Here is a 91,066-nt window from a genome sequence, read left to right as displayed (position 1 = left end):
CAAGCGCCTACGCTTATCGGCTGTATCTTGTTAAAGAGCGTTTGCCTATTCAGACCCACTCAGCTACACTCATCAGTTTCGCTTCGTTTTTGTCTGCGTCAGCAGCAGAGAGGCGAACTATACGCACCGCCCCAACACTCGTCAACTCCCACACAACACTTTTTTTACCCCAAAACCTTCACCTATCAACAACTCGCTGATTTTTAAGTAAGTCTGACTTTCAATAGTTTCTAACAGCTATTCAAAATGCTTCGCACACCCCTGCAACAGCCCAAACATGACTACGAAAACAGTGAGCAGGTTGTTGCTTCAAACACGCCAAATTTGATTGCACAACCAATTCCCACAAATCTTCCCTATATAAGTTTAGTATCTACACCCCTGAGGCCTGCCTGAGCTCCCACTCCGCCAACTTAAGCCGATATTCCTGCAGCTCCTCGCTATAGAAATCGAAAATACAGGGATCACAGCCACTATTGCAGCACTCATTTGGAGAGGGAGCGATCGGCGCAACAGGGCGCGGATCGTCAATCTTGTTATTTTGCGTTGGATCCATCTTTGAATACTCCTACTCACAGGACGAATAAACAGCTTCTGTTAGAATTGCCTGCATGACTTATCAAGTTCTCGCCCGCAAGTGGCGCCCGAAATCGTTCTCGACATTAGTCGGCCAGGAACACGTGGTGAAAGCCTTAAGCAATGCGCTGGAAAGCCAGCGCTTGCATCACGCTTATCTGTTTACAGGCACTCGTGGTGTCGGTAAGACCACTATTGCCCGCATTCTCGCCAAGTCACTCAACTGTGAATCCGGCGTTACCGCCTCTCCGTGTGGGCACTGCGATGCTTGTTTGCAAATTGATGCCGGCCGCTTTGTAGACCTGTTGGAAATCGATGCGGCCTCCAACACCGGTATCGATAACATCCGCGAGGTGCTCGACAACGCACAATATGCGCCGACCCAAGGGCGTTTCAAGGTTTACATCATTGATGAAGTGCATATGCTCTCCAAGAGTGCCTTCAATGCAATGCTGAAGACGCTGGAAGAACCACCTGGCCACGTAAAATTCATCCTGGCGACAACTGACCCTCAAAAAGTCCCGGTGACTGTGCTGTCACGTTGTCTTCAGTTTTCCTTACGACAGATGCTACCCCCACAGGTTGCCAAGCATCTACAACAAGTTCTGGATGCGGAAGTCATACCGTATGACATGGACGCACTGCAGCTGTTAGGCCACGCAGCGGCTGGCAGCATGCGGGATGCGCTTTCGCTACTCGACCAAGCTATCGCATACGGTTCGGGCAAAGTCGAAGCAGCTGGCGTGCGCGCAATGTTGGGGGCAGTAGACCAATCGTACCTGTATGACCTGCTTGAGCATCTGGCAAATCAAGACGGTACAAAGCTTATTGCTTCAGCAGAACAATTGGCGGCACGAGGTATTGCCAGTGATGCCGCATTGCAAGAGCTGTCCTCGTTGCTACATCGGCTTGCATTGATGCAGACAGTACCAACAGCCATCATGCCAGACAATCCTCAATACTCAGCGCTGCAGGCGCTGGCTCCCCGCTTCAGCGTAGAGCAGGTGCAGTTGCTGTATCAGATTACACTTCATGGCCGACGGGATTTGGCATTGGCACCCGATGAGTTTGCGGGCTTGAGCATGACGTTGATGCGCATGCTGGCTTTTTCACCCAGCCGCCACTTGACACCCAATTTGGCGTTACCAGGCAATCAGCAGCAAAACTCCGTTACGCCCATTCCTGTTACCCAGCACGCAGCGCCAATAGAAACGAAACCGAACGCAGTACCGACGACGGGGTCGACACTACAGTCTCCTTCACAGAAAACAGACACAAATTTCGCTCCCTCATCTTCAGGGGTAGTCGCTGCAGCAGCTCTTCAAGAAGCCAAGCCCCCTCCTCCGTGGGAGAGTTTACCTGCTACAGAAGCAGCACCTCGGCCGTATGACGTTCAAAGTGATATTTCTACTGTTCAAACTCAACCAAGCTTCGATGGCAATTGGCCAAGCTTGCTCAAGCGGATCAAACTTGGCGGTCAGGCCGGGATGCTGGCTCAGCATGCAGAACTGAGCGCATTCAATGGACTGCATTTCGAGTTAACCGTGCCAGACAGTTACCGAGTTGTAGCTGGTCCCGAATATCGCGAGAAGTTGGAACAGTCGCTTGGGCAGTACTTTGGTGCACGCGCCACAGTCAAGATCAGTGTAGGGGGGACAGCTGAGGCGACACCTGCAGCGCTCCAGCAACGTGAACGTGCTGCTCGGTTGGCTGAAGCGGAAAGCGCCCTGAATGCCGACCCATTTGTACAGACCCTGATAGCCGAATTCGGTGCAACTGTCCTGCCCGAGACCATACAACCGCTGACGGATGCAGCCTGAGCATCCCTTCAACATTCAACCAAACAAGGAGTAACCATGTTCAATAAAGGCGGCCTGGGCAATTTGATGAAGCAAGCCCAGCAAATGCAGGAAAACATGAAGAAAGCCCAGGAAGAGCTGGGCAACATCGATGTTGAAGGACAGGCTGGTGCAGGCATGGTCAAGGTCGTGATGAATTGCCATCACAGCGTGAAACGCGTCAGCATTGACCCAAGTGTGATCGACGACGACAAGGAAATGCTTGAAGACCTGATTGCAGCTGCATTTAACGATGCACTGCGTCGCGCCGAGCAAACCTCACAGGAAAAGATGGCGGGTTTCTCTGCCGGATTAAACCTGCCAGCTGGTATGAAGTTGCCATTCTGATTAAACAGCGATTGCAATTCTGTATTGTATGAAGACCCCTTCCCCGCTCAATCAACTGATTGACGCACTAAGGGTATTGCCAGGCGTTGGGCCCAAGTCTGCCCAACGTATGGCCTACCATCTGCTGCAACGCGACCAAGCTGGTGCAAGTCAATTAGCTCATGCTTTGGCGAATGCCCTTACCAGCTTACGCAACTGTGCTCGTTGCAACACTTTTACCGAACATGAGCTATGCGAACTTTGCGCCGATCCGACGCGTGATGACCAGCGGCTCTGCGTTGTAGAAATGCCAGCAGACCTGCTGCGCATGGAACAGACCCTCGTATTTAAAGGCCGGTATTTTGTTTTGATGGGCAGGCTTTCCCCACTAGATGGCGTTGGCCCCAATGATATTCACTTCGAAAAGCTGCTGGCGCGCGCAAAGGATGGCTTGGTAGAGGAGGTCATTTTGTCTACCAATTTCACCGTAGAGGGTGAAGCGACAGCGCACTATCTCGCCGAATTGTTACGTGCCCAAGGGCTGCATGTCAGCCGTATCGCCCGCGGACTGCCCGTGGGCGGTGAGCTCGAACATGTGGACAGCAGTACTCTTGCCCAAGCCCTGATCGAGCGCCGTAGCCTCTAGGCTGCCGAACTGGTTCCAACTATCTGGCGCATAAGGCTTAACTTGTTGAAGTAATTGCCGTGAACCAAGTACACTCCCGCAACAATTTTCTAATCCTAAGCCGTCACAGAGCGCACTAGATGACCGCCTCCGTTAAACCGGCCCCAACACGTAGTGCCGTGCCTTTTGAGATCAAGAGCACTGCGCTTAACCTCATCGCCTTCAGCCCCAAGACCGCCGACTTCGCTGCACTGGAAACAGCGTTAGGGCAGAAGCTTGGCGGCCGCGATAATTTTTTCGGCGGTGAAGCAACGTTGATCGACCTGAGCGATTGGCCCATCAACGCAATTTCACCCGATTTGCCCGCCTTGGCCGCCTTATTGCGGCGTAGTGGCATGCAACCTCTGGCAGTCAGGGGGCATGGAGGGCTGAGCCCTGCAGCCATTTCCGATGCCGGCCTAGTGTCGTTGCCTGCCTCTGTCAAGGAAAGTAAGCCCACTGCGCGCACAGCAGCGCCAGAACCCATTCATTCACCCAGTGGCACGATGATCATCGACAAACCAGTGCGTAGCGGACAGCAAATCTATGCCCGCGGCGGTGATTTGATCGTGCTGGCATTGGTCAGCCACGGTGCTGAAGTCATTGCCGATGGCAATATCCACGTATATGCCCCACTCCGTGGGCGAGCCCTTGCCGGCGCGCGTGGCGATTCTTCTGCAAGAATTTTTACCCACTGTATGGAAGCTGAGTTGCTCTCAGTGGCCGGGGTCTACCGCGCCATCGACGAGCCCTTACCCACCAGCATCAAGAGCCTGCCCACCCAAGTTCGACTGGATGGAAACCGGTTAGTGATGGAAGCCATGGACCTAGACTGATGCCTAACGATATTGCAGCGTTGCCTGCCAGCGCACTCCATTTAGAAAATTCAGGAAAAACCAACGTGGCAAAAATCATTGTCGTCACCTCCGGAAAAGGCGGGGTCGGTAAGACTACGACCAGCGCAAGCTTCGCATCCGGGCTCGCCTTACGCGGCAAGAAAGTCGCAGTGATCGACTTTGATGTCGGCTTGCGTAACCTTGATCTCATCATGGGATGTGAGCGCCGCGTCGTATACGACTTCGTCAATGTCATCCAAGGTGAAGCCACACTGCGTCAAGCGTTGATCAAAGACAAGCACTGCGACAACTTGTTTATCCTGCCGGCATCGCAAACCCGCGATAAAGAAGCGCTGACCCGAGATGGCGTCGAGAAAGTATTGAAAGAACTGTCTGCTGACGGTTTTGACTACATCATCTGCGATTCGCCTGCAGGTATTGAAACCGGTGCGCTCCTGGCGCTGTACTTTGCCGAAGAAGCCATCGTCGTAACCAACCCGGAAGTGTCCTCGGTACGGGACTCCGACCGTATACTCGGCATCCTCGATGCCAAATCCAAGAAGGCGGAAGAAGGTGGATCAATCAAAGCCCATCTGTTGATCACCCGCTATTCACCCAAGCGAGTAGAGGCTGGTGAGATGTTGTCGCTCGACGATGTACAACACCTGCTGCGTATTCCGTTGATTGGCATCATTCCGGAATCCGAATCCGTCCTGCAAGCGTCCAACAGTGGTACACCAGCCATACATTTGGAAGGCACAGACGTCGCAGAAGCCTACAAAGACGTCATCGCCCGTTTCTTGGGTGAGGAACGTCCCATGCGCTTTGTCGAAGCCCCAAAACAGGGCTGGATCAAACGCTTCTTTGGGGGCTAAGGCATGTCTTTTCTTGACTATCTGCTAGGCAATAAAAAAAAATCTGCTTCCGTAGCGCGGGAACGACTACAAATCATTCTGGCGCATGAACGTGCCGGCAGCCGCGGCAGCCCCGATTACTTGCCGGATCTGCAACGTGAGCTGATGGCCGTCATTTCCAAGTATGTCGCAGTTGGCCAGGATGACATCAAAGTGTCGTTGGAGCGCCAAGATGACTACGATGTACTGGAAGTAAATATCGTTCTGCCAGAGACTGCGAAGCGCTAAACGAGGGAAGCTGGGTAGCCGGCTTCCTACAAGAGTCAAACGCAAAACCGGCTAAAGAACCGGAGTCACGATTCGCCACCATGACCGATCACGCCGAAATCCCTGTCCAGGCCGAACGGCCGGTACAGTTCGACAAGTTCCTCAGCCAGCGCGACACCGAGCGGTGGTGCAAACGACTATCGATGGAGCACCCTTCCTCCGATTATTGGTTGTGCCATGAAGCGCGGATGTTGCAAGGTTTTCAGCGTGACAGCCGTTACGCGGCACGTTTTGTCGCGGTGGATCTTGACCGGCGTATGTTGGTGAGCGAAGCGAGCGGCCATCCGCTTACGCATTGGCTTGCCACACCGGTCGGGGAATTGGAACACCCCTTTCAACGTTCCAGCGATCTGGTGCGTCTTATACTGGCCAGCTTGCGCGCCCTTGCCCATCTAGGTCGGTTCGGTCTCGTTCATGGCGGTTTACGACCAGACATCATGGTGATGACGCAGAATGACCGTGGTGAGATTGATTTTGACAGTCTGAAGCTTTTTGATTTTGGTGTAGCACGTAACCCACAGCAACGGATTGAAAAGCCGCTTTTTATCGACCTCTCCAGCCCCGATGCTGCCTACCTCGCACCTGCTATGCGTGAAGCAATCCACCGTGACTGGCAAACCTATGCCAAGTTGATCGGTGAACATGGCAAAACCAGCTGGTACGAATTAAGCGAATCCGGTCGACACCAGTACGAGAGCGTGTTGATTCCTGAGCTCAGTATCAACGCGCTTGATTGGCGCACCGATTTGTACGCGCTGGGTCATTGGTTCAAACAGATTTCCCTGCACCGCATCGATTATTACAAGGATGCTCACCAGGAGGCTCTGCCTGCCTTGATCAAGCGGATGCAGAAACCCGTGCTTTCCGGCGGTTTCACCAGCCTGGAAACCTGTATCAAGGCTTTTGAGTCGCTTGAGATAGACCAACGGGCACTGGTAATTCCCGATGCGCCACAGACCAGTGCTGTATTCAGCATGCAGCCCACCCCGATTTTACATGCGACGCAGTTGCTGGCCAATACCCCACCAAGTGTGCGGCTTGACGATGAGTTCTCACCCAGAGTAAGTGCCCTGCCACGCATTGATATCAAGTCAGTGCCTACAGGCAGCCGAGGCAAACTGCTTGGTGTCGGTGTCGGTTTGATTCTGGTCGCAGTAGTGGGCGCAGCCGTGCTCAGCTCCAAAGAACAACATGCCAGTATGCAGCCCCCAGCCAACTCGCCAGTCCCCCTAGTTGCAGAAGCGGCGGCCCCCCCAGTACCTGTCGTTGTGGCAGACACCGTTGCAGCTCCCATTCAGATACCCGAGACCACAGCACTGGCTGGGTTACGTTTGGAAGACCTGCGCAGTGCAGCTGAAGCAGGAGACGCCGCCGCACAAACCCAGTTAGGGCTGCGTTATCGCAAAGGCCAGGGTGTACCAATGGACAACGAGAAAGCTGTCGCATGGTATCGCCGTGCAGCAGAGCAGAATCATGCGGAAGCTCAGGCCTATCTTGGTTTTATGCTGATGACAGGACGTGGCGCACGCCGTGATGATGCTGAAGCAGCACGCTACTCTCGCCTGGCAGCAGAACAGGACAACCCAACCGGCCAATACAACCTGGCATTGCTTTACCTCTCAGGCCGTGGTGTCCCAGCCGACAAATTGGAAGCCTATCGATGGCTGCAAAAGGCTTCAGAACGTGAAAACGGTGCCAGATTGCGCCTGGAAGAATTGAAACGCCAGCTTACCCCTGCGCAACTGGCGGCAGTGGGTGCGCAGCAGCAGTACTGATTTGTCGATTCCCTGCGGCCCATTACCTTTGTGTTCGCGTATCTTCGTACACAGCAGATGCTCGTAGATATGGATCACTACCTCTACCAGCAGCCAACAACTATGCTGAATTAAGCGGTTATCGCGATCTTTGAACAAGTTCTTACTATGCGGCCTTGAACAGGGCTTATGTACTGCCCGGTACCTCAAGTACTTCGTCTAGCGGAATAGGTGCAGTCATGGTCAGCCGGCATCTTCTATCCCAAATCAGCTTTCTCAACATCCTGCGTATCCTATTGGCGATCACCGTGCTGCCAGTGGTTGCAGCCAGTGTGCCGCCAACTCAGCAGCAACCAGCAACTGTACAGAACGTTATCTACCCCGCACCGGAAAGCGAGAATGACCATCGTTTTGATGATTTGGTCGAATTCCTGCGTGTAGCGCTTGATCACACAGTACCGAAATATGGGCCCTATAAGTTGATGCCCAGTGAATTCATCATGAATGAGTCACTCTACATCACCGAAATAAAAAGTAACTCAGGCAAGATCAATGTGATGTGGAGTTCAACCTCACCTGAAAAAGAGCGTGAATTACAGGCCATTCGGATTTCACTGCGTAAAGACCTGCTCGGTTATCGCATTGCATTAATCAACGTCAGCAAGCAAGCGGAAATAGATAACATCAAGACGCTGGAAGACCTGAAGAAGCTGAAGATAGGCCAAGGCAGAGGCTGGGGCGATAATCAGGTTTATAAAGCAAACGGCATCACGGTTAACGAACATAACTATAAAGACCTGTTTCGGCTGACCGCAGAGAAATATGTCGATTTGTTCCCCCGTGGCATTACTGAGGTATTTGAAGAGTTTGAGCTCAATCATCCGGAAATCCCGGATTTGAGCGTCGAGAAGCGACTGGTCATCTATTACCCCTGGCCCTACTACTTTTTTACCAGCCGCAAGGACATCGCTTTAGCACAACGTATCGAAAAAGGCCTTCAGATGATGATTGAGGATGGCAGCTTCGATAAATTGTTTTATCGCTTCAACAGCCCGGCCATTTTCAAGGCGAACCTGAAGAATCGTCGGGTCATCCAGATAAAGAATCCCTTCCTGCCCAAGGATGTACCTATTGGTTCCGGCAGTATCCAACCATTGGATCTTCCCGGTGGCGGGACATGAGCTTTCACAGCAATACGTTCAATTAGGCAGATCAGCACTAACGACAGCCCGGTTCGAAACACATCAGAAATAGCGCGCAAAACTTACCCGCCTCGCAAATTGGCGTGCCGCAAGAGCGCTGTTATTCAATGGAAGTCAGGATGAGATTCAGAACTGGCTTCATTCCTCAATCATTCCCTCTTCTGCTTTTTTGCCTTGTCTTGCCATAGCTCGCAAGACTTTGAATCAATTCTCAACAGGCATATACGTTGTAGTAATCCAACATAGGGTAATCCTTATACAGCTGGGCTTAAGTCTATGGACGATCCGGTGTATACAGTCTGCCGTTTCATTGCTTACCCAATTAGTTATCCAATTGAGAGATATGAATATGAATACCAGCCGCCGCCTCGTGATGAGTACTTTTGCTGCAACCCTATTATTGGCAGCCTGCGGAAAGAAAGAAGATGCCGCTCCAGCCAGCGACGCACCTGGCAAACCAGCTGCGCCCAAAATGGTGACGGTCAAGGCTGCGGCTGACGCCGTCTTTGCGCCATTTGAATCCGAAACCCAGGACAAGAAAGTCGTCGGCTTCGATGTTGACGTACTGACAGCAGCAGCAGAGCGGGCAGGCTTTCAGGTGGAATTCGTCAACACGCCATGGGAAGGTATCTTCAATACACTGGCTACGGGTGACCGCGACATCGTGGCTTCAGCAGTCACCATTACGGAAGAGCGCAAAGCGTCGATGGATTTTTCCTCGCCTTATTTCGAAGCCAAGCAATTGATCGCCACAGGTGAAAGCGCCAAGATCACCGCTGCGGCAGACCTGAAGAGCAAGAAGATTGGCGTACAGACGGGTTCCACTGGCGATGAAGTCGCGCAGAGCTTACTAGGCAAAACCAGCACCAATATCAAACGCTTCGAGAGCGTACCGTTGGCCCTGCAGGAACTGCAAGCAGGTGGCCTGGATGCCGTTATCGCCGATAATGGCGTCGTCGCCCACTATGTGGCCAACAATCCCAATGCAAAACTCAAGACCTTGGAATCGGCAGACTTCAGCAAAGAGTTTTATGGCTTTGCCGTCAAGAAAGGGAATACTGAACTCCTGGCCAAAATAAATGCAGGCCTCGCCAAGATTAAGGAAGATGGTACTTACGATAAAATCTACACCCAGTACTTTGGGGCTCAGAAGTAAATTTCCCCTCGTTTCTCGCTGTAACTTGAAGCGCGATTTCCTGCAAATTGCGCTTCTTGATTTTTAAGGTTCGCTCATATGGATTTCACCAGCGCCTGGAAGGCTATTCAGGAAACCGTACCCCTCCTAAGCCACTTCCGTCCCGACATCGTCTGGGAATACCGCCAACTCTTCATCGATGGCGCACTGATGACAGTGGAGATCACCGCTGTCGCTGTCGTTTTCGGTACGTTGATCGGCCTGATTGGCGGTATGGGGCGCTTGGCCGAGGTCAAACATGGCGCTTGGCGCCTGCCGGTACGCTGGGGCATTCGTATGCCAACCGCCGCCTATGTCACGTTCTTCCGTGGCACACCGCTGTTTGTACAGATCATGCTGGTGCATTTCGCTTTGATGCCCCTATTGGTACACCCTACCGATGGCGTGCTGATTTCAGGTGAACTGGCCCGTACCCTGCGTCAGGACTACGGCGCTTTTCTGTCTGGCCTTGTAGCACTCACCTTGAATGCAGGTGCCTATATCACCGAGATTTTCCGAGCCGGCATCCAGTCCATCCACAAGGGCCAAGCCGAAGCTGCTCGTTCGCTGGGTATGAATTACTGGCAGACAATGCGTTTTGTGATCGTGCCCCAGGCATTTCGCCGCATGCTGCCACCATTGGGTAACGAAGCCATCATGTTGCTGAAGGATTCCTCACTCGTCTCAGCGATTGGGCTGGCCGAAATGGCTTATGCCGCCCGTACCGTGGCTGGTGCCTATTCCCGTTACTGGGAGCCCTATCTGGTGATTTCGTTCAGCTATCTGGCGATGACTTTGCTGATGGCTGCCGCAGTGAATTGGTTGGAACGCCGCTATCAGGCATCAGGCGGTATATAAACTGCCTTACCCCAGGGCTTATGAGACCCCATTCACAAACTGTCACGAGCAGCCGTCAGCAGGGTGAAGCATGAACCCTGATCACGGCTGCGAAGTAAGATTGGGAAGAGACGCCAAGCCAGCTTGAGCAATATCAAGATCAGTTAGGCAGCAAATTCCAGCGCGTCTCCAACAGCAACTGACGAATACGCGCATCCCGTCGATTTCTATCGTTGTTATCACGTTGCTGCAAATATCGACGACGTTCGTCTTCGTTGCTGGACTTGCTGATCAAGTCACCCAGGCGGACATTTTCCCGGTCCCAGCGTGTGATGTCGTTCCGCAATGAATCGATATCGCGCCGCAGCTCATAACGCACCCGCCCACGCTCGTATTCGCGCAGAAAGCCGGCCTGTAGTTCCGGCGCACAGACATTCTCGTACGACTGGCCACTCACACCAACACGATAGCCGTTCTCTGGCGTGCAATAAGTACGCAAGCCTCGCTCATGGCCACGAGAATACTCGGCAGGGTCTGGCAATATACCGACCTTCTGGCAGGCTTGTGCGTAGCTGCCCAACCGGCTGCCGCTACCATCCCGACCATCCCGTTCGCCAAAACCATACCAATCCCCTGTGCGGCACTCCGCATCCGACATCGCCGCACAACCGCTCAATGCCAGTACAGCCATCATTAGCAGAGTCTTTTTCATTTTTACTTCTCCCAAACAACACTAACCAACAAATTATCCATTAGCCCCCAGCATAGCCCCCTCTCCCCCAACGCAAGCTGAATAAAAAACCCGGCACAAGGCCGGGTCTTTTACTGCATCGGTTCAACAATCAGCCACGCTTGGCGGCTGCAATCCGCATACGCAGGGCATTTAGCTTGATGAAACCTTCCGCATCCTTTTGGTTGTAAGCGCCACCATCATCGTCGAAGGTGGCAATCGTCTGGTCGAACAACGAATCCTTCGAATCCCGGCTGACCACACTGACGCTCCCCTTGTACAGCTTAACCCGCACCCAACCATTCACGCGTTCCTGGGTCTGGTCGATCAGCGCCTGGATAGCACGGCGCTCCGGGCTCCACCAATAGCCGTTGTAAATGATCTCGGCATAGCGTGGCATCAGATTGTCCTTCAAATGCGCCACTTCCCGGTCAAGGGTAATCGATTCAATGCCACGGTGTGCTTTGAGCAAAATGGTGCCGCCTGGCGTTTCGTAACAGCCACGCGATTTCATACCAACATATCGGTTTTCGACCAGATCGAGCCGCCCAATACCGTTGCGACCGCCCAGTTCATTGAGCTTGGCCAATACCTCATGCGGCTTAAGACGCACACCATTTACACTCACTACATCGCCACGCTCAAATTCGAGGTCGACATATTCCACCGCATCGGGCGCTGCCTCGGGCGATACCGTCCAGCGCCACATGCTTTCCTCCGCTTCGGCCTTGGGGTCTTCCAGGTGACGGCCCTCAAAACTGATATGCAGCAGGTTGGCATCCATTGAGTACGGCGCTCCACCTTGCTTATGCTTCATATCAATCGGGATGCCTGCGTTTTCGGCATAGGCCAGCAGCTTTTCGCGGGACAGCAGGTCCCACTCGCGCCATGGTGCAATCACCTTCACACCGGGCTTGAGAGCGTAATAACCCAACTCGAAACGTACTTGGTCATTTCCCTTACCGGTAGCGCCATGGCTGACGGCACCCGCCCCGGTTGCATTGGCGATTTCGATCTGCCGCTTGGCGATCAATGGACGGGCAATCGAGGTACCAAGCAGATATTCGCCCTCATAAATCGTGTTTGCGCGGAACATCGGGAAGACGAAGTCACGGACAAACTCTTCGCGCAGATCATCGATGAAGATGTTCTCCGCCTTGATGCCCAATTTGAGGGCCTTTGCGCGAGCTGGTTCCAGCTCTTCACCCTGGCCGATGTCGGCGGTGAAGGTGACGATTTCACATCGATAGGTGTCTTGCAGCCACTTGAGAATAACGGAGGTGTCGAGGCCGCCCGAATAGGCGAGCACGACCTTGTTGATGTCGGACATAGGGCAATTCCTGCAGGTCAATCAGTTTGAAACGATTTTGGCGTAATAGGCGCCTTGGATATCGACCAGTTCGAAACAGAGCTGGCAATCACATTCAGCAAGCGCCTGGGGGTAACTGGCGGCAACAATCGGTTGTATCATCGCCAAGGCGCGTTGTTTGAATTCATCGGTACGACGATTGATGAAATAGAGCTTGAGATGCACAAAGGCGTGGCCTGGGTTGCCATCGCCAACATGCCAGTCAGTCAACTTGATTGCCCGGCTCTTGATATCGTTAATTGCGACATCACCGAGGCCAACCAGGGCTTGGTGCAATTCCGCAAACAAGGTCGGGAAGTGGGGTTCATCGGGGATGTTGTCACTGTACTCAATGGTGATATGAGGCATGGTCTATCCAGGGCAATGGCAAACAGCTTCAACATTATGGCCGTCCAGGTCTAGGACAAAGGCGCCGTAATAATCGGGATGATAATGCGGCCGCAAACCAGGTTTGCCATTATCGCGACCACCAGCTGCCAACGCCGCTGCATGAAATGCATCGACAGCAGCACGATCGGCCACGCGGAATGCGATATGGACTGGCGGTTTGTTCGGTGTACCCGCATGTATCCAGAAATCCGGCTTTTTCGTGGCACGCTCGCCATACCCGGCCACATCGGAGTGACCCGTCACGCTGGCGGGAAATTCCATGAGCTTTGCATAGCCGATTGCCGCCAATGCCGACTCGTAGAAAGCCCTGCTCTTGGCAAAGTCACTGACAGTGATCCCGGTATGATCGATCATGCTTACGCTCCAGAAAAAGGTAGGTACACCGTTATAGAAGGACTTGTTTACGATCTTGCTGCGCAGTCGTGATCAGGGCCTATGTGCTGCTCAAAATCCTCATGTACAAAAGTACATTCCAGTTTCTGCGCTGCACCCTGCTGACAACCGCCCACGACAGACCGTAAGAACCTGTCTAAAGTCTGCTGTGCGTCAGCAATACGGCGTCAAAAACACCCTCGGAATGCTCATTTACCGCACGTAAACTCCGCTTCCTCGGCTGTTTTCGCCTTGTCTTGCTTTAGCTCGCGAGACTTTAGGCAGGTTCTAAGACAGGTTCGGAAAGAGTATCACTCAGTTGTCGACGCGGCCGAGCAACAGGAATTCGATCAGCGCCTTTTGCGTATGCATACGGTTTTCCGCCTCATCCCAGACGATCGACTGCGGACCGTCCAGCACTTCAGGGTCGACTTCCTCGCCCCGATGTGCGGGCAGACAATGCATAAACACCGCATCCTTGTCCGCCAGCTTCATCAGGTCGGCGCTGACTTTATAGTGCAGAAAATCAACGCGGCGCTGCAGGCTTTCGCGCTCGAACCCCATCGAGACGCAAACATCGGTAGTCACCACATCGGCGCCTTCAATTGCCTCCCGTGGGTCATGCGTTTGCTCGAAATACTCGCTGCCATAATCGATACCATCCAGCACCTTCATCTCATAGCCTTTAGGCGACGCCAGATGCAGTTTGAAATTGAATAGCTTGGCTGCCTGCAACCAAGTGCGAGATATATTGTTCGAGTCGCCAATCCAGGCGACAGTCTTGCCCTCGATCGAACCGCGATGCTCGATATAGGTAAAGATGTCCGCCAAAGTCTGGCAAGGGTGGTATTCATTGGTCAACCCGTTGATGACCGGTGCATTGGAATAAGCGGCAAAGGTATCGACGATGCGCTGCTCGTAGGTGCGCAACATGACGATATCGCACATTCGACCGATGACACGCGCCACATCCTCAATCGGCTCGCCACGACCAAGCTGGGTATCCTTGGAAGCCAGGAACATGGCATGTCCGCCAAACTGGTTCATACCGGCTTCAAACGACACACGGGTCCGGGTCGAGCTTTTCTCGAAAATCATGGCCAGCGTCTTGCCCACCAAAGGTTGGTAAAGCTCCCCTCGGCGCAGGCGATCTTTCAGTACTCGGCTGCGCGCGAAGAGGTGCTCGTATTCGTCGCGGGTAAAGTCGGTGAACTGGAGAAAATGCCTGGCACTCATGCTGGAACCTTAGGTTTTGTTACAAAACGGAAGAGTCCTGAGCTTCCCCGATGCAGCAAGTCTTGGTCAAGCAGGATTTTCATCCATGCGACATAAATTTATTAAATAGAGTCGAACGCCTGTGTCTTAGAACCTTTTCAAAGTCTTGCGAGCTATAGCGAGACAAGGCGAAAACAGCTGAGGAAGCGGCTATCAATCTGCCACCATCACCCGCCTGCGCCCTGCTGCCTTCGCCCGGTAAAGCGCCTCATCCGCCGCCATCAACAATTGATCAACCGCCCTGCCATGTCGGGGAAATTCGGCCACACCCGCAGAGAATGTCACACCGGAAAGCTGCTGGTCCTGCAGCTCGATCGATACCGACTGGAAAGCTTCCAGGAACGCTTCAGCCCGGGCAACCGCCATTTCGAATCCAATATCGGCCAGCACAAGGCAAAACTCCTCGCCACCAAAGCGGCAGGCAAAATCCGAACCACGGATATTGGCCCCCAATAAGCTGGCCAACGCTATCAATACCCTGTCACCCATCGGGTGGCCGTACCGATCATTGACCTCCTTGAAATGATCCAGATCGATCAATACCACGCAGCACGGATAATTTCGTCGTTCTGCCAACTGCAACTCGCTGACCAGAGTCTGCTGCAGATAACGCCGGTTATAGAGCTCAGTCAACGGGTCACGGATCGCCTGTTCACGTAACTGTTCCTGCAGCCGTTCGATCTCGACTACCTTTGCGGCAAGCTCGCGGTTCAACATCTCCAGGTTTGTACGTGCCCGTTCAGCCTCCGCCTGTTTGACCAGGGCGCTGTCACGGTCGCGTTCTGCTTCGGTCAATTCGCTTTGCAGCTGCATCATCTGGGTACGGGCACGAGCAGCGCTCCCTTGAATCAGCTGAAAATGCTGCTGGAAGCGTTCCATATAAACATAGGCTTCGCGCCATTGGCCAAGCGCGGCGTAGGTACGCGCCAACTCATGCGGTATCTGCACCTGGTAATAAGGGTCGCGCACTTTGCTGAGCCGGCTCTCGGCTTCGCACAAAGCCGCCAATGCCGCGTCCAGATGACCACAGCCGCGCTCGACCAGACCAAGCACCCAGTAGCAATGGGTCAATATCTTGATCTCGCCACTCGCCTCAGCCGCATTCAAGGCTTTGTTCACCTTGGCACGCGCCCGCTGCCAATCGCTGTGTGCCACATAGGTATGCGCAGCTATCACCTGAAAGAACGCGTTATTGGCTCGACCGGTCCATTTGACCTGATCGCTGATTTCCAGATAAGGATCGATGGTTTCGTAAGCCGCCTCATGCGCTCCCATAGCGAGCTGACACATAGCAAGGTTACCCGCCACGATAGGGGCCATGGCACCCATGCACGATCTGGCGACCATGGTATCGGCTTCGATCAGAAAACTGATCGCATCTTCGTAATTGCCAGCACTGTGCTGAGCATCGCCCAGATTGGACAACACCAAAGCGAGGTGATCAGGCGAATCCAGCTGACGGGCTGCACGCAAGGCGTGATAGTAGTGACGCATCGCGCCGTCGATCATCCCTGCACCGACGGAGGCCACACCGAGCAGGTTATAAACCATGACCACATCAACAAGCTCGGCATCGTCCAGCACCCGCAAGTAAGCGATCAGCTCGGCATACGACTCCTCCGCCTTGCCAGCCCGCTCCAAGAGCACCGAAATGCCAAAACTCGCCCGCATCTCACCACAGGCGTCGCCATAATCTTCAAAGAATGTCTTGAGCGCGTGAAATTCCCGTTCGGCCAATACACGATCGCCATGGCGCATCTGATAGCTCGCCAATGACAACCGGCCATAGGCTTCGCGATAAGCATCTTCCACTGCCCGCGCATGCTCCACCGCTGTTTCAGCAAGCACACGGGCATGCACCGGATTACCGTATTGAAAGTACCAGGCTTCAGCATTAAGCCGATCCAGCTCCACACTGCTCAGCGGATGCTGGGTTAGCGGCGAAAGAACGCTTTCCATCATGTCATCGGATATATCTACCATCAGGCCACGCCATCCAGTGGCCGCAGTCCCAGCTCATCAGCCTCTGTAAGCACCCGGATACATGGCAGCCAGCCATCGAATACCACGCCATGCAGCTCGACCTGCTTCTGGCTGCGTAGCAGATTAACCAGATAACTGATGATCTCCGGCGTAATTACTTGACCAGGAACCAGAACAGGAATACCCGGCGGATAAGGCACAATCTGGTCAGCACTGATACGGCCTGCGAGTTTTGCGTTGACCTGATCCGCTTCATCAAGCAACGGTGATAGCTGGCCACCACAATAAAAGGCATCGCGCGGCAGGTATTTCAGGCTGGTGAAATGCGGAATGGCCGGCGTACGGTACAAGCGCCGCGGCGCACGGCCTTCGCGGCTGATGCGCATCAACGCATCGTACAAGCGCGATACCTTGCTTTTGGTGGTGCCGATAGTCAGCAGCAGGGTAATAGTATTGAAGGTCGATTTCTCGATCTGGATATTGAAGCGCTCGAACAGCAGCTTTTGTAATTCGTCCACGGTATAACCGCAGGCTGAAATATCAACCGTGATCTTGGTCGGGTCAAGCCGAACCCCGTCGCCCTTCACTTCATTGGGCAGCAGATCGTCCAACTCCAACACCCGGAACACACCGGTGGCATTGATCATTTCCTTCAGCTCCGCAGCCAGCGACAAGGTGCGGCTGAGCAGCTTGTAGCCCTCCATGCTCATCTGCCGGCGTGCGACATCGAGACTGGCGATCATGCTGTATTGCGGACTGGTGGAAGTGTGCATGTTGTAATTTTCGCGGAACACATGCTCATCGAAATGTGGGGTGTTGATGTGAATCATCGACGCCTGCGAGAAGGCGCTCATCACCTTGTGGGTGGACTGGGTGGCAAAGTCGGCTCCACACTCAAGCGCCGTAGGACGAAACTCCGGATGAAAACGGGCATGGCCGTACCAAGCCTCGTCGATAATGACCTTGATGCCATGCTTGTGCGCCGCATCGATAATCGGCTTCAAATCGTAACGCAGGCCATCGTAGGTGCATGAGGTCAGTATCATGGCGCGCGCATCGGCATTGTCTTCGATCGCTTTCAGCAGCACTGCCTTCGATACCGGACCGAACAGCCCATACACCTCATTGGTGCTCGAATCCATATAGATAGGCAACGCGCCCGAGATCACCACGCCATGGTGGACCGACTTATGGCAATTCCGGTCGAGTAGCAATTTGTCGCCCGGCGCCAGTACCGTCTGCAGGATCACCTTATTGGCAGTGGAGGTACCGTTGGTGGCGAAGAAAGTGCGCCGTGCACCAAATGCCTTGGCGGCAATCTGCTGGGCGTCTTCGATAATGCCGGTGGGGTGCAGCAATGAATCAAGCATCGGCACCGAGCACGACAGGTCACCCTTGAAGATATGCTCGCCCATGAAGTCGTAGAAATCTTCCGCCCAGGGGCTGCCGCGCAGGCTGTCACCCGAGCTGTGCCCCGGCGTATGCCAGGCATCTTTGGCCATGAAGACATACTGCTTGAGCTTATCGTAGAAGGGGGTATGGGCGCGTTCCTGGAACTGCGCATTCATGATGCGATACCAACCCAGGTAGTCCGGGTCGTCCCGGTAGAAGTAGCCATCGACGGTTTCACAGAGCAGCGTGTTGACGACCTCGTCCTCATTCTCCTGGGCGATCAGCACATATACATCCAGCTCGGGCCGCAGCGCGTGAATTTCATGTACGAGGTCCAGCGCCGTCATCTGCAGCTTCTTGCTACGTGGCTGGCCAGCTTGCGCGCCATGCAGCTGGTCATCCACGATCACCGCCTGTATTTCACCGTCTTCGCGTAGGGCTGTCAGTGCTTCAGCCGCAGTTTCCACACCGGTACAGGTGATCCCGAGCGGGTTATCCAACTGCCGTGCGGCGGCATTCAATCCTTTTACCAATGCTTTGAGCACCAGTTTTTCGTCGTTTACCAGTAAAATACGGCTAACCGGTTTCGGCATCTTGTCTCCCCTTCTATTCTGGTAAGAGCGGGATCGCCGCTCAAGCCAGCAAGAATAATCCAAAGCACCTACCCAAGCACACAACAGATGATTTGCAACCCGTACGAAGTCATCATCCAAGGCCTGACTAAAAATGGCCGAGAGTTTCGCCCCTCCGATTGGGCGGAACGTCTATCCGGGGTTCTTTCTACCTTCGGCATGGACCAGAAACTTTCCTACGCACCCTATGTGCGGCCGATGGTCATGGAGAATGTCCGCTGCGTCGCGGTCGACAAGCAGCTGGAAAAGGTGGACCCACGTGTTTACAGCTTTCTCATGAGCTTCGCCAACGATAATGACCTGCGCGTCATTGACTGCCGCCAACTGATGGACGAGCAATACCACAACCAGTTCCTGGGTTGAATTGCTCAGCTCAAATCCTGTTCGCGATCTGCCACAAGCGATCGTCAGCAGGATGAAGCGTAGGGAACCTGACATAGCACGCAAAAGAAAACGCGATGGCTTCACAGGCCACCGCGCTTTTTGCTGCCCGGCATTCCCACTCGACCTGCTACGAACCTGCTATTTGGATTCAGGAACCTGTTTACAGTCTCGCGAGCTAAAGCAAGACAAGGCGAAAACAGCCGAGGAAGCGGAGTTTACGATTGGTAAATGAGCATTCCGAGGCTGTTTTCAACGCTGTATCGCTGACGCGCAGCAGACTGTAGATAGGTTTTAATCGGGCGTGGACCTGTTATGCCTGACCGACGCCCAAAGCGCCAATCCAATAAAGCCCGCGCCGATCAACCCGGTCACCACTTCGGAAATTTCGTGGAAGGTACCGACAAACATAATCGTGGCAAGCGCGCCGATTGCGTAAAAAGCGCCATGTTCCAGATAACGGAATTGATCGAGCGTTTGTTTCTCGACGAACATGATGGTCAACGACCGTACAAACATCGCGCCAATACCCAGACCAATCGCGATGATGAAAATGTTGTTGGACAGTGCAAATGCGCCGATTACGCCATCAAAGCTGAAGCTCGCATCCAATACCTCCAGGTATAGGAAAGCTGAAAGACCTGTACGCGCCACCACACCAGCATCACCGGGTTGTTCGGTTTCCAGCAGCGAAGCAAGACCATCGACCACGATATAGATCACTACTCCTGCGACCGCTGCAATGACAAACGCAAACCGCTCTTCGTCGTGCAGCATGGTCGAAATACCGTAGACCACCGCCAAGCAGACTGCGATCTCCACGGCTTCCATCTTGCCCAGCTTACTAAGCGGCGCTTCGATAAGGCGTACCCAATGTACGTCCTTTTCCTTGTCGAGAAAAAATTTGAGGAAGACCATCATCAGGAAAGCACCGCCAAAGCCCGCCACGACCACGTGGGCCGATGTCAGTGTCTCCGCATATTTAACCGGTTCGCTCACCGCCAGCATAAGTGCCGCCCACGGATTAAGTTGAGCAATCACCGCCACGATCAGCACTGGAAACACCACCCGCATGCCAAACACGGCAATCAGCATGCCCCAGGTCATGAAACGGTGACGCCACTTGGCATCCATGTCTTTCAACACCGTCGCATTGACGACCGCATTGTCAAACGACAGCGATACCTCAAGTACCGACAGAATCGCAGCAATAAACGCGGCTTTCGGCCCCCCGATGAGATACGCCGCAACCAGACCAAATACCGTAACGAATATAGAGCCCTTGAAATATTTAAGCAGTGTGGCCATTGGCCGCCCTTTTATAGGTTTTATTTATGTTTGTACCCTGTTCACCGCCATACAGAAAGACTGTGAACGGGCAGGCAGACTAATCGAGGCCCAGTTTGGGCCATAGCGCATCGACGCTGGCGACAACCGCCGCATCGCGCTCAATCGGCACTCCCCATTCCCGCGTCGTTTCACCCGGCCATTTGTTAGTGGCATCCAGTCCCATCTTTGACCCCAGCCCTGATACCGGCGACGCGAAATCAAGGTAATCAATCGGTGTGCTGTCCACCAAGGTAGTATCCCGGCTCGGGTCCATCCGTGTCGTGATGGCCCAGATCACTTCCTTCCAGTCCCGCGTGTTCACGTCGTCATCTACCACCACGATGAACTTGGTGTACATGAACTGGCGCAGGAAGCTCCAGATACCAAACATCAAACGCTTGGTATGACCTGGGTACGCCTTCTTGATGCTGACCACCGCCATACGGTAGGAACAGCCTTCGGGCGGCAAATAGAAATCGACAATCTCGGGAAACTGCTTTTGCAGAATGGGCACGAAGACTTCGTTAAGCGCCACGCCCAGCACTGCCGGCTCGTCCGGCGGTTTACCGGTATAGGTGCTGTGATAGATCGGGTCCGGCCGCGTGGTAACGCGATCAACCGTGAAGACGGGGAACCAGTCCTGTTCGTTGTAGTAGCCAGTATGGTCGCCATAGGGGCCTTCCAACGCGTACAGATAGCCGCCCACTTCCTTCATCGGTATGCCTGTCTCGCTGACGCCGGTCCAGTCCTTTTCTGCCGGCGGAATATGCCCTTCCAATACGATTTCTGCACTGGCAGGCACTTGCAGCTCATTACCCAGGCACTTCACCAGCTCGGTCTTGCTGCCGCGTAAAAGGCCAGCGAACTGGTATTCGCTCAAGCTATCGGGCACCGGCGTGACAGCTCCCAGAATGGTGGCTGGGTCACACCCCAGCACCACCGAAATCGGAAATTTCTCACCGGGGTGGCGGATCGCATGCTCGCGAAAATCCAGCGCGCCACCGCGATGTGCCAGCCAACGCATGATCAATTGATGCTTGCCGATCAGCTGCTGGCGATAAATCCCCAGGTTCTGGCGTGGCTTGTGCGGCCCGCGTGTGACTACCAGCCCCCAGGTAATCAGTGGCGCCACATCCCCAGGCCAGCAATGCTGAATAGGAATGCGCTTGAGGTCGACCTGGTCCCCCTCCCACACCACGTCCTGGCACGGTGCGCTTTTGAGTACCTTTGGCGCCATATTCAGCACCTGCTTCAAGATTGGCCATTTCTCCCAAGCATCCTTGAGCCCCTTGGGTGGTTCGGGCTCCTTCAGATAAGCCAGCAATTTGCCAATCTCACGCAGGGCGCTGACTTCTTCCGCCCCCATGCCCAAGGCTACACGGCGCGGCGTACCAAAAAGATTGCCCAAAACCGGCATGTTGTAACCCGGTACGTTCTCGAACAACAACGCAGGCCCTTCTGCACGGAGCACCCGATCGCAGATTTCCGTCATTTCCAGATGGCTTGAAACCGGTGTCTTGATACGCTTCAGTTCACCCATTGCTTCAAGCTGGGCAATAAAGTCGCGGAGGTCTTGGTATTTCATGGCTTGGCCACTTGAGAAAGCGTCATATCAGACGTAGCAGCCCACTGCAGCAGATTGTCGAGTACTGGCTGGCCAGCTTCAACACGTGGGTGGTTCAGGATCCCCACGACAACCCAGTTGCGTCCCTTTACGTCGCGCACATAACCCGCTACCGCTTTCACATCATTCAAGGTACCGGTCTTGATCCGGGCGGTCCCCACCAGCGGCGTACCAACGAGACGATTACGCATGGTGCCATCCATACCCACAATCGGCAGGCTGGCGACGAATTCAGCTCCATAGTTGCTGCGCTGGCCCGCCTGTAACACCTGCGCAAGGTGCCGGACGCTGATCCGCGCGGTACGTGAAAGACCCGCTCCGTTATCCACTACCAGCTCCGGGAAGTCCAAACCCTGCCGGGCCAACCAGCCACGTACGGCTTCAGCAGCGGCAGATTGGCTGTCTCTGCCTACCAAGGGTTGGTTTGCTCCAAGCGTCAGGTAGATGGTGCGCGCCATCGTGTTGTTGGACAGCTTGTTCACATCGCGTATCTGTTCAGCCAAGGGTGGAGACTGTTGTTCCGCCAGAAGCGTGGCATCAGCGGGCGTTACCGCTTCACGCGTCTGCCCAGCAATGTTGCCGCCCAACTCTGCCCATAAGCCGCGAGTAAGCCGACTGGCGAAATCCGTTGCACCGAGCAAACCCAGATAACGGCTGGCACGACACTGTTGTGGGAAACGCCCCGTCAGCACCACGCGAACCTGACCATCGGACGTAATCGTTACTTCTGGCCGGGTCCAGGTTTGCGACCAGCTGGTGCAATCCCCCTTTATCAGTTTCATACGGCTGCTGGCCTGTACCCCTGCCATCGGTGGGTCAACACGCACCTGCATTGATTCCGCGTCCGACTCCATATCAAACCGAAGCGCCTTGAAATTCATCAGCAATGCATCTGCCGCCACGTTGTAGGCACGCTCCGGCTCTTCATCGAACGGCACGGCATCCTTATCGACAGACAGTGTGAAGAAACTACGGTCGAGCACCAGATCACCACTTACCTTGCGGATGCCGCGATTGCGCAGCTCCCGTAACAGCAGCCACACACGCTCGTACGTCAGTTTCGGGTCTCCCCCACCCTTCACGTACAGATTACCGCGCAAGGTGTCGCCTTCTATCTGGCCATCGGTATACAGCCCGGTACGCCAGGTAAAAGTCGGCCCCAAGGTCTCCAGGGCTGACAGCGTCGTCAATAACTTGATGGTGGACGCCGGATTGACCGGCATATCGGCACCATGAGCCAACCGCGGCGCAGTGCCGTCGAGCGCCAATACCACCGCCGACAGCGCTGACTCGGGCAATTTAGCGGCACGCAGGCTGGCTGCAACGCTGGCAGGCAGCTGGGCCTGAGCCACCGGTGCAAGCAGCCCGGCCATTAGTACACACAGTCCATAGGTCGGCCGTTGCAATTTCAGTAACAAAATTTCTCCCTAATACTCATTACATCCAAAGGTAAGATCGTAGATAGATTCTTACCAAACAACACCTTACCTGGCTGTACCAAGCGTAACGGACTGAATATCCAGCTTACGAAATGGTTGCCAACCAAGACTTTGAACAGGCACTAAGTCTTATGAAATGGTTACAACAAACTAAGGCTTACAATTCCAGCGGATCTACATCCAACGCCCAACGCACTTTAGTCGGTTTCTGGGCGCGCAAAGCAAGCATCCATTCACTCAGAAAAGCCATCAACCGAGTGCGCGCAGTCGATTGCACAAGCAGCTGACCACGTTCGCGACTCGCCAGGCGCATCATACTGGCCGCCACCGGGTCCCATACCGTCACCGCATCCGAAGCCGGCGCAAGGTGGATGGCATTGCGCAAATAGCCCAATGCTTCATCCAGCTGATTGGCTTCAGCACGTAAGACGGCCTGGTACAGGAAAGGCGGAAAGCCTGCGAGTTTACGCTCGGCCAACTCGCCTGCCGCAAACGCAGCATAGTCGTCAGCCAACAATGCCTGGTAAAGCGGATGTTCCGGGAAGTCCGTCTGAAGCAAGACCTCCCCCGGCTTATCGGCCCTGCCCGCCCTGCCGGCAACCTGCACCAGCTGCGCATACAAGCGCTCGCTGGCGCGGAAATCAGCGGAATAGAGCCCGTTGTCCGCACCGATTACCGCCACTAGAGTGAGATTGGGGAAGTCATGCCCCTTCGCGAGCATCTGCGTACCGACAAGGATGTCGACTTCGCCGGCGTGCACAGCGTTGAGTGCAGTCTCGAAACTACCCTTGCGTCGGGTACTGTCACGGTCGATGCGCAATACCCGCGCCTTGGGAAAATGCTCAGCCAGCATATCCTCAAGCCTTTGCGTACCCTGGCCCAGCGGTTTCATGTCCTGGTTGCCACAACCCGGGCACACGCGTGGCAAGCCGTCTTCCTCACCGCAGTGGTGGCAACGCAGCTGCCGTTCGCGCAGATGGACTGTCATTCGAGCCGAGCAACGCGTACAGGCCGCCATCCACCCGCACTCACCGCAATGCATTACTGGTGCATAGCCACGCCGGTTTAGAAACACCAACGATTGTTCACCACGTTCAAGCCGCTCACGAATGGCCGCCAAGGTACTAGCGTGTATACCTTCGCTCAAGGGTTGGCGCTTGGTCGACACCAACCGCAAAGTCGGCGGTTGGGCGCCCGCTACCGCTCTTAAGCCAAGATGCAGGCGACGATAGCGCCCACTTTCCGCGTTCTGCCAACTTTCCAGCGAGGGGGTGGCAGAGCCGAGCACGATTGGAATCCCAGCTTGGCGGGCACGATATACCGCCACATCACGGGCGGAATACCGCAAGCCGTCCTGCTGTTTGAAGCTCGCATCATGTTCCTCATCCACCACGATCAGCCCCAACCCGGGAGCGGGCGTAAATACCGCCAGCCGCGTACCCAGCACGATGCCGGCTTCACCACGGGCAGCCCGTACCCAACCTGCAGCGCGCTCGCCATCCGCCACACCGCTGTTCAGGCTGACAATATCAACACCAGGAAAACGCTGACGGAACCGCCCTTCCAACTGCGGCGTGAGGTTGATCTCCGGTACCAGCACCAACGCCTGCTGGCCCCGTGCGAGCACCGCAGCAATAGCATTGAGGTAGACCTCTGTCTTGCCGCTGCCGGTAATACCATTCAAGAGAAATGCAGCGAAACCCTCTGAAGTACTGATCGCCGCAACAGCCTCAGCCTGCTCCCCATTCAACTGCGGTCCCTGAGCTGCCACACCAGGGGCAACTTGCACCACCTGCGCCACCACCAGACCAGCCTCCAACCACGCCTGTACGGTTTTCCAGGCCGTACCACCAGCAGCACGCAGCTCTGCCTCGTTGCGAGGTATGGCCAGCAGCTTGGCCAGCCGTAATTGCAATGCAGCGCGCTTGGGCAGACTGGTCAGCAAGCCAGCGGAATCGACCGCAACGTAACGCAATGCTTCCGCCACGCGGAATACCGTGGAGTCCCGAAAGCGGGTCGGCAACGCCGTGTGCAGCACCTGGCCTATCGGGTGCTGATAATAGTCAGCACAAAAACGGAACAAACCCAGCAGCGCCGGCGACAAAGCCGGCATGTCATCCAATACAGCCTCGGCCGACTTGATAGCTGCTACGTCGTAATCCGGCTGCTCGACAATCTCCAGCACTACGCCGACCAGACGCCGCGTGCCAAAAGGCACCACAACGCGACGGCCGATATCAGCCGATGTGGCGATATCCAATCGGTAATCAAACAGTCGCGGTAAAGGTACATCCAGGGCAACACGGAGGTAGGGCATGAGCTGTCAAGAAAAGAATTTTCAGCATCGCCATAGGCGCTTAAACACCCGTAACAACAGGGTTTTTTCGACTGTCCACACTTTCTGTGGATAACTTTGTGAGCAAGTTTAGGGGAATCATATAAATTCCCGGAGTTACAGGCTTATTGCTGGCTTGCACAAAAAATAGGCTCAACAATAAATTTATTAAAATCAATTACTTGGTGAATAAGTAGCTACTAAGGCAAGTTTTTTAACTGCTTGACAACCCGATAAGTCCAGCTAAGAGAAACTGTGCATAAGTTAGCGTATATTTCAAGTAAACAACTTAAAGTTATTACAGCAAGGCTATGTTTTTATTATATTTTATTGAAAATACCGACCTACCACCTTTGATGTTTTGCCGGTATTCTCGTCGAACCCGCCCGTAATCTAGCACCGTAACCAGCCCACCAGACATGGAACAGGTGCGAAATTCGGAACTGACAAAGACCGGAAATTAACCCGCATGGTACTGACGTGAGTGCTGATGCACAGCCTGCGCCAAGGCGCTGACATGCTCTGGTGGTGTGAACTGCGAAATCCCATGCCCCAGGTTGAACACATGGCCGCTGCCTGTGCCGAAGCTGGCCAGCAGGCGCGCAGCTTCCGCTTCAATTGCAGCTGGGTTCGCAAACAGTGCATTCGGGTCCATATTGCCTTGCAATGCCACCTTATCCCCTACCCTGCGGCGGGCATCCGCCAAGTCCACTGTCCAATCCAGGCCGATCGCATCACAGCCTGTAGCAGCGATATCCTCCAGCCACAGTCCACCGCCCTTGGTGAAAACAATCACCGGCACTTTGCGGCCATCGTTCTCGCGCTTCAGGCCGGTGATGATCTTTTGCATATAGCGCAGCGAAAATTCCTGGTATTTCCCGTACGCCAGAGTGCCGCCCCAACTGTCAAAAATCTGCACAGCCTGGGCGCCTGCCGCGATCTGGGCGTTCAGATACTGCGTCACCGCCTCGGCATTCACCGCCAGGATATGGTGCAGAAGATCAGGACGTTCGTACATCATGGTCTTGATCTTGCTGAACGTATCGGAACCGCCGCCTTCCACCATATAGCAGGCCAGTGTAAACGGGCTGCCCGAGAAGCCTATCAACGGCACCCGTCCATTCAACGCCTTGCGGATGCAGCCAACTGCATCAAACACATATTGCAGTTCCTGCATGTCAGGTACGACTAAAGCCTTGATAGCCGTTTCGTCGCGCAAAGGCCGCTCGAACTTGGGCCCTTCACCTTCGGCAAAATACAAACCCAGGCCCATCGCGTGCGGCACGGTCAGGATGTCGGAAAACAAAATCGCCGCATCCAAGGGGTAGCGTTCCAGAGGCTGCAAAGTGACTTCCGTAGCCAGCTCCGTGTTCTTGCACAGATCGAGGAAACTGCCTGCACGTGCACGGGTAGCACGGTATTCGGGCAGGTAACGACCTGCCTGGCGCATCAACCAGAGTGGGGTGTAATCGGTAGGCTGGCGCAGCAAGGCGCGCAAAAAGGTGTCGTTCTGAAGTGGGCTCATTGGGAGGCACCGGCCGGCAGAGCAGCACGGTTATCAACTGGGGCAGAAGGACAGTATTATGCCAGCCTGCTCGATCCTCTCCCAGCCAAACAGAGACCACCCAAACAGTTGGCTCTGCACGCTATCTGTAGCGATGCGAACAAGCTGTCCGTAACAATTCAGGTCAAGCCATTCAAAGGTAATGGCCCACCACTTTTGACGGTACGAATAGCGAAATTGCTGGTGATGTCCTGCACCATTGCAAGCGCCTGGAGTTTGCGCACGAGCTTCTCGTAATCGGGCAGGTCTCGCACCACCACTTCCAACAGGTAGTCAAACGCGCCCGAAACAACATGGCAAGCCACCACCTCTTCCATCAGCAGTACAGCATCCTCAAACAGGCGTACCGCATCTTCACGGTGGTGCATCAACCGGATATTCACAAAGACCGTGGTGGCCAATTGCAACCTCTGCCGGCTCAGCACCGCACGATAGCCGCTGATGATGCCCAGATCCTCCAAACGTTTGAGCCGTCTGGCACAGGGCGAAGGTGATAGCGCCACACGCTCCGCCAATTCCACCGTACTAAGCCTGCCCTCCTGCTGCAAAACCAACAGCATCTGGCGGTCAATGCGGTCCATAAGTTCCCCCAACAGAGTCTGATATTTATCAGCGTATTTTCATTGAAAATTAGCGAAAACAACCAATCCATTACGAGAGATATCGAAAAATTGCGCAAAAAAATCCGCCAATAGTGAGGATAATCTCTAATTTATTCAGCTATTTATTAAATACTGACGTGGCAACTTCTCTCCCTGTCGCCCCATCCACTCCGTCGTCTGTCGTTACAAAACGACTTGGCACCAGTTTTGGTTTCGCTGCCCTTGCTGTAACGGTACTGATCTGGGCAGGTTTCTTCCTGTCGCTACGCGCAGGTGCAAAAGCCAATCTCTCCCCGGATGCGTTAGCCCTGTTACGCTTTGGTCCGGCCGGGTTCGTTTTTCTGCCTATTCTCGTTCAACGCTGGGAGCGAATTGCCGCCGTACCATTACGGCATCTGATCAGTATGGTTGTTGGCTGTGGACTACCTTATTTTCTGATTGCCGGCATGGCCATGCGCCACGCACCTGTGAGCGATTGCAGCACCTTGATCCCCGGTACACTGCCCCTCTTTGTCGCGGGCATATCTGCGCTGTTTTATGGACAAAAGTTGGCTGCAGGCCGTGGCAAGGCATTACTGCTGATTGGCATCGGTGCAGGTTTGATGCTGGTATTCAACCATGGTGATGGAGAAGTCTGGCAGGGCTATGTGCTGTTCCTGGTTGGCAGCCTGCTGTGGGCAAATTTCACAGTATCACTGCGTCAATCCGGCTTGACGCCGCTTGAAGGTGCAGCGCTTATCTCCACAGCTTCGCTGGGCATGTTGCTACTCTGGTTGCTGGAGTACCCTCCCATTGGATTACTTGCTCTATCCTGGCACGAAATGTGCTTTATCGGACTGGTGCAAGGCATAGGTGTGGGCATTCTTTCGACCCTGTGCTACGCCTTCGCCGTTACCAAACTTGGTGCCAGCCAGGCCACAGCAGCTGGTGCACTGACTCCTGTACTGGCATCTTTATTGGCTGTGCCACTTTTCGGTGAGGTGCCTGGTCTTAGCTCTATGGCAGGCATGGCGCTGATTATTGTGGGCGTCGTCTTAGCCAGTCGTAGTTAATTTCACCGTCTTTTACAGTCAACACCGCATACTGTTTCAAGCCTTACGGAGAATTACATGTTTCAGAACCTCGCCCCTGCCGCTGTCGACCCGATTCTGTCGGTGGCAGAAGCTTTTCGGGCAGACCCGCGTCCCCACAAACTTGACCTTGGCGTCGGCGTTTACCGCGATGCCAACGGCAATACCCCGGTCATGACGGCTGTGCGCTATGCCGAGCAACAACTGGCCCAGACGCAAACCAGCAAGAGCTACGTCGGGTTGGGGGGAAACATGCGCTTCAGCCGGGTGGTTACACAGCTGATTCTGGGCAATGCCGAACCCACCGGTTGGTTCACTATGCAAACACCGGGCGCCAGTGGCGGCCTGCGCCTATTGGCTGATTTGATCGCAGCAAGCCGCCCCAACGCTACCGTCTGGATCAGCGACCCAAGCTACGTCAACCACGCGCCGATCATGCGTGCGGCAGGTCTACGTGTCGCCAGCTACCCTTATCTCGACGTTGCCAGCGGCGGCCTGCGCCGTGAAGCTTTCTTCGAAGCAGTAGCCGGTCTAGGGCAAGATGATGTCCTGCTGCTACACGGTTGCTGCCATAACCCCAGCGGCGTTGATTTGGAAATAGATGACTGGCAGCAACTGGCCAGCATGGTGTCGCAACAGGGCTTTTTGCCCTTTGTTGATTTGGCCTACCAAGGGTTTGGGGATGGCTTGGAACAGGATGCGGCTGGCCTGCGCCTGCTGGCAGACGCGAGCGAAGAAATGCTGGTGGTGTATTCCTGCTCCAAGCACTTTGGCTTGTATCGCGAGCGCACAGGCGCAGCGCTTGTGAAATCGGCCGGGTCCAAGCAGGTACAGGGCAAACTGTTTGAGCTAGCACGCCGTAGCTACACCATGCCGCCAGACCATGGTGCAGAAGTGGTCGCCATGATCATCGAATCAGCCGAACTGACTGCACTCTGGCACAGTGAACTCTATGCTATGCGCCAACGCGTGCAGTCGACCCGTCATCAACTCGCAGACGCACTGTCAACCAACGGCATGGAAGCCGAATACCTGTGCCACCACAAAGGCATGTTCTCCATGCTGCCGCTTAGCGAAGCCAGCATTGCCAGACTGCGCGACGATGCCGCTATATATATAGTGGCCGGTGGGCGCATCAATCTGGCTGGGCTCGCGCCGAACAAGATTGATACCTTGGCGGAAGCGATTGTCAGACTGGCTGCCTAAGCACCTGTTTATGATCTTACTGTGCAGCTGTTAGCAGGTTCTTAGGGACCTTATTCAAAGTTTCGCGAGCTAGAGTAAGACAAGGCGAAAACACCCGAGGAAGCGGAGTTTACGAGAGGTAATTGAGCATTCCGAGGGTGTTTTCAACGCCGTATTGCCGACGCACAGCAGACTTTAACAGGCGTCAGCCGCCACTCACCGTCTCCAACACAGTCCACCTCCCCTTCTCAGCCTTATAAACAGTAATGTCACCGTACTTCAGGTCACCTCGGCTGTCATACGCAATTCTGGGGGAGCTGACGCCGGTGTACTGCGTCTTTGCCAGTAAAGGTAGATACCGTCCGGGTTCGGTCGAGTTAGCTGCTTTCATGGCGTTCACCATCACCATGGTGGCGTCGTAGGAGTACGGTGCATAAAAATCAGCCACACCGAAGCGCGCCTTGATCCGGTCGATCAATACCTGGCTGCCTGGCATCTTGTCCTTTGGCAGCCCCGCCAACGAGGCGATTACGCCATTGGCTGCCTCACCCGTCAGCTTCAGAAAATTGTCGGTTCGCGTCATCTCACCCGACACCAACTGTGCATTCAACCCAAGCCGGCGCATCTGTAAGGTCAGGGGGGCCGATTGACTGTCCGCGCCACCATAGAAGACAGCTGAGGGTTGCTTGGCCTTGATACTGGTCAGGATGCTGGCAAAGTCGGTCGCCTTGTCCGTAGTATATTCCCGCGCCACCACCATACCGCCTGCTGCTTTGACCGCTTTCTCGAACTCATCTGCCAGACCTTGGCCATATGCGGTTCGATCATCAATGATCGCGACCTTGTTCAATCCCAGCTTCTTCACCACAAACGCCCCCATCACGCTGCCCTGCTGGGTATCGCTGGTCATAGCCCGAAAGGTGGTCTTAAACCCTTGTGCGGTATAGGTTGGGGCCGTCGCCATAGCGATTTGCGGAATACCGGCATCGGCATAGACCTTCGAAGCCGGAATGGAGGTACCCGAATTGAAATGGCCGATCACCCCGCTAACCCTTGCATCGACAAAACGCTGGGCAATGCCGGTCGCGGCTTTGGGATCGGCCTGGTCGTCCTCGGCAAGCAACTCGAACCTGACCACCTTGCCGCCAATAACGGGCGACTGCTTATTAATGTCTTCCAGCGCGAGCACAATACCTGCCTTCATATCCGCCCCATAATGCGCCTGCGGGCCGGTAAGCGGCGCAGCAAAACCCAACCTCACCACTTCCGGGCTGGCCGCCTGCACAGATAGTGTCAGTAAGGCACTGCTAGCAAAACAAATCATGGAGCGTCGTGTAACGTGGGTCATGTGTTGTCGCCTTTTGTACATTGATCAAGTTGCAGTTCAGCGCTGTCTTTGCCCATCCACCATCCGCCAGATCGACAACGGGTTGGCTTGCTGCAAAGTGGGCGGCAAGAGCATCTCCGGCCAATTCTGGTAACAGACAGGCCGTGCAAAACGCTGAATGGCAGCCGTACCAACCGACGTACTGCGACCATCGGACGTCGCAGGGTAAGGACCACCATGCACCATTGCCTGGCAGACCTCTACGCCTGTCGGCACACCACCAAACAACAATCGCCCAGCTTTACTGGCCAACAGTGCAGGCAAGGCCGGCCAGTCGGTCAATTCATCAGGTTCTGCATGCAGGGTGACGGTCAGTTGCCCTTCGAGCTGGCGCAGTGTACTGAGCAACTCGGCCATCGACGCACAACGCACCAGCAAGACCGAGGGGCCAAATACCTCACGTGCCAACAATGGCTGTGCCAATACGGTTTGCGCATCGGTTTCCAGCACCACCGGGCCACTTTGGTATTCGTCAAACACGGTGCCCAGCAGCTGAGTAACACCAGCCTGCTGCGCCATGGTTGCGATACCATCGTGAAAGGCAGTAGCAATGCGTGAGGTCAACATGGGCACAATCGGTACCATTGCCAGCTTGCCCAAAAGCCGCGCCCGCAGCCGCACGTAGCCCTCTCCTTCCACGGCCAACAATAACCCAGGGCTGGTACAGAACTGGCCGTTACCCAAAGCCACAGATGCTGCCAGCCCATCCGCGATCAGCTCGGCACAGTGCGCCAGAGCACGGGGCAAGGCTACGACGGGATTGACGCTGCCCATCTCGGCGTACACCGGAATCGGCAACGGCCGGGCGGCAGCCAGATCCATCAATGCACGCCCAGCCCTGTGCGAGCCGGTAAACCCGACTGCGCGTATACCAGGGTGTTTTACCAGGGACTGCCCGACAGCGATGCCTTCGTCGAACAGCAGCGAGAATACCCCTTCCAGCAAATCCATTACCTGGGCTGCGGCAAGTACTGCACGCCCAACCAATTCGCTGGTCATCGGGTGTGCAGGGTGCGCCTTGACCACTACTGGGCAACCTGCTGCCAGCGCAGAGGCTGTATCCCCTCCGGCAACCGAGAACGCCAGAGGAAAGTTACTGGCAGCGAATACCGCCACCGGCCCGATCGGTTGCAGACACGAACGCAAGGCGGGGCGTGGTTGAGGCTGGCGATCAGGCTGGGCGCTGTCCAGACGAGCATCCACCCAACTACCTTCCTCGGCCACACCCGCAAACATACGCAGCTGGCCAGTAGTACGCCCCAATTCACCACGTACCCGGGCTTCAGGCAAACCGGTTTCCTGCGGTACAACCGTGGCCAACTCATCAACCATGGCTTCCAGCCGTTCGGCAATGCCGCGCAGGAAAGCGCCGTGCACCACGCCACCCAGCGCGGCATACTGCGGTGCAGCCGCCTCCGCCAGCAATACGGCATGGTTCACATCCGCCTCACTGGCCCGGTAAAAATGTTTAGGCAAAGCAAGCTTGGTGGCGGGGTTACGTGCTTGAAAGCTCACCGCACCGGCTTGGGCAAGGTCGTAACCGAGCAAGGACAAACCCTGCAATGTCTCGATACTCATAGGCTTGGCCGCGTCGCGAGGGCTTGGGCGATGATGGCTTCAGCCTCGGCCAATTCAGTACCGGTCAATTCAAGACGTGGTGGGCGCACCCTGCGATGACCGACATCCAATTTTTCCTGCACCAGTTTGATCAGCTGTACAAACTTGGGCACGGTATCGAGCCGCAGCAAGGGCAGGAACCATGCATACAATTCGGCCGCTTCGGCATAACGGCCAGCCCGGGCGAGTTCGAACAACCGTACCGATTCGTTCGGTAAGGCATCCACGAGGCCGGCAATCCAGAACTCAGCCCCAGCCGCAACCCCTTCCACCAGCACATCGTCCACCCCTACACCCAGCTTAAGCCTATTGCCTGCCAGAGCTTTGATCGCGGTGATCCTACGTACATCAGTGGACGACTCCTTCACCGCTTGTACGTTTTCGAACTCATTGGCGAGTTCCATGATCTGCTCAGGTTTAAAGTCCGTCTTATAGGCAACCGGATTGTTGTAGATGATGCAGGGCAGCTGTGTTGCCTTCAGCACAGCAGCCATATGGGCTTTCATCTCACGCCAATCGCTTGAGTAGACATAAGGTGGCAATACCATCAGGCCAAGTGCGCCATGAGCTTCTGCTCCCTTCGCCAGCTTCACGGCTTCCGCAGTAGAGAGCGCCGCAATACCGGGCACCACCGGCAAATCCACCGACTTAGCCACGGTCTCAATCACCGCCAGTTTCTCTTCGAGGCTCAGGGTTGCGCCTTCACCCAGCGAACCACAAGGCACGATGCCGGTACAGCCCTCTCTCGCCAACCATTGCACATTACGGGCTAACGCTTCGTGGTCAACACTCAGATCAGGTTTGAAAGGCGTGGTGATGGCGGGCATAACGCCCTGAAAATTCACAGTCATGACGAAGAGACCTCGGTAGATTCCAGCTGAAGCAGGCTGCCCAGCCGGGTGGGTAAAAGAGGGGGGCGGTTGCCGGTAACCGGCCAGCCATATAGCGTGGAGCAAGCCGCACCGCATATCCGGCCTTGGCAAGCACCCATGCCACAGCGTGTTTGCAACTTGGCCTCGCGCCAGTTGCTGTAGCCTAGTAGCTCGCCATGGCGTACATCTTCACAACGGCACACCATCGTGTCGGCATCTGCCAGTTCTTGTACGGCAGGGCTAAGCGCGAAATACCGGGCCAGGTGGGCTGAAAAACGTAGGTGAAGTTCTCTCTCAGGTATCAGCGCTTTTGCCGCTGCGATCTGGCCTGTTGCCACCAGACCAGCCATTCGGCCTTCAAGCAACGCTTTGTCCAAGCCACCAATACCGCAAGCCTCCCCTGCAACAAGCACATCAGGATGTGAGCTTTGTAGTAAAGCATCCACCTTGGCCGTACCGTTTTGCAATTCGCAACCGAGTGCCTGCAAGAGTTCGGTATTCGGCAGCAATCCGAAACCAACACCCAGCCAGTCACATTCAAACTCGCGCACTGTATTGCCCAGCTTTAAACGGACAGCCTGCAGCCTCTCCTTACCCAACGCCGCTTGCACATAACTGCCGGCACGATAGGGAACTTGGCGTAATGCCCAGCGCAGATGGGCAGCCTGAGCCAATTTGGCAGGCCAATGCCGAAGCGCCCAAACAAAACCTGCCAGTTGCCATGACTTTGCCTGCTCAGCAATTAACAACACATGCGCCCCTGCCGCCTTCAAGGTCGCGGCACTGGCAAGCAAAAGGGGACCACTACCGGCAAGGACAATGCGCTTCCCGCATACATCCAGACCTTGCTTCACCAATGCCTGCAAACCACCGGCACCCGTTACACCGGGCAAGGTCCAACCAGGAAAAGGCAATAGCAACTCGCGCGCGCCACTTGCAACAATCAGCGTTTGATAGTGGAGTTGAACTGACTTCTGCGTGTCTTCAAGCAACAAACTGCCGGTAGCAGTTACCGCTACAACCCGCGTTGCTGTCAGTACCCGCAGCTTATCGGCCTGCACCAGCCGTGTTGCGAGTTCAGCTGGAATGGCAGGGTTATTGGCCAGCCAAACCTGGCTGTCGGCCTTACCGAGTTCCGCCCGCCAAACCTGGCCACCCGGCTTGGCATTGTCGTCAATCAGGCAGACCCTTCCACCATGCTCACAAACCGCCAGGGCTGCCGCGAGCCCCGCGGGCCCCGCCCCAACAACCGCGATGTCGGTATGCAGTTCAGGCATCATACTGCACCACCATTCCGTCACGTACCAGCAGCTGACAAGCACGCTGGTGGGGTTGACCATCCACCGTTACGCGGCATTCAAAACACACACCCATGCCACACAGTGCAGCCCTTGGCTCACCACTTACAGAATTTCTACCGGGCAACCCAGCCAGCGCAGCAGCGAGGCTGATGCCCGAAGGTACCTGCCGAGCCACTCCGTCGAGTTCGATTCGAATCAGCATGTGGCAGCAACCTCCACGGTCTGCAAGGGTGTCGCCGCTGTCCATGTATCAAAGCGGGCCGGGTCATAGGGGTGAGGGTCGATGCTGGGGCGGGTATTGCAAAGCAGATCGGCCAGCAGTTCTCCACTGGCCAACGCAGTCGTAATGCCGAGCCCCTCATGTCCTGTTGCCAGCCAGAGCCGCTGGCTACCAGGTACCCGTCCAAGCAAGGGCAGTTTGTCTGGCGTGGCAGGTCGGAAACCCGTCCACCCTCGAAGCGCCTGCAAACCAGACAAATCAGGAAGGTATTCTGCAGCGCGGGCCAGCATACGCTGCAGCAAGGCCCAATCAAGATCAGGGGCGAGATCTTGATACTGGCGGGAGGAACCGATCAGCAATTGGCCGGTGGCGCGTGGCTGCACATTGAATGCCACCGAATCGCCGTCGTTGCTATGCGCAGAGCGGATATAACCCAGCTCCACCAGCTGGTGATGTACCAGCGCCGGATAACGTTCGGTTATCAGCAACTGGCCCTTGCGCGGTTTGAGAGGCAGGCCCGGCAAGAGGCGTGATGACTGATTACCTGCAGCAATAACGATTTGTGCAGCACGCAAAGTACGACCGTTGCTGAGTACCACGCTGCCATCCTCGTGAACCTGGCTGGCTTCTGCATTACGTAGCAGACTGGCGCCCATCGCCTCGGCGTAGCTGAGCAACCAACGGCTCGCTACTGGTGGATAAAGCACCGCCTCATCAGCCCGTAGCAATGCGCCCGCCAAACCTTTGACCAATGCAGGCTCACAGCGCTGCAGTCCATCTGCAGTCAGTAATTGGCTCTCGAGACCATACTGGCGAAGCAGGGCCTGTTTGCGTTCGGCCTCCGCCAGTTCCGCACTGTCACGTGCCAACCATAATGTGCCGCAAGCCCGATATTCCGCCCGGCAGGGCAACTCGTGCCGGCGTGACTGCCAGCGTGCCAAGCCATCGCGGCTCAGGGCCAACTCGGCAGGGTTGTCATCCAGCACCACAAGGTGGCCCATGCCAGCTGCCGTCGTACCCGCCGCGGGAATACCGGCTTCCAGGACCTGCACGCGCAAGCCACGTCGCGCACTGCTCTCGGCAACCGCGCTGCCTATGATGCCGGCCCCAATGACCAAAACATCGGCTGTCACTAGCGTATGCCCCAGGCAAATGGATCTGTCGGGTCAATAAGCAATGTAGATTCGGCAGTGATATAAGCAGATCCGGTTAAGCGCGGTACACATTGACCAGCATCCAGGCTATAGCTGGCTTCAAAAACACTGCCGATAACGCTTTCCTGCCGCCACAACTGCCCCGGTGCCAGCTTGCCATCCGCAGCCAGACAAGCGAGCTTGGCGCTGGTGCCCGTGCCACACGGCGAGCGATCGTAAGCCAGCCCCGGACAAAGCACATAGCTACGCGAATCTGCAGCATCGCTAGGCCAGAACAGTTCGATATGATCGATCTCCGCCCCTTCCGCCCCGGTAATCTTTTGGGCTCGCAGGGCTTCACGAATACGGGTGCTGCAATCACCAAGCCGGGTCAAGTTATCTTTGGCAACACGTTGGCCATGGTCGGACACCAGGAAGAACCAATTGCCACCCCAGGCAATATCGCCATGCATACGGCCATAACCAGCCACATCCACCAGCACATTGGCCGCCAGCCGATAGCTGGGTACGTTGCGTAAGGCCACGCGGTTGTGTTCCAACAAGGTCGCTTCCACAACACCAACCGGCGTATCAATACGATGGGTGCCCAGACCTATCCTGCCCAGGTGGGCCAGTGTCACTATCAAACCCATCGTGCCGTGGCCACACATACCCAGCGTGCCGACATTGTTGAAGAAGATCACACCAGCGACGCAATCTGGCTCGGTGGGTTCACACAACAGAGCCCCGACCACCGGGTCTGCACCACGCGGTTCATTCACAATGGCTGAGCGATAGGCATCGAAATCGTGTTCAAAATGGCGACGGCGTTCAGCCAGGCTACCTCGCCCCAGATCCGGCCCACCGCTGACTACCACGCGGGTGGGTTCCCCCCCGGTATGGGAATCAACCACAGCAATACGTTGAAAAGCAGACATGGTGGCAATCTCCTGGCTCTGAAGGCCAAGTTGAGAATGCACTCATGCTAGATTTACGCGTCTCCACAATCTTGTGCGATCCGCGCATAAAAACCGCCAGTTTGGACAAATTCGGAGAAAAGCGGATGGAAGCAAGCCTGAAAAGCTGGCGTAACGACTTTATCGCCCGCTTGGCCCAACCTTTATTTGTCGAGGCGCTGTTCGACCATATGCCCGACATGGTGTTTTCAATCAAAGACCGTAGCGGCCGGTACATCTGCATCAGCGAGGCCTGCGCCGACCGTTGCGGCCTGGACCATAAGCGTGAAGCCGTAGGACGCACCGCCCACGAACTGTGGCCACGCCATATGGCCGACCGTTATACCGAGCAGGATGAACTGCTGTTTCGTACCGGGCAGCCCGTGCTGGATAAGCTTGATCTGACGCTGTTCAACAATCGCAAACCCGGCTGGTGCCTCAGCAATAAAACACCCTTGCTGGACAAGCGGGGCGATTTGATCGGTTTGGCCTGCCTGTCGCGCGATCTGCTCGAACCCAGCCGCGCCGGCATTGTGGATGCACGCATGGCTGAAGCCGTGGACCTGATGCTCGCACAGTATGCGGAACCGCTGCGTATAGAAGCGCTGGCCGACCTTGCGGGTATTTCCATCGCCCAGTTTGAACGACGCATGAAAAAGATTTTCCAACTATCTGCCGGCCAATTCCTGACCAAAACCCGGATCGATGCCGCTGCCCGGGCCCTGGCTGAAACTGATACCGCTATTTCTGAGATTGCCCTGCGCTGCGGCTTTTGTGACCAGAGCGCGTTGTCGAAGCAATTCAGACAGCTGACCGGTTTGACGCCACGCGATTACCGACAGTGGGTGCGTGGTACGCAGTAAAGCCTCTTCACGATCTATCGTGAAGAGGTCCTAAAAGTCAGATAACTAGACTATTTAGCCCAGCTGTCCTTCAAGCCAACTGTCCGGTTGAACACCAGCTTACCGCCAGCAACGTGGTCTTTGCGATCAGTCACGAAATACCCCAGGCGCTCGAACTGGTAGCGGGTCTCAGGCGATGCGGTTGATACAACGGCCTCCACATAACCCGTGACTGTCTTGAACGATGTGGGATTCAAGAACTGATGGAAGTCTTGGTACTGGCCATCTTCGCCACGTACCGCATCGGGGCGCTCCACGGTGAAAAGGCGGTCGTAAAGGCGCACCTCGGCAGCAACCGAATGCTCCACGCTCACCCAGTGAATCACACCCTTCACCTTACGGCTTACCGGGTTCTGCCCCAGCGTGGCCGGGTCGAGCGAGCACTTCAGTTCAGTGACTTTGCCTTCAGCATCTTTGATGACTTCGTCACACTTCATCACATAGGAATAACGCAGGCGCACCTCGCCACCTGGCGTAAGCCGCTGCCAGCCCGGTGGCGGCACTTCGGCGAAATCTTCACGGTCGATATAGATAGTGGGTGCAATCGGTACTTCACGCTCACCAAATTCCGGATGGTGAGGATGGAACGGTGCACTACGACTGGCCGTCACACCCGGCTCAAAATTGGTGAGCGTCACCTTGATCGGGTCCAGCACAGCCATCACACGTGGCGCCTCGGCTTCCAGCGTCTCGCGCACTGCACCTTCCAACACGCTGTAATCAACGACATTTTCACTCTTGGAAATGCCGCAGCGCTCGGCAAACAGGCGAATGCCGGCCGGGCTATAACCACGCCGGCGCATGCCGCTGACAGTAGGCATGCGCGGGTCATCCCACCCACTGACCCGACCTTCGGTAACCAGCTGGTTCAGCTTACGCTTGGAGGTCAGTGCATACAGCAGCTCCAGGCGCGAGAACTCAATCTGCTGTGGGTGGCAGTCAATAGAAATATTGTCCAACACCCAATCGTACAATGGGCGATGGTCGGCAAACTCCAATGTACAAAGCGAATGGGTGATGCCTTCCAATGCATCCGAAATACAGTGGGTGTAGTCATACATCGGGTAGATGCACCACGCGTCACCGGTACGGATGTGGTGTACACGACGGATACGGTAGATGACCGGATCGCGCATATTCAGGTTTGGCGACGCCATGTCGATCTTCAGGCGCAAAGTCTTGCTGCCGTCTTCGAACTCACCTGCACGCATGGCACGGAACAAGGCAAGGTTCTCTTCTACCGTACGATCGCGAAAAGGGCTGTTCTTGCCCGGTTTACCAAAATCGCCACGGTATTCGCGCATCTCATCGGCGTTCAGCTCGCAAACATAGGCGAGTCCTTTACCGATCAGCTCCTCGGCATAAAGATAAAGCTGCTCAAAATAGTCTGACGCCCAACGCACACTGCCGTTCCACTCGAAACCCAGCCAATGCACATCATCCTGGATGCTCTGTGCGTATTCGACCGACTCCTTCTCAGGATTGGTGTCATCGAAACGCAGATTGCATTCCGACGCAAAGCCACGGGCTATGTAATCTTCCTTGATACCGAAATTCAGGCAGATCGACTTGGCATGGCCAACATGCAGATAGCCGTTCGGCTCCGGAGGAAACCGGGTAACAGTGCGTTGGTGCTTGCCACTTTCCAAATCAGCATCGATGGTATTGCGGATGAAATTGGTGACAACAGGTGTATTGGTATCGGTGGTCATGGACTGGGACAAGGCGTTGAATTTATGCAATCCACCGATTTTACCTGATATACCTGCCCCTGCCCCTACCAGCCAAGCACTTGCGCCGCCACCTGTTGGTAAAGCGGCTTACCGTAGTACAAGGATTCCTGCTGACAGCTGTAAACAAGCTTGATTTGGTGCACATCCCGCCGCAATATGACACGCGCAATGATTTCTTCCCAACTGTGCTTGTCTGCAAGCAAGGTCACAGGTTCATGCACCGGCTTACCGGCTTCAACATACGCGGTGCATGCCGCCAACCAGTAGAAACGCAGCGCCCGCTCAGAATCGTCCAAATAGGGCTGTAACACACGCAGTGCGTGGCACGCAGTCAACATATGCAACACAGTGAAGTCTCGACTATTGGCGTACAGCTCCAGCACCAATTCGGCAATCTGGCCTAATACGGCCTCGCCCGACGCCAGCTTGCTCGCTTGCTCCCGTAAACCGGGCAAGGCCGCTGCCATCACCATGCCCGATCCGATCAATCGCTTACCCTGTGGCAGGCATATGTTCGAATCCGCAGCCAAACCACGCAGGCAATCAGCCGGTGAAAGATCGCCAGCCTCATCCAGCACGCCAAGGAACTGATAGTGACTGGACCAATACGCCAATGCAGCAGCGATTTCTGAATTCGACTGTGCTTTAAGGCCATAGGCCAAACGGATCAAACCATGCAAAGAACCTGCAGACAGACCCGGCAGCAAAAGTGGGAGATAGCGATGCAAAATATCGGCAGGGCTCTCAGTCTTGATCGCAGCCAGATAGAAGTCACGGTATTCCGGATAAGCTGACTGGCAGCCAAGATAACCAGGAACATCCTGCGCAGAAAACACCTGGCTTGGCGGACCCGCAGGCTTCAGTTCAGACGTATGTTCATCGTACCAGGCGTGCAGCCTATCCTCCCCTGCACCAAGGCGCCATAGCGCGATCAAACCCATTGGCAGATGGTTGGACAGGCCAAGGTGATGATCGGGCAGGTAATTTGCCGCACTGTCGAGCAGCGCTGCCAAATTAAACATAAGCGGCTCCAGGGTATTGAAAAGATTATAGATTGCGGCAAATTCAAGAAGAGGTTGTCTGGCAATCGGCTACCTAAACATGAAGTAAACCGCCCCCAGCAGGCACAATCCTGCCCAGATGAAATCCCACTTGAATGGCTGCCCCATATAGATGACAGCGAAGGGGACAAACACAGCCAGCGTGATGACTTCCTGGATGATCTTGAGCTGCGCCAACGAATAAACCCCAAAGCCGATGCGATTTGCCGGTACCTGTAATAAATATTCGAACAGCGCGATCCCCCAACTCGCTAAAGCAGCGAAATACCAGGGTTTGGAAGCCATATCTTTTAAATGGGCATACCACGCAAAGGTCATGAAGATGTTGGAACAGACCAACAGCAACACTGCCTGCAGACCAGGAGGGAAATAAGCGGGCATGGCGAACTCGGGGAGTCTGATAAAATCGTGAGTTTGTATGTCCGCGCGACTGCCGTCCAGCCAATGCCTGCCCCACAATTGTTATGTCTGATCCTTGCCGCCACCGTGCTATCGCCCGCTTTTGCCAGCGAGGCCGATGATAAAGTCGCGGCCGAACTGGCGCATGGGCAGGCGGCAGACGCCTTGAAGCTCGCAGACCAAGCCCTTCTGCAAAAACCGCGTGATGCACGATTACGGTTACTAAAGGGCAATGCACTCGCGTCTCTTGGGCGCACCAGCGAAGCCATCCAGACTTATACGGCTCTTACGAACGACTACCCGAACCTGCCTGAGCCCTATAACAACCTCGCTGCGCTGTATGCCCAGCAGGGCCAGCTGGACAAGGCGCGAACGACGTTGCAGAAGGCGTTGCAGACCAACCCGACCTATGCAACAGCGCATACCAATCTGGCCGATGTCTATGCCAAGCTGGCAGCGCAGGCTTACGAGAAAGCGTTACAACGGGACGTCGTCGAGCGCAGCCAAAGTACGCCCGCCCGCCAACCTGTACCTGCCAGCAGTTCCGCGAAGCTGGTATTGGTACAGGACTTGTTGAGCCGCAATGCTGCGCCATCTGTTTCTGTGGCAGCGAATTCATCTCCGCCAGTAACGAAGCCACCTTCATCACCACCGGTAAAAACGCCGGTTCAGGCACAGGTAAGCCCGCCAGCCCCGGTCAGTCAGCCCCCAGCGGCTGTCACACAGCCAGTGAAGCCCCCTATTGTTGTTGCATCCGCAACACCTCCAGCCAAACCCGTTCCTACCCCTGTTCCGCCCCCACCCAGCAAGCCGGTGGAAAAACCTCCTATCAAGCCGGTGGATAAACCCACAGCCATAGAGAAACCGGCAGACAAGCCGAAAGAAGCGACAGATACTGAGCAGCAGATTCACAAGAGCATTCTCGCCTGGGCAGATGCCTGGAGTGATAAACGGGTCAGCGCCTATCTCGCCAGCTATGCCAAAAACTTCAAACCATCTGGGCAAAGCCGTGCTGATTGGGAACAGCAAAGACGTGACCGCATCAACGGGGCTAAAAAGATTTCGGTGAAATTGGACAAGCTACGAATCAAACTGGATGACGATCGGGCAACCGTGCGTTTCGTCCAGCGCTACACTTCAGACAGGCTCGACTCTTCTACTGGTAAGACGTTGATTTTGGAGAAAAATGGTAGCCGTTGGCTCATTGTCGAAGAGCGGGTAGGATAAGCAATCATGTCGCGCTCCTGGTTGAAAATCGCCGCGTGCCTCACAGCCGGCCTTTACCTCGCTCCGGCGGCCAGCTCTATTCAGTGGCCGCAAGGTACAGCGCTTTCTCCATCCAGCCTGCCCGACACATTGTTGTCCGCTCAAGCCCACCCTGAAGAAATGGTCGTCGCCGCTGTCACAGCCATCCGCCAGGACCGACTGGCAGATGCCGACCGTCTGGTCGATGCCCTCTTGAATGCACGTCCTAATTACCGACTGGCTCATCTTCTGAAAGGCGATTTGTTGTTGGCCCGTGCGCAGCCTCTTGCTGGCATCGGCAGCGCTCCGCCAGGCGATGAAAAGCTCGACGACCTACGCCAGGAAGCCAATGCACGTATCCGGCGCTACAGTGCTCCTCCACCTACGGATGCCATTCCCGCCAATCTGCTGCAACTCAATAGCGAGCAACGCCACGCAGTGGTGATCGATGCAAGCCAGTCCCGGCTTTATCTATACCGGAACGACAATGGCGTGCCGCGCTATGTGCTCGACTTTTACATGACCATCGGCAAGCTCGGCTTCGACAAGAACCGAGAAGGTGACCAACGTACACCGTTGGGTGTGTATTTCGTTACTGGGCATATGCCGCGGGAACAACTGGACCAGACTTATGGTAAGCGTGCCGAACTCTATGGTGTAGGTGCCTGGCCGCTTAGTTATCCCAATGACTGGGATCGCCAGCAGGGGCGTACCGGCAGCGGCATCTGGCTGCATGGTGTGCCCTACGACACCTATAGCCGGGCGCCAAAGGCGTCTAACGGTTGTGTTGCGTTGTCCAACCCGGATATGACCGCTTTAGGTGAATATCTGGTGCCCGACACCCCTGTCGTTATCACACCCTCCATCGAGTGGTTGGCACAGAACGACTGGCAAAACCGCCGAACAGCCGCCCAAGCTGAATTGGAAGCATGGCGGCGCGATTGGGAAAGCCTGAATACAGCTAATTATCTTGGGCATTATGCAAGTGACTTCCGTAGCGGCAAGATGAATCTGGCGAGTTGGAAGCAACAAAAAGCCGGAGTAAATGCAGGTAAGGAATGGGCGAAGATCCGCCTGGATAGCCTGAGCTTATTCAGCTACCCCACACGTGATGGCGGTGGCCTGCTGATGGCAAATTTCGACCAAGACTACCAAAGCAGCAATTTAAATACGCGCAGTAAAAAGCGCCTTTATTTCAAACAGGAAGCGCAAAACTGGCGCATCGTATTTGAAGGCTCGCTCGGTTAAACGCTAATCATTGATTACTGTGAATTGGAAATAAATAACCCGTCTCTTGGACGGGTTATTTATTTGAATACTGGTGGTTTATCAAATCACCAAGCCGCCATCTACCGATAAGACTGCACCATTGATATAACTTGCATCATCGCTGGCGAGGAAAAGATAAACGCTGGCGATTTCATCTGGCCTGGCCAATCGACGCATGGGCACTTTTTCCTCCATCGCCTGAATCACCTTCTCTGGCATGTCTTTCAAGATTGGCGTCGCTACAAACCCCGGACATACCGCATTTGAGCGAATACCCTTCTTACCTAGCTCCTTTGCCCAAGTCTTGGTGAATCCAATCACACCAAATTTAGCGGCTGCATAATTGGTCTGACCAAAATTGCCATATAGACCTACGACGCTGGATGCATTGAGAATAACACCGCTGGCTTGTTCAATCATTGTGTCGAGTACAGCCTTCGTGCAGTTATATACACCCTTCAGGTTGATATCGATCACTCTGTCAAATTGCTCCTCGGTCATTTTGCTCAACTGGGCATCAGCAACGATGCCGGCGTTATTGACCAATACATCAATACGGCTCCACTGCCCCTTGACCCCAGCGACCATATTCGCGATTTGCGCTTTGTCCGTTACATTTACGACATAACCAACAGCCTGACCGCCATTACCGACGATCTCACTCACTACGCTATCAATACCGGCTTGGTTGATGTCGCAGACAACTACACGCGCACCTTCCTTACCGAAGCGTACGGCTGTCGCATGACCGATACCACTGGCTGCACCCGTAATTACCGTAACTTTGTCCGCTAATCGCATAGATCCTCTCCCTAAGCTTGCTGCGTTATTGCAGCGATACACATACGAGTACACAAGAGGGAACGCAGCGCCCCTTTCGGGACACTGCGTTCTGTCTGCTCCATGCTTCTTCTTTGTATATATTCGCTTGAGCGGCCATTGCGGCGGCTCGGGAGACGGCGTTTTAACAACTTGCCGGCTTGATCGCCCGAATATTTTTTATTGGGCTGACTGAAGATGTGCATAACTATAGTACGCCCAACTTAGAGCAGCAACTCAAAAAGTGAACTTTTACCATGTAATCACGCATTTGATGTGTGATTACAACAGTTCAGCCTAGAGTAATTACGCAATTCCCTGACTGTTTAGATAGTCCTCGTAACCACCCATGTAATGAACATAGCTACCGTCTCCTTTTAGTTCAAGTACTTGAGTAGCCAGAGACGACACAAACAGGCGATCGTGCGACACAAATATCAATGTGCCCTTGTACAAGTCCAATGCAAGGTTCAAAGATTCGATCGATTCCATGTCCATATGATTGGTCGGTTCGTCCATTACCAACACATTAGGCTGTTGCAGAATCAGCTTGCCATACAACATCCGGCCCTTCTCACCACCGGACAGCACCCGCACTGACTTCTTTGCATCATCGCCACTGAACAAAAGCTTACCCAACACGCCGCGGATAACCTGATCATCGTCACCGGGTTTGCTCCACTGCTTAAGCCAGTCAAACAGATTGTCATCCGTATCAAAGTCTTCTTCATGATCCTGGGCGAAATAGCCGACTTCTGCTTTCTCAGCCCACTTCACGTTACCGGCATCGGCTTTCAACACACCTACCAGCATTTTCATCAAGGTCGACTTACCCACCCCGTTGCCGCCAATCACCGCGAGCTTCTGACCTGCTTCAAAGATCAGATTCAGGTTCTGCAACAATGGCTTATCGAAAGACTTCGACAAACCAGCGGCTTCAAATGCTTGTCTGTGGAGTTTGATCTTGTCGTCAAACTCAAAACGCACATAGGGGTTCTGACGTGAAGAAGGCTTTACCTCAACCATGCCTTCCTTGAGCTTGTCCGCTAGCTTCAAACGGCTGGTAGCCTGACGGGCCTTGGACTTATTGGCAGAGAAACGGGCCGCGAACATCTGCAGTTCCGTAATGCGTTCCTTGGCTTTGGCGTTTGCACCCAGCTGACGTTCACGCGCCTGGGTACTGGCTTCCATGTAATCGTCGTAGTTGCCGGGGTAGAGCTGAATCGTGTTGTAGTCAAGATCAGCCATATGCGTACAGACCTGATTCAGGAAGTGCCGGTCATGCGAAATGATCACCATCGTTGAATTACGCTCGTTCAACGTTTCTTCCAACCAGCGGATGGTGTTGATATCCAGGTTATTGGTCGGTTCATCAAGCAGCAATACATCCGGGTCTGCAAACAATGCCTGGGCCAGCAATACGCGCAACTTCCAACCGGGAGCCACTTCGCTCATCGGGCCATTGTGCTGCTCTGTAGGCACCCCAGCCCCCAAAAGCAACGCGCCTGCGCGGGCTTCAGCGTCGTAGCCGCCCATTTCGCCGAACTTCACCTCCAGGTCGGCCGCGCGCATATAATCATCTTCTGTTGCCTCGGGGTTGGCGTAGATGGCATCCTTCTCATGCTTCGTGGCCCAAAGCTCGGCATGGCCTTGCAACACCACATCCAAAACACGCTGATCTTCATAAGCAAACTGGTCCTGACGCAGCTTACCCAAGCGCACGCCAGGGTCTAGGCTGACGTTACCTGATGTGGGTTCAAGGTCCCCACCCAGAATCTTCATGAAGGTTGATTTACCCGAACCATTGGCGCCGATCAAACCGTAACGGTTCCCGCCGCCAAACTTGACCGAGACTTTTTCAAACAGCGGCTTGGCGCCAAATTGCATGGTGATATTGAAGGTGTTGATCACCGCGAAACTCCAGGCTAGCGTGGCGTAAAGCACGCATGACAAATCAAAATAAAAATCCGCGCATAGCGCGGTGCGAAAATATTAAGTAATTTTACCATACCCCTTGGTTTCAACTTAGGATGGCCTTCCTCGTCTGCCACAATTAAAACATGTTCGATTTCAAAGGTTTGATCGACACACTGCGACGTCGTTCACACGATGACGAAGATACGGAGCCATCAGCCACCAAGTTGATCGGCGAGCTGCCGCGCGACCAGACTCTGCTCGCGCTCACCGAGATCGTAAAAGCGCTTGCTGAATTAAACCGCAATGCCAAGATCGGCCTGAAGGAGCGCTTTCGCGCTGTCCAGGCTTTTGACGACAAAGCACGCCCCTTGATGACACTGCTGATCAGTGTATTTCAAGGGAAGAAGACCTTAGAGGGCATTCCGGGCCGCCAAGTTCTACCCAGCCTGATTGCCTGTTGGCAGGAGCTCGGTTCCGCTTACAAACTTTGCCTGAAGCAACATGCCCAGCAACCGGCCGCGCGCTTTGCTGACGATTCCGAATTGATCACCTTACGTGCGATTGCGTATTACGCGGAACAGGCACGCTGGGCCTACTTGCGCCACCATGAACCCGAACTGCGTATCTGGCGCAATCTGAACCATCTCTTCTTGATCGCGGATTCCGCCGAGTTTGCCTACAAGGACATAGCACGCTATCCCGATGAGGCGCCCAGCCCCATCGTCAACTACTACATGCAGATCGTCCTGCTCAAACTGAGCGAACCCGAACGGCGGCGTACGGAAGACCTTGCCTTCATCAACCACATACTGCCCCGCTGTGTTGGACTGATCCGGCCGGAAAAGATCATTCGCGTACGAGAGCAAAGCTACGCCGTCAACCTCGACGATACCCTGCCGCCCGTGAAACTACGGCGAAATATGGTAGGGGAACGGTATCGTTATTTTGATACGGAAGCACTCGGCGAGCATTTCCGCTCGCTCAGCCCTCATCCCATGGACAGCGCCGCCCTTAATCCAATCGAGTTGGCACTACGTGAACAGCTGCTGGCTGACTTGGCCTTGGTTTACTCCCATACGGGACTTGGACGTAGCAGACGCAGCGAGCGCCTTAACAAAGAAATACCTGCCACAGTGGCGGTAGGCCTCACACAAATCGCGCAGGCACTACAGTCGGCCACCAAAGAAAGCACATGGGAAGCTTGGACGCTGGGCGACGAAAGCAGCAACGGAATCGGAATGCATTACCGCCCCAGCTATGACGACCATCTGGAAGTTGGCGACGTACTGGTACTACGATATGACGGACATACAGGGTTAAACGTCGTACGCCGGCTGGTCAAACTCCGGGATGGCCAAATACGGGTTGGGGCGGAAAAAATTGCGCCGCAGGTACAACCCGTGACGCTACAGGTCACCGGACAACCCAAACCTGTCTGGGCGCTATATTGCCCGGAATCCCCCCACAGCAACCGCTTGTTGCTGTTGGATAGTCCGCTCTACCAGCGCCAAAACGAATACATCATCAGCGCAGGGCCACAGCATATCCGTGTAAAACTTGGGCCTGTCCAGGAACGCTTGGCTAAATATGTGCTTTGTACCTTCCACGTACTGGAAAAGTCGGTCGACCCGGTTGCCCCTAAACCACCCGCCAAATCGTAATACACACGTGGCTCCCTAATCAGGCAGCCAGACCTCCCCACGCATCAGAACCCGCGCAGTTCGGGTCATACGTGCCGCCTGAATCTGCCCCGCCTCCAACACCAGTTCGATCTCGTTGATTCCGCTAGGGTGACCAAACTGCAGCGCACGACCAATAAGCGGACCATCAATCAATGTCGATACCAACGTACCCGGCATAGCAGCTGCCGCACCAAGCGCGATAGTACCGGTGCCAGTGAACCCAGCGTGCAATTTGCCCATTGAAACCGTACGCGCCATCAGGTCAATCTGCCGCGCTTGCACGGTATTCCCATCCAAGGCCAGATAATCCTTAGGCAACGCAATCCACGCAAGCTTGGGTGTTGCTGGCCGGGCAGCCGCTTCCGCCAATGTAGTCGCCAACCCCATCCGTACCGATCCGTACTGGCGTATCAGTTCCAGCTTGGCCAGCATTACCTCATCCGCATTGAGTTCAACCGGCATCTCAAGACCAGTCAGCCCCAAATCCTCTGCACGTATAATCACCAGGGGATTAGCCGCATCAATCAACGTAGCCGGTAGCGGACCTAAAGAAGGAATATCAAGCGAATCACAGGCTTGCCCAGTGGGGAACAAGCCTCCTGAAGCACTGCCGGCAGGGTCTAGGAAATCCAGCTGGATCGGCACCCCATTAAAAGCAACGCCATCCAGATGATAACTCCCTGACTGGGCTGGCACGCCGTCACACATCGGTACCCTGGCCAAGATGCGCTTACCGGTATTTGCCTGCCAGATACGCACACTCGCTTCACCGTCGCGCGGTGCTTTCACCAATCCATCCAATATTGCCGCAGGCCCTACTGCAGCAGACAAGTTGCCGCAACTGCCTGACCAATCAATCAAACCCGACTCAATGGCCACGTGGCCGAACAAATAATCCACATCGCAATCCGGTCGGCTGGACTTACTGAGCAGCACCACTTTGCTGGTGGATGAGATACCCGTACCCAGGCCATCGATCTGTCGCCCATAAGGGTCAGGACTACCTATCAGTCGGGCCAACAGACGATCCCGCACTGATGGGTCGCTGGGTAGATGGTCTGTGAGAAAAAATACCCCTTTTGACGTCCCACCCCGTAACAAAGTGGCATGAATACGCCTGAGTAACATGGCTCTACTTCGTACCCAGCAAAAGCGTGGTCGCCAGCCAACTGATCACGCTGTAAACCAGCGCTCCCACAATTGCAGTACCAAAGCCCGGTATGCTAAAGCCCTGCAACACTTCGGCAACCAGCCAGAAACAGAATCCGTTGATTACCAAGGTGAACAAACCCAAGGTCAGCAGATTCACCGGCAAGGTCAATACCAGCAGCACAGGCCGGATCAACACATTGACCAAGCCCAGCACCATCGCAATCAGCAATGCACTCCAGAAGCTGGCCACCTGAATAGACGGCATGAGATATGTCAGCAATAACAGACTGACCGCGTTGATCAACCAAACAGCGAGTAATGTCATGATATTTCCTTATTAATCCGGGTTACCCATTGCCCGCAATGCAGCCAATCGGGCAAGGCGTACTGCCTCGGGTATCAGCGTTTTATCGGCAGTAGCCGCAGCCACTGCCCCGGCATCCACCGCAAATGCAGCATCACGGCAGGCTAGCAGGTATTCAGCCTGTGGATAAGGCTCGGCTTCCATATCCTTCCTGCCACGTGCATCGGCAATGCAGGCATCCAACAGACGTTTGAATCGGTCTGGTTTTCGTAAAGCATCGCAACGTCCCAGCAGCTCCAGTATCGTGGTCGATCTCAACTTCTTGGCGCGATGAATATTGCAGTGTTCACGGCAAACCAGCATTGCCAGATCACGACAATCATTCGGCGCTTTGATACGCTCGCACAGCGCCTCTACCAGCGCAACACCATTGCTTTCATGCCCAATATGGCGAGGCCACTCCTGTTGTGGCGTCAGCCCCTTGCCAAGATCGTGGCAAAGCGCGGCGAAACGTGTATCCAAAGGCCAGTTCTGGCTGGCGGCATAATCCAGTACACGCATCACATGGTCACCCGTGTCTATTTCCGGGTGATGTTGTGAAGGTTGTTGCACACCCCATAACGCATCCAACTCAGGCATCAGTTTTGCCAATGCACCGCATTCGCGTAACACCAGGAACATGCGCGACGGCTGCTCTTCCATCAAGCCCTTGGCTACCTCCGCCCAAACCCGTTCAGGCACCAGATGATCAACCTCACCCATCGCAACCATCTCACGACATAAAGCCACCGTTTCAAGCGCAACAGAAAAACCAAAACGCGCTGCGAAACGCGCCAAGCGCAGAATGCGTACCGGGTCCTCCACAAAAGCCGGGCCAACATGCCGTAGCGTGCGTCTTGCCAAGTCCTCCTGACCGCCATATGGGTCGAACAACTCACCACTTTCATCTTCCGCCATAGCGTTGATGGTCAGGTCGCGCCGGGCCAGATCATCTTCCAGCGTCACATCAGGGGCAGCATAAACCGTAAAGCCCTTGTAACCACGGCCAGACTTACGTTCAGTGCGGGCAAGCGCATATTCAGCCTGGGTCTGTGGATGCAGAAAAACCGGGAAATCTTTGCCCACGGCCCGAAACCCTTCTGCCAGCATCTGCTCTGGCGTCGCCCCCACCACAACATAGTCACGGTCTTTGACCGGCAAACCCAACAACTGGTCACGCACAGCGCCACCAACGGTATAAATCTTCATGAACTTCCAGCTTTGCTATTGAGTCTTGGGCATTGTAGCGCCACAAACGAATAGGCCTACAATCGCAACTCTGCACGGGCTACTGAATACCGAAGGAACCTCTCATGCGCATCGCACACGACATCACCGAGCTGATTGGCAACACGCCGCTGGTGCAACTAAACCGCATCACCCAAGGCTTACCCGGTCGAATTGTCGCCAAGTTGGAATTCTTCAACCCGTCGCACAGCGTGAAGGACCGCATCGCCGTGAGTATGATCAATACGGCAGAAGCAAGTGGGGCGCTTAAGCAAGGTGATACGGTCGTAGAGCCCACCTCCGGCAACACCGGTATTGGTCTTGCAATGGTGTGCGCTGCCCGTGGCTACAAATGTGTACTGACTATGCCTGAGACCATGTCAAAGGAACGACGGGCGCTTCTGCGTGGCTACGGTGCAGAATTGGTACTGACACCGGGCCCCGAGGGGATGAGCGGCGCGGTTGCCAAAGCCAGGGAACTGTCGCTTGCCAATAGATGGTTTATGCCACAACAGTTCGAAAATCCAGCCAACCCCCAAATTCACCGGGAAACCACTGCAGAAGAAATTTGGGTGGATACTGATGGCCAAGTCGATATCCTGGTATCCGGTGTCGGCACAGGCGGCACGATTACCGGTGTGGCCGAAGTCATCAAGCCGCGTAAGCGAACATTTCAGGTGGTTGCCGTTGAGCCCGATGCCAGCCCGGTGCTCAGCGGCGGTACCAAAGGACCCCACCCCATCCAGGGCATTGGTGCGGGCTTTGTGCCGGCAGTACTCAATACCAGCCTTTACGATGAAGTCCTTCGCGTAAAAAACGAAGATGCCTTCATCATTGCCAAGCGCATGGCAACGGAAGAAGGACTGCTCGTTGGTATTTCCTCCGGCGCTGCGGTATGGGCTGCCATGCAGGTTGCCAGCCGGCCGGAAAACACCAATAAGTTGATCGTCGTGATCATCCCTTCATTTGGTGAGCGTTATCTTTCCACTGCCTTGTTTCAGGGTCTGACGGACTAATTGTTACTAAACAAAAACGGCCTAAGCAGGCCGTTTTTTGTTTGAATCAATGAGAAATCAGACAGGCTGCAGCAAACGGTGTCTGGACAGTCGATCCAGGAACCAAGTCAAACCCAACGCCGCAACGGTCAACCCAACGACCAGTGCAATCCAGAATCCCTCTGCAGCCATGGGTTGAGCCGGCTTCCAGGGTAACCATGCAGGAGCCAAGCCTAGTACACAACCCAACGGCAGCGCGAAGCCCCAAAAAGCAGCCAGATGAATCAGCATTGGCGGACGCGTAACCTTGTACCCCCGGATCGCACAGCTGGTGGAAACCTGGGTTGCATCAGACAACTGAAAGACTGCGGCAAATACCAGCAAGTGGGCTGCAATTGCCGCCACGCTGATATCTGAAGTGTAGAGCCCCGCAATTTGATGATTGAAAAGCGCAATTAGGCACGCCGAAACAATCGCAAAGCCGAACGATAATCCCACCCCTACCCACGAACGGAACCGCGCAGCAGCCGGGTTGCCTTCACCCAACGCCTGCCCGACGCGCGTCAGCATCGCCACCCCAAGACTCATCGGCACCATGAAGACCAGCGACGAAAAATTCAGTGCTATCTGGTGCGCCGCAACCTGGACCGTACCAAATTCAGCCACTAACAGCGCAATCAACCCAAAGGAGCTGGATTCGGCAAAATAGGTAACACCGATAGGCAAACCGATTTTGAGGAGGTTGCGAATCTCAGGCCAATGCGGTGCTTCAAAACGGTCTAGTGGCCAGGAGCTGCGATAAACCGGCGCCCGTTTCATCCACCATACCATTGCCAGCAGGTTGAACCAGACGCACGCCAGCGTGGCGAAAGCACACCCTACTCCACCTAAGGCTGGCAAACCGAACTTGCCATAGATCAGCATCCAGTTCAGCAGCACATTCAATGCGAGTGCCCCCAAAGCGATCATCATCATCGGTTTGGTTTCATTCAGACTGGCACTGTATCCATACAGCACCCGGTAGCAGGCAAACGCAGGCAAGGCAAAGCTGATCACATGCAGGAATTGCTTGGCTCTCTCGGCAACAATCGGCTCGATCTGCATATGGTCGAACACCAACGTTGAAACATTGGCAGCCACCATCGCCAATAAGCCGATTCCCAATGCCTTCCAAAGCGCTTGGCGTACCACATGGGGAATCCGCTCGTATTCGCCAGCCCCAACATGGTGGGCAACGATGGGATTGACCGCCATCATGACACCCATCAGGGTCACCAGCAGAATCGTCCAGATCGAAGCACCAAGGGACACCGCAGCGAGATCCTGTGCCGAAGCGTGGCCAGACATGGCGACATCCGCCACAGCCATGCCCACGCTGGCTAATTGTCCAACGAGTATGGGCCAGGACAACTGCCAAAGCGCAAGGGCTTCGGCTTTGATTGTCGTATTGTGTTCAAGGGTATGCGACATAGGGGAAATTGCGCATTGCGAGGTATAGGGGCGCATATTGTACGCGTACCAAGCCGTCTATACAGGTACAGCCTTTCGGAGACTGGCTTCGCCGTACCGGAAATCGATAGAACCTGTTCATTTACCTGTCGCAAACAGCACATGAACGCTGATTACAACTGCGCAGCAAGATCGTGAACAGGTTCTAAATGACTATCCTCCTACTTGGGCAATCATCGCCTCACTTGCCAGCACGCGGCCGAACCGCTGGCTGATTGCCAGAGTTTCGTTCAGCGACAAATCCAGAATCAGAAGGCTGCCATCCTCCTGCCGTTTCACTTCGGCATCAAGGTAAAGTGCTACCTCGCGCGCCTTGGCCAATTGGGTCTCATAGCCTGGCTTTGGCCACAAGCATAGCCAACTACGCCCCGGGTAACGACGCGCCAGTTGCAACGCACTTGGTGGGGATTGAGCAGGTTCCGGTACAGCTGTGGTAGGAAGTGGGTTAACACTGTTGTAAGGCGTGGTATCGAGGCAATCAAACATGGGCAAACTCCCGCTGGTTAGTGACAGCGAAGCCCGTTGCCGGGCGGCGCTTTAGCGGCTTTGGTTCGGCGGACTACCCGCCACGCGCCCCGCAAGTTGTCGATTAAATCGGCGCGTTGGTACAAAAACTGAAAAACAAAAAACCCGCTGCACTCTTCAGTGGCCAGCGGGTTCGCGCTATCTGAGCTGCAAAGGCAGCAGTAAGGTCAGCGTCCCACGCTTTAGCCGAATTTATTAAGCGCCCGCAAGCTGTTAGGTCAAATCAGCGCTATGGACTGAACTCTAGGTGCGAATAAGCCGAAGTGTCAAGCACTAAGAGTCTGTTTCAAGTCTGCCATGCGTCGGCAATACGGCGTTGAAAACACCCTCGGAATGCTCATTTACCATTAGTAAACTCCGCTTCTTCGGCTGTCTTCGTCTTGTCTTGCTTTAGCTAGCGAGACTTTGCAAGCTCTAAAGGTGCCTTTACTCTGGCGCCCTGGAGTCCAACATCAGCGTTACAGGGCCATCATTGACCAGACTTACCTGCATATCGGCACCAAAGACACCGGTTGGTACGGATTTTCCAATCGCGGTAGTCATAGCCGCCACGAATCGTTCAAACAATGGCTGCGAAATAGCGCCCGGTGCAGCTCGGCTCCAAGATGGTCTGTTTCCCTTCTTGGCACTGGCGAACAAAGTGAATTGGCTGACTGCCAGTACCTCACCACCAGTATCGAGCAACGATCGGTTCATCACGCCCTCTTCGTCACCGAATATGCGCAGCTTGGCGATTTTCTGCACTAGCCATTCGATATCGGCATCGCTATCCGTCGCTTCGGCACCAATCAGCAGTAGCAAACCTTGACCGATTTGCCCTACTGTCTGCCCTGCCACGGCGACGGACGCCTGACTCACCCGTTGCAGCACCACTCTCATACAGCCAATGCCTTCGCCTGATTAAAGCTCACATAACCCACCACCAAGCGGTACAACGACCAGATCCAGGTTGCAGCACAGAGAATGGCAGCGAATGGAATACCAATAATTGTGAAAAACAACACGATAGCCACGGCATAACCCACTATCGAATACCAAAAAGTCTGGATCAACCAGGTGAAGTGCGACTCCAGCCAACTGCCGCGCGCCTCATCACGCTTCAGGTGGGCAATCAGCACACCGACGATACCGGTTGCCAATGCTGTAAACAGTGAGATGGCAATCAGGATGTAAACCGCGAGTACAAGATGGTTCAACGTGCGTTCGGTCTGTTCTGGCAACACGATATGCCCGGACATAAAGCCTCCATAGATTGAGAAGTAAAGCATTCACAGAGCTTAACAGCCTCGCTTTCAATGTGTATTCGGGTCTACGACAGGACGCTGTATACAGGGGATGAAAAGCAGACTAAGGCTACTGACACGGCAGAAAGTCATATAACGCTTTGGCTGTTTAAGCAAACCTTAAGTATAATGAATGAGAATAATTTCTAATACTTCTACTCCATTAGATACAACCGCTTAAGTACCTGGACGCGGTTGCCTGAAGGTCGTGATCAGAACTCATGGGCTGATCAAACAATCTACAGGTGCGCCAGCAAGTTCTGAATAAGTTCCCACTGCTCAATGCACCTACCTCGTTTTTACCAAGTGACTGTCCACAGCATCATGTAACCAGACACTTACTCTTTGTCTGTACGTTTCTTCTTGAAAGGGTTCTATTTTCATGCGCTCGCTGTTCCAATCTGTTCTGCTTGCAAGCCTCCTCTCACCACTCTGCGCAATGGCAGCCGAAACCCCCGTAGGTAAACCTCAATTGGTAGCCGGCATGGAAGTGGCAGTAGTCTATTTGCAACCAGTGAAGATGGAGCCAGCAGGCATGATGCTGGATGCAGCCAAGTCGGATATCCACCTCGAAGTCGACGTGCATGCTACGAAGAACAACCAGAATGGTTACGCCGAAGGTGACTGGTTGCCTTATATGTTGGTGAAGTATGAGCTGCAAAAAGTAGGGGGCGCCAAACAGGCCGGGGAGCTAATGCCTATGGTGGCCAACGATGGCCCTCACTACGGCGACAATTTGAAGTTGCAGGGCCCTGGCAAGTACAAGCTGAAAATATCGGTCCTGCCGCCCAGTGCCAACCCGCATGCCCACTATGGCCGTCATGTAGACAAGGAAACCGGCGTAGGTGAATGGTTCAAGCCGGTGGATTTGAACTATGAGTTTGTCTACGCCGGCACCGGTAAAAAAGGCGGCTATTGATTACCTCACCTTACCCAGGAAGCCCTATTGTTGCCCACACCACAGAAAGCTGATGGGGTAAGCGTAATACTGAAACCCGCCTGCCCCTTTGAATCAGTTCTTAGAATCGATTCAAAGGGGCAGCAAAGGGTCGGAATATTCCATGAAAACGTCCCTACTGTTCGCAGCTTTAATCACCGCTATCGGTGTCTCCCAAGCCAGTGAAGAAGTCACATTGCAACTGGTAGCACGTGACGGCAAGTTCTTCCCGCCCAACCTGACCGCGCCTGCTGGTAAAACGATACGGATCGAAATCAGCAATGCCGGCAATACCCCTATCGAATTCGAAAGCCTGAGTCTACGTAAGGAAAAGGTGCTCGGCCCAGGGGCGAAGTCGGTGGTGGTTCTTCGTTCGCCATCGCCCGGCCAATACAAATTCTTTGACGACTACAACCCGGCAACGAGCCAGGGTGTACTCACCATCAAGTAAGCAGCACCCACCCCGTTCTGCACGTAAGCAAAAGGAACTCATCATGATGGGGCAGGTCCTCTTCATCGTTTGGCGCGAAAGCGTCGAAGCCTTGCTGATTATCGGCATTCTGTACGCATGGTTGCGCACGCATCCGGAGGCTGCGCACGGTCGGCGTTTCCTTTGGGGCGGCATAGGTGCAGGCATCGTGCTGGCACTGCTGTTGGGTAGCGCTATCCTCGGTTTTGCCGAGTTCTTTGAAGGCGAAGCGCAGGACTACTTCCAACTAGGCATGATGCTCTTAGCTGCAGGCTTGATCGTACAAATGGTTTTCTGGATGCGGCACCATGGCCGCACCCTTCGGCGAGACCTGGAAAGCAGCATGGCGCAACGCGCACAGCAGGCAAACTGGTGGGGCATGCTGGCCCTAGTTGCGTTGGCGATCGCCCGCGAAGGTAGCGAAACCGTTATTTTCCTTTGGGGGCTGGGGTCGGCGCAGCAAGGCTTGCAGATCGCTGCCTTTGCAGGGTCTGCATTGTTGGGGTTTATCTTGGCGTTCGCCACCTTCTGGTTGCTGCAGCTAGGCGGCAAAGTGTTTTCCTGGCGAGCCTTTTTCCGATTTTCCGAAGCCATGTTGCTGCTTCTGGCGGGTGGTCTGCTGGTAGGCAGCATCGAGCGGATGATTTCGTTTGGTTGGCTCCCCGCGTTGGCCGACCCTATCTGGCATAGCGCTTGGCTGTTGGACGACAGCACCAGTGTTGGCAGCTTGGCTGCAAACCTGACCGGCTACCGGGCGCAACCTGCACTTACCACGCTGCTCTGTCTGGCTGCCTATTGGTTGCTGATGCTATGGCTGCTACGCCGTCGGCCAAGCACCGCGCAAAGCTGAGTTCGTTTTACCGGGGTATATCCCCTTGCTAGCCAACGCCATGCAAATCATCAGTTTCCATCCCAAGCTCCCTTCTTCCCGTCAGCGCCTGGCAGGTTTGGGAGAAGCCATGCGCCGCCATAGAGCCTGGATAATCGGTTTGCAGTGGCTGGTTGTCCTGGCTTATGCAATCCTGCTGATCGGGCCCGCCATGCTGCCCGTACCCGATGAGACTGCACATGTCTTTACCAACCTGACTGTATTCGCCCAGTTTGCTTTTTGGGGTATCTGGTGGCCGTTTGTACTGCTCAGCATGGTTTTGCTCGGCCGGGTCTGGTGCGGCGTGCTCTGCCCGGAAGGCGCGCTAACCGAATTCGCCAGCCGGTGGTCACTCAACCGCCCTATTCCACGCTGGTTGCGCTGGGGTGGATGGCCCTTTGTCGCCTTTGCCGGTACCACAATCTATGGCCAATTGATCAGCGTCTACCAGTACCCCAAAGCCGTGTTGGTAGTGCTGGGCGGTTCCACCATCGCAGCCGTCATCATGGGGTTGCTCTATGCACGCGAAAAGCGCGTCTGGTGCCGCTATATGTGCCCGGTAAATGGTGTGTTCGGCCTGTTGGCCAAGCTTGCACCATTGCACTTTCGAGCCGACGAAGCCGCCTGGAAGGCCAGTCTCGGTACACGTACACCTGCCGTCAATTGTGCCCCCTTGCTGCCCTTGCGTACGCTCGACAGCGCGAGCGATTGCCATAGCTGTGGCCGATGCAGCGGACACCGCAATGCCATCCAACTGGAGGGCCGCTTACCCAACAGCGAGATCCTCGGTCAAGGAAGACAGGACGCCAACCTTTGGCAGAGCCTGCTATTGATATTCGGCATGATCGGCTTGGCGATGGGTGCGTTTGAGTGGTCCGCCAGCCCCTGGTTGATCCATACCAAGCAATACCTCGCCGAATGGCTGATCGAACGCGACATCCTCTGGCCCTTCAACGACAGCGCGCCTTGGTGGCTGCTTACGCATTACCCAGAGCTGAACGACAGTTTCTCGTGGCTGGATGGCGCAGTGCTGCTGGGTTACATGCTGGGGAATATGCTGGTACTGGGTGGCATTGTCACTGGCCTGCTTATGCTTGCCACCCGTATTCTCGGTGCCGGACGCACGGTATTTCACCACCTTGCGCTCAGCCTTGTACCGTTGGCCGGTTGCGGCCTGTTCGTCGGCTTAACCGCAACCACTGTTACCTTGCTGAAGGCAGAGCACGTACCGCTGTTCTGGGTTTCACCCACCCGCGCCATATTGCTGGCCACGGCGACACTTTGGACGCTCTACCTGGGTTGGCGAATCTGCAGCCAATACAGCAACACGCTTACCCGGTGCACCTTGGCTTGGCTCTGCCTCACCTTGGCTTGCGGAGTGATTGATCTGGGCTGGATAACATGGTTCTGGTTGTGGTGAATCGATCCAAGCCTATTTAAGGCTATCTGTAACGATACAGGGTACCCCCTCTCTCGAAGGGGCTGCCTTCTTCAACCATACTGAGGACGGGTCAGCATTCCACTACGTTGACCGGTACTTCGACGATATCGATCGCCAAACCACCGCGGGCAGTTTCCTTGTACTTGATGTGCATGTCGCGGCCGGTATCACGCATCGTCCGGATTACCCGATCGAGCGAAATAAAGTGCGTACCATCACCGCGCAAGGCCATACGGGCCGCATTGATGGCCTTGATGGAAGCCATAGCGTTACGCTCAATACACGGTACCTGCACCAAACCACCAACCGGGTCGCAGGTAAGGCCCAGGTTGTGCTCCATACCAATTTCCGCTGCGTTTTCGACCTGAGCCGGCGTGCCACCCAACACTTCGCACAATGCACCGGCAGCCATCGAACAGGCGGAACCCACCTCTCCCTGGCAGCCGACTTCCGCACCCGAAATCGATGCATTGGTCTTGAACAGGATACCTATCGCACCAGCCGTTAACAGAAAACGGACAATGCCGTCCTCATTGGCGCCGGGCACAAAGTTGGCGTAATAGTGCAGTACAGCGGGGATGATGCCTGCCGCCCCATTGGTTGGGGCTGTCACCACACGCCCGCCCCCTGCGTTCTCCTCATTCACCGCCAAGGCGTATAAATTCACCCAGTCGAGTACAGTCAATGGATCTCGCAATGCTGCTTCCGGCCGGCTCGACAACTGGCGCAGCATATCCGGTGCGCGACGTTTGACCTTCATCCCGCCCGGCAATATGCCCTCGGTACGACAACCACGCTGCACGCAAGCCTGCATGACGTTCCATATCTTCAGCAGCTTTTCCCGAATCTCAGCCTCGGTGCGCCAGGCCATCTCGTTTTCCAGCATCAGCTGACTGATAGACTTGCCATGTCGTTCGCTCAGGGCCAGCAATTGCGCCCCGGTGGTGAATGGATGGGTCAGCACCTCCGCGGTGGGCGGTGCAAAGCCGCCTTCAACCGCATGTTCATCGACAACGAAACCACCACCCACCGAATAGTAGGCACGGCGTTCCAGTTCGGCTCCTGATGCATCATAAGCCGTGAAGATCATGCCATTGGGGTGATAAGGCAACGACTTACGCTTGTGCAGAACTAGATGCTGCGATTCATCAAAAAGAATCAGCTGTTGCCCCATCAATTTGAGTTTCTTGTCCGACCGGATGGCAGCCACAATGCCCGGCACCGCATCGGTATCGACCAATTGTGGCTCTTCACCCAGTAAACCCAATAGCACGGCAATACCCGAACCGTGCCCCTTGCCTGTTGCACCGAGCGAGCCGTACAGCTCTGCCTTGACACTGGCCACATCCGCCAGCTTGCCTTCACGCTCGACACGCTGCATGAACTGCCGGGCAGCCCGCATAGGCCCCACGGTGTGTGAACTGGAAGGTCCGATGCCGATCTTAAACAGATCGAACACGCTGATAGCCATATTTCTGTCTCCAACGCACCTTTAAATGGCGCGGCTTCTAGTAGTAACTCTTAGAACCTGTTCAAAGTCCGCTCCGCGTCAGCGATACGGCGTTGAAAACATCCTCGGAATGCTCATTTACCACTCGTAAACTCCACTTCCTCAGCTGTTTTCGCCTTGTCTCACCCTAGCTCGCGAGACTTTGAACAGATTCTTGGAACCGGTTAATGATCTTGCTGCGCAGCCGTGGCCAGATTCTTGGCGCCTGCGCCGCTCAACCGATTTGTGCATGCAGGTTATGACCTGAAACGCTACAAACGGCCCGATTAAGCGAATCGCAAACACCGTATCCAACTTGCGACCACCGGCAATATGACGGGTTCTTTTTATCAGATAACATTTATTTACTTACAAATTTATTTATAAATGTAACGAATTATGATGTCTATTATCCGCGCCTCTTCACTGTTAGCTCAACCCAACCGGCTGCTCGGAGGGAAGAACCGCTGGAAATTTCTTCTGCGTAGCCTATCGCATTACCCCCTGGCCATGGGCTGGGCGAAACTGATTCAGTCCGACCCACGGTTGACTGAACTGGTTACGAAACAGCCGCATATTCTCTTAAAACTGCAGCGCCCTTACCTTCGTGCAAGCGTGCCGACCGCCCAAAAACTGAGCTGGCTACGCGAACATTACTACTGGATGCTTTTTCACTGGCCCTGGCAGTTCGTTCAAGCCATGTACCGCCAAGGCGAAGCAGAACTAGCCCAGTTGAACTGCGAGGATAACCTCTATCGCGTTGTTCTACGCCCTTGCGAGCGTTGCTCAAAGGAAGGCGAACTAGCGCTTTATTTCGAACGGAATGGTGAAACACTGGCCTTCCTCGCTTTCTCGGTACACAGAGTTGGCAAACACTGGACGGTCAATATAGGTTGCCTGCAGGGTCCCAGCCCAGAATTGGGATTGGAATTGGTAAAAACCGCCACGAAGGAGTGCCATGGCCTGCGCCCTAAACAGGCAGTGCTCATCGCCCTGTATGCCCTGATACGCCACCATGGCGTGCAGCAGACTGTTGCTGCATGCAACAGCAGCCACATTTATCAGCACAGCACACGACGCAACCAACGCGTGACGGCCGATTACGACAGTTTCTGGCAAGAAATGGGGGGCGTGCCAAATTATGCCGGGTTCGATCTCCCAGTTCTGCTATGCCGAAAATCGGTAGCCGAAATCGCTTCGAAAAAACGCGCGCAGTACCGCCGTCGCCACCAGCTAGAAGACCAGCTGGTTGCCGCCATTCAGGCCACCCTGCCGACTAGGTCAAAGTCCGCTCAAGTTAAACCGGTATCGATTTTCCATGAGCATGTGGAAGTACTCGACCAAGCAGCCTAATCAGAACCAAGTCCCTGCTCAACCAGCCAGATAGCAATCAAACCGCACGCTATCACCCTCCAGGCTATAGGCTGGCTTGATACCTGCGAGGCAAGGCGCATGGCGTGGCCGTTTCACCACGACCTTCTCTGTGGCCAATGCGCGTGCAGGCTGTAACAACAGGTCAGCATCCGCATCGGCACCGACTACTGCCTGAAACGCCTGCATCTCCTTCTTGGATAACGCCGACTTCTGCCGTGTTTCGGGGAACATCGGGTCGAGGTAGATCACTGCTGGCGACTCACCAGACCACGCGGTCAGCAAGTCGACTGCCGAACCATGGTGTAAGCGCATCCGGGCGACGACAGCCGCCACCTCAGTCTCTGTACTCGCGCGTTGCAGGCCATCTGCTAGCAATGCGGCTGCCACAGGCGAGCGTTCGATCAGGTCGACCTCGCAACCGAGCGACGCCAGTACAAACCCATCGCGCCCCAAGCCTGCAGTTGCATCGAGCACCCGGGGTGTCGCGCCAGCCTTCAAGCCACATGCCTTGGCCACACCTTGCCCGCGCCCTCCCCCATGTTTGCGCCGCCAATCGAGTACACCTTTTACAAAGTCCACCCAAACCGGGCCCGGCGCGCCTTTACCGAGGCTGTAAAGCGCCAGTTTCTCGGCATCCAATACCAGAGCATGGCCGTTATCCGGTAGTTCGGCTTGTAGTTGAAAGCCATATTGGGCAGCCAACGACGCAGCTTCGGCAGTACGTTCGGGCGCAAAACAAACCAGGGGAGGCAACATAATGGCGGGGCTGTATTCGGCAGCTAGGATTAAAGACACGATAAAAACCGGAGAACAACGTGCGACTGGCTATTATCGCATTCGTCGCCGGTGTCGTCTGGCTGCAGTGGCAAGCCAGCCTGCCCACAGTATGGCCTTACCTGCTGGCTACAGGTGTGAGTACGATCGTTGGTCACCATTGGCGCGCCTGCCGTATTGTCGCCCTGATACTGGTAGCAGCGAGCCTCGGTATCGCTTATGCCAGCTGGCGTGCCGAAATACGGTTGGCAGAACGGCTCCTACCCAGCCTCGAAGGCGAAGCAATCACTGTAACCGGTACTGTGGTCGGGCTTCCCCAATCAACACGATATGGCCCGCGTTTTCGCTTTGCACCCGACTCAGGGCAATCGGCTGGTCTACCACCGCTTCTGCTACTCAATGACTACGCCAGACCTGCGGACAAATGGCAACCAGGGCAGCGCTGGAGCTTACAGGTAAAGCTGAAGCAACCCCATGGCAATGCCAATCCTGGCGGCTTTGACTATGAAGGCTGGCTGCTTGCTGAGGGCATAGGCGGTACAGGCAATGTCAACAAACGGGAGCGCCAGCTGCTCAATGATTTTGTCTTCAGCCCTGTTCACGTACTACACCGACTGCGCGCAGCGCTGACAAGCCGCATCCAACACGTGCTGGACAAGCGTCCTTACACCGGGGTAATTATCGCACTGGTTGTGGGGGAACAATCTGGCATCAGCCAGGCGCAATGGCAGCTGTTCCGGGCCACGGGTATTACGCATCTGGTGTCGATCAGCGGTTTGCATATCACTCTGGTCGCCGGCCTTTTCGCCACTGTCGTCGAATGGCTTTGGCGTCGGTCCACCCGCTTGACTGCACGTTGGCCGGCACGCCGGGTAGCGCTTGCGGCCGGCGTATTGGCAGCCTTGATCTACAGCCTGCTGGCGGGGTTTTCAGTTCCTACCCAGCGCACCCTGTTTATGCTGACGACTGCAGCCTTGGCCATGCTCACCGGCCGGCACCTTGCTGTCTCAACCATATGGTGTGCCGCACTGGGCGCGTGCGTACTGTATGACCCATGGGCAGTACTGGCTGCGGGATTCTGGCTTTCTTTTTTTACCGTCGGGGCGATGTTATGGGCATTGGCAAGCCACCAGGATCAGGCTGAGGGTTGGAAAACCACGCTCATGCAATGGGGTGCAGTCCAGTGGGCTGCCACGCTCGGTTCCTTGCCATTGCTGTTGATATTGTTTCAGCAACTCCCACTCAGTTCCCCGCTGGCCAATGCATTGGCTATTCCCCTGGTCAGTGCGGTAGTTACGCCGTTGGCGCTGTTGGGGACATTGGAACCAACAGGCATTCTGCTGAAACTCGCCCATTTCCTACTGGACTTCGGTTGCACGCTGTTGACACCGCTGGCACACCCTGGCGGTATCTGGACGCAAGCACAACCCGCAAGCTGGACATTGCTGCCGGCAGGTCTTGCAATCGCAGTGCTGCTATTGCCACGTGGCGTACCAAGCCGCTGGCTGGGTGTGCTGCTGTTACTTCCGATCGCGTTCCCGATATTGACGCTAATACCCACCGGCAGCTTTCAAGCCACTGCATTCGACGTCGGGCAGGGGCTATCAGTACTGGTACAAACTCAAAACCATGCCCTGCTGTTTGATACTGGCCCTGAAGGAGGTGGCGGCAGGGTGGTGCCCGGCGCCCTCAGAGCAGCCGGGATAAAGCAACTCGATATGCTGATGCTGAGCCACGCGGACAGCGACCATATTGGCGCCGCAGCGGCAGTGCTTTCAACTGTACGCACATTGAAGATATCGGGTGTGCTGCCACAGCAGATACCAGCCAATTTACCCATGCCAAATCACGATGCTTGCCTTGCTGGTCAGCAATGGGAATGGGATGGCATACGCTTCGATGTTTTGCATCCGGCGCGAAAAGACATTGCTACCAGCGACAATGCCGCCAGTTGTGTGCTTAAGATCAGCAGCCCGGCAGGCAGCCTGATGATTCCAGGCGATATCGGCCGGGCTGAAGAAGCCGAATTACTGGCGCAATACCCTCAGCTGCAAACCGACGTGCTGCTCATACCGCACCATGGCTCGAACAGTTCGTCCTCCGCCCCCTTTATCTCGGCAGTCGCACCAAAGCTTGCCATTGCCAGCAATGGTTACCGCAATGCATTTCGCCATCCACGCGACGCGGTGGTAGAGCGATATACGACTGCAGGCGCAACGGTATGGCGAACTGACAGAGAAGGCGCGATCAGCCTGAATTTTACGCAGAATGGTTGGACTGCTTCCGCCTGGCGCGCCACCCACCTTCGTTACTGGCACGCCATTGAAGACCGTCAGGCCAAGCGGATAGTGGCAACAACCTGGTTGCCCTTACCTTGATAATCGAGCGACTCAAAACTCATTGCCCGCGCCATGGAAATGCCTCGACCATTCGGATCGAAAGCACGGGTCGGGTCAAACTGCATGTACTTGGTCCAGTCAAAACCTGCACCCTCGTCACACACTTGCACCCGCAGTAAGTCACCTTCACGTTGCACACTCACATGAACCCGCTTATTGGCGAACTCGGGCAACTTCTGCATGGCTTCCACCTCTTCACGCCAGCGGCCAGTCTGCATCATGGCTTTTTTATCGGCATAACCCAGCCCCAGATTGCCATGCTCGATCGCATTCACCATTAACTCGGTCAGCCCCATCGCTGCACGTTCCGGTAATTTTATCATGCGGCACAGCAGACCAGCCAGACGCTGCGCCTGGTCCAAAGTACTGAGCGAAAATTCAGCGTTGTTCAACAGGACCATGGCTTCAAGCGGGTTCTCTGCCGCACGCCGGACCGAATCGTGGGTCCGGTGTTGCGCCACCGCCGCCGCCACAATCGCCAGCAGGATGTCGCGCTCGAATGGCTTGGTCAGATAGTAATAAGCCCCGGCCTCCATCCCCTCCCGTATCGCCTCGGCTGACCCCACGGCAGTCTGCATGATCACTGGCAAGGTGGAGAGTTGCGAATTAGCCTGCATGCGGCGCAGCACTTCCATACCATTGAGCCCGGGCATCATACGGTCCAGCAGTACAGCTTCGTAACGCTGAGGGTTTGCCATCAAACAAGCCCAGGCAGCCTCGCCATCTTCCGCGGATTCAATGGTGTAACCCGCATCAATCAGGTGCTCGGCCAGAATCTCCAGATTGAATGGCTCGTCATCAACGAGCAGCAGGACCGTTGGCTTACTGTCATCCATTTCTGGCTTCCTTGTTCATAGCGCAGGTTACTTAATCTCTTGTCTTGTCGGCACAGTGCAGACACGGGGACGTGATTTAACGGTGAGTCGGGCTAAGTACACAATAGCCAAGAACCTATTCACTGTCTTACTGTACATCCGCAGCCCTGGCGCACGGTTGGCTCAGAAACGCCATGTGCCTGAGTCCATTCCGTTTTTGAAAATTATTTATGAGGGAATTCAAGCCCCCCGCGTATTCATATCAGACTGGGTAAAAACAACGGGAAAGGCAGCTTTCAACGTGCTTGTAGAAATACATAGGGCTTCGAGCTGCTACCAAAAACCCAACCAAACCCAAAGCAGCCATCCTGCAAACTACGTGATCTATGTAAGTGAGCATGACATAGATGTAAACGTACGCAATCCGTACGGCGAGGTTAGTAAAGTCACTTTAAGGTTTGATGTAGTCATGCCAAGTAGCCTGGACCAGACTAATGAGAAATATCTATCCATATACCTACTTATTGCGGCTTCTTGGCAAATTGACATGGTCATTTCTGCCGGCTAACCTGCGCGCCCCGTGATTTTTGAAAGTATTTTCTGCCAACGATGCGCCATGCGAGTGATATACGCAATTAGGTAGGCTCTTCTTTACCTTACTGGCTTTATTGTTGGCAGACTCATTGATCCTGGAAAATTGTTTCTCACCCTTAGTTTTCACTCTGTTTCAGATTACCGCTGGCTAGGCCAAATACAGTGCCTTCACTGGTAATTCAATTGCTTACAGAAGCTAATTTCTATTTAGAACAATGCAGATGCCAAGGAATAAATACAAACACAAGGGAATGCCGCCGATTCTGTTCGCCCTATTAATGGCGACATCGCTTACTACCTCTGCCGACTCCTCGTACTACAGCGAGGCCACCTGGTTATATAACGGCGAGGGCTATCCAGAAAAAACATTTGCCGGCGCCAAGGAAGGCACGATGAGATTCAACCGGGGCTATGGGCCTGGTTGTGTCAAAGACGATTGGATTTTTTTAGGTCGCGATTACTCACAAGCCGGTTGGAAATGGAATCACCCAGGTTTTCCAACGTGCGATATGAATGCTGATCGCTACATCCAGGCAAGATGCACCATGAAGTATATCAACACTACTTCAGACGATGCTTGGTGCACGCCTTGCCCACCTGATCACTACCTTGTTACGGGAACCAGCAACGCACCTCGTTGCCAACCTTTATCTAAAGATGAGAAACAGCCCGGTGAAGAGGATGAAGCAAATCGCGGAGATTCCTGCAATAACAAGTCAGGCAATCCAATCAACACAGCAACCGGTAATAAATTCCAGCGCGAATTGGATTTCCCCACGGGTAATCGCATTCCCTTTACACGCACCTATAACAGTTCAGCGGGTACCTTAGATTACGGTCTCGGGAAAGGCTGGAATCATAACTGGCAAGCGCGTGTCCTCCCCCTTTACGTAACAGTCATTGCCAAGCCTGGTGATGTTGATCCAAGTTTTCCTTGGCCCGGGGAAAACAATAATCCACCCATTGTCAGTTACTACCGCCTCGAAAGACCAGACGGCTCTGCTGTAAGAGTGAATCGGGAAGGTGTGCTTTCAGACCCAATCAATCGGCGCAATCTGAAATTCGAGTTGTACAAGAGCGGTTTCAAGATCACTACTCCCTCCGCCACCGAGCAATACAACGACAAGGGCTATTTGACATCAATTGCCTATGTGGGTTGGCGTACTTACAACCTGACCTACCAGAACGGCTTACTGAGCCAGGTCAGTGAGGTTGGTTCTTCGTATACCTTGATTTTTAGCTATGACGCCAATAAGCACTTAACAAAAGTAGAAACCAATAGCAAAAACAGCGTCAGCTACGGATATACCACCAGTGGTTTGTTGACCAGCGCAACCTTTGCCGATGGCAAACAGCGCAAATATGTATACGACGATGCCAAAGCGCCTGGCTTGCTGGCTGGCATTATTGATGAGTCACAAAAGCGCTTCGCAACGTGGGCTTATGATGAATCTGGTCGTGCTGTTCGTTCTGAACATGCTAACGGTACTGAGGTGGTTACCCTGACGTTTGGTGGTGATGCCACCGCTAAATGGACTGATGAAGTATCAGCTTCCGGTGCCGCACGCCGTTACCAATTCATTAAGCAAGGCAAAAATTGGTACAACGCTGGCAACAGTCAGCCTGGTGGCGCTGGCTGCAACGCCAGCAATAGCCAGCTCAAGTACGATGATCTCGGTAACGTGACAGAGAAGACTGACTTCAATGGCATCGTTACCCGATACAGCTACCAGCAACATGGCCATAAAGAAATAAGCCGAACCGAAGCAGCGGATAAACCTAAGCAAAGAGTGGTAACCACAAACTGGCATAGCAGGTTTCATCTTCCAACCAGTATTCGTGAACCTGACCAAGTTACTGACTACACCTATGATGCCAAGGGTAATCTGACTGCCAAGACCTTGTATAACATGGCCAATGGCAATACACGTAGTTGGAGTTGGACTTACGATGATCTAAATAGGCTGACCAGCGCCAAAGACCCAGCCAGTCGTGTTACTACCTATACCTACGACGCCAAGAGCAATCTGGCCACCGTAACGGGTCCGAACGGTAAAACCACCCTCTACACCCAATACAATACCGATGGCCTGCCACTCAGCATCACCAGTCCCAACGGTGTCGTCACTACCTTGGCTTATGACCCACGGGGCCGTTTGATCAGTCAGACGGTCGGCACGCTGACGACCGCCTACAGCTACGCCCCCACAGGCTTACTCAGTACTGTCGCCACGCCAGATGGCAATCAACTGACCTACTCCTACGATGATGCCCACCGCTTAACCGGTGTGCGCGACAAGCTCGGCAACAGCATCCGCTATGTGCTTGATGCGGCCGGCAATCGTACCCGTGAAGAAATCCAGGAAGGCAGCAGCAATCTCAGTGCGCTAACCAAGCGCATCGACGCTGATCTGCTGGCCTTTACTCAACCTGTTCCGCAAGCAAGCTAAACCATGCAATTTCGCACCTATCCTTTGCTGCTGGCTTTGGCTGCAGCTTACATTGCTTTGACGCCGGCTACTGCCGCCACGATTTCTAGCATTCAACGAGAATTCGATGTGTTGGGTCGCTTACAGAAAGAAACCCTGCCCGACGGTAGCTGGGCCAGCTACGGCTATGACCCAATGGGAAATCGCACTGAGATGCGGGACAACCTTGGCAGGGTCACCATCTATACCTACGACGAACACAACCGTCTTGCCACGGTTACAGATCCGCTTCGGGGGGTAACCAAATACGATTTCAACCCCAGAGGTAAATTGCTTAGCGTGACCGACCCTCGTGGCCTGATCACCAGCTATCAGTACAACGGCTTTGATGATCTGGTACAGATCACCAGCCCTGATACCGGCGTAACCAAGTTCACATATCACGTAGATGGGCGGGTTGCGTCCAGTACCGACGCTAAGAATCAAGAAACCAGATACGACTACGATGCGGCAGGCCGCCGAAGCAAAGTCACCTTTGCAGACGGCGTGGTACAGACCTATGCCTATGGTGAAAACGGCTCCAGCACCGATATGATTACCGAGATCGCCACGCCGACCGGTAAGATCAGCTTCAGCTACGACAGCTTGGGCAGAGTAAGCAGTGAGAAACGTTCGGTCTGGAACAAGGATTACACGACCAGCTATGGCTATGACGCGGCAGGCCGGCTAAATACGCTGACCTACCCCAGCGGCCGCACCGTCATCTATTTCTACGACAATGCGGGCCAAGTCAGCAAAGTCACCACCAAGCAAGGTACCGCTACCGAGAAGATTGTTGTTCAGCAACTGAAATATCGACCGTTCGGACAGGTAACGGGGTGGACCTTTGGCAATGGTGAAGTTCGTACCAGCAGCTATGACAATCTCAATCAACTCACCAGCCTTAGCCTGGGTGATAGCACGCTCACGCTAGGCAGAGATATCGCAGGCCGCATCACCAGCCAGAAAATCAGCGGTGGTTGGTGGGAAAGGCTGTTACAACGCTTAAGCCTTCCGATTGGGCAAACCCACAGCTACGGCTACGATAATCTCGACCGCCTGACCGAATGGAAAGATGGGCGAATCCTGCAAAGTCGTGGGAGCGCTTTCCCAGCAAGCCAAGGCTATGGTTACGACGCCAATGGCAATCGCATATCATTCCGTAGTGACGATGCCGTTTTCAAACAAGACGTCGACGCCAAGAGTAACCGGCTGACAGCCAGCTCGGGTAACGGCGCCAGCCCTGTCTATCAGTACGATGCCAACGGCAGCCGTACCAGTGGCAATGGCAGCTACAGCTACGATGCCCGTGGTCGGTTAGTGGAAGCGTCTGGTGCACAATTCACCCTGAATGCCTTGGGTGAGCGCGTTGCCAAAACCTTCCAGGGGACAACGATGGTATTTCACTACAACCAGTGGGGCCAGTTAGTTGCTGAATCGGACCAACAGGGCGTGGTTAAGCGTGAATACATTTACCTGGGCGATACGCCAGTTGCGCTGGTAGACAATGGTATGGACATACGAAATATCCATACCGACCACCTTGGTACGCCAAGGCTCGTAACCGACGCCACCAAACGCACCATCTGGGCCTGGGAACTGGGTGAACCATTTGGTACGTCTAACGCCAATGAAGACCCGGAAGGTACAGGCGCCAAGTACACCTTCAACCTGCGCTTCCCGGGACAGTATTTCGACAAGGAAACGGGTAACCATTACAACTACTATCGGGATTACGACCCTAAGAGTGGGCGGTACCTGCAGAGCGACCCAATAGGCTTGGATGGTGGGATCAACACTTATGCTTATGTGGGTGGCAATCCGTTGAGTTATGTCGATCCAACTGGAGAGGTCGGGGTCCCTGGCGCAATCTATGGCGGAATAGCGGGTGGAATTGGCGGATACATCTCTGGTGGTTGGAGAGGAGCTTTGGTTGGTGCTGGAGCCGGAGCTGCTATCGGCTTGGTCAATCCCTGGGCATCGCATTGGGCAGGTGGTGCCGCTGGTGCAGCAGCTGCAAGCCTAGCAGGCCAATTTGCAGGCAATATCATAGATGGAAAGGACCCGGGTGACCGGTGCAATTACGACCTTACGGCAATTGCAGGAGCTGCGGTAGGCGGAGCTATAGGTGGTCCGCTTAATCATGCGATTAGCCGTGTTGGGCCTATAATCCGCCTTTCCGAAATCGGCAGAACCGTAGGTAGCCAGTCAGTGAGCAGGATGCCGGCAAACACTCTGGGCGCAGTTGCCGAGGGTGCAGTAGTCGGTGGTGGTGAACTCTTCGGAACTGGCCGTTGCTCCTGCAACCGATAAGTGAGAACAAGCGCATTCCATTATGTGGCTTCAATTACTAGCCTACTTTGCAGTTTGGACTATCTCGTTAATCGTGACCCTAGAAGCCTATGCTTGGCTTCTTCGTCTCGTGGCTTGGCTACCTCGTCCACTGCCACTGATATTGGGGCTTTTATTGTATGCAGCTCTTGTGTGTATGTTTGCTCTGGTCTTCTTCGCGCCAGAGTTTGCTTTAGGCCCACGTGAATCCAGTGAGTTTGCAAGATCTGTAGGGTTGTTTGGTTATTTGGTCTCCCTGTTTCTTGCAATTCTGAACTTCAGATGTCGGCACCTTGATACCTTGAAAGAGCTTGGGTACTTCCAGCCCAGATCACTGCGTTAAAGACGTGAACTTGTAATCTTTGCTAGGAAGCCGGTGTCGGAGCAATCCGCACCGGCTTTATTCACTCACGGGCAGAGGTAATGTAGCCAGTAACGTCAAAGCCCAGAGTCGTCTTCATACTGACACACAGCAGACTTTGGTCCCCCTCTAAATCGGCAGGCAAACATGGAAACGTGCTCCGCCCTCTCTCAGATTCGAGGCTGAAATTCGTCCTGAATGGGCCGATACAATCTCGTGGCAGATCGCAAGTCCCAGCCCTGTTCCGCCCGCACCCGTCTTGGTTTTGGAGCTCTGGACAAACTTGTCGAAGATAACGTCCAGCTCATCCGCTGGAATGCCGATACCCTGGTCCTCCACGAAGAAGTGCAATGCCCCATCAGCCACAGAAGCACGCAGGGTGATGCGCCCCCCTTCCGGGCTGAATTTCAGCGCATTGCCCACCAGATTGCGTAGTACTTGCCCCAGACGTAATGCATCGCCATTCACCAGCGGCAGATTGGGTTCTTCCTGCAATTCGATACTGATGGCACGGGATCGAGCCAAGGTGGCGAACTCTTCTGCGATCTCCCGCAACAAGGGACCTATCGATATCGGTTTCATGTCGTAGGACATCTTGCCGGCCTCGAGTTTGGACAGATCCAACAGGTCATTCAGAATCTGCAACAAACGTTGGCCACTGTTGCGGATGCGGCCGAAGTAGTGCCCCAGCTTATCATCCGGCTGGTGATTAGCCCGCCGCTCACCCAGTTCCGCAAAGCTCAGCACCGCATGCATGGGCGTGCGCAATTCATGCGACATATTGGCCAGAAACTCCGACTTGGCGCGGCTGGCTGCCTCTGCTAACTCCTTGGCCCGTTGCATGGCTTTTTCGGCCGCACGCCGCTCGCCAATATCCTGGTAGACCCAGATCGAGCCCGCATCCGGTTGCGCCGGGTCGATCGCTTTGCCAAAGGCTTCACACAGCACCGAGCTGCCATCTGCGGCGTGGTAATGCACTTCTCGCCTCACCACCTTGCCTTCGTGCAAGGGTTGGCCATCAGTTACCAATGCCCCACCCCATTGCTCATCGCTATCAAGCAACAACTGGCCTATCAACTGCTCTTGCTGATAGCCGAACAAAGAAACGAAAGCCTGGTTCACCGCCAAAATGCGGCCTTGTTTCAGGAATACTGCCGGCAGAGGGCTGGCTGCGAACAGGGTATCCAGTTCAGCGGTTCGTTCGCGCACCATTTCAGCCAGGTGATCGCGGTGGCGAATCAGCTCCGCCTCGATCTGCTTACGCTCCGTAATGTCACGCACCATCAACAGCCATTCGCCATCACTGGCGGCAGTCAGCCGCGCCTCGAATTGCCGCAGACCGGTTTTCACCAGCAAGCTGTATTCGAAACTATGCTGTTGAGATACCGGGCCATGCTTCAGTGCATCCTGCAACGGCATCGCCATCGCATTGGGCAGACCCAACGTGTAGTACTGGCCAATACAATCCGGGCCCAAGCCGAATTCGCTGCCACCCAGCTGGGCGCGGCAATCCATGATCCGGCCTTCTTTATCGAGCTGAAGCATCAGGTCTGGAATCGCACCCAGAATCGCCGCATTGCGTATCTCTGCCCGCAGGCGGGCTTCTTCAGCCTCTTTGCGTTCGCTGATATCCATCAAGGAGCCGGCAATACCGGGCTGATTGTTCAGGCTGGTCGGGCGGGCGCTGATCAAGGCATAGAAGCAATTGCCATCGGGCCGCTGCATGACGATTTCGGTCGGTCGGCCGCTGGACTGTTCTGGGTCAAGCACAGATACCAGACTGGCACGCCATGTAGGTGCGACCAAGCCTACCAGGGTCTGGTCCATCAGATCAGTCGGGTTACGCCCAAAATACGCAGCGAAAGCCGGGTTGACGTAACGCAGTTGCCCGTTCTGCAGCAGATAGATGCCAATATGTGCGGCATCGAGGATAGCCCGGTATTTTTGTTCGCTCTCGAATAAGAGGCGCTCGGCACGCTGCCGGTCGCTGACGTCGCGGATGACGCCAACGAAATAACGCATTTCGCCCACGTCGAAAGCGTTGAGCAGCAACTCTGCCGGAAACACCACACCATTGCGCTTTTGCGCCACCAACGTATAGGTCTGGCCTTGTGCGGTCAGTTCCGCCAGGTTATCGCCAAGGCGTGTTTCATATTGATTGCGATGGGCATCGGCCAACAGCATGCTGACATCCAAGCCATGCACTTCCGTAGCGCCGTAGCCAAATAGCCGTTCTGCAGCTGCATTGAAGAGTTCAATCCGGCCTTCTTTATCGGCCAGGATGACTGCTTCGCCGGTGGTATTGAGCAAGGTCTGCAAACGCATACCGTTACGGCATGCGCTATTGGCTTTGGCTTGCCATTCAAGCAATTCGTTTTGCAAGGCAACGACATCGACTGACGGTTCGCGCTTACCTAACCGGGTGCGCCACATCAGCATGGCGGACAATGCCGCGAGGCCCATCCCCGCCAATATGGCCAGCATCTGCTGCTGGTCCAACCACCTGCTGGGCACGGTCAAATGGCTTTCCAGCTGCCATGTCCTTCCGCCGAACGCGACCTTGCGTACTGCCAGCGGCATTATCTTTCGATCTGCAGTTCCTAAAGACAGAGGCACTGTCTTTTCAACCTGGCTGATGTCAAAAGCCACGTCTTGCCAATGCAGGGAAGTTGCATGCGCTGCAAGTATGCGTGCCGGTACCAGCACCACGCCCAACAAGCGCCGCTGATCGCCATAGCGCTGCCAGGTAAGCGCCAGCACTGCAGACTCGCCGCTTTCCAACAAGAATGGCGACGATACCGCCCGACTGCCCGGATGCTTGAGGATGCTATCCGGTATCAGCTCGATCTCGCTCGACAGATCGAGCCCCAGTCCGAAACGCGCCCGTGCGCTTTTCTCGCCATAGATAACCGGTAGGAAGTCCTGCCATTCTGTCGAACGCAATCGCAGAAATTGGCTGCTTGGCCCTCGAAACCAAATGGAAAATTTCGGATAGATAGTGCGCCAGCGCCGCTCAAACTCTGTACGGTCCTGGATGCTGACAGGCTCAGCCACGACGAAGCTGTCGACCCCACTGGTGTGGATCAACATCTGGCTCAGCTGGTTAAACTGTGCTGCTGTCGGCAAACTGGTGTTCGCAAACAGCGCCTCCATTGCATCGAGGCTCAGCAGTGCGCGCCGTAGCGCCAGTTCCTGCCGGATCAGCTGCTGGCTGGCAACCCGCTTGAAGCGGTTGATTTGCTGCTTAGTCGCCGATTCCGCATACCAGCACACACCACCCAGTGTCAGCCCGCAGCCCACCAGGAAAACCAAGACTGTTAGTCGCAGGCGCGGACTCATCAACCCAGTCCGAAAGGGTCAGCCCACGTCCAGCTCGCGATAGAGTTCCAGGAATTCCTGGCTGAGCTTATGGCGCGCATCAAGGTGAATCATAGGTAACCCCCTTTGATGGGACTCACGGATCTTGATCGACGAGGAAAGATGCTTGTTCAGCACAGGCAACCCCTCGGCACGTAATTCGTTCACCAGTTGCACTGGCAGATTGGCCCGGGGCTGGAACTGGTTGACCACGATGCCCTCGATACGTAAGTCATCGTTATGGTCCGCGCGAATCTCGGCCACGTTATTCATCAACGTGTAAAGCGCCTGCCGCGAGAAATCATCGCAATCGAAAGGAATCAGGCACGCATCCGCTGCAATCAAGGCAGACTGGGTGAAGAAGTTATAAGCAGGCGGCGTATCCATGACGATCACCTCGAACTCCTTGGCGAGTTCGGCCAAGGTGTCGCGCAGCTTGTAAATCTTGTGGCGTGACTCCAGCTTGGATTGCAGCTCGCCAATTTCCGGATGCGCCGGAATGATAGAAAGGTTATCGAAAGGGGTTGGGTGAACAAATGCCATGGCTGGCTTGGCAAACAGACTGAAATTCAAGGTCTGTTCGAAATAGTCGGCCAGTGTGGGTGTTGCCGACTTGGCTTCCTCGCCCAGCAGATACCGGCTGGCATTGCACTGGGGGTCGATATCGATCAGCAGTGTTTTCTTGCCTTCATGCGCTGCAATAGCAGCCAGATTGACAGCGATAGTGGATTTTCCCACACCGCCTTTCTGGTTGAAGATAACCCGTTTCATACCGGCCAGCCCTCCCGAAAGTGATTGAGTTGTCAGCGGGGTGAAGCGCAGCGGGAACTGACCTGTCCGTGAATACGGGGCTGCGAACTTCCTGGTGCGAAGTGCTTGAGCGTCCACTCGCTATCTTGCTGTGTAACCAAGCAGCGAACCGATCCTCAGAACCTGTTTCCGATCTGGCACCAGCAGCTATCAACAGCTACGCATAAGATCGCAGTAAGATCATTGAACAGGTTCTAAGGGATTCTAGCAGCCGATTGCCGATGAATATGGCAGTGAAGCGCTCCAGGAGGGAAGAGCGCGCAGTTCTGTGGTTTTTTGGGGAGAAATGTATGAATCGTGGAATCAACCAAGACATTCGATTACCCACGTCCTGCCTCAAACAGACGGCAACATCCGCCAAGACTCAACAAAGAATGCCCTATCGCTTGCAGGCAAAGCCGGCATCTCTTCGGTCAGCCGCTGCAAGGATTGCCTTGCCGCAGCAAGCTGCCCGACATGCAAGGCATACCAGGCGTGCTCAAACCATAAGCCGCAACGCTGCAGCAGGCTGTAACGCGCCCTGCCCTCACGCTGAAGTTGTAACAGCGATTCAGCGAGGCTGAGCCAGCTGTCCGGCAACAGTACCTGCTTGTCCAGTCCCGGCAACATACCGGCCAATGCTTGCAGCTGGGCAGGGCTGCGTGGTTCCAATGCCTGGAATTGCGCCAGGGTCGGTGTGTTAAGACTCGGGCATGGGCCACGCGCTATTCGCATCAGATAGATGGCATTCCAGGCCGAGAGGCCCTCCCCGCGGCTGCAATGGCAAAGATATTCGCTTAGCAACAGCCAGCGTAATGCCGTTGCTTCAGCATCGGCAACGTCATCCAAAAGTCCCTGCCCTGCAAACAACCAGACCGCCATCCCCGCATTGGCAGCAGCTTGCTGAGCGGCATCGAACGAGCCAAATTCGAATGCTGCCTGCAAGGCAGTATGAAAGTGTCCCTGAGCTGCCATGGCCTCCTGCCGGCGTATTACGAGATCTACCGATGATCCACCAAGCGCACGCGAGCGGCGAATCAACGCCATCAGGTTGTGCCATTCAAAACGTACCCGTGGATGGTGGCGGACCACGCCAGCCCGCGGCTCTTTCGCCGACATGCCCACCAGAATGGCGGATGCCTGTTCGGAGTCACGTTGCGCATAGGCGCACCAGGCTGTCAGCACCTGTTCCATGGCATCGAGATAACCCCCTTCATCCGCACCAGCATCCTTGAGCGCGCGACGCAGCTGGGCCAAGGTTTGCCGGGCGGCGCTCAAATCATCAAGCCGCCGCCACACCGCCGCCTCGCCCAATGCCGCCAAGGCCTGCTGTACTGCACCGGAAGCCAACCCCGCCGCTTGTTTGAAGCCCGCCAATGCGCCTTGCGCCGGTGTCTGATCAGGCTCGAATACCGCCAACAACCTGTCCTGGCGCAAGTCCTGCTGCGCAATCGCAAGCGCAAGCCAGAACTCCACCCCCTGCGCCACACTGGGCCCACGCAAAGGTGCGCTCTCCGCCTGGCCCAGAAAGTCCGCCACTTCACCGGCATCGGCTGGGCGGCCCTCCACGCAAATCTCAATACGCTCCGCTTCTTCCAATGGCAGCCAGAATGGTCCCTGGCTACGCCCTTCCGGGTTCAGAAAGCGTGGATCGCGCGTCGAGCTCTCGCCCCAGCCCGCCCGTACTCCCCAGCGGGCGAAATCACGGTATGCCCGACTCACCACCATGCGAAGGCTGCGGGTATCGATAAATTGCTGTCGCAACTCGGCAAGACGCACCAGACCGTCGGCCTCGCCACTTCGGTGGGCTTGGCACATGCGCACCAACATCCATAGCGATTGGTAAGGCGCACGACTGCCACTCACCTTCTGTGGGGAGGTCAGTTCTATTTGTAATTTGTCGGGCTTGTTTGTCATGGATGGCATTGTGCCGTGGATACGCAGCGCATGCCGCCGATGTGACAGCCGTTACAGCGGTGGCTTCAGTGGCAGCCCGCGCACTCGCAAACCTCCGCTCTTGGGTTCTAGGATAGCGGCTGTTCTCACGCTGAGGTTTTCGCATTGCTGCCCCACCCCCACCCAATAATCCGCACCGATCTGCAACGTACAAATTCATCCTTACCCCACTGAAACAAAGAAAGGAACGCCATGCGACGTATTGCCGCCCTCTGCATCAGCTTATTACTGCCGCTGCTGGCCCATGCGACCGAAGTCATACAACGACCTGAACTTGCCAAAGACTTTGCGGCATTAGGCGTAACGGGCACTTTTGTACTTTATGACGTCGCAAAAGACCGTCTCGAAGTTTATAACCCTGCCCGGGCAAACACGGCTTACTCCCCGGCTTCCACCTTCAAAGTCTTCAACACCATGGCAGGGCTCGAAAGTGGCGCGGTACGCGATGTGGACGAAGTCTTTCCCTATGATGGCAAACCGAAATTCCTGAAGTCATGGGAAAAAGACATGGGCTTGCGCGAAGCGATGAAGGTTTCGAACCTCTCGGTCTACCAAACACTGGCCAGACGTATTGGCCATGACCGTATGCAGGGCTATATCGATGCAGTGGGGTACGGTAACGGCAACATCGGTAAGACCATCGACCGCTTCTGGGTTGACGGTTCGCTCGAAATCTCAGCCGTTGCGCAAAGCCGATTCCTCGCACGGCTGGCACAAGGCACACTGCCATTCTCCAAACGTACCCAGACCCAAACCCGCGAAATCCTCCAGCTCGAAAGCACAGCCAACTACACGTTGTATGGCAAAACCGGTATGGCGGCCAATACCGAGCCTGGTATCGGCTGGTGGGTAGGCTGGGTGGAAAAAGAAAACAAAATCTACACCTTCGCGCTGAATATCGACCTGCAGGATAAAGATGATATCGCTACGCGAGCCAAAACCGGCGACCTCGCCAAGCGATTGATATTGGGACGAAATTGCTTAGCGACGTTGGGTGTGCTGTAAGAACAAACAACATTCTCAAGCCCAGCCACGCCAAAAACATTGCTATTCCGACGAATCGCTCCTATCCCTTCTCTACGCCGGTGCCATCCGTCAGCACTCAAACTACTCATAAGAACCAGTACAAGGTTGCCGATACTACGCACCGACAAAGGCGAATAACTCACGCATTGTGCGGCTTCATCCCACAGTGCATTTCGGCTGAAGTTCCGGCCACGACAAGCAAGAGGAGGGTTTATGCAGGTTCATGCTTATTTGTCCTTGAACGGACGTTGCGAGGAAGCCATCGAGTTCTACCGCCAGGCATTGGGCGCTGAAGTGCAGATGATCATGCGTATGAAGGAAAGCCCGGAACCGATACCGAATATGCGCCCAGGAATGGAGAACAAGATACTTCATGCCTCCCTGCGTATCGGCGACAGCGTACTGATGATGTCCGATGGTGATTGCAACGACAGCGGTAACTTCCAGGGGTTTTCCTTAGCGGTCGATCTACCGGACATCAAAGCCACGCGCCGCTGCTTCGACCACATGGTTACTGGTGGCCAAGTAACGATGCCCCTGGACAAGACTTTCTGGTCGCCTTGCTTTGGGATGTTGAAAGACCGCTTTGGTGTTAACTGGATGGTGAGTGTGACTGACGAGTCAGCCAAAGGCTAAAAGAAGTCTGCTGCATTCAACGCGTTGCTACCAAACTAAACCGCTCTTTTGGGCGGTTTAGTTTGGTAGCAGCCCAATAAATCGATCGAGAATCATGAAATGATCCTCGAACATCTGTGATTCCATCGCTGCCAATGCGCTGATAGGTACCCAACGGGCAGCTTTTGCATCGTCCGCTGCTTCGATTGCGGTCAGCGCTGATAACGGCAACTGGTAATAGAACGCCTGGGTCAAGGTTCTGCCTCGCACGCTTCTATCCGGGTGGTCGAATAGCGCTCTGTCACACAGGGCGGCTCGCAAAGTGGCTTCTGGCACAGCCAACTTGGTTTCTTCCCTCAATTCACGGATGGAAGCATCAGCAAGCCGCTCGCGCTGGTCCAGGAATCCACCGGGTAGCGCCCAGCAGCCTCGCCCAGGCATGCCCCCTCGTTGAATCAATAATACATGTTCGCAACAGCGCACCACCGCGTCGGCGGTGACAAACACTGGCGGGTAGGGAGCAACCGACCATGTCTTGCGATAGTCCGCCAGATACCGGTATTCAGCCAGCAGCTCGGCAAACGCCTCGCTTTGGGCGAATGTCTGCAAGAAATCACAAACTGGCTTGGGTAGATGTTGGCTCATGGCACTCACTGCCCCGGCGCTATCAAACCATTGTCTGCGTAGATCGGCAGCGTTCAGGCCACCCACATTGGCGGTATGCACCAGCGGCCAGGTGGGGAAGTCTTCAAGGTAGGCAGAGCTATCGTCCTTGTAGTGGCCGAACAAACCCATGCGTGCCCCAGCAGGCAAGGCGGCAGTCACCGCCTTCAGCACCGCGGCGCTCCATCGCTCGCCATCGTAATAGTCGCGTATCGGTACAAAACAAACTCTGTCCGCATCGGCTCCCAAGCTGGCAACGATCAATTGCCGGCGTTCTTCCACATTGAATGGGTTACGCGTACTTCGCGGGCTGAAAGCAGACCCCAACACCAGCACCACCTTCGGTGCTTGCGCCAAAGCCTGCCTCAGTAAGGCAAGATGGCTGTTATGAAAAGGTTGGAAACGGCCGATGTAGACCAGCGCGTCGAAGTTCATGGAATAGATATCCTGATTTTATCGGGCCAAGAATTCGATAAGTAAACTAGTCGAGATTCAGCTTAGTGCAATCACATACCCGCATTTACTGCTGCTGAGCAAATGAGCATTTCGGGGATTTTGCCAACGCCATATTGTTGACGTATAGCAGGCTTTGAAAAACTCAGCTCAATGCTGCGCCGCTATTGGCATCTGCCTGCCATTGCCAAAGGCTCTGTTACGAACCCGGATAATTGGTGGAGCCTGCCGGCGTTTGAATTCGGACTTGGCGATCAAGCCCAGAATACGGTCTATCGTCGCCTGCTCACCATTCTGCTGCAGCTGCTGCACAAACGCCTGAGCGGCGCTGTATTCAACTGGCCGCAAGCGTGCGCCTTCGATATGCAGCTTCAGGATTTCATCGAGCACCGGATAAGGTGGCAGGGAATCGGTATCCTTCTGCCCTTCCGATAGTTCGGCCGAGGGTTCCTTGTTGATGATGGCGAGCGGAATAAACTCGCAGCCGTGATGCTGGTTGTAGTAACGGGCCAGGGCAAATACTTCGGTTTTGTAAAGGTCGCCAATAATATTCAAGCCGCCATTGGTATCGCCGTACAAGGTGCAATAACCCACCGATATCTCGGATTTGTTGCCCGTTGTCAGGAGCAGATGGCCGAAGTGGTTGGCATACTCCATCAATATGGTGCCGCGAATACGGGCCTGGAGGTTTTCCACCGTTAGCCGTGATGGCTTGGTCGCAAAATTGTGCTCGAAACCGCCACGATAATTCCCAACGAGCTCAGCGATAGGGTGTTCGAGCAGGCTTACGCCGATGTTACGGCACAGATCTACCGAGTCAGACACACTGCCAACACTGGAATATTGCGACGGCATCGTAATGGCAACAACATTCTCTGCACCCAGCGCATCGGCTGCCAGCGCCAGCGTCAAGGCACTGTCGATACCACCCGAACTGCCAATCACAACCTGCCGAAAGCCCACCTTGGCGGCATAGTCACGCAAGCCCAGCACAATCTGGCGGTAGTAGAACTCGCTGTCTTCTTCCATAGCTGCGCTGACGGGTACAGTCAGCGATTGGTTATTCAGATGAAAGCATCCATCGAAATACAACGATTCGGTAGCCTCCTCGAACAACGGCAGCTGATGCACCACCCCATGGGATGGGTCCACCACGAACGAACCACCATCGAACACGATTTGATCGTTGCCCCCTACCTGATTCACATACACCAAGGGCACACCGCTGCGCCGTGCCATATCGGCAAACAAACCATGCCGTTGCGCAGGCTTGCCGACATTACTGGGACTCGCGTTGATGCTGACGATCAGGTCTACTCCAGCCTTGGCCAGCGCCTGCACAGGGTCGATGGTGTAATCGTTGCCACCGTTATTCCAGGCATCTTCACAAATCAGAAAACCAATACGCTTACCGTTGAACACCAGTACAGCTGGTGCATCTGGCCCTGGCTCGAAATGGCGGCGCTCGTCGAAAATGTTGTAAGTGGGGAGTAACTGCTTGTGATAAGTCAGCACCACTTCACCCTGCCGAATCATCAACAGGCTGTTGTGCAGCGGTTTGCCCATGCCGGTATTGGGTGTGACTGCACCGACCACCAAGGCCGCCGCGGTCTGGCGCGAAAGGGCCAGCAACTGGTCCAGCACGGCTTGCTGACGCGCGAGAAACCCGGGTTCCTCAACCATATCCTGCGGGTAGTAGCCTGAGAGGCAGAGCTCGCTGAAGACAATCAGGTCCGCGCTTGCCGATTGTTCGATGGCACGCCGGATACGGACCAGATTACCGGTGAAATCACACAGCTTGTAGTTCAGTTGTGCAAGGGCGATGTTAAGAGCCATAGGTACATTGCTTACTGTTGTTCAATCTCAAATACGTCACGCAGGTAGTTCAGGAAGTTCGCGTCCTCGCACATACCTTTGCCCGGACTGTCGCTCACCTTGGCTACCGGCTGGTAATTGCATCGCACCAGTTTCATCACAATCTGCAACGGCTCCTTGCCGCAGTCGTTGGACAGGCTGGTACCTATGCCAAACCCCGTACGTACACGGTCTGCAAAGTGGTGGTACAGGGCGAATGCGCCTTCCATATCGAGGCCATCGCTGAAAACAAACATCTTGCTGGCCGGGTCGATACGTAGTTTGTGGTAATGCGCCAGCGCCTTTTCACCCCACACAAACGGATCGCCTGAATCATGACGTAAGCCATCGAACAGCTTGCAGAAGTAAAGATCGAAGTCGCGCAGGAAGGCATCGGTACCCACCACGTCAGTCAATGCAATGCCAAGATCGCCACGGTATTCATGCACCCAGTGTTCCAAGGCATTGCGCTGAAAATCACGCAGGCGCGAACCAAACGCCTGGAACGCCTGCAGGTACTCGTGCGCCATCGTACCAATGGGAGTAAGGCCATAGCGCTTGGCCAGCAGCACATTGCTGGTACCTCGCATAAGGGACGCAGCCTCGCGGGCCAATGTCGCCACGACCTCTTCATGCCACACCCGCGAATAACGCCGGCGGGTACCGAAATCGAAAAAGACAAACGGGTTGCGCCGCTCTGGTCCGCTGGCAAACGCCTTAAGCCGGTCCAACTTGGCAGCCAGCCGTACTTCACCCTCTGCCCAACTCGGTTCCGATGGAAACTGCCGAAAGTAGACTTCATTGACGATAGCCAGCACGTAGATTTCGAACAACATGCAATGCAGCATCGGGCCCTTCACGCGGATAGCCAACTCCTCGGGCTTGTCCTCTGGCACCGATACTTCAATAAACCGGCGTTGTAACTGGAACAACCGCAGAAAATCGATAAAGTCCGACTTGATAAACCGCAACCCGCCAAGATACGCCAGCTCATCCTCGCTAAAACGCAGGCTGCACAAGTGATCCAATTGCGCTTCAATCTCCGCCCGCAGCCCGGACAATGGGATCTCCGGCTTGTTACGGCACTTGAAGGCGTACTCCGCTTGCGCTTCGGGGTTCTGATGCAGAATGGTCTGCATCATCGTGAATTTGTAGAGATCGTTGTCGAGCAACGACTGGATGACGGGGTCAGTTACACGCATGGTTTTCCTAGTATTGCTAAGTACTTGTTCAATCTACAGCGAACCGCGACCTACCTAGATAGTGCACGAGGTAAAAATGCTTGGGATATATGAGAGTACAAGCCTTTTGAGCAGGTATAAGTTCTGATTACGGCAGTAGCAGATTCCTACAGTGAAATATCGCTACTCTTCTGAATACGCACACCGCGCCCAGCCATTTCCGCAATAAACGCCGTACCTGCTTGTTCGAACCCTTGTACTGGGCTCATACAATCGGTAAGCAGTACCAATTTCCCAATTTGGGCAGCCCCCAAATAGTCAGCAATATCGCGTACCGTACTAGCTACGCAGTGCGACAGCGCTTCGCCAACGACCAGAATGGTATCTGCCTGCGCCAACCGCCCCAGCAGGTCCTGGTTGGACTGAGTAGCCGGGTCGTCAACGCTGGGAACTTCCGCCTGGATGGCTGAATAGTGTTCAGTAGCCGGGTTCTGGCCCTTGCCTACATAGTTCACTGTCTTCAACTGCTTGCGCCCCCAATGGATCAACGCATCGAACAAACCGGCATGCACGCTATGCCCCCAGCTGCCTATCAGGCAGTGCTCGGGCCAAACCATCAGCTGGTAGCGGCCACGCTCCGCCAAAGTCTTCACATAGGCCAGACTCGTGACCTGCTTGACCGGATCACGCACCTGCCATAAACCGCCGGCAACATCTGCCTCGCTGATAACTGTGAATGGCGCAGGCAATTCCCCTACCGCATTTTGCCACCAGGCTGGGTGCGCAATATCGAGAGGGTTGTGGCTGTCCAATGTGACATGGATGGCATCGATATGGCTCTCCAAACGCGCAACCAACGCAGCCACCCGGTTCAGATCGGCATTTGCACCCGGTACAGGCAGCGCAGCACCAGGGATATCACAAAAATCATTTTGTGGATCAATGATCAGAAGATGGGTCGTACCCAAGGTATGCATGCTGGCTTCCCCGGCATTGGCCGAATTGGATGAGCAGATTCTGACACACTTAGTTTCACATTGACACTAAGTGTTTTCATTAGGTCACATAATATTTCGAAGGTAAGCTTTGGGATTTCTATCATTTGAATATGCTTTCCCAGGGAATAGGCTGCTTTGTTAGTGTTAAAATGAATCTAATAAAGAGGTACACCAATGAAGCAATCCATCATCGTCAGCGTAGATATCGTGTTGTTCACGTTGAGCCAGAGCACATTGAAAATCGTACTACTACGGCGTGATCAGGAGCCCTATGCCCAGCAACTGGCCCTGCCCGGTGGCTATCTGCATCCAGCCGAAGACCGTGACGCACTGGCAGCTGCGGAACGCGTATTGCGGGAGAAGACCGGCATCGTCTCGCCCTACCTGGAACAACTCTTCACCTTTAGCGGCGGCGTGCGCGATCCACGCGGCTGGTCGGTCAGCATTACCTATTACGCTTTGGTACACGAAAGCCTGATAGCACCCAGTGCCGGACATCGCTTTGAACTGCTTGCCATCGATGCACTACCCGACTTGCCGTTTGATCACAACCGCATCGTGGCCCATGCGGTACAACGCCTGCGTGACAAGTCCAGTTACTCTGCCCTGCCCTGCCACCTGTTGCCGCCATTGTTTACACTGACAGAACTGCAGCAAACCTACGAGCACATTCTGGGCACAACATTGGACAAGAGTGTGTTCCGCCGCAAGTTACCCGATCTGGACTTTCTTGAAGCGGTCCCCGATGCCATCCGCCAAGGAAAACACCGACCGGCGCAGCTGTATCGGTTGCGGCCAAACAAGCAGCTGGCGATTTTTGACAAGACCATGTGATAGCGACTTTTACACCTATCGATCCACGTTCTTTACCTGCCGCCAATCAAGACCAAACCGAGCCAGATATTTGCGTAACCGGTCGGCATCGTTAGCCGTGGCTTTCTCCTGCCGCGATACTTCGAACAGGCGGCGGCCCGCATCGGACAGGGAACTCGCTTGCTGACAGACCTCGATCACCCGCTCCAACTGCAGACGGTCAAATAGGTCGATTTCCACAGCTTTACTACCCAATATTTCATCCAGTGAATTTGCTGTCTGACCGTGCCAAGCACGTTGCAAGCGTTGCACCTCTTCTTCAACTCCCGCCTCGGTAATACGCCCCGCATCTGCCAATGTCGCCATACGGGTAACCGATGCGGACAATTCGCGAAAGTTGCCCGACCATTTGGCTTCAGACATGGTCGCAAAGCGTAGATATGCACGCTTGGCTTCCGCATTGAAACGCACTTGCTCACCCTGGTCCCGTGCGAAACGCTCCAGCTCAAACGCGAGATTGGGCTCGATGTCCTCCGTACGTGCAGCGAGCCCAGGTAATTCGTAAGTCCAAAGATTTATCCGTGCGTATAAATCTTCACGAAACTTTCCCTCCGCCACCCATTGCTTGAGGTCACGCACCGTACCTGCAATCAGCTGAAAGTTGCTTTCTGCCTCGCGGTCACTACCAAACGGAAAGAAACGCTTCTCTTCAATCGCTTTGAGCAGCATGGCCTGCTCATCCAGCCCCAGCTCGCCGATTTCATCCAGAAACAGCAAACCACCATCAGCACTACGCAGCAGACCCGACCGCTCCGTCTGCGCCCCTGTGAATGCGCCTTTCACATGGCCAAACAAGGCCGACATCGCGCTGTCGCCCCGCAATGTGGCGCAATTCACCTCTACAAAGCGCCCCGCTAGCTGATGGCGCGCTTTCTTCATTTCATATACCCGTCGGGCCAGAAAAGACTTACCCGCCCCAGTCGGACCGCAAAGCAGGATGGGCGCCTTGGAACGAACGGCTACCCGTTCTATCTGCTCGATCATTCGGTTGAAACTGGCATTACGTGTGGCAATACCCGACTTCAGAAAGGACACCGTCTCTTCATGTTCACGGGCAAAACGGGCGGCGATCTTGTTGTAACGGGATAGATCCAGGTCGATCAGCGAATAACGACCTTCCACCCCCTCTCCTTCACGCTTACGCGGCGGTGAGGTTTGCAACAATTTGGCCGGCAGGTAACGCGCCTCGGCCAGCAGAAACCAGCAAATCTGCGCAACGTGCGTACCAGTGGTGATATGGATCAGGTAGTACTCCATTTCAGTATCGAAGTCGTAACCCTGAGCGAAGTCATGCAGCGCCGCGTACACCTCCTCGAAGTCCCAAGGGTCTCGTAAATTGACCTCGACACTCCTTACTTCCGTATCGGGCGATACCGATTCGATGTCCTGCTTCAACCGCTCAAACAAGCCACGACTACGCGAGTCATGCAGCAGCTCCAACCGATCCACCAACAAGTCTTCCTGCATACATAGACCTACCGTAGGGCGCCACTTCTCCCAACGCTGCCCACCCTTACCGACATAGTCGAGTACGGTACCTGCGAAACCAACTACCACGGTCTTTTTCATACCACTCTTATTTTTTTAGATAAATCACTATTTTATAGTAGCTAAAATTTGAAATTGTCAGATTAGGAAAAACTTTCCACATAAGACAAATATTTTAAAAAAACAATAACTTAAATAAAAACCAAGCACCTACCAAAGAACTGGCACACATCTCGCAATAGTCTCCCAAAGACTGTGAGAAGACCTCAAGCGAAATATACGTGCCATGAAAATTGACGAAACGATCTACCAAGACCTGACCACCACCTTCAAACATCTGGCTCCCATTCATGCCAAACGGTGGTCATACCTGCTGGCCCACAGCGAAAAACGATGGCGAAAAATATCTCCATTCGATGTCTGGCCAAGTACTGACACGTATGGGGAATGGCCAACAAAGGGGCTGCCTGAGTTAGTCCAACAAATGCTGGGCTCACCAATGGCCACACAACTAGTAACGGTGCTCGATACGTTTGCCGGCCATGCCTACCGTGACCAATTAAACAATGTTCTGAGCATTCACCCGCTCACTATCAAGTCCAGTGGTTACCGGATCGAAACAGTGCTGACAGAAGGGTTCCTCTCTATCGTTCCCGGCCGCCTCGCCTATCTATGTAACCACGAGGGAGGTCAAGCTTTATGGGGATGGGAATACTTGGCGCAGTACTGTTCCACATCACACGCAGAACGTAGGCAGAAGTAAGCAAATGCAAAGTGGAAAGCAAAAACGCACCGCCATTATGGCGCGTCGCAAAATGCGTAGAGACACAATTACCAAGGCTGTGCTGATTGATATCAGTGGACAACCCCGCCCCATGGCGACATTGCCGGTCAACCCGGCAGCATTGGCACACTTCAATAGCTACGACGTACCGCTGTTCATAGGACTGGGCTACTACGAGGACCTTTGCTTTGTCTGCCGTGACTGCGGAGTCAAGCAGGTCTGGTCAGCCGAACAACAGCAATGGTTGTACGAAACCGCCAAAGGCTATGTGTATTCCACCGCAGTAAGGTGCCTGACTTGCCAACGTGAGCGCAGGTTGGCATTGAGTGGACGATAAGTCATTGAATGAAAGAAATAGTATGAAGAACTATAACCTTCTCTCCGTTGAAAACGGTGTACCCATCAAGATGTGGACGCAAGGCGTACCTGTGGAAGAAGAAGCCCGCCAGCAACTTATGCAGACCGCCAAGATGCCTTTTATTTACAAGCATCTGGCCGTCATGCCGGATGTCCATCTTGGTAAAGGATCGACTATCGGCAGCGTGATACCAACACTTGGTGCAATCATTCCAGCTGCAGTAGGGGTGGATATCGGTTGCGGAATGATGGCGGCCCGTACAACGCTGACTGCTGCCGACCTGCCCGATAACCTCGCAGGTTTGCGTTCAGCCATCGAAGCTGCCGTACCGCATGGAAGAACCATGGGGAAGCGCGACAAAGGTAGCTGGGATACTCCACCTGAAACAGTGGATGCCATGTGGGGTGAGTTGGTAGGCGGCTTCAAACGCATCACCGAAAAATATCCGCGCCTCAATAACACCAACAACCATAAGCACCTGGGAACACTAGGTACCGGTAACCACTTCATCGAAGTCTGCCTCGACGAGGAAAACCGGGTTTGGTTCATGCTGCACTCGGGTTCACGCGGCGTTGGTAACGCGATCGGGAACCTGTTCATCGAACTAGCCCAGGCTGATATGCGCCAACACATTGCCAACCTGCCGCACCGCGACCTGGCGTATTTTGAAGAGGGAAGCCAGCACTTCGAGGACTATGTAGAAGCTGTAGGTTGGGCACAGGACTTTGCTCGCCGTAACCGTGCCGTGATGATGCAAAACGTGATTGCTGCTGCACGAAAGATCATCACCAAGCCATTTTCAGCCGATGTGGAGGCTGTGAACTGCCACCACAACTATGTCCAGAAGGAAACCCACTTCGGCCGTGAAGTCTTGGTAACCCGAAAAGGCGCTGTATCCGCACAGAAAGGCCAGCTTGGCATCATCCCCGGCTCAATGGGTGCGAAGAGCTTCATCGTACGTGGATTGGGGAACGAGGAAGCCTTCTGTTCATGCAGCCACGGGGCTGGCCGGACAATGAGCAGGACCCAGGCAAAAAAACGCTTCACGATTGAAGACCAGATCAAAGCAACCGCTCATGTGGAATGCCGGAAAGACGAGGATGTGATCGATGAAATTCCGATGGCTTACAAGGATATCGATACGGTCATGACTGCACAGTCAGAACTCGTGGAGGTGGTACATACCTTACGACAGGTGGTGTGCGTGAAGGGATAGATCTGAGGGGATATGGGCCGACACCCATCACCGCATACCGACCCAGGTGCATCAACAAGGAACTGGGCGACAACCCAATGGATTGCCGCCCAGTTCTAATATATCAACGTGAAGCCAAAAAAATTACTGGCTTCGGCTATTGAAGATTAAGCACCAACTCGCTGTTGAGTTTGCTGTTGAAGTTGCTGATGCAGTGCCAAGGTCTTATCGAATGCACTGCCCAGCGCTCGGCCAATGGCTTCCTTATCGGAATCAGGCGCTATGCTTACCAGATCGCGGTAATTAGCTGTGTAACTATTCAAGATTTGTTTACGTTGATCTACGGGCCCATTCAGAGCTTGGTAGACCACCAGACTCTCGTTGACTGAATGGCCGCCATCGAACACCAGGAAGGCTAGTGTGTTGAGATAGGCTTGTTGTTCTGAAAACTCAGGCATCTTGCTAGCGATATACTTATCCAAGTGAGCCATAATATTGGTGGAACCTGAAGTGCCACTAACCACAGTAAGCCCTTGTGCTAAAGCATTCTTCTCGAAAAGAGTTTCCTTGCCTTGAGCTAATATCCTACCTGCCGCAACATTTCGGCCTTCCTGGAAAGCCTCGTAACGCTGTCCGATTGGCTGATGCGGCAACATCGTGCCATAACTACTTGTTTTCTGTTCCTTCAGTTTAACCTGATAAGAATCCGCAGTACCAGCACCTAGTTGATCACCTGTAGAGCGAGCTTTTGTAATCTCAGTCTGATAAAAACGGTCACCATCCATCTTCCACTGAGAGTAATTGATGCCCATACCTTCGGTCGTGGCCATCTTCACAGCTAGAAATGGAACCTTGATCATGCCAAACCCATCGTCAACCTTCGTCATCATCTCTGTGAAGTTCTCATAGCTGGGCTTCGCCAGGAATATTGCTACTTCAGGCACTTGGCTGAACCAAGGACGAGTATCCTTCTGAATTTCCTTGGCGAAGGCTTGCATCTTGTCATCAAGGCGTTTTTCGCGTGGAGTACTAGTCTCTGGTAAAGCGGCAAACCAATCGTCAAATTCCTTCACAAGAAATTGGCCAATCTGAGCGGAAGTTTCCTTTGCATTGCTAGATGGATTGCGCACCAACTCATGGGCAAACTCGGAATCAAAATAACGTCCAAATAAACTGTCGATATATTGCCCCGGCATTTTTTGCGTCTGTGCATCAACCAACAAAGTCTCGGCCATTTGGCATAGCTCTGGTTGACTCTGCAACTGTTTCACCGCATCTGTGTACAGCGCTATGCTTTCTTGAGTATTGACTTTGCCGCTCAACCACAAGGTTTGAGCTCGATCCGCCAAGGCAGCCGCTTCTGGGCCCTTGGCATTACGCAATACACTTACAAACGTAATCAGACTCTCTGCTTCAGTCTTAGGTGCTTCTCTTGGTCCAGCAGCATTAAGTTGGGTAAGTGAAGTAGTTTGCTTCTGCTGCAGTTGCTGAACCTCTTCCGATTGCAACGCTGCTTTTAATCCAACAATGCGACCTATTCCATCAAAT

The 91,066-nt window shown here is 54.6% G+C and carries 77 protein-coding genes and 1 pseudogene (1 of these 78 running past the window's edge); 33 read left to right on the top strand and 45 right to left on the bottom strand.

Annotated elements, in window-relative coordinates; genetic code table 11:
• Positions 1-373: 373 nt before the first annotated feature.
• Complete coding sequence (locus tag ACUHMQ_RS02320) at positions 374-556, bottom strand: oxidoreductase-like domain-containing protein (RefSeq protein WP_445293829.1); 183 nt, start codon at positions 554-556, stop codon at positions 374-376.
• A 55-nt stretch (positions 557-611) separates the two neighbouring features.
• On the opposite strand from ACUHMQ_RS02320, the gene dnaX reads away from it, so the two are divergent.
• The 10 genes from dnaX to ACUHMQ_RS02270 all read left to right on the top strand — a co-directional run bounded on the left by dnaX (position 612) and on the right by ACUHMQ_RS02270 (position 10,410).
• Entirely contained in the window at positions 612-2,396 is a 1,785-nt protein-coding gene (gene dnaX / locus ACUHMQ_RS02315; RefSeq protein WP_445293828.1) for a DNA polymerase III subunit gamma/tau, read from the top strand.
• Positions 2,397-2,432: 36 nt separating this feature from the next.
• The gene (locus ACUHMQ_RS02310) at positions 2,433-2,762 is read left to right on the top strand and encodes a YbaB/EbfC family nucleoid-associated protein (protein WP_445293827.1); all 330 of its coding nucleotides are present in this window, start codon (positions 2,433-2,435) and stop codon (positions 2,760-2,762) included.
• 28 nt (positions 2,763-2,790) lie between these two features.
• Positions 2,791-3,387, top strand: a complete 597-nt coding sequence (gene recR / locus ACUHMQ_RS02305; protein ID WP_445293826.1) for a recombination mediator RecR — start codon at positions 2,791-2,793, stop codon at positions 3,385-3,387.
• Between the two features lie 119 nt (positions 3,388-3,506).
• Positions 3,507-4,241, top strand: coding sequence for a septum site-determining protein MinC (gene minC, locus ACUHMQ_RS02300; protein ID WP_445293825.1), 735 nt, complete (start codon positions 3,507-3,509; stop codon positions 4,239-4,241).
• Positions 4,242-4,306: 65 nt separating this feature from the next.
• A complete protein-coding gene (gene minD, locus ACUHMQ_RS02295) occupies positions 4,307-5,116 on the top strand; it encodes a septum site-determining protein MinD (protein ID WP_445293824.1) in 810 nt (269 codons plus the stop codon).
• A 3-nt stretch (positions 5,117-5,119) separates the two neighbouring features.
• Entirely contained in the window at positions 5,120-5,383 is a 264-nt protein-coding gene (gene minE / locus ACUHMQ_RS02290) for a cell division topological specificity factor MinE (RefSeq protein ID WP_445293823.1), read from the top strand.
• A gap of 80 nt (positions 5,384-5,463) precedes the next feature.
• On the top strand, positions 5,464-7,197 hold the full coding sequence (locus ACUHMQ_RS02285) for a tetratricopeptide repeat protein (RefSeq protein WP_445293822.1): 1,734 nt from the start codon (positions 5,464-5,466) through the stop codon (positions 7,195-7,197).
• Positions 7,198-7,415: 218 nt separating this feature from the next.
• Positions 7,416-8,357, top strand: a complete 942-nt coding sequence (locus ACUHMQ_RS02280; RefSeq protein ID WP_445293821.1) for a transporter substrate-binding domain-containing protein — start codon at positions 7,416-7,418, stop codon at positions 8,355-8,357.
• A 370-nt stretch (positions 8,358-8,727) separates the two neighbouring features.
• The gene (locus ACUHMQ_RS02275; RefSeq protein WP_445293820.1) at positions 8,728-9,534 is read left to right on the top strand and encodes a basic amino acid ABC transporter substrate-binding protein; all 807 of its coding nucleotides are present in this window, start codon (positions 8,728-8,730) and stop codon (positions 9,532-9,534) included.
• 78 nt (positions 9,535-9,612) lie between these two features.
• Positions 9,613-10,410: an amino acid ABC transporter permease gene (locus ACUHMQ_RS02270; RefSeq protein ID WP_445293819.1), complete on the top strand. Its 798-nt coding sequence runs from the start codon at positions 9,613-9,615 to the stop codon at positions 10,408-10,410.
• Between the two features lie 139 nt (positions 10,411-10,549).
• Here ACUHMQ_RS02270 and ACUHMQ_RS02265 read toward each other — a convergent pair whose 3' ends face one another.
• The 7 genes from ACUHMQ_RS02265 to ACUHMQ_RS02235 all read right to left on the bottom strand — a co-directional run bounded on the left by ACUHMQ_RS02265 (position 10,550) and on the right by ACUHMQ_RS02235 (position 18,493).
• On the bottom strand, positions 10,550-11,101 hold the full coding sequence (locus tag ACUHMQ_RS02265; RefSeq protein WP_445293818.1) for a DUF2799 domain-containing protein: 552 nt from the start codon (positions 11,099-11,101) through the stop codon (positions 10,550-10,552).
• A 130-nt stretch (positions 11,102-11,231) separates the two neighbouring features.
• Positions 11,232-12,449, bottom strand: coding sequence for an argininosuccinate synthase (locus ACUHMQ_RS02260; protein ID WP_445293817.1), 1,218 nt, complete (start codon positions 12,447-12,449; stop codon positions 11,232-11,234).
• Between the two features lie 21 nt (positions 12,450-12,470).
• Complete coding sequence (locus ACUHMQ_RS02255) at positions 12,471-12,836, bottom strand: 5-carboxymethyl-2-hydroxymuconate Delta-isomerase (RefSeq protein ID WP_445293816.1); 366 nt, start codon at positions 12,834-12,836, stop codon at positions 12,471-12,473.
• Positions 12,837-12,839: 3 nt separating this feature from the next.
• The gene (locus tag ACUHMQ_RS02250; RefSeq protein ID WP_445293815.1) at positions 12,840-13,232 is read right to left on the bottom strand and encodes a VOC family protein; all 393 of its coding nucleotides are present in this window, start codon (positions 13,230-13,232) and stop codon (positions 12,840-12,842) included.
• 333 nt (positions 13,233-13,565) lie between these two features.
• The gene (argF, locus tag ACUHMQ_RS02245) at positions 13,566-14,486 is read right to left on the bottom strand and encodes an ornithine carbamoyltransferase (protein ID WP_445293814.1); all 921 of its coding nucleotides are present in this window, start codon (positions 14,484-14,486) and stop codon (positions 13,566-13,568) included.
• 192 nt (positions 14,487-14,678) lie between these two features.
• Positions 14,679-16,508, bottom strand: a complete 1,830-nt coding sequence (locus ACUHMQ_RS02240; RefSeq protein ID WP_445293813.1) for a GGDEF domain-containing protein — start codon at positions 16,506-16,508, stop codon at positions 14,679-14,681.
• Positions 16,508-18,493, bottom strand: coding sequence for an aminotransferase class I/II-fold pyridoxal phosphate-dependent enzyme (locus ACUHMQ_RS02235; RefSeq protein WP_445293812.1), 1,986 nt, complete (start codon positions 18,491-18,493; stop codon positions 16,508-16,510). The genes ACUHMQ_RS02240 and ACUHMQ_RS02235 overlap by 1 nt, the downstream gene beginning before the upstream one ends.
• Positions 18,494-18,580: 87 nt before the next feature.
• Between ACUHMQ_RS02235 and ACUHMQ_RS02230 the strand changes: the two are divergent.
• Positions 18,581-18,871, top strand: a pseudogene (locus ACUHMQ_RS02230) (DUF3579 domain-containing protein); the annotation flags it as partial.
• Positions 18,872-19,207: 336 nt separating this feature from the next.
• On the opposite strand, the gene ACUHMQ_RS02225 reads toward ACUHMQ_RS02230, so the two are convergent.
• From ACUHMQ_RS02225 to ACUHMQ_RS02200, 6 genes are all read right to left on the bottom strand, one after another.
• Complete coding sequence (locus ACUHMQ_RS02225; RefSeq protein ID WP_445293811.1) at positions 19,208-20,221, bottom strand: DUF475 domain-containing protein; 1,014 nt, start codon at positions 20,219-20,221, stop codon at positions 19,208-19,210.
• Between the two features lie 79 nt (positions 20,222-20,300).
• Positions 20,301-21,827 (bottom strand): 4-hydroxy-3-polyprenylbenzoate decarboxylase, encoded by a 1,527-nt coding sequence (gene ubiD / locus ACUHMQ_RS02220; RefSeq protein WP_445293810.1) that lies wholly within the window; start codon positions 21,825-21,827, stop codon positions 20,301-20,303.
• Complete coding sequence (gene dacB / locus ACUHMQ_RS02215) at positions 21,824-23,239, bottom strand: D-alanyl-D-alanine carboxypeptidase/D-alanyl-D-alanine endopeptidase (protein WP_445293809.1); 1,416 nt, start codon at positions 23,237-23,239, stop codon at positions 21,824-21,826. The genes ubiD and dacB overlap by 4 nt, the downstream gene beginning before the upstream one ends.
• 223 nt (positions 23,240-23,462) lie before the next feature.
• Complete coding sequence (locus ACUHMQ_RS02210; RefSeq protein ID WP_445293808.1) at positions 23,463-25,622, bottom strand: primosomal protein N'; 2,160 nt, start codon at positions 25,620-25,622, stop codon at positions 23,463-23,465.
• Between the two features lie 478 nt (positions 25,623-26,100).
• On the bottom strand, positions 26,101-27,165 hold the full coding sequence (gene hemE, locus ACUHMQ_RS02205) for a uroporphyrinogen decarboxylase (RefSeq protein ID WP_445293807.1): 1,065 nt from the start codon (positions 27,163-27,165) through the stop codon (positions 26,101-26,103).
• 158 nt (positions 27,166-27,323) lie between these two features.
• Positions 27,324-27,785 carry an Lrp/AsnC family transcriptional regulator gene (locus ACUHMQ_RS02200; protein ID WP_445293806.1) on the bottom strand — a complete coding sequence of 154 codons (462 nt, stop codon included), beginning with the start codon at positions 27,783-27,785 and terminating at the stop codon, positions 27,324-27,326.
• Positions 27,786-27,943: 158 nt separating this feature from the next.
• On the opposite strand from ACUHMQ_RS02200, the gene ACUHMQ_RS02195 reads away from it, so the two are divergent.
• The gene (locus ACUHMQ_RS02195) at positions 27,944-28,858 is read left to right on the top strand and encodes a DMT family transporter (RefSeq protein ID WP_445293805.1); all 915 of its coding nucleotides are present in this window, start codon (positions 27,944-27,946) and stop codon (positions 28,856-28,858) included.
• Positions 28,859-28,915: 57 nt separating this feature from the next.
• A complete protein-coding gene (locus tag ACUHMQ_RS02190) occupies positions 28,916-30,082 on the top strand; it encodes an amino acid aminotransferase (protein ID WP_445293804.1) in 1,167 nt (388 codons plus the stop codon).
• Positions 30,083-30,266: 184 nt separating this feature from the next.
• Here ACUHMQ_RS02190 and ACUHMQ_RS02185 read toward each other — a convergent pair whose 3' ends face one another.
• The 7 genes from ACUHMQ_RS02185 to ACUHMQ_RS02155 are packed head-to-tail and all read right to left on the bottom strand — an operon-like array spanning position 30,267 to position 37,529.
• Positions 30,267-31,409, bottom strand: coding sequence for a branched-chain amino acid ABC transporter substrate-binding protein (locus ACUHMQ_RS02185; protein WP_445293803.1), 1,143 nt, complete (start codon positions 31,407-31,409; stop codon positions 30,267-30,269).
• A gap of 36 nt (positions 31,410-31,445) precedes the next feature.
• Positions 31,446-33,026: an aldehyde dehydrogenase (NADP(+)) gene (locus tag ACUHMQ_RS02180; protein ID WP_445293802.1), complete on the bottom strand. Its 1,581-nt coding sequence runs from the start codon at positions 33,024-33,026 to the stop codon at positions 31,446-31,448.
• Positions 33,023-33,916, bottom strand: a complete 894-nt coding sequence (locus tag ACUHMQ_RS02175) for a dihydrodipicolinate synthase family protein (RefSeq protein WP_445293801.1) — start codon at positions 33,914-33,916, stop codon at positions 33,023-33,025. Before ACUHMQ_RS02175 ends, ACUHMQ_RS02180 begins: the two co-directional genes overlap by 4 nt.
• Positions 33,913-35,217 (bottom strand): FAD-dependent oxidoreductase, encoded by a 1,305-nt coding sequence (locus tag ACUHMQ_RS02170; protein ID WP_445293800.1) that lies wholly within the window; start codon positions 35,215-35,217, stop codon positions 33,913-33,915. Before ACUHMQ_RS02170 ends, ACUHMQ_RS02175 begins: the two co-directional genes overlap by 4 nt.
• Positions 35,207-35,440 carry a (2Fe-2S)-binding protein gene (locus ACUHMQ_RS02165; protein WP_445293799.1) on the bottom strand — a complete coding sequence of 78 codons (234 nt, stop codon included), beginning with the start codon at positions 35,438-35,440 and terminating at the stop codon, positions 35,207-35,209. The genes ACUHMQ_RS02170 and ACUHMQ_RS02165 overlap by 11 nt, the downstream gene beginning before the upstream one ends.
• A complete protein-coding gene (locus ACUHMQ_RS02160; RefSeq protein WP_445293798.1) occupies positions 35,434-36,591 on the bottom strand; it encodes an NAD(P)/FAD-dependent oxidoreductase in 1,158 nt (385 codons plus the stop codon). The genes ACUHMQ_RS02165 and ACUHMQ_RS02160 overlap by 7 nt, the downstream gene beginning before the upstream one ends.
• Complete coding sequence (locus ACUHMQ_RS02155; protein ID WP_445293797.1) at positions 36,591-37,529, bottom strand: 4-hydroxyproline epimerase; 939 nt, start codon at positions 37,527-37,529, stop codon at positions 36,591-36,593. The genes ACUHMQ_RS02160 and ACUHMQ_RS02155 overlap by 1 nt, the downstream gene beginning before the upstream one ends.
• Positions 37,530-37,654: 125 nt before the next feature.
• Between ACUHMQ_RS02155 and ACUHMQ_RS02150 the strand changes: the two genes are divergently transcribed.
• Positions 37,655-38,410, top strand: a complete 756-nt coding sequence (locus ACUHMQ_RS02150) for a PAS domain-containing protein (RefSeq protein WP_445293796.1) — start codon at positions 37,655-37,657, stop codon at positions 38,408-38,410.
• A 50-nt stretch (positions 38,411-38,460) separates the two neighbouring features.
• On the opposite strand, the gene ACUHMQ_RS02145 is transcribed toward ACUHMQ_RS02150, so the two are convergent.
• The 3 genes from ACUHMQ_RS02145 to ACUHMQ_RS02135 all read right to left on the bottom strand — a co-directional run bounded on the left by ACUHMQ_RS02145 (position 38,461) and on the right by ACUHMQ_RS02135 (position 41,624).
• Positions 38,461-40,161, bottom strand: a complete 1,701-nt coding sequence (locus ACUHMQ_RS02145; protein ID WP_445293831.1) for a glutamine--tRNA ligase/YqeY domain fusion protein — start codon at positions 40,159-40,161, stop codon at positions 38,461-38,463.
• A 65-nt stretch (positions 40,162-40,226) separates the two neighbouring features.
• On the bottom strand, positions 40,227-41,204 hold the full coding sequence (locus ACUHMQ_RS02140; RefSeq protein ID WP_445293795.1) for a questin oxidase family protein: 978 nt from the start codon (positions 41,202-41,204) through the stop codon (positions 40,227-40,229).
• Positions 41,205-41,273: 69 nt separating this feature from the next.
• Positions 41,274-41,624 carry a DMT family protein gene (locus ACUHMQ_RS02135; protein ID WP_445293794.1) on the bottom strand — a complete coding sequence of 117 codons (351 nt, stop codon included), beginning with the start codon at positions 41,622-41,624 and terminating at the stop codon, positions 41,274-41,276.
• A gap of 63 nt (positions 41,625-41,687) precedes the next feature.
• On the opposite strand from ACUHMQ_RS02135, the gene ACUHMQ_RS02130 reads away from it, so the two are divergent.
• Together ACUHMQ_RS02130 and ACUHMQ_RS02125 are read left to right on the top strand one after the other, a co-directional pair.
• Complete coding sequence (locus tag ACUHMQ_RS02130; RefSeq protein ID WP_445293793.1) at positions 41,688-42,869, top strand: YybH family protein; 1,182 nt, start codon at positions 41,688-41,690, stop codon at positions 42,867-42,869.
• A 6-nt stretch (positions 42,870-42,875) separates the two neighbouring features.
• Positions 42,876-44,135, top strand: a complete 1,260-nt coding sequence (locus ACUHMQ_RS02125) for a L,D-transpeptidase family protein (protein WP_445293792.1) — start codon at positions 42,876-42,878, stop codon at positions 44,133-44,135.
• Positions 44,136-44,216: 81 nt separating this feature from the next.
• Here the strand turns inward: ACUHMQ_RS02125 and ACUHMQ_RS02120 are convergent, their stop codons facing one another.
• Complete coding sequence (locus tag ACUHMQ_RS02120; protein ID WP_445293791.1) at positions 44,217-44,957, bottom strand: beta-ketoacyl-ACP reductase; 741 nt, start codon at positions 44,955-44,957, stop codon at positions 44,217-44,219.
• A 324-nt stretch (positions 44,958-45,281) separates the two neighbouring features.
• Positions 45,282-46,886: an ABC-F family ATPase gene (locus ACUHMQ_RS02115; protein WP_445293830.1), complete on the bottom strand. Its 1,605-nt coding sequence runs from the start codon at positions 46,884-46,886 to the stop codon at positions 45,282-45,284.
• 149 nt (positions 46,887-47,035) lie between these two features.
• Between ACUHMQ_RS02115 and ACUHMQ_RS02110 the strand changes: the two genes are divergently transcribed.
• A complete protein-coding gene (locus tag ACUHMQ_RS02110) occupies positions 47,036-48,553 on the top strand; it encodes a cyclic-di-GMP receptor FimW-related protein (RefSeq protein WP_445293790.1) in 1,518 nt (505 codons plus the stop codon).
• Positions 48,554-48,568: 15 nt separating this feature from the next.
• On the opposite strand, the gene ACUHMQ_RS02105 is transcribed toward ACUHMQ_RS02110, so the two are convergent.
• Genes ACUHMQ_RS02105 through ACUHMQ_RS02095 form a run of 3 tightly spaced genes read right to left on the bottom strand, consistent with a single transcriptional unit; the run spans position 48,569 to position 51,278 of the window.
• Positions 48,569-49,702 carry a 2-methylaconitate cis-trans isomerase PrpF family protein gene (locus tag ACUHMQ_RS02105; RefSeq protein WP_445293789.1) on the bottom strand — a complete coding sequence of 378 codons (1,134 nt, stop codon included), beginning with the start codon at positions 49,700-49,702 and terminating at the stop codon, positions 48,569-48,571.
• Between the two features lie 4 nt (positions 49,703-49,706).
• Positions 49,707-50,051, bottom strand: coding sequence for a phage holin family protein (locus ACUHMQ_RS02100; RefSeq protein WP_445293788.1), 345 nt, complete (start codon positions 50,049-50,051; stop codon positions 49,707-49,709).
• A 12-nt stretch (positions 50,052-50,063) separates the two neighbouring features.
• Positions 50,064-51,278 (bottom strand): multifunctional CCA addition/repair protein, encoded by a 1,215-nt coding sequence (locus ACUHMQ_RS02095; RefSeq protein WP_445293787.1) that lies wholly within the window; start codon positions 51,276-51,278, stop codon positions 50,064-50,066.
• Between the two features lie 104 nt (positions 51,279-51,382).
• On the opposite strand from ACUHMQ_RS02095, the gene cysK reads away from it, so the two are divergent.
• Positions 51,383-52,312 (top strand): cysteine synthase A, encoded by a 930-nt coding sequence (gene cysK, locus ACUHMQ_RS02090; protein ID WP_445293786.1) that lies wholly within the window; start codon positions 51,383-51,385, stop codon positions 52,310-52,312.
• Between the two features lie 57 nt (positions 52,313-52,369).
• Here the strand turns inward: cysK and ACUHMQ_RS02085 are convergent, their stop codons facing one another.
• From ACUHMQ_RS02085 to ACUHMQ_RS02070, 4 genes are all read right to left on the bottom strand, one after another.
• Complete coding sequence (locus ACUHMQ_RS02085; protein ID WP_445293785.1) at positions 52,370-53,761, bottom strand: MATE family efflux transporter; 1,392 nt, start codon at positions 53,759-53,761, stop codon at positions 52,370-52,372.
• A 192-nt stretch (positions 53,762-53,953) separates the two neighbouring features.
• Positions 53,954-54,286 carry a hypothetical protein gene (locus ACUHMQ_RS02080; protein ID WP_445293784.1) on the bottom strand — a complete coding sequence of 111 codons (333 nt, stop codon included), beginning with the start codon at positions 54,284-54,286 and terminating at the stop codon, positions 53,954-53,956.
• 465 nt (positions 54,287-54,751) lie between these two features.
• Positions 54,752-55,204 carry a D-aminoacyl-tRNA deacylase gene (gene dtd / locus ACUHMQ_RS02075; protein ID WP_445293783.1) on the bottom strand — a complete coding sequence of 151 codons (453 nt, stop codon included), beginning with the start codon at positions 55,202-55,204 and terminating at the stop codon, positions 54,752-54,754.
• Positions 55,201-55,563 carry a DUF4870 family protein gene (locus ACUHMQ_RS02070; RefSeq protein ID WP_445293782.1) on the bottom strand — a complete coding sequence of 121 codons (363 nt, stop codon included), beginning with the start codon at positions 55,561-55,563 and terminating at the stop codon, positions 55,201-55,203. Before ACUHMQ_RS02070 ends, dtd begins: the two co-directional genes overlap by 4 nt.
• A 427-nt stretch (positions 55,564-55,990) precedes the next feature.
• On the opposite strand from ACUHMQ_RS02070, the gene ACUHMQ_RS02065 reads away from it, so the two are divergent.
• The 4 genes from ACUHMQ_RS02065 (at position 55,991) to ACUHMQ_RS02050 (ending at position 59,302) form a co-directional block, all read left to right on the top strand.
• A complete protein-coding gene (locus ACUHMQ_RS02065; protein WP_445293781.1) occupies positions 55,991-56,527 on the top strand; it encodes an iron transporter in 537 nt (178 codons plus the stop codon).
• A 142-nt stretch (positions 56,528-56,669) separates the two neighbouring features.
• Positions 56,670-56,996 (top strand): cupredoxin domain-containing protein, encoded by a 327-nt coding sequence (locus ACUHMQ_RS02060; RefSeq protein ID WP_445293780.1) that lies wholly within the window; start codon positions 56,670-56,672, stop codon positions 56,994-56,996.
• A gap of 43 nt (positions 56,997-57,039) precedes the next feature.
• The gene (locus ACUHMQ_RS02055; RefSeq protein WP_445293779.1) at positions 57,040-57,864 is read left to right on the top strand and encodes an FTR1 family iron permease; all 825 of its coding nucleotides are present in this window, start codon (positions 57,040-57,042) and stop codon (positions 57,862-57,864) included.
• Between the two features lie 40 nt (positions 57,865-57,904).
• Positions 57,905-59,302: a 4Fe-4S binding protein gene (locus ACUHMQ_RS02050; RefSeq protein ID WP_445293778.1), complete on the top strand. Its 1,398-nt coding sequence runs from the start codon at positions 57,905-57,907 to the stop codon at positions 59,300-59,302.
• Positions 59,303-59,393: 91 nt separating this feature from the next.
• On the opposite strand, the gene ACUHMQ_RS02045 is transcribed toward ACUHMQ_RS02050, so the two are convergent.
• Entirely contained in the window at positions 59,394-60,794 is a 1,401-nt protein-coding gene (locus ACUHMQ_RS02045; RefSeq protein ID WP_445293777.1) for an L-serine ammonia-lyase, read from the bottom strand.
• A gap of 417 nt (positions 60,795-61,211) precedes the next feature.
• Between ACUHMQ_RS02045 and ACUHMQ_RS02040 the strand changes: the two genes are divergently transcribed.
• Positions 61,212-62,165, top strand: coding sequence for a VirK/YbjX family protein (locus ACUHMQ_RS02040; protein WP_445293776.1), 954 nt, complete (start codon positions 61,212-61,214; stop codon positions 62,163-62,165).
• An 18-nt stretch (positions 62,166-62,183) separates the two neighbouring features.
• Here the strand turns inward: ACUHMQ_RS02040 and ACUHMQ_RS02035 are convergent, their stop codons facing one another.
• Positions 62,184-62,981, bottom strand: coding sequence for a class I SAM-dependent methyltransferase (locus ACUHMQ_RS02035; protein WP_445293775.1), 798 nt, complete (start codon positions 62,979-62,981; stop codon positions 62,184-62,186).
• A 20-nt stretch (positions 62,982-63,001) separates the two neighbouring features.
• Here ACUHMQ_RS02035 and ACUHMQ_RS02030 point away from each other — a divergent pair, with 20 nt between their 5' ends.
• Complete coding sequence (locus ACUHMQ_RS02030) at positions 63,002-65,338, top strand: DNA internalization-related competence protein ComEC/Rec2 (RefSeq protein ID WP_445293774.1); 2,337 nt, start codon at positions 63,002-63,004, stop codon at positions 65,336-65,338.
• Here the strand turns inward: ACUHMQ_RS02030 and ACUHMQ_RS02025 are convergent.
• Complete coding sequence (locus ACUHMQ_RS02025) at positions 65,293-66,195, bottom strand: response regulator (protein WP_445293773.1); 903 nt, start codon at positions 66,193-66,195, stop codon at positions 65,293-65,295. The genes ACUHMQ_RS02030 and ACUHMQ_RS02025 overlap by 46 nt on opposite strands.
• Before the next feature lie 175 nt (positions 66,196-66,370).
• On the opposite strand from ACUHMQ_RS02025, the gene ACUHMQ_RS02020 reads away from it, so the two are divergent.
• The 3 genes from ACUHMQ_RS02020 (at position 66,371) to ACUHMQ_RS02010 (ending at position 71,549) form a co-directional block, all read left to right on the top strand.
• Positions 66,371-66,742, top strand: coding sequence for a hypothetical protein (locus ACUHMQ_RS02020; RefSeq protein ID WP_445293772.1), 372 nt, complete (start codon positions 66,371-66,373; stop codon positions 66,740-66,742).
• Between the two features lie 247 nt (positions 66,743-66,989).
• On the top strand, positions 66,990-69,218 hold the full coding sequence (locus tag ACUHMQ_RS02015) for a DUF6531 domain-containing protein (RefSeq protein WP_445293771.1): 2,229 nt from the start codon (positions 66,990-66,992) through the stop codon (positions 69,216-69,218).
• Positions 69,219-69,221: 3 nt separating this feature from the next.
• Entirely contained in the window at positions 69,222-71,549 is a 2,328-nt protein-coding gene (locus ACUHMQ_RS02010) for an RHS repeat-associated core domain-containing protein (RefSeq protein WP_445293770.1), read from the top strand.
• Between the two features lie 508 nt (positions 71,550-72,057).
• Here ACUHMQ_RS02010 and ACUHMQ_RS02005 read toward each other — a convergent pair.
• From ACUHMQ_RS02005 to ACUHMQ_RS01995, 3 genes are all read right to left on the bottom strand, one after another.
• Entirely contained in the window at positions 72,058-75,267 is a 3,210-nt protein-coding gene (locus tag ACUHMQ_RS02005; protein ID WP_445293769.1) for a PAS domain S-box protein, read from the bottom strand.
• Between the two features lie 18 nt (positions 75,268-75,285).
• On the bottom strand, positions 75,286-76,056 hold the full coding sequence (locus ACUHMQ_RS02000) for a ParA family protein (RefSeq protein WP_445293768.1): 771 nt from the start codon (positions 76,054-76,056) through the stop codon (positions 75,286-75,288).
• Positions 76,057-76,431: 375 nt separating this feature from the next.
• Positions 76,432-77,991 (bottom strand): hypothetical protein, encoded by a 1,560-nt coding sequence (locus ACUHMQ_RS01995; RefSeq protein ID WP_445293767.1) that lies wholly within the window; start codon positions 77,989-77,991, stop codon positions 76,432-76,434.
• 231 nt (positions 77,992-78,222) lie between these two features.
• Between ACUHMQ_RS01995 and blaOXA the strand changes: the two genes are divergently transcribed.
• Both blaOXA and ACUHMQ_RS01985 read left to right on the top strand, forming a co-directional pair.
• Positions 78,223-79,035 (top strand): class D beta-lactamase, encoded by an 813-nt coding sequence (blaOXA, locus tag ACUHMQ_RS01990; protein WP_445293766.1) that lies wholly within the window; start codon positions 78,223-78,225, stop codon positions 79,033-79,035.
• 234 nt (positions 79,036-79,269) lie between these two features.
• Positions 79,270-79,692 carry a VOC family protein gene (locus tag ACUHMQ_RS01985; RefSeq protein ID WP_445293765.1) on the top strand — a complete coding sequence of 141 codons (423 nt, stop codon included), beginning with the start codon at positions 79,270-79,272 and terminating at the stop codon, positions 79,690-79,692.
• Between the two features lie 57 nt (positions 79,693-79,749).
• Here the strand turns inward: ACUHMQ_RS01985 and ACUHMQ_RS01980 are convergent, their stop codons facing one another.
• The 4 genes from ACUHMQ_RS01980 to ACUHMQ_RS01965 form a co-directional block, all read right to left on the bottom strand.
• Entirely contained in the window at positions 79,750-80,769 is a 1,020-nt protein-coding gene (locus tag ACUHMQ_RS01980; protein ID WP_445293764.1) for a bifunctional nicotinamide-nucleotide adenylyltransferase/Nudix hydroxylase, read from the bottom strand.
• A 168-nt stretch (positions 80,770-80,937) separates the two neighbouring features.
• Positions 80,938-82,623 (bottom strand): NAD+ synthase, encoded by a 1,686-nt coding sequence (locus ACUHMQ_RS01975; protein ID WP_445293763.1) that lies wholly within the window; start codon positions 82,621-82,623, stop codon positions 80,938-80,940.
• Between the two features lie 11 nt (positions 82,624-82,634).
• Positions 82,635-83,843 carry a nicotinate phosphoribosyltransferase gene (gene pncB / locus ACUHMQ_RS01970; RefSeq protein WP_445293762.1) on the bottom strand — a complete coding sequence of 403 codons (1,209 nt, stop codon included), beginning with the start codon at positions 83,841-83,843 and terminating at the stop codon, positions 82,635-82,637.
• A gap of 146 nt (positions 83,844-83,989) precedes the next feature.
• A complete protein-coding gene (locus ACUHMQ_RS01965) occupies positions 83,990-84,799 on the bottom strand; it encodes a cysteine hydrolase family protein (protein WP_445293761.1) in 810 nt (269 codons plus the stop codon).
• 195 nt (positions 84,800-84,994) lie between these two features.
• On the opposite strand from ACUHMQ_RS01965, the gene ACUHMQ_RS01960 reads away from it, so the two are divergent.
• A complete protein-coding gene (locus ACUHMQ_RS01960) occupies positions 84,995-85,654 on the top strand; it encodes an NUDIX hydrolase (protein WP_445293760.1) in 660 nt (219 codons plus the stop codon).
• A 15-nt stretch (positions 85,655-85,669) separates the two neighbouring features.
• Here the strand turns inward: ACUHMQ_RS01960 and rtcR are convergent, their stop codons facing one another.
• Positions 85,670-87,262 (bottom strand): RNA repair transcriptional activator RtcR, encoded by a 1,593-nt coding sequence (gene rtcR / locus ACUHMQ_RS01955; protein ID WP_445293759.1) that lies wholly within the window; start codon positions 87,260-87,262, stop codon positions 85,670-85,672.
• Between the two features lie 205 nt (positions 87,263-87,467).
• On the opposite strand from rtcR, the gene ACUHMQ_RS01950 reads away from it, so the two are divergent.
• Genes ACUHMQ_RS01950 through ACUHMQ_RS01940 form a run of 3 tightly spaced genes read left to right on the top strand, consistent with a single transcriptional unit; the run spans position 87,468 to position 89,539 of the window.
• Positions 87,468-87,944 carry a hypothetical protein gene (locus tag ACUHMQ_RS01950; RefSeq protein ID WP_445293758.1) on the top strand — a complete coding sequence of 159 codons (477 nt, stop codon included), beginning with the start codon at positions 87,468-87,470 and terminating at the stop codon, positions 87,942-87,944.
• Positions 87,945-87,948: 4 nt separating this feature from the next.
• Positions 87,949-88,302 carry a zinc-ribbon domain containing protein gene (locus tag ACUHMQ_RS01945; protein WP_445293757.1) on the top strand — a complete coding sequence of 118 codons (354 nt, stop codon included), beginning with the start codon at positions 87,949-87,951 and terminating at the stop codon, positions 88,300-88,302.
• 22 nt (positions 88,303-88,324) lie between these two features.
• The gene (locus ACUHMQ_RS01940; RefSeq protein WP_445293756.1) at positions 88,325-89,539 is read left to right on the top strand and encodes an RtcB family protein; all 1,215 of its coding nucleotides are present in this window, start codon (positions 88,325-88,327) and stop codon (positions 89,537-89,539) included.
• Positions 89,540-89,685: 146 nt separating this feature from the next.
• On the opposite strand, the gene ACUHMQ_RS01935 is transcribed toward ACUHMQ_RS01940, so the two are convergent.
• A protein-coding gene (locus ACUHMQ_RS01935) for a hypothetical protein (RefSeq protein WP_445293755.1) crosses the window boundary here: on the bottom strand, positions 89,686-91,066 show its 3' portion. Its footprint extends 392 nt past the window's final position; only the last 1,381 of its 1,773 coding nucleotides appear in the window; the start codon falls outside the window, past its right edge — the gene reads right to left on this strand; it ends in the stop codon at positions 89,686-89,688.

Source organism: Chitinimonas violaceus, assembly GCF_052601015.1.
The sequence above is the reverse complement of the archived record's forward strand: the minus strand, read 5'-3'. Positions and strand labels throughout refer to the sequence as shown.

Excerpts from the sequence above, each read along its gene's own strand:
- ACUHMQ_RS02320 (WP_445293829.1), bottom strand. The coding sequence starts at position 556 with ATGGATCCAACGCAAAATAACAAGATTGACGATCCGCGCCCTGTTGCG.
- dnaX (WP_445293828.1), top strand. The coding sequence starts at position 612 with ATGACTTATCAAGTTCTCGCCCGCAAGTGGCGCCCGAAATCGTTCTCG.
- ACUHMQ_RS02310 (WP_445293827.1), top strand. The coding sequence starts at position 2,433 with ATGTTCAATAAAGGCGGCCTGGGCAATTTGATGAAGCAAGCCCAGCAA.
- recR (WP_445293826.1), top strand. The coding sequence starts at position 2,791 with ATGAAGACCCCTTCCCCGCTCAATCAACTGATTGACGCACTAAGGGTA.
- minC (WP_445293825.1), top strand. The coding sequence starts at position 3,507 with ATGACCGCCTCCGTTAAACCGGCCCCAACACGTAGTGCCGTGCCTTTT.
- minE (WP_445293823.1), top strand. The coding sequence starts at position 5,120 with ATGTCTTTTCTTGACTATCTGCTAGGCAATAAAAAAAAATCTGCTTCC.
- ACUHMQ_RS02285 (WP_445293822.1), top strand. The coding sequence starts at position 5,464 with ATGACCGATCACGCCGAAATCCCTGTCCAGGCCGAACGGCCGGTACAG.
- ACUHMQ_RS02280 (WP_445293821.1), top strand. The coding sequence starts at position 7,416 with ATGGTCAGCCGGCATCTTCTATCCCAAATCAGCTTTCTCAACATCCTG.
- ACUHMQ_RS02275 (WP_445293820.1), top strand. The coding sequence starts at position 8,728 with ATGAATACCAGCCGCCGCCTCGTGATGAGTACTTTTGCTGCAACCCTA.
- ACUHMQ_RS02270 (WP_445293819.1), top strand. The coding sequence starts at position 9,613 with ATGGATTTCACCAGCGCCTGGAAGGCTATTCAGGAAACCGTACCCCTC.
- ACUHMQ_RS02265 (WP_445293818.1), bottom strand. The coding sequence starts at position 11,101 with ATGAAAAAGACTCTGCTAATGATGGCTGTACTGGCATTGAGCGGTTGT.
- ACUHMQ_RS02260 (WP_445293817.1), bottom strand. The coding sequence starts at position 12,449 with ATGTCCGACATCAACAAGGTCGTGCTCGCCTATTCGGGCGGCCTCGAC.
- ACUHMQ_RS02255 (WP_445293816.1), bottom strand. The coding sequence starts at position 12,836 with ATGCCTCATATCACCATTGAGTACAGTGACAACATCCCCGATGAACCC.
- ACUHMQ_RS02250 (WP_445293815.1), bottom strand. The coding sequence starts at position 13,232 with ATGATCGATCATACCGGGATCACTGTCAGTGACTTTGCCAAGAGCAGG.
- argF (WP_445293814.1), bottom strand. The coding sequence starts at position 14,486 with ATGAGTGCCAGGCATTTTCTCCAGTTCACCGACTTTACCCGCGACGAA.
- ACUHMQ_RS02240 (WP_445293813.1), bottom strand. The coding sequence starts at position 16,508 with ATGGTAGATATATCCGATGACATGATGGAAAGCGTTCTTTCGCCGCTA.
- ACUHMQ_RS02235 (WP_445293812.1), bottom strand. The coding sequence starts at position 18,493 with ATGCCGAAACCGGTTAGCCGTATTTTACTGGTAAACGACGAAAAACTG.
- ACUHMQ_RS02225 (WP_445293811.1), bottom strand. The coding sequence starts at position 20,221 with ATGGCCACACTGCTTAAATATTTCAAGGGCTCTATATTCGTTACGGTA.
- ubiD (WP_445293810.1), bottom strand. The coding sequence starts at position 21,827 with ATGAAATACCAAGACCTCCGCGACTTTATTGCCCAGCTTGAAGCAATG.
- dacB (WP_445293809.1), bottom strand. The coding sequence starts at position 23,239 with ATGGCCGGGCTGCTTGCACCGGTGGCTCAGGCCCAGCTGCCTGCCAGC.
- ACUHMQ_RS02210 (WP_445293808.1), bottom strand. The coding sequence starts at position 25,622 with ATGCCCTACCTCCGTGTTGCCCTGGATGTACCTTTACCGCGACTGTTT.
- hemE (WP_445293807.1), bottom strand. The coding sequence starts at position 27,165 with ATGAGCCCACTTCAGAACGACACCTTTTTGCGCGCCTTGCTGCGCCAG.
- ACUHMQ_RS02200 (WP_445293806.1), bottom strand. The coding sequence starts at position 27,785 with ATGGACCGCATTGACCGCCAGATGCTGTTGGTTTTGCAGCAGGAGGGC.
- ACUHMQ_RS02190 (WP_445293804.1), top strand. The coding sequence starts at position 28,916 with ATGTTTCAGAACCTCGCCCCTGCCGCTGTCGACCCGATTCTGTCGGTG.
- ACUHMQ_RS02185 (WP_445293803.1), bottom strand. The coding sequence starts at position 31,409 with ATGACCCACGTTACACGACGCTCCATGATTTGTTTTGCTAGCAGTGCC.
- ACUHMQ_RS02180 (WP_445293802.1), bottom strand. The coding sequence starts at position 33,026 with ATGAGTATCGAGACATTGCAGGGTTTGTCCTTGCTCGGTTACGACCTT.
- ACUHMQ_RS02175 (WP_445293801.1), bottom strand. The coding sequence starts at position 33,916 with ATGACTGTGAATTTTCAGGGCGTTATGCCCGCCATCACCACGCCTTTC.
- ACUHMQ_RS02170 (WP_445293800.1), bottom strand. The coding sequence starts at position 35,217 with ATGATGCCTGAACTGCATACCGACATCGCGGTTGTTGGGGCGGGGCCC.
- ACUHMQ_RS02165 (WP_445293799.1), bottom strand. The coding sequence starts at position 35,440 with ATGCTGATTCGAATCGAACTCGACGGAGTGGCTCGGCAGGTACCTTCG.
- ACUHMQ_RS02155 (WP_445293797.1), bottom strand. The coding sequence starts at position 37,529 with ATGTCTGCTTTTCAACGTATTGCTGTGGTTGATTCCCATACCGGGGGG.
- ACUHMQ_RS02150 (WP_445293796.1), top strand. The coding sequence starts at position 37,655 with ATGGAAGCAAGCCTGAAAAGCTGGCGTAACGACTTTATCGCCCGCTTG.
- ACUHMQ_RS02145 (WP_445293831.1), bottom strand. The coding sequence starts at position 40,161 with ATGACCACCGATACCAATACACCTGTTGTCACCAATTTCATCCGCAAT.
- ACUHMQ_RS02140 (WP_445293795.1), bottom strand. The coding sequence starts at position 41,204 with ATGTTTAATTTGGCAGCGCTGCTCGACAGTGCGGCAAATTACCTGCCC.
- ACUHMQ_RS02135 (WP_445293794.1), bottom strand. The coding sequence starts at position 41,624 with ATGCCCGCTTATTTCCCTCCTGGTCTGCAGGCAGTGTTGCTGTTGGTC.
- ACUHMQ_RS02130 (WP_445293793.1), top strand. The coding sequence starts at position 41,688 with ATGCCTGCCCCACAATTGTTATGTCTGATCCTTGCCGCCACCGTGCTA.
- ACUHMQ_RS02125 (WP_445293792.1), top strand. The coding sequence starts at position 42,876 with ATGTCGCGCTCCTGGTTGAAAATCGCCGCGTGCCTCACAGCCGGCCTT.
- ACUHMQ_RS02120 (WP_445293791.1), bottom strand. The coding sequence starts at position 44,957 with ATGCGATTAGCGGACAAAGTTACGGTAATTACGGGTGCAGCCAGTGGT.
- ACUHMQ_RS02110 (WP_445293790.1), top strand. The coding sequence starts at position 47,036 with ATGTTCGATTTCAAAGGTTTGATCGACACACTGCGACGTCGTTCACAC.
- ACUHMQ_RS02105 (WP_445293789.1), bottom strand. The coding sequence starts at position 49,702 with ATGTTACTCAGGCGTATTCATGCCACTTTGTTACGGGGTGGGACGTCA.
- ACUHMQ_RS02100 (WP_445293788.1), bottom strand. The coding sequence starts at position 50,051 with ATGACATTACTCGCTGTTTGGTTGATCAACGCGGTCAGTCTGTTATTG.
- ACUHMQ_RS02095 (WP_445293787.1), bottom strand. The coding sequence starts at position 51,278 with ATGAAGATTTATACCGTTGGTGGCGCTGTGCGTGACCAGTTGTTGGGT.
- cysK (WP_445293786.1), top strand. The coding sequence starts at position 51,383 with ATGCGCATCGCACACGACATCACCGAGCTGATTGGCAACACGCCGCTG.
- ACUHMQ_RS02085 (WP_445293785.1), bottom strand. The coding sequence starts at position 53,761 with ATGTCGCATACCCTTGAACACAATACGACAATCAAAGCCGAAGCCCTT.
- ACUHMQ_RS02080 (WP_445293784.1), bottom strand. The coding sequence starts at position 54,286 with ATGTTTGATTGCCTCGATACCACGCCTTACAACAGTGTTAACCCACTT.
- dtd (WP_445293783.1), bottom strand. The coding sequence starts at position 55,204 with ATGAGAGTGGTGCTGCAACGGGTGAGTCAGGCGTCCGTCGCCGTGGCA.
- ACUHMQ_RS02070 (WP_445293782.1), bottom strand. The coding sequence starts at position 55,563 with ATGTCCGGGCATATCGTGTTGCCAGAACAGACCGAACGCACGTTGAAC.
- ACUHMQ_RS02065 (WP_445293781.1), top strand. The coding sequence starts at position 55,991 with ATGCGCTCGCTGTTCCAATCTGTTCTGCTTGCAAGCCTCCTCTCACCA.
- ACUHMQ_RS02060 (WP_445293780.1), top strand. The coding sequence starts at position 56,670 with ATGAAAACGTCCCTACTGTTCGCAGCTTTAATCACCGCTATCGGTGTC.
- ACUHMQ_RS02055 (WP_445293779.1), top strand. The coding sequence starts at position 57,040 with ATGATGGGGCAGGTCCTCTTCATCGTTTGGCGCGAAAGCGTCGAAGCC.
- ACUHMQ_RS02050 (WP_445293778.1), top strand. The coding sequence starts at position 57,905 with ATGCAAATCATCAGTTTCCATCCCAAGCTCCCTTCTTCCCGTCAGCGC.
- ACUHMQ_RS02045 (WP_445293777.1), bottom strand. The coding sequence starts at position 60,794 with ATGGCTATCAGCGTGTTCGATCTGTTTAAGATCGGCATCGGACCTTCC.
- ACUHMQ_RS02040 (WP_445293776.1), top strand. The coding sequence starts at position 61,212 with ATGATGTCTATTATCCGCGCCTCTTCACTGTTAGCTCAACCCAACCGG.
- ACUHMQ_RS02025 (WP_445293773.1), bottom strand. The coding sequence starts at position 66,195 with ATGGATGACAGTAAGCCAACGGTCCTGCTGCTCGTTGATGACGAGCCA.
- ACUHMQ_RS02015 (WP_445293771.1), top strand. The coding sequence starts at position 66,990 with ATGCCAAGGAATAAATACAAACACAAGGGAATGCCGCCGATTCTGTTC.
- ACUHMQ_RS02010 (WP_445293770.1), top strand. The coding sequence starts at position 69,222 with ATGCAATTTCGCACCTATCCTTTGCTGCTGGCTTTGGCTGCAGCTTAC.
- ACUHMQ_RS02005 (WP_445293769.1), bottom strand. The coding sequence starts at position 75,267 with ATGAGTCCGCGCCTGCGACTAACAGTCTTGGTTTTCCTGGTGGGCTGC.
- ACUHMQ_RS02000 (WP_445293768.1), bottom strand. The coding sequence starts at position 76,056 with ATGAAACGGGTTATCTTCAACCAGAAAGGCGGTGTGGGAAAATCCACT.
- ACUHMQ_RS01995 (WP_445293767.1), bottom strand. The coding sequence starts at position 77,991 with ATGACAAACAAGCCCGACAAATTACAAATAGAACTGACCTCCCCACAG.
- blaOXA (WP_445293766.1), top strand. The coding sequence starts at position 78,223 with ATGCGACGTATTGCCGCCCTCTGCATCAGCTTATTACTGCCGCTGCTG.
- ACUHMQ_RS01985 (WP_445293765.1), top strand. The coding sequence starts at position 79,270 with ATGCAGGTTCATGCTTATTTGTCCTTGAACGGACGTTGCGAGGAAGCC.
- ACUHMQ_RS01980 (WP_445293764.1), bottom strand. The coding sequence starts at position 80,769 with ATGAACTTCGACGCGCTGGTCTACATCGGCCGTTTCCAACCTTTTCAT.
- ACUHMQ_RS01975 (WP_445293763.1), bottom strand. The coding sequence starts at position 82,623 with ATGGCTCTTAACATCGCCCTTGCACAACTGAACTACAAGCTGTGTGAT.
- pncB (WP_445293762.1), bottom strand. The coding sequence starts at position 83,843 with ATGCGTGTAACTGACCCCGTCATCCAGTCGTTGCTCGACAACGATCTC.
- ACUHMQ_RS01965 (WP_445293761.1), bottom strand. The coding sequence starts at position 84,799 with ATGCATACCTTGGGTACGACCCATCTTCTGATCATTGATCCACAAAAT.
- ACUHMQ_RS01960 (WP_445293760.1), top strand. The coding sequence starts at position 84,995 with ATGAAGCAATCCATCATCGTCAGCGTAGATATCGTGTTGTTCACGTTG.
- rtcR (WP_445293759.1), bottom strand. The coding sequence starts at position 87,262 with ATGAAAAAGACCGTGGTAGTTGGTTTCGCAGGTACCGTACTCGACTAT.
- ACUHMQ_RS01950 (WP_445293758.1), top strand. The coding sequence starts at position 87,468 with ATGAAAATTGACGAAACGATCTACCAAGACCTGACCACCACCTTCAAA.
- ACUHMQ_RS01945 (WP_445293757.1), top strand. The coding sequence starts at position 87,949 with ATGCAAAGTGGAAAGCAAAAACGCACCGCCATTATGGCGCGTCGCAAA.
- ACUHMQ_RS01940 (WP_445293756.1), top strand. The coding sequence starts at position 88,325 with ATGAAGAACTATAACCTTCTCTCCGTTGAAAACGGTGTACCCATCAAG.